This window comes from Syntrophales bacterium (genome assembly GCA_023229765.1).
Lineage (GTDB): Bacteria > Desulfobacterota > Syntrophia > Syntrophales > UBA5619 > DYTH01.
Map to the genome: position 1 here is coordinate 1 of JALNYO010000006.1, position 115,343 is coordinate 115,343.

Sequence of the window (115,343 nt, forward strand, 5' to 3'; positions counted from 1 at the left end):
TTCGCCCGGCGTCTGGGTACCGGCGGTTTCGATCACAAAAGCCGACGGCGAGGCGCTGCTGGCTATGCTCAGCACGGGCACGGGGGTTCAGAGGGTCACACTTATCAATAAACCATCAACTAATCCATACGGCTATAACAGCGGCACCTCTATGGCAGCGCCGCATGTCGCCGGGCTCGCCGGGCTGATCTACGGCCAGTGCCCTTCTGCCGGCTACGCGGACGTCCGGGCTTCAATCATCAACAACGTTGACAAGATACCGGCCCTGGCCGATAAAATTGCCTCCGGCGGCCGGATCAACGCCTTCGCCGCCCTGACAGGCATGTTCCCGTCGGGCGACCTGTCCGGCAACTGCATGATCGATTTGGCAGACGCGATCATCGCCCTGCGGCTTATGGCCAGCATGGATACTCACCTGGTCTGCCCCCTATCCGCCCCAAGCTGCCGCCTCGACGTAAACAACGACGCGATAACAGGCCCCGAAGAGGTTATCTACATCCTCCAAAAAATCTCCGGCATCAGATAAAAATGCAAAAGGGGACAGGCTGCTTTTTCAAATCAAAAAAGTAGCCTGTCCCCTTTTTGGGCCCGGTTTTACCCCAACTTCCCTTTTAAATAGGAAAACCCTTGAACACGGTAGTAATTTCTCAACTCCGGCATTAGCAGACTGCCCAGTTTAACATCAAAATCATGTTTCTTGAGGCTTTGCAGACGGCTTTGCAGCCCCCTGATTGTATTCGGTTCAAGCTCGGGATTGACGCCCCTGCGCATGATAAATTCAAGGTCGAAGACATCGCGGATTTCTCCACGATCAAGAAATGCGTTTATCTTGTTTTGGGCCATCTGCTGCAACGTAAAACCGCGGAGGAGCACCTGGACGCTGCCCGCGGTAGAAAAAGCGATTTTTTCTTCTGTGCTTTGCGGAAGCGCAATCTCTTTGCGTATTTCGATCTTGAGCCGCTGCCGGCCCGCCTCCCGCTGGATTTCCAAGACAAGCGTAAAACGTTTCTCAGCCGCATCCGTAAGAATGTAATCTTTCTGCAACGACTTGGTCAGGTTGTCGAAATACAGTGGATAATCCATATTTCTGTAAAACCAGAAATCAAGATCAACCGAATAACGGGGAAGTTCATGGCACAACCGAAGCATGGTTCCGCCACCGAAGACAAGCGGGGCCAGAAACCGGCGGTTTTTAAGCCACTGCAACACGCCGATCTCAAATAGCTCATGCTCATTCATGCTTTCCATAATTTCTCCATTAATCCGACCGCCTGTTCGGGGAAACTCGACGCCATGTCGTCAAGGATTGCTTTTTTTATTTTGTTCAGATCGAGGGCTGCCACATCAAGGGCGTATCTCCCCAGGGACTGGAGGTACACCGCGTCCCAGAGGGCCTTTTCGGGCGTGGCTATAAAGATGCCGTCCTGCCGGACAAACCCAAAATAAAGATCTTTTTTTATTTTGAAATACCGAAAGATTGTCCCCTGAATGTCGTACTGATTTTGCTTGAGGGCTATCAACTCAAAATAGGCCTGCTGCACCTGGGTGGTTATCCGGTAAAAAGAGAGGGCGGTAGTAAGCGACAAATAAGAAGGCACTTGCAGACGGTTGGCAGCAAGAAAAAAATCCACAGGTTTGAGGTAGCGCCATTTTTCCGTCAATACGTATAGATCGCGTTTCATCCTGATCATAAGGCCGGATTTTACGTACCGATTGCAGAGAACAACAGCCGATTGCGGCTTGATGGCCAATCTTTCAGCCACATCCGCTGAAGCAAAGAATGTGTATTTACTATCAGCTATTTGCTGGTATCTCATTCGAAACGCCTTCTTCCGCAATGTTTACAGTCAAATACAATAAATATACACTTATGTCAATTTAATATATCTTGGTAACGAGGAAAAAGGGGACAGGCTGCTTTTTTGAGCCAGAAAAATAGTATTATGTCCCACTTTTTTCGGAATGAAAAAAACCCGCTTCCTTTTAGGGGAAGCGGGTTTTGGTTAAGAGTTAGTTAACGCATCAACCGATGGTCGGGCGGAATTTCCTGGTCCGCACAATCATCGCCGCGCCTCCGAACAACAGACCGATCAGAACAAACAGGATCAGCGCCTTCTGGACGGGGGTTGTGTTGACCGTCAGATAGGCCGCGCCGACGATGGGGGCAAGCCCCAGTCGCACCATTGCGCGCAGGCTATCATGCTTCGCGATGAAATCCGCAATCGGCGGTGAGTTGCGATAGTAGAACGCGACGAATGCCTGTCCTAAGCTGTTGGTGAGCAGGTACGAATCCCGGAAGTTCCTCAGGATCATAACATGACCCTCCAGATAGGAGCCGTACGCCGCCGTCGCGATGAAGCAGCCGGAGGTGGATGTTTCTCCGCCTCCTCCGCCGCCGATCCCGAAGAAGCTCAGGTGGCTAACCCAGAAGGTAACCGAGCCAAGCTTGCCGTCCCCTATATAATCGCTGACAATGATTTGACTCACCGGAACCGCCGCTCCCTTGCCGGCTTCCAGATCAGCACGCGACGTCGCCGTGTAGATCGCGAAAACGCCTTTTTCCAGATCGCCCGGTTTCAGAACCGTAAGATCAATCGGCAGGGTGATAACTATCCGCTTGATGTCCTCTTTTACCAGCGGTGTCGTACCTGCCTGGTCACTGGTCACCTTGATATCGTAAATTGTGAGCGACGCCGAGGTAGCGTTGGCCGTTGTATCGTCCTTGGGAACCGGAGTGATTATGATATAACCGTTCGTGGTTACGCCCCCCGCCGGAACCTCAACATCAACCGTCTGGCCAGCGGCGCCTCCGGTCTCCTCGCCTCCGCCGACATTGACATCCGGCGACGTAGGCGTCATCGCGGTAAGGACGAAATTCTCACCCGCTGCTGGGCTGGGAATCCCGGTCTTCGTATCCGCGACAAAGTTGTTTAAGGCCGCCGCAACCGTCCAGCCAGTCGCCGCAGCGCCCGTCGGCAGGTTGATCGCATAGGCGCCAGCGGCATCCGTCATTACACTGTACTGCACCGCAGGCGTTGCCGGCAGGTAGGCAGTTACCTTCGCTCCGACAAGCGCCGCACCGCCAGCGCTGTTCGTCACAGTACCGGCAATCGCCGCCGTTGAGGCCGCGAGCGTCATGTTTACCGTCTTTTCCGCTGATGAAACAGACTGGGAAACGTAATTGGCCAATGATACGTCATACATATATTTTCCACCGGCGGGCAGGGTAAAGGTGGCCTTCCCACCGGCTGCCGTCATCTTCAACGGCTGCCCCGAGGCATCAAGCTGACCGCGGACCGCCACCACCGCGCCGTTCAAGACATTCACCGTGTACAGAGCCACGGGGTTGATCTGGAAAGGCCCGAAGGTTTGCTCGTTGAGACCGTTTGCGGCGGTCGCATACGCATACCCATCCACCAGAATCTTCAGATAGAAAACTTTGGCGGTAGTTATGCTGGCGGCCGGCGTGAAAACGTTGGTCAAACCGTTCGCGTTTGCCCAGGTTCCATAATCCCCGGTTGCGGTTATTTTTGTAAATGTCCCATCCTTCTCGGATTTGGACATCATGTCCCAGGTAACATTCCCGGTAACGCCGCCCACGGTAAAGGTCAACGGACTGTCCTGCCTAAACGCCTTACTGGATGGGGTGAGGGTAAAGGGCACCCGCACCTGGAAGCTGTCCTCGCCTCCCTTCCCATCCGCCGCTTTGATGGTGTACTCGCCGGCAAAGGCGCCGGTCGTAGGAGCCTTGAAGGTAAAGCTGCTCCCCGAGCCGCCCGCAACCGCAACCGGCCCCGTCACCGTCCAGGTGTAGGACTCGTCGCCTCCGGCAACAGTGAAGGCTGCGCTGTCCATCCCGGAAAGGACTGTCGGCGCAGTCGTCGGCTTGTCGGTAATCGCCACGCTGCTGTACACATTAACGACGCCTTCCGCATAAAGACCTGTGGTCGGATTCGTCACCCGCACCGTAAAGGGCGTGGGAACTGTGGTCACAGTCGCCGGCGCCGTCCAGGTTGTAGTGGCGCCCGTGGCCGCCGAAAGCGATCCGCCCGTCGCGGTCCAGGCATAACTGCCCACACCGCTTGTTGCTGTAAAGGCCACCGTTCCGCCAACATGCACATTCGCAGGCAGAGCCGGCACTGCCGAGATCACCGGAGGACCGGGAATGGCATTCGCCGAGGCGGCAGTTGCCGAGTAATTGGGCCGCTCATCCACCGCATAAATGGCGAAGTAGTACCTGGTGCTGTTGATAAGCCCGGTGATGGTGGTGGTAGCGGCTTTATTGGCGTATCCCGCGTATGCCACCGTCGCATCGCCTAATGTCGCATCCTTTAAGTATGTATCCCCCGACACCGGTACGCCCGTCGTCGGAGCGGAACCCGCCTTCATCAGGATCACGATTCCCGCAAAGTCGGAATCAGTCGGGTTCGTCCAGGACAAAGTCACCTCGGTGTTGCCGGCGGAGGGCAAAGGCGCGGTCGGCGCCGCAGTCGGCGTCGTATCGCTGCTCGTTGCATTCGCCTCCGCTGCAAGCGAGTAGTTCTTCACCGCATCATATGCGAACACCTTGTAGTAACGATTTATCCCGTGGGCCAGGGTTTCCGTATAGGTTTGCAGATTCCCAACGTAGAGGATATCATCCTGACCGGACTTGCCCAACGTATAGGTTGTGCCGTCCACTGGCGCCAGTGCCGGAGCGGCGCCCGTTGCTCCTACCACGATCACGCCGGTAAAATCAGCGTCGGTCGGATTGGTCCAATCGAGCTTCAAATTGCCGCTTGTCTGCGGCGTTATGCCAAAAACCGTCACGGCCGCCGGTGCGGTAGTATCGACGGTAAAGGTATTGCCTTTCACCATCTGAGTTGTGTGTTTTGCATCGACTGCCCGCACCTGCCAAATGTAGTTGCCGTCGGCCAAGGCATTGACTGGAGTAAAACTCGGGGTATCGGACGGATCGACCGTCCCAGCCACTACATCAAGAGAGGAAAAATTGGGATCGGTAGCGAGAGTAATCTGCACATAGTAAGCCGTCGCATTCGTCACCTTGCCCCAGCTCATCACGGGCTTGGTGTTTCTCGTGGGAGTTGTCACCGTATTCAGCACCGGATCAGGCAGGACATAAACAGTCACCGTCTCCGAGGCGGTAAAGGCATTGGGAGTACTGCTGTCCGTCAAATTGACAGTTACACTCCCGGGTTCTGCCGGTGCCGTCCACACGACGGTCGGACCAATATAAGTCCCCGGCGAGCCGCCGCTGAACGTCCAACTGAACGGCCCCGTTCCCCCCGTAGCGGCAAAGGTCGTCTCCGCCCCGGCACGGATATCATCCGGCAGAGACGCCGGGCTAATACCGAAGGGGCGCGTTGTGACTTCTACCGTCCCGCTGGTAAGACCAGTGGCGGCGGCAGTAACGATAATCTTGCCGCCAGTGGCGTCAACCTTGGATTCGAGTTGGCTTGGCGCAACGCCGCCTGTGGCGTTGACGGAAGACGTACCGTAAACATCACCGGTTTTGATATCGCCATAAGTGTTGCTGTCCACGCTGAACGTGACGGCGTTTACAAACGCGGTCACAATGTTGTCAAAAGCGTCATAAATTGTGGCGACTAATTCGGAAATGTATTGGATCGTGCTGGAGATAATGGCCGGAGTAGCCGTCAGACCGATCTTGCTGGCGGCGCCCGCCGTTAGGGTAACCGTAGCCGTTTGGCTCGTGGCTCCCACCGTGGCAGTGACGACCTCGGCGCCCGCTTTCGTGGAGGAGGTGTATGTAGCTGTCGTAACGCCGCCGGCAGTAACTGCGGAAGCAGTGACTGTTCCCGTGCCAGTGGTAACCGCAAAGGTAACCGGAACACCATTGACGACATTCGCCACCCCGCCGCTGGTCTTTACCGTTGCGGTAATCGTAGAGGTGGTTACCCCATCGGCAGTAATCGACGTCGGATTTGCCGCAACCATCACTGTTCCGCCAAAGGCGGTGATGGTTACCGCGGAGGTGGAAGAGGAAACGGTTCCTGAGGTTGCCTTGACATTCGCCGAACCGGCTTTAAGTGCATTCAGTTTCCCTTTGACGGATGAGTCAAATGCACCTGCTCCGTCAGGAGTTGCTGAATCGACAGCCCAGATGGCTGTTGCTGTGATATCTCCGGTGCTGTCATCATCGTAAGTTCCAGTCGCCGTAAACTGAAGTCCTTCACCGACAGCCAACGTAGCGGCCGGCGCCGTAATGGCAATGCTGGTCAACTGCCTGGGGATCAGGGTGAGTACACCCAGGTTAATGGCGCCCGACCCGGTCAGGGGCTGGGTAACCGTCTTCTTTTCCCCGTTTATTTTATTAGTTACATTGATGATGAGTGTATCCGTTCCTGTCCAGGGAGTCGGGAAATTCCCCACATTCAGAAACAGGGTACCGGCGTTGTAACCGCAACCCGGGCTCGTTTCCGTCTGGACTTCGTTGGTTCTTGCCTGGATGTATGCCGAAAAAGCAATCTCGCCGTTTGCAGGGGTCGTTGTAGTATCAGAATTCTTCACGGTCCCGTAAACCGAGCGCGTGACGCCTCCGGCAAAGGCGACTGTCGAAAAAACACATAAGTAAATGATACCCAACAGAAAGAACATTGTTCTTTTCCGGGCTGCTGTATTCACCATTTTCCTACCTCCTCCATACATTGTTATAATCAGAATAAATAAGTAATCTAGTCAACCATTTCGGCTCGCTCCGGGTCTTTCCGTATAATTTTTTCAACTGCGGGCAACACCGAAAACGTTAATTGGTCATATCATGGCCACGTAGTCAGGCTAGATACATTCACAAAATACGCTTCATCCACCCCAATATCAAAGTCGTTGGCAAAAGGAACGTATGACTCATAGACCTGATCGGCTGCATTCCAGCGCGACAGGTCATTGGCATTCGGAATATCGGCGATCAGTTGAGAACCTTTTGTCAAACCGGACTTGCTCTGGGGAAGCGAAATCGCGTTAACGCTGGTGGTTGCCGTCACCCCCAGCGTAAAAGAGGGAACAGGGACAGAACCGGTGACGGTAAATGCCCCGGGACTTGAAACATTAACAAAATAAGGTTCTCCAACAATCAGATCAAAATCATTTGCGAAAGGAACGTATGATTCATAAACCTGATCCGTCGCATTCCATCGGGAAAGATCATTACAGTTCGGAACCGCCGCATAGAGATTCGATGCCTTGGTGTAGCCCGTCCCGGCCCGCGAAAGCACAATCGCGTTAACGCTTGTTGTACTTGTAGTAATCAGATTGTAGGTTTTGGAAGTTGTGCTCTGCACAACCGAGATCGTGCCGCTTTTCAGCTCGTCCCCCGCAACGTTCGTGTCAGGGTCGGCCTGGAGTTTGAAGGTCCCTTTGGCCAGGCCTTGAACCGTTACCGAATTCCCGGTGTTGCTACCGGAGAACTGCGCAATGGTTCCGGCTGTGGCCGCTCCGCCTGTCTCCAAAGTTTCATCTATGATCGACCAGGTGTAAACTGCGTCTGTCCCTTCAACAATGAACGTCTGGGTCGCGCTGGCGGCCAGATCGAGGGTTGCCGTATTGGGACTGATGGTGATTGTGGATAAGAGAGTAACGCTGTCGGTCGCGATCTGGGAGAGGTTCCCGACGGAGTCTTCGAACCAGGCGGAGATGGTTTTGAGGCCGGGAGTGGTATCGGACAAATCCCAAACAAGAGCGCTACTGTAAGCCGTCCCCGTGGCGGGCTTATTGCCTGTATCACTCAGATACATCGTAACGGGATCTTTTGCCGCCGAAAATTCAATATTGAGCTTCGTATCGCTGGTCGTGATTATATCGTTACTGGCCCCGTCCACGATACGGACGGTCCCCACAGGCGCCTTGTTGTCGATCAGAAACGGCCCATAAACCGTATCGGCGCTGACCCTCGCACCCGTAGCATTCGTAACATCCAGGTAAGAAGTAATTATATGAAGATACAGGACATTTCCGGAATCGAGGTTTGCCAGATCCGCCTTGTCCTTAGCCGCATTGGGAGGGTCAATATCAGGCCCCACAGAATCGTCCATTGTTACAGAAAAATCGGCGAACAGCCCATCGTTCTCATTCAGCAAAGATGAAGATTCATTCCACTTGTAAAAGTAGCCATTCAGGATGTCCGTACCCATGCTGGGTGCCTTCCATCTGACCACAAGATTATCAGTCCATTTTGTGAGCTTGCTGATCTCGACATCGGCCGTGATATCGCCTTTATCGACTTCATGGGCCGCCCAGGCAGCGGGGGCCATAACCCAAAGGGAGAGAAAAATGAGAAATGCGGAGCACCTTCTTACCTTTTCTTTCCATATATTTGCAGTGTTCATGTAGCCTCCTTCTCTCGAAAGCAGATTCGGTTGCCGGATGCAAACGCCGCAAAAGGCGCCGGCATCCGGCTTCCCGGTTAAGGCGTTATAAAGTTATATCGGCTGTACCGCCGGCACTGACTGTCGCAGCACTTTCGATCGCGGTTGCACCATCATACCACTTGGGACTGAAGCCTGAAGAAACAGCCAGCACCTTGTAGTTGCCAGACACAATACCGGTAAAGCTGTAAGCCCCCGTGGTATTATCGGCCTTTGTATAGCCGACAAACTTATTTCCGGAGGTGTACAGGAAAACATAAATCGGGGCAGTGCCGGTTCTTGTAATCGTTCCCGAGATAGTGGTGCCGCTGGAAATGGTTACATTATTGATCTGAGTCAAGCTGCCAGTGTAGTTCAGATCGGTTTGCACCTGCGTCCGGAGGCCGCCACCCGGAACCACGACCAAGCGGTAATCGCTTGCCTGGGGAAGTTTTGCAAAGCTGTAATTCCCGTTATTGTCCGTAATCGCGGTGGCGAAGAAATCTTTGGACACCGTCGAAACCATGACATAGGCCCCGATCACCGGCGGAGTGCCAGTGCTGTCGGTGGTGATCTTGCCGGTCAGATCGAAGAGCGCTGCCGGTTTGAGGAGACTGACCGGAACCGCCGTACCCGAATCAGTCGGCGACCAGGTTAGGCTTACCCCATTCTTCACAACCTGGCGAACATAGCCAGACTTCTGAACCAGAATGATGTAATCGCTCTTCGATGCGTCAAGCCCGTATATTTTACTATTGCCGTTTGTATCCGTCAGGGCATAAACCGGCAACGACCCGGACCTGGTAACAATGACGAGGGCGCCGGGCAGAGCCACATCGCCGTTGCTGCCGTCCGTTACGGTGACATTGAAATAGGCGCCCTTAACCAGTTGAATGCCCTTGGCCAGATTGTCCGCAGTTATGGACAGATTGGCCTCGCTGTAACTTCGATAAAGGGCGTGAGCTACATTCAGCGTGTAAATTCCGTCGGGGATATCGGCAATCGTGTAAAGGCCAGCACTGTCAGAGAAATACATCTTGCCGTTCACGAGAGCGCCCGTCTGCTGATCCAGCAGATAGAGCATGGCATTTGCGACTTTGCTGCTGCTATTGGCCGAATCAGTGATTGTCCCAGAGAGAACATAACCTTTATTGATGATGAAGGTTTCAACCGCCGTCGTCGTCGGTACGGTCACACTCACACTTTGGACGGCATACTTGCTGTCGAGCGGATTCATCTCGACAAGGTAATTGCCGGGGCAGAGGCCGCCTATGCTGTAGATTCCGTCCTGTCCGGTAAGGGCAATTCCCTTGCCGGCAGTGCTGGTCGCTGTGACCATCACATTGGCTGCGGGATCTCCGCCTGCACTCTTGTAAGCTACCTTTCCGGTCAAAACATTGTCGCACTCGATGATATTGATATTGCCACTCTCGACGACGCCTCCCGCAAGATTAATGATTGTGGCTTCCGCTTCGTTCTGCGTGGCGTCAACCCCGTTGTAGTAGAAGATCTTGCCGTTGTCCTTGATGACAAATATCTCATAACTGCCCGGTGTAAGCGTGAAACTGTAAAGGCCGTTTACCGCGTTCACCTGGGTGAGTGCAGTGTTAGTTGTTTCAAAGGCATAGACGCCGATATCGGCGTTAACCGAATTTTCCTGAACGGTTCCACTGATCGTCCCCTGGGTAATGCTGGTGAAGTCGAAATTCGCATCAGCCTTACTGCCCAAGGTAGAGTCAAGAACCACCGGGGTTGCTTGCCCGACATCGGTCTTCCCGTTGTAGTAGGTCACGGGCACCCCCGAGGCCGTCACCGAAACGATGTAATCATCGGCAGGTACGAGATCCCCCACACTGTAAGGGCTACCGGAAGGAAGCGTTACCTTAATCGTTTTCTGGAGCTTACCCTTCACGGAGCTGGCCATAACCGCCGCATCGCCCGTCAAGCCGCTTATCGTTCCACCGATTGAGTAGAGGGTAGGCGTCCAGGCAAGGGAAAGAGGCGTACCCGTTATCTCGCCAGACGTTAAATTTCCGTAAACCGCGTAGAGTTTGTATGAGCCAGGCGGCAAGGGCGGAGTCTGGAATTTCCCATCCGCGTTGACCGGATAAACGCCGACAACCTTCGTTCCAGTTTCATCCATAACCTTGACCTGAAGGCCGGCAACGTAACCGCCGTTGAGCGTAATGGAGCCGGTCAACCGCTGCGGCGCCGACAGGGCGATGTTAGGAACGGGGTAATTGGCATTCACACTAAATTCTGCGCTCTGGTTATTGTAGAAGCCGGGATCATTGGAGGTTATAAAAACCTGATAAGTCCCTGGCAGTTTACCGTTAAAGGCATATTTGCCCAGACTGTCAACCGTCATCTGACTATCATTGACATAACCACTGGGCGTACTGCGCTTCAAAACCGCCGTGGCGCCGACTGCCGGATTGGTTGTACCATAGGTGGCCGTGCCGGTTATGTTAAATTTATCCGCATTGACTGTGATGCTGCCGGCAACCAGGGTCGCCGGATAAACAGGGAAAGTGGTCGTATCGTACATCCCTGTATCTGAATTCTTTGCTGACGTTCCCACCAGCGCAGGCAAAAATGTAGGATCGCTATATCCGGCCGCCGCATTCTGGATGATCGTCCTGAGCAGCCCAATAGCATACTCGCCGTTGCCCCCCTTGATCGTGAACTTGGCGTTGAAAATAACCAGGTTGGTCCCGGCCAGGCCGTCGGCGGAAGCCGCAGCGACCAGCACTCGCCCGGTAGGCGCCGCGGGATCGGCCAGAGCTCCATCGTCATTTGCCTGGTAAAACAGGTCCGTTTTAATCAGATTAATCTGGTCAGTGGTATATACCGCCGGATCCACAGGCGGAGGAAGAAATTCATCGCCCTTGGTGATGATCTTTCCCCCCTGTTCCAACCCCATGAACGTAAAAACTGCCGGGTCGTAGGTCATTGTAAAAGTGACGCCTCCCACACCAGCGGCGTCGTTGATTGTAATGGGAACGGCAACAGTGTCGTTAATCCCGCCGCTTACCTTTCCCACCGTCAGGCTTTTGTCTAAAGCCACAGCCTGACCGCCAAGCAGAAAAAAGGCGACCATCAGCAGCGTCAGCAATCTGGATATTTTTCTTATCTTTATCATTGGGTCCTCCTTGAAAGAGGGAACAGCGCGGGGCTGTCCACTATTGTCCCGTTATTTCCCTGAATTGGGTAATTCGTTTAAGTGATTCGACCTTATTAAAGTTTGCCCTTTTCGCGGCGTAAAACTTGCTCGTTTCATCCGCATAAATCAACGCCAACGACTTTTTAAGCTCCGGGTCCTGAGCCCCATCCAGGCGCTTCTGCAAAAGCAGCAGGTCACTGAACTTTGCCATTTCCTCGCTTTCAAGCTGAAGCTGAAGGGCAACCCACGGTTTCTGGAGCGTCTCCGCCGGGTTTATTGCGGGGTTGGGAATAGACTGGGAAGGGACAAGCGCGCCCCTCTTTCCAATGCCTCCCTGTGTGATCATCTCGCCGCCCGCGCTTACCAGCACCGTTACCGTTTCGCCGCGGCGGGTTTTCTCCTCGTAGATTGGGGTTCGCCCGCCGGTGAAAAGCGGCACAACCGCGCCAGAGACGCCCCCTTCGGGGTAGATCTTCAGCGCAGCGATGCGGAATTCATTGCCTTCCTTCTCGTAGATCGCCGCATAGCTGTAGCCGGCGAGGATCCGCTTGATCGCGTCTTCGAGGGGTTCGCCTTCAAACTGCAGCGTCAACGCCTCCGCCTTTGTCTGGAACCCCTTGGCGATGAAGACATCCACGCCGGCGGTGCGGGCGATTGTTTCGAGCAGCTCGCCGACCGTCGCTTTTCGGGCGTCCAGGGTAAGATTGCCCCCTTCATATTTGGCGCCGGGACGGATTGCCGCATCGGCGCCCCCGGCTGCCGCAAAGAAAGCCGCGGCGAACAAGGCGATCAGGGAAACAGTCTTTATTATGTATTTTTTCGATTCCATCATTTTAGCGTTTCTTCAGGTGACGTTTAAAAAGCCCGCCTTTGCGGCGGCATTTCGCGCTTCCCATAAAACCGGTTAAAGCCGCCGCGCCAAAAAGACGCGCCGGCCTGCCGATTCAGACTTAAGCAGAAAGGGGAGGGGGGGTTGATGGCGTTATGTATATTGATTTATAGAGAAATAGCATGCCTGAGGGGCGCATGCCGGATTCTGAAATTATCCCGGGGGTAAAACCTGCAAGGAGCAGCGCCGGCGGCGTCTCATGGGAAACCTTCCCGCTCGCGCGCGCCCCGTCGGCCTTGATCGCCTTCTGAAAACCGGCGGCAGTGGCCAAAGAAATGATTGCATTTTCAACACTTTTTTCAAAGAGGGCCGGATCGCTGGCACTGCGGGCCACCCCCTGGACACTGAGAACCGCATCGGCAAGATCAACCCGCTCGTCGAGGTTGACATCGCCCCGCAACGCCGGGAAACCCGTCGCCAGAAGCGCCAGGGCAATAGTCAGGTGCAATATGTTTTTTAATATCCGCATCTTGCCGTGCCTGTTTGTGTTTTTTGGTTCGCCGCCCGCTGAAACCGCCTTCTATAAAAAACGGTGATGGAGTATAATCCACCAGAAACAGAATAGTCAATCTATTTTTTAATTGGGGACAGCACCCCATTATTGCCTTATTATTCGCCTGAGCTAATTGCAAAACTCGCAATTCTGTCATTCCCGCGACGCTTCTGGGCGGGAATCCAGATTGTAACTACCGGAAATTATGGATACCCGATAAGGGCACTCGGGTATGACAAAACGTTTTGCAATTACCTCACCTGACAGGATCTTCTCCATCGGGGATGGGCGCTAATTTATTTTATCTGTAACTATCTATAAATTTTACGAAAATACCTCATAGAGTACGCGGATATGCCGCCCACGCTTTCTAAAAGCGCTGGCGCCAGTTTCATCACCTGCGAAAATATGTCGCTGAGGGCCTCGGGCTTGTACTCATGGGCAATTTCATTTCTCAAAATGCGGATTTGAATAAAATCGTCCGCAGATGCGATAATCCCCTTCTTTTCCGCACGGTTAATCCTGTCCCGCACGGCGCCGGACTCTTCCAGGTCAAGTCCGTCAAAAAGCCTCAAAATCTTTTGAATGATCATATCGCTTAGCCTTGCGAAGCGGCTGGTCAGGGCTTCGAAGCTTTCCAGCTCCTCATAAGTGAAGTCGGATTTTACCCCGATTCCTGAACATTTTTCAAAAGAGCGCCGGAAAATGTCCCGTGCGTCTTCCAGCACGACGAGTTCCTGGCGAAGGATTTCCATTAAATCATTCATTGCAGCCTTCTTCCCTGCTCCAAGGCCATACGGACGAAGGGGTCGGCGGCATCTTTGGCAATGACTACATCAATCTTCTGCTCCTCCATCTTTTCAAAAAACTGCCGTTTTATCTTTAACTTATCAGAATATGTCAACTTTGGGGAAATAATCAGCAAATCTATATCGCCACCCTTTCGGCTATCGTCGGCGCGTGATCCGAAAAGATAAACCGCCGCCTCGGGGTCGAGGGCATGAACCGTTTCTTCAATTGTCCGAATTTCAAACTCCTGCAATCGCATGATGATTACCGACTTGTTGGGGGCAGCCACTAATTAATTTCATTAGTGGCTGTCCCCAATTTCACAATTTCAGTTACTACCGCAGGTCGGCCGCACGCTGCAGGTTGTGGAGAACCTCGGCTGTGCCAATGCTCGCATTGCAATCCACATCAACGCCGCAGGTTGCGTAATCCGTTCGCAAGCCGCTCGAAGATATGCCTGTCATAACCTGCAGAGCCAGCACCGCGTCGGCCAGATCGACTTGGCCATCGTTATTTATATCGCCGTAATTGGGAACGGGGGTCGGTGCAAAATCAATGTAATCCCAATCCACATAGGAACCAGCCGTTAAATAAACATTGGCATCTATTATCACCCGCTGCACGGCTTCGAGCGCCGGCGGAAGCTGATAAGATAACACCGTTTTGTAATTCGTCCCGTCCGTGCTGTAGCGAAGGGTAAAACAGCGCCCGTTTCTGTGAATCTCGTAGAAGTACGCGTGCCTGAGCCAATTACTCGCGACCACGTCATCGGCGGCAATCATCGCATTGTTCGCGGCCACAACCTGCCCGTTTACGACGAGCTGGGCCGTCAGGATGTTGGCGTTGTACCACTGATCCGTGCCCCTCGTAATGCTCAGATAAGCGTTGTTTCCCGCCCCGAAGGCAACCGTGAAGACCTGATACTGGGCACCCGTTCCCTGCCAGACAATGTTGTAATCCGCTTTCGCTTTTAAAACCCAGTTGTCACCGTTAAAAGGCCTGATCAGGGCCAGACTGGGACTCCATGAGGAGATAGCCCCCACCGAACGCCCGCTATAGGCCCGCCCTGCGAGGTTGTAACGCAGATAGCCAGGAGTATCAGTTAGCAGCGAATAGGTTCCCGTTCCGCTTACGACCTGCCATGATGAATCCAGGGCGGTACCGGTAAAATCATCTTTCCAAGGCTGGTAAATGATATTTGCCGTACAACTAACCGTTGCTCCCCCATCTGACCCCGCACAGCTCCAAGTCCACGGGCCGCTGCCGGCAACCGTGGTCGGAGTCCCGACGCTGCAGAGATTGTCGGTGGGGGTCGGCGCTGATGTAAATGCCTGACCGTTTGCCGTTCCGCAGACGCCGCTTACCGGATTGGCTGTAAACGTTGCCGATACCGTACAATTTGCCGTCACCGGGCTCGTTGTATAGGTCGTCCCGTTCAAGCTTCCGCCGCAGGTGCCTGTAACCGCTGCCGTATAACCGGAATCCGGCGTTACCGTAAACTGCGCCGTCGCATTGTTATTCACGGGCTGAGGTGTGTTCGGGCTGATCGTTCCGCCCGCCCCGGCAGAAGGCGTCACTGTCCAGGTCTGGATAGACGATTCGACAAACTTCCGGAAATTCGTTCCATCAAGGTTGGCAAAGTAGATTTCGCCGTCCTGGCCAAAGCCGACCCGGGCCTCCATCAGCGTGGGAGCATCCGTTCTTGTAGCGATGAGCGCTCCTGTTTGCCCATTGTAAAGATTATGGTTCATCCAGCTCAACAGATTGCCGGACTTCGTAAAGCCGCAGACATTCCCCTCTGCGCTCCCCAACGCCGAACTGCTCAAATCCGTCCTTGTCCCACCGGGAACGGCAAACACCGCATAATGGGACGTTTGCACCACATTCGGCTCGCTGCCACTAAATGTGCTGTAGTAATAGAAAACCCGGCTGGAGTCGGCCTTCCAGAGGAGCATATTCCACTCGCCCAGGACCGCCTCCTGGACAACCGCCCGACTCGTACCGTCGGCATTCATCAGAATTAGACGGGACTGGTTGGTTGCGTAATAGTCGGCTGAACGACTTTCTTCAACGATCATCAACTTTTGACGATCGGGCGACAGTGAAAAATAGGTAAAGCGGTAGGGCGATGCGGGCATTGCCACTGTCACAATATTCGTCCCGTCCGGATTCATCTTTTTGAGGATCCCATCGCTCTTATCGATAAAGAGTATCTTGCCGCTGCCGTCGAAGGCCGCGGAATCTTCTTCCACCGTCGGCGTTGTCAAACAGGCGGTGGTTTTGGCGACAGTGTTGTAAATGCAGGGGCTGTAAGCGCTGCCATTGTTCAGAACTTCGTTCAGGAATTTTGTGTAAACCAGCATGGTCTGCGCGCTGTTCATATTGGCCAGCCCGGCCTGATTGTTGAGAACCACTGTGTCGGCAGCCTGCAAGACCGGGTCGTAGAGATACAAATTCATTCCCGAATCGGCAAAATTCATCATCGGGATCCGCTCGCCGGCGGGCAGGAACATCCCATAAACGTCGCCCCCGGTAACGCCTCCCGAACCTGCGCCCGTCATTTCCAATGAAAAACCTGTATTTATGAGACCGAAGAGCTTGCCGTTCACCGGCAGTCCGCCGATCCCGCCCATCTGATTGCCGGGATCACTGTTGATGATGAATTCCGATCCAACCGGTGCGCCGGAGGCACTGACAAGCTGGCCGCGAACATCCGAACATGTCCCCTCGGAGACGTCACACACCCAATCCCCGTTGGCGTCGTTGCGCAAATCCGTCCAGGAGACAAGGTAGTTTGTCCCATCGAAGGCGATGCCTGGCCCGAACTGTTGGCCGGGGGCCGTGCTGATACTGATTCTGCCGCCGGAAAGGACGCCGGCCGGCGTTACGATCTGGCCAAAGACATCCCAGTTATTCGGGGCTGTTGACACTTGGTCGGTCCAGGCAACAAGGTAATTGCCCCCGGCAAAGGCCACGGTAAGCGGGTTGTCGTTGGGATAGCCGCTTGCCTTCACGGTGATTTCCGTTCCCAATATCCCGGAAGGGCTGACAAACCTGCCCTTTACCGCATTGTTCGTAGAATGGTCATTCCACACCACGAAGAAATTCGTCCCGTCAAAGGCCACATTTTTCATTGCCTGGCTGCCGAAACCAGTGCTGATCCGGAATTCGTTGCCGATAACGCCAGCGGGGGAGACCAGCCGTCCATAGACGATATCTTTGCCGGCCGTCGCATCCGTTTTGTAATACACGGCAAGGTATGTCCCACCGCCGAACGCAATGCCGCCGATATCGCGCTTGACGCTGAGCGGACCCTCGTCTATAGCAAACGGCGTATTCACAACGCCGGATTTATTGATGAAAGCACCGTAAAGCTTGCCGGTATTGACTGCATCGTCAAACCAGATCATCAGGTAATTCGCACCGTCGAAGGCAACCAGCGGCAAACCGCCGGTACGACCGATAGAGATGCGATTGCCGACCAGCGCCCCTGATGGCGATACAAGTTGCGCGGTGATGTTGTTATGTGAGACTGCGTCGCCCTGAATCCCGACCAGATAATTCGTCCCATCGAAGGCGCCGCTTAAACCCATTTCCGACCCCGTCGTTGTGGCGATGGGGAATCCAGACCCAACCCCCGTCTGCATAACGGTGAAAGTCTGGCCGCCGATGGTGATCGTTCCGGTCCGGGCGGCGCCGGCATTGGCGTCCACCGTATAGGAAACGGTCCCATCCCCGGTTCCGGAAGAACCGGAGGTGATGTGAATCCAGGAGGCGTTGCTGATTGCCTGCCAGGCAAGCCCGACCGGGGCAACAACACTGACGTTCCCTATCCCGGCACTAACAAAGCTCTGGCCGGTCACCGAAAGCGATACGCTGGTCCCCGCAGTGCCGGTAATGCGCCCCTGGTGGACGCCGCCGGCATGGGTGGGGAAAATCCTGCTGTTGAAGGTGTAACCGGCCTTCGTCGCCGTTACCGTAACGGTATCGCCTTCATCCACATCACGGACGATATACCGGCCATCGGAGGGGGTGGCTGTCAGTCCCGAACAGGCGTCGTCATAGCAGATTGCGTACGGAGCGTCTGGATGATTCGCACTCGCCGCCGTGACAATCGCCCCGGACAGGTTGTTGAGCATCTGATCCACCACACGGGCGACGATGATCCCTTTTCCGGCGGCAACGTTCCAGTTCCCGGTTCCCGTCCCCAATTTCGTTACCGGAAAGAGGGTGTATCCCCCGAGGTCGGTATAGCCTGACCCAAACTGCATCTGCCCGGTATAGCTCGGGGCAAGGGACGTGTTCTGCGGCTTGCTTAATTTCAGTTGGAAGTTCGTCCCGGCCGGCACGCTCAGATAGAAGGAACCGTCCGGATTTGACACCGACGCGTTGATGGGGCCCGTCGCGTTGATCTGCTCGATCGTCGCGTTCTTGATCCCGGCAGGCGTGGTATCCATGATGCGGCCGCCGATGCCGACTCTGACGGCGACGGCCGTGCCAGAAACGATCCCTATACTCATGGCGCCGTCATGGGTGACGAAGGTCGTGGACGCGGGGAAGGTGTAGTTGGATTGCGCTGCCGACACGGTTACCGTGTCCCCCTCCTGAACGTCGAGGATGTAGAACCTCCCCTTCGCCGTTGTTGAGGTCAGGGAGTCCCCAATGCTGCCATCGACATTCTCATACTTGACGCGATAGGAGTGCGGGCCGCTCGCGCTCACAACTGCCCCGCTGATGTATCCCGCCTGCGGATTGGCGCTGTTGACCACCCGTCCCCGAATAACGCCGCGGCCGGTGCTGCCGCTCCAGAAGTTCAACTCCGCAAGCGTAAAGAGGTTGAAGGGACGCGAGGCGGAAATCACGGTTCCCGCCGCCGCCTGCATGACGCTGCTGTACGTGGGAACGTAGTTCGTCCCAGTCTTTTCCAGCTTGAGGGTAAAGGGAACATTGTCGGGAAGCCCGTTCAACGTGAAGCCCCCGTCAGTGGCCGTTGTTGTTGTAACGGTTCCACTTCCCACTATAACCCCGTCGATCGGATTGTCACTCGTGTCCTTCACAAAGCCGTTGAAGGAGACCGTCCCGCCGCCGGTCGTCGGCGTTGCGAAGAACGAATCTTCCGAAACGTGGTCGGCCGCGGTCGGAATAATGGAAGTATTTAAGTCGAAGGTATAGCCGGCAAGAGTTGCCGTCAGTTGCACCACGGTCCCGGCCGGGACGTTCTGCACCATATAGATGCCGTCAGAGGCCGTGGATGATCCGCCGCCGGTGTACGTGACCGGGTAGGTCGTGCCCGTCGGCGATCCATCTACAAATTGCGCCGCCGTAACGGTCGCCCCCGACAGAAACGTCGTCGGGTTGCTCTTCAGGGCAACCCGGCCGAGAATCATCGCGTTTCCGGAGTTGTTGAGGGCGCTGTACTGGGCATTCGTGAGGAGCGCAAAGGTCAAAAGCGCCTGGATGTTCTCATTCCAGTTCATGATTTTGCTCAGGACGACCGGATACCCCGTCGGCGGCCCTACCCGCACGAAGAAGTTGGATGAGGCAGGAATGCACGTCAGACTGAAGGCGCCGCTGCCATCGGTGGTGGCCGTATTGATCGGTGTCAGGCTGCCCGGCGTATAAGCTCCGACATTTGTTCCGAAAACCGGCGCCATGTTGGTTGTATTTGGCCAGTCGGGCGCGCTCAGCGCCCAACCATTAAAGGCGATTGTTCCGGCAGCCGTTCCATTGTAGGTGAAGTAGCCCTGGGTCTGCGAGGTGTTGCCGTTAAAATCGGCGGCGGTTATCGTGTATCTGTAGCTGTGGCCGTCGATAAGCGGCGATCCCGTGTAGGGCACGCTCGTCGTGAAGGCGGACAGGTTGTACTGGCTCATCACCTGGACGTCCTGCAGTGTTGTGTCTCGTACGTCAATGCCATACCAGCTTATGGCCGGCGCATTAGCAGGCCAGGTCCAGGCAAAGGTTGGAGGGGCGCTCAGCGAGGCGTTGGCGGCGGGCGAGGTTACCGTCACAAACTGCTCCATGTAGGCGGCAATCGTCTTATCCGCGACAACCGTCGTGTTGTCCTTTTTGGTCGCGATAATGTGGTAGGTGAGAGAAACCGTCGGCAAGGTCGAGCCCAGGGAAACATTCGGCTGCAGCCACCACTGGTCGTTGCCGTAAACCAGATTCGTCCGGGCAAGATAGCCCAGGCTGCCGGAGGCGATATTGACGCTTTCCGCGGTAACGCCTGAATATAGACTTCCCCCCGGATCGCTTGCAAAAACCAGGGCGGCGTAGCTGTTGCTCCCCTGCTCGTGATTCGAAAAAGCCTGGAAAGGGGGCATTTCCCCGCCGCCGTTTTCAGCTTCAGCTCTCAGCGCTACGTAGGGGAACAGACCGGGAAAGCCCACATACGGGAAACCTATCGGCGGTTGAGAAGCGGCGAAGCCGAAAGTGTCCGTGCCGACAACGGTCCAGCTTATGCCCTTATCAAGGCTGTAATCGAAAATCATGCTGTTGCCGCCCGCCAACGGGTCCAGGCAGCGAATTCGCAGAACAATTACCCCGATGCCAGGATCAAACCCGTTGACGGTGGCGTTCACCGGCCCCCAAATAGTCGCATCTTGCAAATCGTCGTAGAGCTCGGCCCTCAGGTTAAGACTTCTCCCCCCCTCCGCAGTAGGAACCCAGGCGGCGCTGAATTCCGGATGCGGCCCGCCGGTCATGCTGCCAAAGCCGATAGAGGCGGCGTAAACCTTTGCGGGGTCGGTCATGCCGTTAAAGTTCGTCAATACAGCGGCATATTCCCACTGGGGAACAGGAGGGGCGTTGGAAAAGGGCGTGGTGTTGATGATCAACCCGCCATTCGCCGCCGAGGTCAGCGTGGCTCTTTTGTACGGTATGTTCAGGGCCACAGAGATGTCGTTCGAGGAATCAGGGTAGGGTTCGAAGGCGTAGGTCAGAGTCCCTTCGACGGGGGGGGTTTGCAACACGCCCGCGCCTTCGGCGCCACCAGGCGCCGACGGAATGTAAATGGTGTTGCCGCTTATCGACCCTCCGGTAAAATTGTAGCTGATCACCCTTCTGGTAGTAGACGGATCCATGTAATCCTTGTAGTAGAGCCCCTTCACATCCACCGAGAAGGCCGCCGCGGTGTTCAATACCCCCCCGAGCAACAGCGAAGAAATAACCACTGCCGCGAGCGCAGCCGCTTTCATAAATTTTTTCCGGTACATATCTGCCTCCTTCAATACCTCTACCTGTTTATCACTTCATTATTGTTAACTAAAATAAGAACATCTCGGAAATGCCAATAAATGTTTGCAAAAGTGTTTTGCTGCAAGGGACTAAAAAGCGCATAAAAAGTTCAGGCAACGCGCCGTTTTCTTATTTGGAGCGGATTCTAAAGCACATGCCAAGCGGAAAGCAAGCCTTTTTTTTGCGATTCTGTGATGCACTTCACAGTTTTCGCATCATTTTATTCACATCTTAAAACGAAGACATCATGCAGCTTATTATATGTAGCCGGCAGGGTTTATTCTCTAACAATACAGGAAACATAACAGCCATCCCGGCATCGCAAAGGCTTTTGATGGGACATCCCCGAACAGCGGTCCCGGCTCCTCCAGAACCCTTCGTTTTTTAAAGAACCCCCATGCCCGTGTCGGGCACAACGAAGCATGAAAATCCCCCTTTACCCCCCTTTGGCAAAGGGGGGATGGGGGGATTTTCATACAAAGTGGCCAGGAAGGATGCCAGCCCTCCGCTGATCATTTTCGACAAAATTCACAAATACCGGGACTGGAAAAATTATCTGAAGGGGGTTTACGACGGCTCCAGCAACGGGTACCGTTTTCTGGTGTCCGGCAGTGGCCGCCTGGATATTTATCAGAAACAAGGAAAAGCAGGAGGTTGATTTTCTATTGAAGCGGAATCGTGAACCATTTCTGTTGGTTGAGGCGGCGCTCGCCCAGCGGGAACCGTCAGCGCCTTTGAGGAAATTCCAGCAGTTTCTGCGGATTCCCGCACTGCAACTGAACGAAGCGGGCGATCGTTACCGGCTCATCGCCAACGGTGATCAGCAGATCATGGTTGCCCCCGCCTGGCTGTGGCTGGCAGGACGGCTTTGATCTGTATTATGTCCCCGGATTTCCTCATTATAAAAAGGGGCGACTCGCGCCGCCCCTTTTGGTTATCGAAAATTAGCGATTTAGAAGCATCAGGGAGTAGCCGTGCACTGCTGCGTGGACTGGAGCGATTCATTGCCCAAGGCATCCACGGCGGAGATCGTATAACAATATCCCGTCTGCGTAACTACATCTGAATCTACCGCCGGCGTGCCTGTGGCGGAAAGCCGCAGCGCTCCACCGCGATAGATTCGGTAAAGCGCCGCCCCGTTGTTTGTCCAGGCCAGATCTACTTTATAGGTGGCGGGAGGCCCTGCGGCCAGTAAGCCTCCTGTCGCCGTCAGCCCCGTCGGCGTATCCGGCACACTGGGCTGGGTCGTGGCGCAAACCGTTGCTGATTGGGCCGATTCGCTGCCCACCTCATTAAGAGAGGAAACCGCATAACAATACTGGGTATTGGCCGTCAGATTCCCGCTGACAATCGTTCTGGCAACAGAATCTTGTAAATAAACCCCGTCTTTGTATATCCGGTAGCCAGCGGCGCCGGCATCCCCCCAGGAAACCTGTATCTGAATCGGAGAAAGGGCGACCGCCGTAACCCCTGTGGGTGAAGTCGCAGCCGACGAGGCGCAAACCCTGTTTCCAGCCGCAGCCAGCGGCGTCTCCAGCCCCGCTGAGTCAACCTGTTTGATCTCATAACAGTACGTTTTGCCAGCCGCTACGGTATCCTCATAGGAAGTTGGAACCAAGGAAACAATCTTTACCGCCGCTGAGCCGTCATTGGGATCACGCCAAATATTGTAGCTTGCGGCATAAGCAGATGGCTCCCAGTGCAAGCTGATCTTTGTATCCGACAAGGCCAGCGCCGTGAGAGACACATAACAGGTCGCGTTGTCGCCGAACGGGCTGGGGTTGCCTGGCGGCGTAACCTTCTTATCCGCATAATCCGCCGCCGCTCCCTGCAAATCAAAGGTTTGAACCGCGCTGGCGGTGCTGCCTCCCAGACTGGCGCGCGCCTCCAGTTTGACGTTGACCCAAAAGGCGTAGTCCCGCGCATAGGTAAGACTGATTGTACTGTGGCCGGAGCTATCCGTAACTGATGCGGTGACCGAAGCCACATTGCCCGGATCGAGGCGGCTGTTGGCATTCTGATCTTCCCCGTCATCAAGAACGCCGTTATAATAAGCAGTAGCGCCCTGACCTAACCCATCCTCGTTAGCGCATGCCGGAATAACCGGGCTGGTTGACAAATTAGCGGAAAGTGTCTTCATCTGCAGCCATCCGTCCCCGTAAACATAATAATGTCCCTTCATGTAATATTGAGGCGTTACCGTTGCCGTGACAACGGCGTTCGCAACCGGCCTCCCGCCTGCATCCGTCACCAGGGCCAGATAATCCTTCCGGTACATGTTCGGCTCCAGTTTCGCGATTGTCGGTCCGGTAGCAAGGGAGATAAACAGTGCCTGCCCGCCCACAGTCAAGGTCGTTGTTTGGTTGACTGCCGGCGTGTCCTGCACCGTTGCTGTTATCTGTACATTATTCAGACCGCCAGCATTGCCTCCCGCAATGTAATTGGTGGTGGCCGTGCCATACATGTCGGTTACCGCCGAACCCTTTGACAGCGTTCCCCCGCTGGCATCCTGAATAATCGTGAAATCAACCGTTTTCCCCTTGACCAGGTTATCTTTGTCATCCCGGACAATGGCCTTGATCAGGCTCTGCTCGCCTGTTTGTCCGGCAGCGTTGGTGTTGATGATCGCCGGAAAAGCCGAGAGGTCAATTTTATCGGCCGTTGTCGCCACGAAAATGATCGCAACCTGAGCTGAAGCTTGAGGATCGCCCGTTGTATAAGCGGAAAGCACCGCAGGACCTGCATTAACAGAGGAAACATTTGCCGTTGCCTCACCGGAGGCGTTTGTGTTGACGCTTGATGCACTAAGCGTCCCCCGCGTCGCCGTGAAATAAACCGTTTTCCCGGCAACTGCAGTGCCGCCCTCCGTGTAGGTGACGGTAAATGGCTGCGCGGTATTGATCGACACCTCCGCATTGGCCTTCGGAGTGTCTGTTTTGACGGTCAGTTTCGCGTTATTGATCGTAAGCGTCGCCTGAGACGAAACGCCGATCGCCGAAGCGGTAATGGTATCACTCACCGTGTCGGTGGCGTTTTTGACGGTGACCTTTACCTGACCGCTGCTGTCCGTAGTGTAATTAGAAGCCGGGGTAAAAGAACTTTTTCCGGTTGACGACGCAACGGAAACCGTCTTACCCGCAATCGCCCCGCCCGCCGAATCCTTCAGCGAGATGGTCAGTTGCTTGCCGGTACCATCGTTAAACGGCAGCGAAAATGCAGGAGGATCGATGCTGATATTGGTGCCGGTAACCGCAACCGCATTGGTGGCTGTCTTGCCACCCGTCAAGGCAGTCAAGGTAATGGTGCGGTCAGTCGGATCCCCGCCGGCGCCGAGTTTGGCCGTGGCCATGCCGTTTGCATCGGTAACAGATTTTAAATCGGTCAGCATCCCGGAGGTTGCCGAGAAGTCAACCGTCTGGCCTTCCATGGCGCGGTTCTGACTGTCCTTGACCAGCGCGGTCAGCGTAACCGGAGATGCGCCATCGGAATTGAGCTGTGGACTGCTGACCAGCAGATCGACGGAGTTCGGCGCAGGGGGGGCATCGGTTGTCCCGCAGACTGTGATGCTTTTAGCCGATTCATTGGTGAAAGAGTCCGTGGACGACACGCTGTAACAGTACTGGGTATTGGGCGTAAGCCCCCCTTCCACGATTGATGTAGTCGTGGCCGGCGCAACAGCTCCCAGCAGCGTGTCACCCTTGTAAACCTTGTACCCCGTGACCGCCGAACCGCCAGAATTTGTCCAGGAGAGCGTTATCTGAGTTGATGAGTTGACCGTTGCCGTAACACCTGAAGGCACAGTCAATGCCGTATTGACGGCAGCATTGCTGGTCGCTCCAGAAGATTCACTGCCGGTGCTATCGATAGCCGTAACCAGATAAACATACTGGGTATCGGCAGCAACCGCATCGGTGTAGGATGTTGATACCGTGGTCGCAAGGAGGGCGCCGTTCCGGTATATTTTATACTGCGCTGCCCCTGCGGAGGCAGTCCACGCAAGGTCAACCTGCGTGGGAGACACGGGTCTGACAATCAACCCTGCCGGATCCGCGGGCGGTATGGCATACGTCGTCGCACACAAAGAAGTGCTGCTCTGCGCGGACTCTTTCCCCGCCGCATCGGTCGCCGAAACGCGATAGCAGTACTGGGTACTCGCAGCCAGATCCGTGCCGTCCGCATACGTCAACGTCCCGGCCGACGGGATCGTCTGAACCGAAGTGCCATTGCGGTAAATCTTGTAACCGGCAACTCCTGTCCCGCCGGAATTCGCCCAGACAATCGTTATCCGCGACGACGTGTTGGCCGTGGCCGAACTCATCGTCGGAACCGTCAAGGCGGTGCTGATCGTAACCTGGTTCGAAGCGCCGGATGACTCGCTGCCGGATGCATCTACCGATGCCACTTTATAGATGTTCTGGGCATTCGCCGTCGCACCCGTATCCGTGTAGGTCGTGCCTGTTACCGGTGACAGACTGGTATCTATCTTGATGCCGTTTCGGTAAATATAATACTCCGCAGCACCTACCGACGCTGACCAGTTCAAAATAACCTTGCTGGAGCTTTCTATAAAGGTTGTCAAATTAGCCGGATCCGCCGGCGGCAGTCCATACGTCGTCGCGCACAAAGAACTGCTGCTCAACGAGGACTCTTTCCCGACCGCATCGGTTGCCGAAACCCGGTAGCAGTACTGGGTACTCGCAGCCAGATCCGTGCCGTCCGCATACGTCAACGTCCCGGCCGACGGGATCGTCTGAACCGAAGTGCCATTGCGGTAAATCTTGTAACCGGCTACTCCTGTCCCGCCGGAATTCGCCCAGACAATCGTTATCCGCGACGACGTGTTGGCCGTGGCCGAACTCATCGTCGGAACCGTCAAGGCGGTGCTGATCGTAACCTGATTCAAAGCGCCGGATGACTCGCTGCCGGATGCATCTACCGATGCCACTTTATAGATGTTCTGGGCATTCGCCGTCGCACCCGTGTCCGTGTAGGTTGTGCCTGTTACCGGTGACAGACTGGTATCTATCTTGATGCCGTTTCGGTAAATATAATACTGCGCAGCCCCTACCGCCGCTGACCAGTTCAAAATAACCTTGCTGGAGCTTTCTATAAAGGTTGTCAAATTAGCCGGATCCGCCGGCGGTGGATTCAGCGTTGCGGCACACACCTGACTGCCGGCAACGGATTCGTTGTTTAAAGCGTCGAAAGATGAAACTCTGTAACAGTAAAGGGTGCTGGCCGTCAAACCATTGTCTGCTGCCGATGTGGTTGTTACATCAGTCAACTTTTCACCCGCTTTGTAAACTCGATAACCGGTTGCCCCGACTGCTGCCGTCCAGGTAAGGCTAATCCGCGAATCAGAGACGGCGGTTACAGTCAACCCAGTGGGGACGGGAGGAGCAGCTATATTTGTCGTAGCGCATAGTTGAGTTGTCCGGGCGGATTCGTTGCCGGATGCATCGTAGGCAGTAACTGCATAACAGTAGCTCGTATCGGGCGTCAACCCTGTATCGGAAGCAGTGGTAGTTGTTACTGCCTTGATATAGACATTCCCTTTGTATATCTTATAACCGGTTGCTGCGGCTGACGCCGTCCAAGTCAGGTTGATCTGCGATTGAGAGATAGCCGTTACCATCAAACCAACAGGCACGGGAGGAGCTGTTATCTGTGTTGTAGCGCTTAATTGAATTGTCCGGGCAGATTCATTGCCCGATCCATCATAGGCCGAGACTGAATAAAGATAATCCGTATCCGGCGTCAAACCTGTATCAGCGGCAGTTGTATCTGTTACCGACTTGAGATAGACGTCCCCTTTATATATCTTATACCCGGTTGCGCCGACGACAGCAGACCAGGAAAGATTAATCTGCGTAGGAGAAACAGCCGTGACAGTAAATCCTGAAGGAATATCGGGCTTCGCAAAAATAATGCCTGGGTTTGCGGGGTCACTGAGACTGGTCAGAATGGTGGAAGTGGCATCTCCTCCGGAGATATTCGTCGCTGATTGCTGAAAGGTGTCAATATTTGCACTCAAAGCAGTTTTGGCGTCGGCGGCGGATAGATTAGCCGTACTGCCATCGGTTTTCGCCACAGTCAGTTGCGTGCCATTCTGCTTGCCATCGAAAACACCGTCTTCGGCGTCCTTAGCCAGCGCATTGACAAGTGCAAAAGGTTCCATGCCGCCTGTAGAAGCGCGCTGAGAAATCCCCGCCATGACCAGGGCGTAGTCAACTCTCGTCTGGGAAACGCCAACCGCTGAATTGGCAACGGTGGGATCTATCGGAACATTTTTGACAATATCAAGGATTCCAAAATACTCTCCGATCTTTGTGTTAGCCGCTTCAATGGCCGCGGCAACATCTGTTATTTTGTTCACCTTAATATCCTGACGCGCCCGGAGTGATGCCATGTGAGTTAGCGGGGTTACATTTACCGTAACTGTACCGCTGGCGTTGGAAAGCACAGCGCTCAGGGGAGACGTGACGGTAATGATGTTCCCGGTAGCCCAGTCCTTGTAAGTTCCACCGGTGCTTTCGAGCAGGATGGGACCGGTATAGTCGCCCAGATTTAAGGAATAATTTCCATTGGCAGCCGTAGTGGTCGCCGCGCCGATCGAGTCTCCCCTGGTACCGTCAGCATTGAGCTTATGCGCACGCACCGTTGCTCCCGCGACAAATCCATCCACAACAGCACCTGCTACTGTTGTCGCGGCGGACGGCGGAGTTGGGGTTGGAGAGGAAGGGGAAGACGGTGGAGCATCACTCAGGCCGCCCGAGCCGCAGCCAATTACCGATGCCGCCAGCAGTAGAATCATATATTTTTTAAGTGCAGAAAATAATCTTCTCATAGCCCTCTCCTTAGAAACAAATTCATGCCCTTACTCAAAGAATTGCACATACCTCGGTACTCTGGGCCGATTCGTTGCCAGCCTCATCGACGGCGGAAACCCGGAAACAGAACTTGACCTTGGGGGTCAAGTTCTTATCCGACATCGCTGTTTTATCCGTCGTCGCCAGATATTTGCCGTTTTTGTAAACCTTATAACCCTTTACTTTCCCGGAATCGTCGGCAGACGGTTTCCAGGAAACCTTTATTTCTGAAGAGGATACAGCGGTAATGGCAATGCCATTAGGCACTGTGGGGGCAAGCTTATCAACCGGTTTTTTCTTACTGCAGCCGCTGAAGCATAATAACGTAAATACCATAACCATTGATAATGAAAACAAAATAGTCCAACGTTTCATAATAAAAACACCATTCCATTATTTTTCGTTCAAACAACAATTATTTGCTTAATATTTTAAATTCCCGCGCCAGCCGCTGGGCCGTAGCGATCTGCTCGGGATACATCCAGACCGTGATCCGGTCCCGGGCCGCCTTGGCCTTTCCAAAACCCTGCGCAGTGGCAAGGTTGAACCACATCAGCGCCTGAACTTCGTCCTGCTGCACGCCCATACCCTTTTCATACATGGAACCCAACGTAAACTGGGCCTGGGCGTTGCCCCTTTCCGCCGCCTTAAGGTACCACCCGGCCGCCTCCATGTGGTTCTGCGGAACGCCTTCGCCCATATCGTACATATACCCGACATTTGCCTGCGCTAAAGCATTACCTTGCGCAGCGGATTTTCTGAACCACTGCAATGCCTCGCCCAAATCCTTCTGAGCGCCCCGCCCCTGGTAATGCATCAAGCCCACCTTTAACTGGGCGTCAGCATCGCCCTTTTCGGCCAAGGATTTCAATTCGCGGTACAGCTTTGCATACGCGTCTTCCGGCTTGAATTCCCGGGCCATTCTTTGCGCTTCAGTTATCTGCGTGGGGGTCATTTTGGCGGCCAGCGTGTTTCTGAATTCCATTGCTTCCGCATCACCCTGGGCAGCGGCGAAGATAAACCACATGAGCGCCTGGGGATAGTCCTTCGCGATCACTCCCTGCACGCCTTCGGCATAGATTGTGCCCAGAGTTGCCTGTGCATGAGGATGGCGCTGCTCAGCAGCCTTCCGAAACCAGTGGACCGCTTCCTGATAATCCTGGGGAAGCCCCCATCCCTGGTAATAGAGCGAACCCAGATTAAACTGCGCATCGGCATTGCCCCGCTCGGCCAGCGGCCGTAGCTCCCGCACCGCGGCCGCCGCATCCTCCGGTCTGTAGTTTTTGATCCCTTTTTGGTAATGCGCTCCGGCGCAGCCCCCGATACCGCCAATGATTGCAGCAATGAACACCATCAGAATAAACCCGGTGAAACGTTTCATAATTCCTGTCTCCCTGAATAATCACACGCTAAGGGACATTGCTTTCTAAAATGCACCCTGAATCCCGGATGCAACCGCCGGATTCAGGATGTTGGGAGTGATGAAAATCAGCACCTCTTCCATTGACTCGCTTTTCCCTTCTCCCTTGAAAAGCCATCCCAGTACGGGAACATCTTTTAACCACGGAATCCCATTAACATTTTCCGTGTTTCTTTGTTTGGTCAATCCGGAAATAACGATCGTCTCCCCATCCTGCACGATGAGACTCGTTTCGGTCTGTTTTTTTATGATGTAAGGGTTGCCATCCACCGAGCGACTGGGATCGACCTCATCCTTCTGCACCAGAATTTTCATCGTTAAATTCTTGCCGTCAATGACATGCGGGGTTATCTCCAGGCGGAGAACCGCGTTTTCAAATTTGACGGATTTGGTTGTGGTGCCGCCGCTGTTATCGGTTGTAACATACGGAACCTTCTCGCCGTTTTCGGTAAAGGCCTTCTGATTGTCCATCGTGGTAATCGAGGGGCTGGAAAGGATATTCAGCTTGCCGTCCTTCTGCAGGGCACTTAATTGGATCTCAAGAATATTTTCCCCGATGGTGCCGAAGAGCAGCCCCAGCGACCCCGATGCCGTTGCCGTCATGGCTGCCGGAAAATTCACCCCGAATCCCTGGCCGGATATTCCCGGAGCGCCGGCGGTTGGCGCATAATCGCCCGTAAAGGCCGAGCCGGGGGCGACAGCCGTTCCTCCTACCCCCCCCGGGGTAATGTACAACCCCTGGCTTCCCACCTTGTGTCCGTACATGCCGCCCCACTGGATGCCAAGATTGCGGGCGGTATCCTTGGTTGTTTCCACGATATTGGCCTTGATCAGGATCTGCGGGGTGGGCTTGTCTATCTTTTCAATAATCGGCAGAAGCCTCGTAATATCCTGGCGCGTGGCCTGAATAATCAGGGCATTGCTGTGCTCGTCAACCTTCACGGAACCACGGGTCTTGCCATCCTTGTCTTTGGGAAGCAGATCCAGCAGATTTGCAGTCAGCTTTTTGGCGTCTGTGTAATCGACATTGACCACCCTGGTGACAAAAGGCTCTACTTCTATTTTCCCCGTTGACATCACCGTGACAATATTGCCTTCTGTTTTCCGGGAAAGTCCCTTTATTTCCAGGATGGTGTCAAGAGCCTGGTCCCAGGTGACATCTTTCAGACTAACGGTTATCGTTCCTTTCACATCATCGCCGGAGACGATGTTGACATTGCCCTGCTCGGCAAGCAGGCGAAAGACGGCTTTAATGTCAGCTTCCTGGACATCGAGTACGATCCGGGAAGCGTTGACGGCTCTGGGGGCCTCTTTTTTCGCACCTTCCGGGGCGACGCTTCCACGCCGGTAAGCCTGACCGTTTATGCTGCCCGTTTTTTCCTGATTAGAGTTTGCAGGAAACGCAGCGACTCTCGTTACGTCCGGAAGCGATGCCACGTTAAAATCAACAATAACATCATTCCCTTCCTCGCGGATACTGAAGGGCGCTTTTTGATTCATTTCGATTGTGGCAATTGCCCAAAGACTCACTTTATCGGATTTCTGAACAGGGGTTACCCGAATTACATTGGTCAGCACCGTCTCGCCGAGGGAACGCCGCAGCCCCTCCGGGACGAAGGTATTGTCCATGCGAACGGCAATGGCGCTGCCGGCTTGCCGATTAGCATCAGAATCCGCCTGCTCAACAATAACGACGGAATGACGGGAAAGAGAAAACTTTACCCGTTCCTTACCCGGTAGTTTTTCAAAGGAAACATTTTCCAAGTAACCGGCCTCCGCTGTTTTGGGAGGAACCGTCTTTATCGCGTCGCCTGCGCCCCATGCCTGCGCCAAAAACAAAGACTGCACGATAGCCGTTAGAAAAATGCCCTTGCCCCATCTTCTTGCCCGCTTCATATTTTCTCCCCCGAGTTCTGCTCTATTTTTCACCGATCCTTGTGCAGAAACATCTCGATACGATTTACCTGTTGTTTCTTTGTTTTTTGCTGATCTCCCCGGACAATCTCCTCAATAATCACCCTGTCGTCGAGAATTGCGGCAACCCTGCCGTCATTTTTACCGATGTGCGTTCCGATAAAAAGCGGGTAATGCCTTTTGGCGGCTTTATCCTCCACAATCGCCATTCTCTTGCCTTGATCGCCGGCGATCCCGACCAGCAGGAACTTATCAATATCAGCCTTTTGCAGCGGGGAAAGCGCCTTATTGCTTACCGCCACCGCCTTTTTCTTGAGTTCTTCGGCCTTCTTGCTGATTACGGCCATGTTCGTTTCCATGAAAGGCTTGAACGGATCCGCCTTCCCGCGGGCATTGTACTGGTAAAAGGGCGTCCCGCCGGCTGCGGTATTTGCCGTCGTTTTTCCGGCGGCCACTGCCTGGTCTTTGCCGACCGGTTTTTTCGAATCCGCAGCCCCCCCCGACAAGGCGCCGACAAGGAGCAAAATCGCTGCGCCCACGGCTATGGCAAAACCTGAAGTTTTCAGTCTCATTGTTTGCCTCTGTCCACGAACATATAGGTTTTCATCGTACAGGAGGTTGTCACGGTCACTGCCCTGCCGTTTGCCGGCGTTGCCTCGGCGATGGCAATATCCTCGACATTCACAATCCGGGAAAGTTTCGCCGCCTTGGCGAAAAAGGAGACGGTATTGTGAAAAGTGCCGGATAGTTTAACCGATATGGGAATCTCATCATAAAATTTCGGAGGCTCGACCGGCTGGGCAGGCGCGCCTTTCTGAGGCGGCTTTGCAGGGGGCGCCGCCTTGGCCGCGGGAGGAAGCGGCGCCGGGGACTTCGGCTCAAACAAAAGGAAATTCACCCCGGCTTCCTTGCCGGAAAGAACCACCGAGGCCAGCAAACCAGCAATTTCCCGCTGGTTGGGGAGCTTGAGCAGCGCCGTACTGAAGGCCGCATTGAGCTGTTCGACCTCTTTTTTATATTTGCCGATTTGCGCCGCCGCCTTTTCCTTGGTCGCTATCTGACCTTCCATTTCGGTAAGCTTTGCCCTTAACGACATCTGGCCGGCAATGATGCCCTGCAAGAAAAACATATAGTAAAAGTAACCTATTAGCAGGCAGAAGACAAAAACGATCAGCCCCTTCACCACGGGAGAGAGTTTTTTCAGGTCCTCCAGATTGAAATCCACCTTCATTCCCCCTTGCTGTTGACAACGCAGGTGATTACGAATTGCTGCAGCTTTACGCCGACCACCTCTTTTTCCCGCGCAACCACCAAATCAACCCGGCTGATGAAAACCGTCTTTTCCAGACTCTTCATGAAACGGGCCACCGTGCCATTGTCCCGCGCCATTCCTTCTATACGGACTTCCTGACCTTTTTGCGTTACCTTCTCCAGCCAGAGCTCCTTGGACGGCACGAGCAGATTCAGCCCGTCCAACAGGCGCACCGGAAAAGAGCGGTTGGCTTCCAGCGTGTTGATTACAGCAAGCTTTTGTTCCAGATCATGCTTTTTTTTCTTGAACTTCTCTACGTCGCCTACCTTCTTGTCCAGGATCAGGAGTCTGGCCTCCGCCGCGGCTTCCTTGCTCTCCAGTTTTTTCAGATCGGCGCTCAGATATAGATGCACGGCGATGATTATCAGTAAAAAAATGATCACTGCCCCGGAAATGATAACTATCTGGCGTTGCAGGTTATCCTTTTTTTCCTTCTCTCGATAGGGGATAAGATTTATTTTTATCATTTGTCGCCTATTTTTCGCAGCGCCAGCCCGATACTGACAGCAGCAAGGGGCCCGAGCAGCTCCGCCGGGCCTGCTTCCAAAACCTTTTTATCAAGCTTGATTTTTTTGAACGGATCCACAAGCGCCGTTTCTATCCCCAGACGCCGCTCCATCTCCCCGGCAATGCCGGGCGTAAGCGCGCCGCCGCCGGACAGCAGCACCCTGCCGATATTCTCCTGCCCAAAGGTGGAATGGAAATAATCAATTGACCGCTCGATTTCGGAACAAATCGCATCGGCATAAGAGATCAGTCCCGCCCGGAAAAGCTCCCGCGAGGGCGGATCATCCCCGCGACCCTCAATTTTCGCCGTTTCCGCCTCTTCAAGGCTAATCCCCAAGCTCGCAGCCAACGCCTCCGTTATGGAGTCGCCCCCCAGGTTAAAATCGCGCGTAAAAATGGACATCCCCCCCTTCACAACATTCAGGTTGGTTATGTTTGCGCCGATATTTACCAGAACAGCGAGGTCATTTTCCTCGAAATCGTAATTTTCCTCGTACATTGTTTCTACGGCAAAGGAATCCACATCCATGATGACCGGGGTCAATCCGGCTGCCGCCACAGCATCCGTGTAACCCTCGACGAGCTCTTTTTTAGCGGCGACGATGAGAACATCCATCTGGCTTGAATTATAAGGGTTTTCCCCTGTTATCTGGAAATCGTAATCGACCAGGGACATATCGTCAAAGGGCAGATATTTATCCGCTTCATCGTGGATGAGGGCGCCCAGTTCACTCTCTTCCATCTGCGCAAAGCTCGCCTTCTTGATAATAACGGAGTTCCCGGAGATGGACACTACAACCTTTTTTCTCTTGCAGCCTGATTTTTTGTAAAGCTCCTTGATTACGGCTGCCAATGCCCCCGCCTCCGTAACCGCCCCATCGACTATCACCCCTTTGGCCAGGGGCATCATTGTGAATCGGCTTAAGACCTTTTCCTTGGAGGTTTCGGTCAGTTCCGCAAGCTTGATGCAACTGGAGCCAATATCCAGACCTGCAAGAAGATTACCCCCCGAAAACAAACTATTTATATCCAACATACGCTCACCGTCTTAAATGCGCCTTATTTCTCCTTGCGGTAAACCAGATCGCCCTTCTTGACCATCCCCAGCTCGCTTCTTGCGGTCATCTCTATGTAAGACAAATCGTCTCTTAACAGCATTATATTTCTTTTGAGGGCGATATTTTCGATGGTCAACTGGTGGTTGCTCTTCTTTATTGCCAGAAGTTGCTGGTTTTTACGGAAATTGTCGAGCAGTCCCCTGTCACCGAACGTGATAAGGAGCCCCATCAATAACGCAGAAATTAACAGGTACCTGCCGATTTTCATTCCTTCGCATCCCGAGTTATGAAAAAATCTTTGTTATAGAGAAGCTACGATGCAGATATTACAAAAAAAAAATATTTGTGCAAGTATTTTAATGATAGAAATTCAATTTTCCGCAAAATTTTATGGAAGCGCGGAAGGCAGAAGCTGCTGAGGCTCGCCCAGAATAAAATCGCCGCGTTCGATCCATTCTTTCAAGATTACCGCAATTTCCCGGGCCTTGAAATAGCTGGACACCGGTGAAGCAGGAATTATCTTTCCGTTCAGGGTTATATTGCCGCTCCGGAGCTCCTTATAGCTTACCTCCCCCAGACTCTTGCTGATACCTTTCGGATAGTCCATGCTGTAGTCATAGACCTGTGTGAAGATATCCTCATCCTTCACAGCCGTGTAGCGGGCCATTTCTTCGTTCAGGACCGGAATCGGGATGCCGATCCCGACAAAGAGAGAAACCCCGTATCCCAGAATGCTGGCCCCGGCCAGCCACTCGGGACTCATCTCCTTGAGATTGCCGATCGTCGCAATAGTCCCGGCGCCTTCCTTCGGGACGCCGTTTTTCCCGCGCCTGACCTGGGCATTGTGCTGCGTCCCCGGCCAGGCGACGAACCCCTGGGCGCCGCCGAGGAAAATCCGCGTCCCGATGCCGATCGTCTTAAAGTAAGGGTCATTGAAAAGGGGGCTGAGCTGCCCCGCCGTCGCATAATTGGCATTGGCCATCCGCGGCCGCAGCATTCCCATGTATGTGTAAATAGTCCGGTCCGATACATTAACGGCGCAATTATAGTTCTGATAGGCATTGCGGGGGTTGAAAAGGGTCGCATCCCGAAAATCCTGGAGGGTGATCGTCCGTTCGTATTTTCTGGCCGGATAGCAATCGGTGCCGTACCCCTCCGCCCGCAGACGAACCACGTTTCCCGCCACCAGATCCTGCAGGACGTAGCCGCCGCCATAATTAAACTCCCCCGGATAGACGCTGTTGAGCGGATCCCCTTCCACAACTTCGGTGGCGCCGAGGTAGCAGTCAACCGCGGCGAGCCCCCCATAGGCGGGAACATCGTTGAGCCAGACCTTCGAGGCGCGGATTTTCGGGGCGGTGTGGCCGAAATTCAAAAAAGCGCCGGACGAACACATCGGGCTGAAGGTTCCGGTCGTGACGACATCTACCTTACGGGCCGCCTCAACATCCCCGTTTCTCTCCACAACGTCGATCATCTCTTCCGCGGTCACGACCACCGCCTTGCCCTGGCGGATTCTGTCGTTGATCTCCTGATACGTCTTGCTGACCCGAAGCTTCTTCATAAAACCTCCACTGGTTGGGTAATTGGGGTCAGAGTAACATTAATTTTAATTAATGTTACTCTGACCCCAATTACCCCGACGTATGACCGAAACCGTTTTCGCCCCGCGCGGTTGGCGACGTCTCCCGGCCCAAATCCCAAATCACACGGCAAACCCGGTGCACCACCATCTGCGCGATCCGGTCGCCGCGTCTCACGACAAACGGCGCCTGCCCATGATTGATAAGAATCAATTTTATCTCGCCCCGATAGTCCGCGTCGATTGTGCCGGGGGAGTTGACCAGCGTCACGCCATTCTTCAGGGCAAGCCCACTGCGGGGCCGCACCTCCGCCTCAAACCCCTCGGGGAGAGCTATGGTGAATCCAGTTGGAATCAGTTTTCGCTCCCCGGGCAGCATCGTCACATCCCCGGCAACGGCCGCGGGCAGGTCCATTCCTGCCGCCTGCGCCGTCATATACGCCGGCAGATCAAGATCATCGGCGCCCGGCAACCGGACAATAGACACACGGATTTCTTCAACCATTTTCAACCTCTGAGGTAATTGCAAAACTCCCCATTCTTGTCATTCCCGCAACGATTCTGAGCGGGAATCTGGTTCTAACTGCTTGAAAAACCATATTCCCGATAGAGACATTCGGGAATGACAAATGGTTTTGCAATTGCCTCCCCTGTCAGGTCTTTTTGGGAAACGGGGCCCAGGGCCGCCACGGCCAAGGCGTCGTCGCGAAATATCCGTTCGGCAAGAGATCGTATTTCCTCTCTTTGCACAGCATCGATACGGGATACGACCTCCTCCGGAGTTATCTGCCGTCCAAAATAAATCTCGTTTCTGGCCAGCCCCGTCATCCGGTTATCGGTGTTCTCCATTCCCAACAGATAGTTTCCCTTCAGGAGTTCTTTGGCCGAGTTCAGTTCTTTTTCGCTGATCAGCTCGGCAGCGCAGCGCGCCAACTCCTCTTTGATGACGCCCAGCGTCTCTTTGAGAGTCGCGGCTTGCGTGGCGACATAGACTCCAAAAATCCCGGCGTCGCGATAGGAGGTCAGATAGGAGCCAACATCGTAGGCTAGCCCCCGCTTCTCCCGGATTTCCTGAAACAGCCGGGAGCTCATACTCCCCCCCAGCACGGCGTTCAACAAAAAGGCCGCATGCCGCCCATTGTCTATCGCCGCAGGCGCCGTTGCCCCCACAATCAAATGCGCCTGCTCCAGTTCCTTGTAAAAAATGGCGGTCCCGGCCTGGGGCGCCGGGGCCTCAATCTGGTCAACTATCTCCAAATCCGGCAAGGTCCGGAACGCTTTCTCTATTAATTCAACTATATGAGCATGCTTTAAATGGCCCGCGGCGGCGATCACCAGATTCTTCCCCTTGTAACGGTCATGGAAGAAACTCAGCAGGCCGTCGCGATGCAGGGATGCCACCCGCTCTTTTGAACCGAGGATGTGCAATCCCAAAGGATGCTCTTTCCAAAAGAGCCCTTCAAAGAGATCATAGATGTAATCGCCCGGTTCATCCTCGGCCATCCGGATCTCCTGAAGCACCACCGCCCGCTCCTTATTTATGTCATCCTCGTCGAAACGAGAACTCAGAAAAATATCGGCAAGCAGATCAACCGCTGTTTCAATGTGAAAGTCGGGGATTTTTATATAGAAGGAGGTGGACTCCTTCCCGGTGGCGGCATTCATTATCCCACCGACGGAATCGATGGCGGCCGCAATCTCGAAGGCGGAGCGCCGCTTGGTACCCTTGAAAAGCATGTGTTCAATAAAGTGGGCAGTTCCGTTATTGACGTCGTTTTCGTGACGGGAACCGCTTTCAACCCAGATTCCGATGGAGATAGACCGCACATGGTCTATCTCCTCGGATACAATCCTGATGCCGTTGTCCAGGACGGTTCGGCTGACCATGTTATTCGAGCGCTTCCTTCCGGCTAAGACGGATTTTCCCCTGCTTGTCGACTTCGAGCACCTTCACCTTCACCTCGTCGCCTTCCTGCAGGATATCGGTGACCTTGTTTACCCGCTCCTTGGCAAGCTGCGATATATGCAGAAGGCCCTCCGTCCCGGGGATGATCTCGACAAAGGCGCCGAAATCCACGATCTTCTTGACGGTGCCGGTATAGATTTTGCCGACTTCCGCTTCCTCGGTCAGCCATTTCACCATCGCCACCGCCCGGGATGACGCATCGGCATCGGAGGACGCGATGGTTACAGTGCCGTCGTCCTCGATGTTTATTTCGACCCCGGTCTCCGCCACAATCTGGCGGATGTTCTTGCCGCCAGACCCGATCACGTCCCGGACCTTCTCCGGACGAACCTTGACAGTGGTGATTCTCGGCGCGTGTTTCGACATCTCTAACTTCGGCGCAGCCAGCGTCTCGCGCAGTTTTTCGATAATAAACAGCCGCCCCTCGCGGGCCTGACTCAGGGCCTTGCGGAGAATATCCCTGGTCAGATTGTCGATCTTGATATCCATCTGCATGGAGTTTATCCCCTTAGCCGTGCCGCAGACCTTGAAGTCCATATCCCCGGCATGATCCTCGTCGCCGAGAATATCGGTAAGAACGACCACCTTGCCATCCTCCTGCAGCAGCCCCATCGCCACCCCCGCAACGATTTCCCGAATCGGGACACCGGCGTCCATCAGGGCCAGACAGCCGCCGCAGACGGTCGCCATCGAAGAGGAACCATTGGAGGCCATAATGTCGGAGACGACCCTGATCGTATAGGGGAAAGAATCCTTCGTAGGCAAAACCGGAAGCAGCGCCCTTCTGGCCAGCGCCCCGTGGCCGATCTCGCGCCGACCCGGACTGCGGAGCGGCTTGGCCTCGCCGACCGAGTAGGGGGGAAAGTTATAATGGAGCAGGAAAGAACGCGTCTCCTCGCCGGCAATATAGTCCATCCGCTGCTCGTCATGGGACGTCCCCAGCGTAACCGTGACTAACGCCTGCGTCTCGCCCCGGGTGAAGATCGCCGAGCCGTGGGCGCGGGGCAGCATGCCGACCTCGCATGTTATCGGACGCACCTCCGTGCTGCTGCGGCCATCAATCCGGCGATTTTCTTTAATAATCATTTCGCGCAGGATGCGTCTTTCCAGCGATTCGACAATCTCCAGTATCTTGCCCTTCAGCCCGGGGTTTTCCGCCGTCAATTCCTGGACGACGTTTCTACGGACATCGCCGAGTTTGGCGTAGCGCTCCAGCTTTCCCGCGATCGAGTAGCCCTCTTTGAGCCCCGGCAGGGCAATTTCCGTAACCTTTGCTACGAGAGCCTCATCCACAGGGGGCGCCACAAAAACCCGTTTCGGCTTGCCGACCTCGCCGCGCACTTTGTCCTGCAGGTCGATCACCGGACGCATCGCCTCCAGGCCGAAGCTGATCGCGTCAACGACGATATCCTCTGCCACCTCGTTCAGTGCCCCTTCGAGCATCACCAGGTTGACATCGTAATCCCTTCCCTCCGTCCCCGGAACGATCTTGCGCCCCACCAAAAAGAGGTTCAGCTCGCTTTTTTCCTGAAGCGCCAGGGGCGGATTCGCGAGCAAAGCGCCTTCCACACGGCAGACGCGCACCCCGGCAATTGGCCCTTTGAACGGGATATCCGAAATCTCCAAAGCCGCCGAGGCCGCAAGCATCGCGGTCACATCGGAATCGTTCTCTTCATCAACGGAAAGAACCGATGCCACAAGCTGGGTTTCATGAAAATAATTTTTGGGAAAGAGCGGCCGGATGGAACGATCGATGATCCGTGAGGTCAGAATCTCCTTTTCGTTTGGACGCCCCTCCCGTTTGAAAAAACCGCCCGGGATCTTTCCCGCGGCGTAGGTCATCTCCTGATAATCAACCGTCAACGGGAGAAAATCGCCGCCCTCCCTTGCCGTTTTCAGAGAAACGGCGGTTACCAGAACGACTGTCTCTCCATAAGTGGCCAAAACCGCGCCGTCCGCCTGCCCAGCCAGATAATCCGTTTTCAGGGAGATTGTTCTGCCTGCAAATTCCGCACTGAATGTCTTACTCATACTCACCTCTTCAATTAAATGTTTGCGTGCGGAACGTAAACAGCGCAGCAAGTAAAAGGCAAAAGCAAAAAGCCGGCTGCAGGGAATCAAAAACCAGCCGCTAAGGCATCTTTCCCCGGCACGCAACTTTTTACTGTTTACTTTTTACTTCCTGCTTCTGCCCAATGTCCCGCACAATTGTCTGATGCTACTTCCTGAGACCAAGACGTCCGATCACCGTCCGGTAGCGTTCGACGTCCTTCTCCTTCATATAGTCGAGCAGTCTGCGTCGTTGGCCTACCAGTTTCAGCAGTCCCCGTCGAGAATGATGGTCCTTCTTGTGCGTCTTGAAATGTTCCGTCAGGTACTCTATCCTGGCGCTCAAGAGAGCGACCTGAACCTCCGGAGAGCCGGTATCCTTCTCGTGCAACTGATAATTCCCAATAATTTCTTTTCTTTTGCCTACATCTAACACTTCTTTCGTCCTCCCTTAATTAATTGCTGTTATAACGAAAATCAACATCCTCATCAGTCATTAAAGACGCGTAAAATCTTTAATGCCTGCATCTTCAGCCGGTCGGAAAACAGCTCCTCCGACGAACATAACATCCTGGCAACAGCCACGAGGCGGTTTTTGTCGGTTGTGAGTTTTACCACATCTCCTTCCGCAAGAAAAGGAATATGATAACGGAGCAGAACCTCGCCTGCCGGCTGATAGCCGTTTCTTAATTTCTCCGCCAGCGGCCGGTCAACCTCAATAAGCGGGAATTCCGGAAGCAGTTCCACAAGCGGCGTCAGTTTTGTCGCCGCCAGTTCCCATCCCTCCTCTTTCAGAAGGCCGTCCAAGGCTATAGCTGAATCGAGATTAAACATGCCGCTGCGCGTCCGGCGCAACTCCGACATACACCCGCCACAACCGAGCGCCTCCCCGGCCTCCGCACACAAAGAGCGGATATACGTGCCCTTGGAGCAGGAAACGGTGAAGACAACCTCCGGAAGAGAAAATTCATTTATGCGGACATCGTAAATCTCCACCTCCCGTTCCGGAGGCTCAACGTCTATTCCCCGCCTTGTCCAATCGTAAAGAGCCCTGCCTTTCACCTTAACCGCCGAGTACCGCGGGACAATCTGCTTTAGCTTCCCAATAAAGTTTTTTAAAATCGTTTCAACCTGTTCCCGGCTGACCAGCGGAACCTCCCGGGAAAGAACGCTTCCCTCCGTATCGAGGGTATCCGTTCTGACCCCAAGCAGCAGAGTCGCCCGGTACTCTTTGCCGTCATTTGCCAGAAACTGCACTAATTTCGTCGCTTCATTCAGGCAAACGGGCAAAACGCCCGTAGCGAGAGGATCCAGCGTCCCCGTATGGCCAACCTTGCTTATGCCTGAAATCCTGCGGACACGCGCGACAACGTCATGAGAGGTCATCCCCGAGGGTTTGTCGATGACCACAACCCCGTTCATGCGTTGAATATGCAATCCCTTATCGCCTCACTGACGCGCCTGCGAATCTCCGACAGCTCCCCGGAAACGCGGAAGCCGGCGGCATTGACATGCCCCCCCCCGCCAAAGAACCGGGCAACGCGCTCTACATTTGCTTTCCCCTTGGAGCGGAGGCTGATCTTGAAGCGCCCGTCAACCAGCTCGGAATACAGCAGGGAAATTTCCACGCCGCGGATGGAACGGGGAAAATCGACGAACCCCTCGGCATGATCGGGAAGCGCCCCGGCCTCGGCAAGGGCTTTTTGCGTCACAACAAGCGAACCCACCCGTCCCTCTTCTTCCAGGGTCAGCGTCGGCAAAACCATCGCCAGTAACCGAATCCGCCCCGGATGGTCAGATTCATAGACGTTTTCAGAAATCCATTGGGGATTGGCGCCTTTTTCCACCAGCTCCGCCGCCGCCAGCAGGGCGTCGCGGCGGGTGTTGCCGTAACGAAAACCGCCGGTATCGGTTACAATTGCCGTGTAAAGACAAGTCGCTATCTCGCTGGTCAGCGGAAATTCCAGGTGTCGGGCCAGGCGAAAGATAAGCTCGCCGGTAGAGCTCGCATCCGCATCAAGAAGGCAGACATCGCAGAACCCCCCGTTGGCAACATGGTGATCGATGTTCACAAGCTGGGTAATTTTTGCAATCTGCGCCGCTTCCTTTCCAATCCGTTCCAGTTCACCGCAATCAAGAATAGCGGCCACCTCAAAATTCTCAACAGGCGGCAACTTCCGGGTAATCAGGTCGCTGCCGGGAAGAAAAAGGAAGTTTTCGGGCGTGCTGTCCTGATTGTAAACGACGGCATCCTTTCCCATGCCGCGCAGCATATTATAAAGGGCCAGCGTCGAACCAATGGCGTCCCCGTCCGGACGCTCATGAGCCGCAATCAGAAATGTTTGATGCTGCTGGATCAATTCACCTATCTGCTGAAGCATTCCCCTCCTCGTTGCACAAAAAATCATCTTCCTTTTTATGAATCTCCGCGATCAGCTCTTCAATCCTTTCGCCGTAGGCAAAAGAGGGGTCGTAGGAGAAAAACAGTTCCGGAGCGTAACGAAGCTGGAGCCTGCGTCCCAATTCCCGTCTCAAAAATCCGGACGCCTTTTTCAGCCCCTCCTTAACCCCCTCGCTGCACTCATTCTTCCCAAATTCGACGAAATAAATCCTCGCCGAGCGCAGATCGTCGGAAACCTTAACCCCGGTAATCGTAAGAACGCCGATGCGGGGGTCGCGAACCTGTTTCAGCAGGATATCTGCTATCTCTATTTTGATCAGATCGGCCACGCGGTCTGCCCTTTTGAACCCAGTCATTTTGACTCTGCCTTTATAAAACTACAGTTTACGCTCGATTTGTTCCTTTACGTAGGTTTCGATGATATCCATTGCCTTCATATCATTGAACCCCTCAATACCGATCCCGCATTCAAAACCAGCGGCTACCTCTTTGGCATCGTCCTTGAACCGCCTGAGCGAGGCAATTTTCCCCTCAAAAACCACAACCCCGTCCCGAATCAGGCGCAGGCTGGCCGACCGGACAATCTTGCCGTCCAGAACGAAACTCCCGGCAATGGCGCCGATCTTCGGAACACGGAAAACCTCCCTGACTTCGGCGCGCCCCTGGACAACCTCCTTATACACCGGCTCCAGGAGACCCTCCATGGCTGCCCTGACATCCGCAATAACATTATAGATGATGTCATAGAGCTTTATGTCGATCCCTTCATGTTCCGCCAGCTCCGCCACCCGCGCGTCCGGTCGCACATTGAACCCGATGATGATCGCGTCCGACGCCGAGGCGAGCATGACGTCATTTTCGGTAATGGTTCCCGTAGAGCTGTGAATTATTTTAAGTTTTATATCGTTTGTACTGAGCTTGTTGAGGGCTTCGCACAAGGCCTCGACGGAGCCCTGCACATCCGCTTTGACGATGACATTCAGTTCCTTGGCCCCCTCCTTTATCCGCTGATAGAGCTGTTCCAGCGTTACCTTCGAGGATACGGAAAGATCCCTTTCCCGTTCCTTGCGAATCCAGTACTGGCCGATGCTTCTCGCTTTTTTCTCATCCTCGACGCAGACGAACTCGGTGCCTACCTGCGGTACGCGGGAGAAACCAACGACCTCGACCGGCATCGCCGGACCGGCTTCGCTGATTTTTTTGCCCTGATCGTTCACCAGGGCGCGCACCCGGCCAAATTCCGTCTTGGAAACAAAGGCATCCCCCTCATGCAAGGTGCCCTCCTGGATCAGAACGGTCGCCAACGGCCCCCGTCCCCGGTCCAGCTTGGCTTCGATTATAACGCCGCGGGCGGGACGATCAGGATCGGCTTTCAGTTCCATGATATCGGTTTGCAGGATGATCATCTCCAAAAGTCCTTCAATGCCTATCTTTTTCTTTGCCGAAACCTCGCAGAAGATGGTCTCCCCGCCCCATTCCTCGGACAGGAGGTTGTACTCAGTCAGGGTCTGGCGGATCTTCCCCGGATCCGCCCCCGGCTTGTCGATTTTATTGATCGCAACGATGATCGGCACTCCGGCAACCTTGGCATGATTTATCGCCTCAACGGTCTGATCCATAATGCCGTCGTCCGCGGCGACAACCAATACTACAATGTCCGTTACCTGGGCGCCCCTCGCCCGCATCGCGGTAAACGCCTCATGCCCCGGCGTATCCAGAAAAACAATATCCCGGTTGTTGATATTGACGCGGTACGCGCCGATTGCCTGGGTTATGCCGCCCGCCTCGCCGTCGATTACGTTAGTCTGCCTGATCGCGTCGAGCAGCGAAGTCTTGCCGTGATCAACATGCCCCATGATCGTGACCACGGGCGCTCTCAATCGGAGCTTCTCGGGGGAATCCTCTTCCCGCTGCATAATCTCTTCCCGCTCGCCCTGCGACGCCTCCACCTGGTATCCAAAATCCGCGGCAATCAGGGAGGCCGTATCGATATCAACCGACTGGTTGATCGTCAACATCAGCCCGAGACCGATCAGCTTGTTGATAACCTCAGACGCCTTGATCCCCATCCTTTTGGCGAGCTCACCAACGCTTATCGCCTCGTCAACATGAATCCTTCGCTTGATCGCCTTGGGCGTTGTGATCAGCGTCTTCTTCATCTTGACCGGCGCAGGTTTCTTTTCTTCACGCCATTTCGGACGTCGTTCCTGCTGCTCCGAATCGAGCGGTTGTCCCTTTTTATCGGTTAACTTCTTCAGAAATGGTTTTTTCCTGGGTGCATCATCGCTCATGAGAACTTCAAAGGGCGCCTTTGTTCCCCCCTTCTTCTTCAGTTTGTCAATCGCTTCCGCAGGCTTGCCTGGTTTGCCGAAACGCGCTGGCAAAGGCGCCGCCGCGCCCTCGCCCTTGCGAAATGGCTCTTTGGAAGGTGTATGCAAAGGTTTGGCAGGGGCGGCAACAGGCTTTGGCCTTTGCTCAAACGGCTGCTTTCTGGTTTCGGCTGCCGGAGGATGCACCCTCGGGGCTGCATCTTGCAGGCTTTTAGTCCCGGCGCTTGCAGATGTTGCCGCCTCCGGCTGCACAGCAGCAACCTTTTCTTCACGTTTGTCCTGCTTTTCCGCAGGCGCTGCCGTTGCCGGTGGCGCCACGTGGCTTTCTGACTCTGCGACAGGCTTTTTGGCGATCTCCTCCTTCTGGGGAACATTGGCCGGCGGAACAGGCGGCCGGCGGATAACGCCTCTTAGAGGCTCATGCCTGTAGATTGAGGTCCTTACCGGAGGTTGCTTTACCGGCTCTTGCTTTACCGGCTCTTGCTTTACCGGCTGCTCTGGCTGAACTCTCTCCGCAACCGGCGCGACCGTTTCGGCAGGTTTTTCAATCTCAACAGGGGCGATCTCGCTGCTTGCCTCGGCGCTTTCTTCTTCAGCAGGGGCATCTTCAACGGCAGAAGGCACAGCCCTTCTTCTGATGACCGTGGACTTGATCCTTTTTTCCACTATCTCTTTAGGCTCTTTTGACAGCAGTTCTGCCTGCATCCTCTCAAGTTCGCCGTCCTCGAGCGCGCTCGAATGGGATTTGCCGGTAATGCCAATCTTTTCCAGTCGCGCGATCAGCTCCTTGTTCTCAAGCCCCAGATCCTTCGCCAGTTCATAAACCCTTTTTTTCGACATACTCAACACTCTCTCCTGTCGAACGTCTCCTCAAAAACCCTTTCGACAATATAAAAATATTACTTTTCCCCAAGCTCTTGATCGATAGCCATTTCCGCCCCTTTTATCCAGGCTTCGGCAGTGGTCTCGCCCACGTCAGGCAGGGCAGAAAGCTGTTCCACGTCGGCGGCGGCCAGCATCGCTACGCTCTTCAAGCCGGCGGCAACAAGTTTTTCCGCATTCATTTCCCCTATGCCGGGTATTTCCATTAAAGCCCTGTAACCCTCTTCCTCCGTCTTGACGGCTGTCGCCGACTCGCTTTTTACATCAATCTTCCAGCTGGTCAATTTTACCGCCAATCTGACATTTTGGCCACTCTTTCCAATTGCCAGCGAAAGCTGATCATCGGCAACAATTACCTCCATCGCCCTGTTTTCTTCATCAACGAACACCCTGTTCACCTTGGCCGGGGCAAGGGCATTGCAAACATATTTGGCCTGATCTTCCGAATAGGGGACTATGTCTATCTTTTCTCCCCGGAGCTCCTGAACCACGCTCTGCACCCGGGCGCCCCTCATCCCCACACAGGCGCCCACCGGATCTATATCCTTGTCTCTGGTCCTGACGGCGATCTTGGAACGTTTCCCGGGCTCCCGCGCCACATTGACTATTTCTATGAGTCCTTCTGCAATTTCAGGAACTTCCAACTCGAACAATGCCTTCAGAAAACCGGGATGGGTGCGCGACAGAATAATCTGCGGACCCTTGGTAATCTTTTTAACCTCGCAGATAAAGCTCCTTATTCTGTCTCCCCTTTTGTAAGCCTCTTTGAAGATCTGCTCATTCACAGGCAATACGCCCTCTGTAGTGCCAAGGTTGACAATTATGTTTCCCCCCTCGACTCGCTGAACAAACCCATTGCTGATATCGCCTTTTTTGTCGTGGTATTCTTCATATATATTATCGCGTTCCGCGTCTTTTACCCGCTGGATAATTATCTGCCGGGCCGTTTGCACAGCGATGCGGCCGAAGGTGCTCGTCTCAATCTTGCTGCCCAGAACGTCTCCAAACTGCGCTTCCTCATCAAGGTTTGCTACTGCCTCTTCAACGGAAATCTGCGTCTCGGGATCCATGACCTTTTCCACTACAGTCTTGAACTGAAAGACCTCGATCTCGCCGGCCTCGTCATTATAGTGAGCCTCCAATTCCACGTCAGCGCCCAGTTTCTTTCGGGCAGCCATCAGCATGGCGTCTTCCAGCGCCTGGATGATCACCTCTTTGTCTATCCCGCGATCCTTTCCCATCTGTTCAATCAGACGTTTTAGCTCCGCAAACATTCAAAAAACCTCCACTTTTATTCGTTAATAACCATTATAATGACAAGGTTACAATGTATATTCCAGATTGGCCCTTACAACCTTTTCCCTCGGGATTCGCAAGGTTTGACCATCCACGGACATCACAATGACCTTTCCTGCAACGTCGCTGTCCTCATAACTTACCAACTCGCCCCGCAAGTCACGCCTTCCTTCCAGTTTTTCCAGAAGCCGGACATGAATCCGGGAACCGCAATACCTTACAAAATCCTTGTCCCTATGGAGCGGACGATCAAGACCCGGCGAGGAGATCTCCAGCGTATATTGCCCCGGCGGCACATCATGGACATCCAGTAGGTCGCCCAGTTTGTCGCTTACCTGCGCGCAGTCGTCCACGGTGACCCCGCCCTCCTTGTCGATGTAAACGCGCACCAGCCAGTGGGCCTTCATCTTCAGGCATTCCACCAGAACCATCTCCATCCCATCCGCGGCGATCAGCGGCTCTGCAAGTTGCCCAATTTGTTCTTCATACGTTTGCATGGTCCAAGCAGCTAACCTTCTTGTTGTTAAAATCCGGCTTCCCCATCTCTCTAAAAAAAAAGTGGGCGCAAGCCCACTCATCAAAACCTGCCGATGATTTTGTCGCCTTCTACCATCTGCCGAGGATCATTGCAAGAAGAAAATTTAAGGCGCGACAATACGTTCCGCAGGACAAGCGCTGCGTCTTTTCCTTCTGCGGCGTTTTGCCGGCGCCGCGGCCGCTGCGCCAGGAGGGTCCAACCGGGTTTCGGCTGGGGCATTTATGAAGTTTTTCCACCATTCACGAGCTTTCCGGCCTTCTTCCCGCATCCGGGTCGTGAATATCAGATACGTCATGGCGTCCGAGAACTCGGGCCGACCGGCCAGGGAGGCGGGGCGCCGCGGCGGTATTCTGTGCAAGGAGGGCTGCAAGGCAAGAATGCGGCGCAGTTGACCGCTGATCCGTCCCGGCACGCTGACGGTCGTTACCAGCTCCGTCAGAAACAATTCACAGGCGGCATCCAGGGCCTGCAAATAGGGAACGCCCTCACGGTGACGGGCAAGGGCATCCTCTTCCAGCCCGGGGCCAAAGAGCATTGCCAGAAAAAGCGGTGGGGAGGGGGAGAGTCCCTTTTGCAGGAGCCGGTCGAGACTTTCCATGTTTGCCTGCAAGACCGCAGTCAGATCGCCTTTGGCGGCGGACCCCCGAATCAGCGCGGGGAAAAGGGCGGCAAGGAGCCCGCTTTTCTCCAAAAGGGTAAAAACCGGACGGGCAGACCCGAGCAGGAAGATCTTCAGCATTTCCTCGTAGAGCCTCGCCGGCGCGGCGCGGACGATGGTGGGAGCAAGTTCGCAGATAACATCCCAAGCCTCCGTATCTATAGCAAAATCGTGGGAGGCGGCGAAACGGACAGCGCGAATCATCCGCACCGGATCTTCCGTAAACCGGACAAAGGGATCGCCGATGGGACGAATGAGCCGCTGTTCCAGATCGCTCATCCCATTGGTGAAGTCAATAACCGAAAAATCAGCGATGCTGTAGGCCAGGGCGTTGATGGTAAAGTCGCGGCGAAGGGCATCCTCCTCCGGAGTCCCGAAAACATTGTCGCGCAGCACCATTCCGTCTTCGTCCTTCAGATGACGCGGCGGGCGTTTTTCGCCGTCCGCTTCTTCCGCCCCCTCTGCCTCGGAAGGCGCGGAAGCGCGAAAGGTGGAGACCTCCAGAATTTCATCCTGGAAATGCAGATGCACCAGCCGAAAACGGCGGCCGATGATCCGGGCATTGCGAAAGAGATGTTTGATCTGGCCGGGCGCGGCATTTGTCACTATATCAAAATCCTTGGGAGTGCGCCCCAGAAGCAGGTCGCGGACGCACCCGCCCACGAGGTAGGCGACAAAACCATTGTCCTGAAGACGATAAAGGGTATGCAGCGCGTTGGGGCTGATCTGCTTGCGTGATATTCCGTGTTCCTCTCGACCAATAATTCGTGGTTGCATGGCGGCCGCTATATACATCGAAAGCCCGGGGTGTCAATACGAATTTTCACCCCCTCCGCTTTGCAAGGTAGATAAAATGAGGCATGTTCGCAACAAACCGGTTTCGGCCGTACCTTCTGCTGAATTTAATTGCCAATATTTTTCTGTTCAACGTGACTAATTTCAACTCTTTGTGCATATTATACTTGACAAAAGGCCTTCCAGGGGAAGATACTGTCAAAACCCACTTGCATTGGTGCGTAAAGTGGGCAAATTTCTTACGAGAAGAGTGCAACTGGCGGTTTTGTATTTTACTGTGGGAGGTAATGGCCCGGCAGACTGGGAGTAAATCCGGCGGGCGGGAGTGTCAGTTTCTTGGGAATATCGAGGGTTTGTAATATTATTTTTAACCATCAAATGGAGGAGGAACAATGAAAAAAATGGCTTTGGGCGTTGCCGTGCTTCTGCTGCTGGCATTTGCAGCCACGGGCATGGCCGAGGTGAAGGCGGGCTCGGTTTCGATCACTCCTTACATCGGGGGTTACCGGTTTGAGGGAAATATGGACGTCGAAAACGGACCGGTCTTTGGTCTGCGCGGTGGGTACAACTTTACAAAGAATGCAGGGCTCGAAGGGTACTTCCACTATGTGAAAGCCGAATTCAAAGGCGTAGCCGGCAATCCTGACATGAAGCTGCTCGGCTACGGCATTGACGGCCTCTACCATTTTCTGCCGGGCAACCGCCTGGTGCCCTTTCTGGCCGCAGGCGTCGGAATGACCCATTACGACCCGGAGATAATGAACAGCCGCAACAAGTTAACGATCAATTACGGCGGCGGGCTCAAGTATTTTCTCACGGATAATGTGGCGCTCCGTGCTGATTTACGCCATGTCCTGCCCGTGAATGGCCGTTACAACGATCTGCTCTACACCATCGGCGTCACCTTCGCCTTCGGCGGGACAAAGGAGACGCCCGCACCCGTGGCAGCCCCGGAATCCGCTCCCGCTCCCGCTCCCGCTCCCTCTGCCCCGGCGGCGCCGGCTGCTGCGGTTATCGGCGATTCCGATAACGACGGCGTTCTGGACAACCAGGACAAATGTCCTGACACCCCCGCCGGCGTAACGGTCGATGCGGTCGGCTGTCCCCTTGATTCGGACGGGGACGGCGTTTACGATTATCTGGACAAATGCCCCGGGACCCCTGCCGGCGTAACGGTCGATGCGGTCGGCTGCCCGCTTGATTCGGACGGGGACGGCGTTTACGATTATCTGGACAAATGCCCCGGGACCCCTGCCGGCGTAACGGTCGATGCGGTCGGCTGTCCGCCCCCGGCGCCCGCAACCCCCAAGGAAACGGCAATCATCGAGAAGGGCAGGGTAACCCTGAATGTGGAGTTCGACTTCGACAAGGCAGTGGTAAAGAAACAGTACTACAATGAAATTAATGAACTGGCCACTGTCCTGAAAAAATACCCTGATCTCAAGATCGCGATCGAGGGACATACGGACAACATTGGCACGACCGCCTACAACGAAAAGCTTTCCCAGCGGCGGGCAGAGGCAGTGATGAATTATCTGATCAAACAATCGGAAATTGATGCGGCGCGTTTGAGCGCCAAGGGGTACGGCGAGACCCGGCCCATCGCCTCTAACGCAACCAAGGCAGGCCGTCAGAAGAATCGTCGGGTAGAAGCGGCAGCCGAGTACATCATCAAGAAGTAGCCAAAAAATGAAGTGGCAACGATCGCTTTAAAACGGGGCCCTGCGAACGGGCCCCGTTTTATCCGCTCCCCTGCCCCAAAAGACGACCTGCGTCATCATTCCCTTAAACATAATCGCGCCTGGTGTTGTATAATGTTTGTCAAGCGGCACTGTTATACGTAAGGCCCTGGCTTTGCCTGAGGCGGTAATGCGACAAAAATTGGAGGAGAAAGTATGGATTTTGAATTGTCGGAAGAGCATAAGATGTTGAAGGATATGGCGGCCAAGTTTGCCCAGGCGGAATTCACCCCCTATGTGCACGAATGCGACGTGGAGGAGAAGTACACGCCGGATCTCCGGAAAAAGGCGGCGGAAAACGGTCTGATCGGCGCCTGGATCCCGGAAGAGTATGGCGGAGCTGGGGTCGGCATCCTGGGAAATACACTCATCACCGAGGAGTACTGCAAGGTGGACATGGGGATATGCATCAGTCTCCTGTCCTCTTTCGGCTGTGAGATCATCTTTCAAAACGGAACAGAGGAACAGAAGAAGACCCTGCTTCCCCCTGTCTGCTCAGGCGCGAAAATAAGCGCGGGCGCCTTCACCGAGCCCAACGCGGGCACGGATGTTGCCGGCTATGGTACGCGCGCCGTCAAGGATGGCAGCGACTATGTGATCAACGGCAACAAGATGTTTATAACCAATGGGACGGTCTGTGATTTCATGCTGACCGCTTGCATCACGAATCCAGAGGAGAAAAAACACAAAAGATTCAGCATAATCAGCATCCCCGCCGATACAAGGGGAATAACCCGCACCAAGATTCACGGGAAGATGGGGATCCGCACCACCGATACGGCGGAAATCGCCTTTGAAGATGTCCGGGTGCCCCAGTCCAATCTGATTGGGACGAAAGAGGGGCTGGGCTTCTATCAGCTTATGCATTTTTTCGATACGACGCGCATCCAGGTCGCCGGCCAGGCACTGGGGCTTTCCGAGGCTTGTCTGGCGGAAAGCATCAAATATGTGAAGGAGCGAACAGTCTTCGGAGCGCCGCTGGGCTCCTACCAGCTTACCCAGAAAAAGCTTGCCGAGATGGCAATCCGCATTGAAGCGCTCCGGGGAATGACCTATAAGGCGGCGTGGCTGATGGATCAGGGACGTCCCGATTACACCCTGGCTGCAATGGCGAAGTTTCTGGGCGGCGAGACCGCTGTCTTCTGCGCTAATTATGCCGTCGAACTCCACGGGGGCTACGGCTACATTAATGAATATGCTGTCGAAAAGCTGTACCGCGACGCCAAAGTTCTGGAACTCTTTGAAGGAACAAAGGAAGCGGAGATCATGACGATTGGCCGCACCCTCCAGACCGGATACCATGCCGGGTAAGTGGCTCATCCAATGAGTCTTTTATTCCGCTGCCGACCTGTCGGGATACAACGCGCCTGACGAACAAAGGGTTACGGAAGCTCCGTAACCCCTTGATTATTCTGGAGCGGGCGATGGGACTCGAACCCACGACGTCCAGCTTGGGAAGCTGACATTCTACCGCTGAATTACGCCCGCTCATTAAATACAGTGCTTGCCGCCAGTGCGGAAAAGCGAGCGCATCATATTAAAAGCCGCCATTTTGTCAAGCTATTTTTTCTGCCGCGCCCCCTCTTCCAGACCCTTTATCAGGCTGGTCAGCGTAAAATTCACCGGCGTCGGAACTCCCAGAGCCGCGCCTTCCCGGACAATCGCCCCGTTGATAAAATCAATTTCGGTGCGCCTCCCTCGTTCGATATCCTGACGCATGGAAGAGATATTCTCTTTCGTGTTGCTCATTACCGCCTTGACATGTTCCAGCGGATCGCCTGCAAAAGCGAGCCGGATGCCCCGGCGGCGGGACACCTCCAGCGCCTCGCCGACAGCCTTTTCCATAAGCTCCGTCAACTCCGGGATCTCCAGAATCTGGCCGTTTTTAATCCGCGCCAGGGCGGTAATAGGGTTTATTCCCACATTTACCAGCAGTTTCCCCCAGATGATCCCCGGCAGGTTTTCGGCTATCACAGGATTCAGCCCTGCCGTTTCAAAGATTGCCCGCAGTTGCTCTATCCTCGCTGTTTTCAGACCGGAGGGCTCCCCGAAAGTCGTCGCCCCGGTTCCGGCATGGCGAATATGCCCGGGGGCAATCATCGTCGCCCCAAAGCCGCTTGTCCCCGCCAGTATCCGCTTTTCACCGGCGATCTCGGCCAATTGCTCGACATTGCCCAGGCCGTTTTGCACGGTAAAAACGATCGTCTCCTCGCCAAGCAGGGACAGGGCGCCTTTCATTGCCTCACGGGTATGGTACGATTTGACAAAGACGATCACCAGATCGACCTTACCGATTGCCCGCGGGTCGGTTTCCGCCTGCAGCGGAAAGTTCCTGTCCCCGTTGGGAGAAGTAATGGTCAATCCCCGCTCCCGGATCATCTGAATGTGCGCCTCCCAGACATCGAGCAGCGTTACAGACTCCCCCGCCTCCGCCAGCAGCGCGCCGTACAGGCATCCCATCGCCCCGGCGCCCAAAACCGCAATTTTCACCTTGCCCCCTTTTAACCAATGACCGACCAGCCGTCTGGCCGGCAGAGGAAAATCCCGCCTGCCGGCTACTTCCCTGCCAGTTTCGCCGCCTCTCCCTCCGCCATTCGGTAAACATGCTCCTCGCCGGGAAAGGCGCCCTTGCGGACATCCTCACTGTATGCGGCAAAGACCTTGCGATACTCCTCGGCGACATTACCGTACCTTTTTACGAATTTGGGGGTAAACGCCTGAAAAAGCCCCAGAATGTCCGAACAGACCATGATCTGGCCATCGCAGTCGCCGGCGCCGATCCCGTAAACCGGGACAGGAACGTTCCTGCGGATGGCAACGGTTACCTCGGGAGGCACACCCTCCACAAGAACCGAGAAGGCCCCCGCTTCACATACCGCGATCGCGTCCTCGACAATCGCCTCTGCCGCCGCCGCTGTACGTCCCTGGGCCTTGAATCCCCCCAATGCGCCCGAACTCTGCGGAGTCAAGCCGATATGTCCCATCAAAAGCATGCCACCATCAACGATCGCCTTGATAACCGGGACTACCCGTTTGCCGCCTTCAAGCTTAAGGCAATCCACCCCGGCCTCTTTGTAAAACCGGATCGCGTTGCGGCAGGCATCATCGATTCCGGCATGGTAGGAACCAAAAGGCATGTCGCCGATGACAAGGGTCTCTGGGGCTCCCCTGCGCACCGCCTCGGCATGGCAGATGCACTGGTCCATGGTGACCGGAACAGTTCCGGGATAGCCATAGACAGCCATCCCGAGACTATCGCCAACCAGCAGCATGTCCATCCCCGCCTCTTCGGCCAGCTTGGCGGTCATATAATCGTATGCGGTCATCAAGACGGCCTTGCGCCCCTCCTCCTTCATTGTCTGCAAATCAAAGCGTGTCAGTTTTTTCGTCATTGGCTTTCCTCCCCTCAAAATAAATACGCTCGTTTTTTCGCCTCATGCTTTCAGGCGCAGGCGGACGGAGCGTCCGTGCCCGTAAAGCCCCTCGAGATCGGCGAAGCGGGCGGTCGGCTCTCCATAACGCGCCAGCGCCGTTTGCGAAAAGGACAGGACACTGGTGCGCTTGAAAAAATCATAAACGCCCAGCGGCGAGGCGAAGCGGGCGGTTCCCCCGGTGGGCAGAACATGATTCGGCCCCGCCATGTAATCGCCTAGGGCCTCGGGTGTGCTGGTTCCTAAAAAAACTGCCCCGGCGTTGCACAGACGGGGCAAATATGCACGCGGATTTTCCACCATCAGCTCCAGATGTTCCGGGGCGAAACGGTTGGCCAGCATTATCGCCTCGTCAAGATCCCTGGTAATGATCGCGGCCCCGTAATTTTGCAGCGCCCGTGCGGCGATCTCTTTCCGCTCCAGATGCGCCATTTGCCGGCTTAGCTCCGCGGCCGCCTCGCGGGCGAATGCCGCGTGCGGCGTCATCAGCACCGCGCCTGCCATTTCGTCGTGCTCCGCCTGCGCCAGCATATCCGCGGCCACATAGGCGGCATTGCCCGTTTTATCGGCAATGACAAGCACCTCGCTGGGGCCGGCAATCATATCGATCGCAACCTGGCCAAAAACCATTTTTTTGGCAGCCGCCACGTACCGGTTGCCCGGGCCGACTATTTTGTCCACACGGGGGACCGATTCTGTCCCAAAGGCCAGCGCCGCAACCGCCTGGGCGCCGCCGATCTTGAAGATGCGGGTGACTCCGGCAAGCTTTGCCGCGGCGGCGATCAAGGGCGGCAGCACCCCGTCCCGGCAGGGGGTAGTCAGGATGATTTCGGCCACGCCCGCAATCCGCGCCGGTATCGCCGTCATCAGAACGGTAGAGGGGTAACAGGCCCGCCCGCCCGGGGCGTATATCCCTACCCGTTCCAGGGGCCGGACCAATTGTCCAAGTTCCACCCCCTCCTCATCGTTGATAAACCAACTTTCCTGTCGCTGATGTTCGTGGAACCTGGCAATCCGGTCGGCGGAAAGATTCATAATTTCAATCTCTTCAGGAGCAGCCTGCTTCGCCGCGGCCTGCCACTCCTCGGGGGAAACCTCCACCGTCGCGGCGGCAACGGCAAACCCATCCCAGCGGGCGGTATATTCGAAGAGGGCCTCATCTCCGCGGACGCGGACCGCTTCCACAATAGCCCCCACCGTATTCCAAAGCTGGGCGTCAAAAACCTGGCCGCGGCCAGTCAACTGTTTGAAATATTCCTCAAATTCCCCACTGTCAGCCTGAATTATCCTCATAATTTCCAACTCGTTCCTGATTTCCTGAAATTCCTTTCGTCAATCACCCGGCAATCCGCTTAATCTCGGCGCCCAGGGCGGAAAGCTTCTTTTCGATCTGCTCATATCCCCGGTCAATATGATAAACGCGCGAAAGCACGGTCTTTCCTTCCGCGGCCAGGCCGGCGAGGATCAGCGACGCCGAGGCGCGCAGATCGGTTGCCATCACCGGCGCCCCGTGCAGCTGCGGAATTCCCCGCACAATCGCGCTGTTGCCTTCGATAACGATGTCCGCGCCCAGCCGGATCATCTCGCTCACATGCATAAACCGGTTCTCGAAAACTGTTTCGGTGATGACGCTCAGACCGCTGGCGATCGTCATCATCGCCATGATCTGCGCCTGCAAATCCGTCGGAAAGCCGGGGTGAGGCATGGTCTTTACGTCCACGCTCTTCACCTCCTTTTTGCCTTTCACCCGGAGGCAGCCCCCCTCAATTTTTATCTCCATTCCTGTTTCGAGCAGCTTGGCCGTCAGTGCTTCGAGATCACGGGGCTCGCAATCGAGAATCCGGATATCTCCGTTGGTCATTCCGGCCGCGATAATAAAGGTGCCTGCCTCGATCCGGTCCGGGATCACCCACGCCTCTACCGGGTGGAGCGCTTTCACTCCTTCGATCGTTATGACGTCACTACCCGCCCCGCGGATTCTCGCCCCCATCCCACTCAGCACCCCGGCTAAATTGACAATCTCCGGCTCGCGCGCCGCATTTTTCAGCACAGTTGTCCCCTCGGCCAGTGTCGCCGCCATCATGATGTTTTCCGTGCCCGTCACCGTGGGGGTATCAAAATAGATCGTCGCCCCTTTCAGGCGCGAAGCCTTCGCCTCGATGTACCCATCCTTTAGCTCCACCTCCGCGCCCATTTCCTTGAGCGCCTTTACATGGAGATTTACGGGTCTGGCGCCAATCGCGCAGCCACCCGGCAGAGAAACCCGCGCCTCCCCCCTTCTCGCCACAAGGGGACCAAGCACCAGAACCGAGGCCCGCATCTTCCGGACAAGATCATAGGAGGCCTCGCAACTGGTAATTTCTCCGGCGCTTATCATTAAAGTTTCCCCGCCTTCGCTTTTTACCCCTAAGCTCGCCAGCAGAGTACGGATCGTCTTGATATCCTCCAGATCGGGAATGTTGTGAAAGGTATTCCAGCCATCGACGAGGAGCGCCGATGCCAGCACCGGCAGGGCGGCATTCTTCGCCCCGCTGATCCGCACCTCACCCTGCAGCCTCCGCCCGCCGATAATCTCTATTTTATCCATTACTATTCCCCCGCCCCGGCAATTGACTCTTAATATTCTACAGCCTTATACCCTATCTCTTGCTTGCCGACAAGACGCGATCCATCCCCCCGTAGTCGCTGCGGCAAAAGATGTCCGCATAGCTGCCCTCTTCCCTTAACAAGGAGCTAACCGCGTCTTGCTGCTCCTCGCCGATTTCCATGAAAATACGACCGCCCCGCTTCAAGTGGCGTGGCCCTGCCGCGATAATTTTCCGGTACAGCGTCAATCCGTCTTGGCCGGCAAGCAGCGCCTCACGGGGCTCAAAATCGCGGATTCCCACCGGCAGTAACGCGTATTGTTCGGTAGTTATATAGGGAGGATTGGAACAGATGACATCAAAATTGCCGGGAATGTCCGGGAAAACATCCGCCTGCAGAAAATCAATCCTCCCGGCCACGCCGTGGTAAAGGGCGTTGCCGCCGGCAACGGCCAGCGCTTCTTGAGAAATGTCTGTCGCCACAATCCGGGTTTCCGGAAGTTTGCTGGCCAGCACAATCGCAATTATGCCGCTTCCCGTTCCGATATCGCATACCCGCAGATTTTTTCCGGGGGAACAGTAAAAACGCAAAACCTCTTCGATCAGGCATTCCGTTTCCGGCCGCGGAATCAACACGGCGGGAGTCACCGTAAAGCGGAGGCCCCAAAACTCCTTCTGCCCGATTATGTAGGAGACCGGCTCGCCCTTCTTCCGTCTTTCGAGAAACCCCGTGAAAGCAGCTCCCTGTTGCTCCGTTATTGCGCGCTCTGGATATGCCAAAAGCTGGGCGCGGTCGATCTTCAGCAGGTGCATCAGCAGCAGATCGGCGTCAAGACGGGGGGAAGCGCTGCCGCAGATCGCGAGCTCGGAAGCAGCGCCGGCAAGGAGCGTTTTAATGTTCATGACTTCCCGCAAACTATGTACAGGTTAAGGAAATTTCTTTAAGGGGCCGCCTTGTTCAGGGCATCCGTCCGAAAATGGGTAGTCAGCGCATCGAGCATAAATTGGATATCGCCGTTAAGAAAACCTTCGAGGTTGTAGGAGGTCATCCCAATCCTGTGGTCGGTCACCCTGCCCTGGGGGTAATTGTAGGTTCGGATCCGTTCGCTGCGATCCCCGCTTCCCACCTGGCTTCTGCGCGTTTCCGAGATTTCGGCGTCATGTTCCCGGACGGCGATATCGAGAAGCCGGGAGCGAAGGACGTTCATCGCCTTGTGTTTGTTCTTGAGCTGCGATTTTTCATCCTGGCAGGTGACGATCATCCCCGTCGGCAGGTGGGTAATGCGGACCGCCGAATCCGTGGTGTTAACGCTCTGACCGCCATGACCGCTGGAGTGATAGACGTCTATTCGCAAATCGTTCGGGTCGATGTTCAGCTCAACCTCATCCGCCTCCGGGAGAATGGCCACAGTGACCGCGGAGGTATGGATCCGCCCCTGCGCCTCCGTCACCGGCACTCTCTGGACGCGGTGCACGCCGCCCTCATATTTAAGCCGACTGTATGCGCCCTGCCCGGCAATCAGGGCAATGATCTCCTTGAAGCCTCCCATGCCGCCGGAGGGCGTGCTGCCGATGATTTCCACCTTCCAGCCGGAGGCTTCCGCGTAACGGGCGTACATCCGGAAGAGATCCTCGACGAAGAGTCCCGCCTCGTCCCCGCCGGTGCCGGCGCGAATCTCCAGAAAGACATTTTTTTCGTCGTTGGGGTCGCGGGGCAGCAGGAGAAAATTCAGCTTTTCCTGCAGGGTTTCCACCGATTCTTTCAACCGGGGGAGCTCTTCTCTGGCAATCTCCTTCAATTCTTCGTCGTTTCCCTGCAGGAGCGCCTGATCCTCCTGCAGCAGGGAAACGGCTTTTTCATATTTGCGAAAGGTCTCGACAAGCGGCAGGATATTGGAATGCTCTTTGGCGTACTTCTGATACTGGCCGGTATTGCCGAGAACAGCAGGGTCACTGAGCAACTGCTCCAGCTCCCGGTATCGGGCTTCTATTTCCTTAAGTCTTGAAAACATCACGATCCACTATTAAAATTAACGGGCCTGCTGCCGCATGAACCCAGTCAGTTCCAGACACAAACAGCCGGCGACTGTCACCGGCTGTTCGTGTCTGGAACGTTATTTGGCAAAGGCAGCAGCCCACTGTTAAAACCCTCCGTTCCGGCGACGGCCGGAGTGGGGGGAAATCCGTTGGGAAGGTGGCGCCTGTACCGATAAAGGGTTACGCCTTTTTCTCTAATCCCGCATACTTGCGGTTGAACCTCTCCACCCGTCCCGCCGTATCGACAATCTTCTGCTTTCCGGTCATGAAGGGATGGCACTGGGAACAGACTTCCACCTTGATATCCTGTCTGGTTGACCTTGTCGCGATAACATTTCCGCAAACACAGCTTATCGTTGTGTCCTTATATTCGGGATGAATTCCCTGTTTCATGTCTGTATGTCTCCTTTTAATTAATCTTCGGCTTCCGGCTTTTTCAGCCTTCAGCGCTCAGTAAAAACCATGCAAAAAATACTCGTTCCCCTTCTCCGCAGCCTCACCCTTGCCAAGCGGGCAACTGGGGATTATAGTCATTTAAAATTGAATTTCAAGCACTATTTATTCGCCCCCCGGCAAAGCCGCATCCTAACTGCTTTGGGGCCCCCGGAACTTGCAAAAAACCGCTTACGAATTCATCGAATCGAGGAATAATTTATTGTTGTCCGTCTTGCGAATCTTGTTGATGATGAATTCCATGGCATCCACCGGATTCATCTCCTGGAGCAGCCTCCGCAATATCCATACCCGGTTGAGATTGGCCTTCGGGATGAGCAGCTCTTCCTTCCTCGTTCCGGAGCGAATCAGATCGAAAGCGGGGAAAACCCGGCGATCGGCGATGCGGCGGTCAAGGTGCAGTTCCATGTTCCCGGTCCCCTTAAACTCCTCGAAGATGACCTCGTCCATCCGGCTGCCGGTATCAATCAGCGCGGTGGAAATGATTGTCAGACTGCCGCCGTTTTCTATGTTGCGGGCCGCTCCAAAGAAGCGCTTCGGCTTATGCAGGGCGTTGGAATCCACCCCGCCGGAAAGCACCTTCCCGGAAGGGGGGACAACCGTATTGTAGGCGCGAGCCAGACGGGTAATGCTGTCTAAAAGGATGACGACATCCTTTTTGTGCTCCACGAGCCGTTTCGCCTTTTCTATAACCATCTCCGCAACCTGTACATGGCGGGTAGCCGGCTCGTCGAAGGTGGAGGAGATCACTTCCCCCGCCACGCTGCGCTGCATATCCGTTACCTCTTCGGGCCGTTCATCGATCAAAAGCACCATCAGCACAACCTCCTTGTGGTTGGCGGTGATGCTGTGGGCGATGTCCTGCAGAAGAACCGTTTTACCGGCGCGGGGCGGAGAGACGATCAGACCGCGCTGCCCTTTGCCGATCGGCGTGAAGAGATCCATGATGCGCGTGGAGTAATTCTCCGGATCGTGTTCGAGATTCAGCTTTTCATCCGGGTACAGCGGCGTCAGGTTGTCAAAGAGAATTTTGTCGCGCGCCGCTTCCGGGCTCTCAAAATTGACGTCATCAACCTTCAGCAGCGCGAAGTACTTTTCGCCTTCTTTCGGCGGCCTTACCTCGCCGGAGACCGTATCACCCGTTCGCAGACTGAATCGTCTGATCTGCGAGGGCGAAACGTAGATGTCGTCCGGGCTGGGCAGGTAGTTGTAATCTACGGCCCGTAAAAAGCCAAACCCGTCCGGCAGTATCTCCAGAACGCCGGAGCCCGAAATAACGCCGTTCTTTTCGGCCTGCGTCTGCAGGATAGCGAAAATCAGGTCCTGCCTTCTCATGCCGCTGGCGCCGGGAACATCCAGCTCCTTGGCCATTTTTGTCAATTCACTGATAGGTTGTCTTTTAATATCTTCGATGTGCATTTTTTTTGCCTGTATAGTTGGTTATTAACGAGATGCCGAATGGCATCCACCCCGTGCGGAAAAGCGAAGCTTAATGTTTATAAAGCGCTTTCGATCTCTTTTCGGTTCTTTCCATCAAAATAACTTAGATTTTATAGAAAACGATTTATATAAGAAGTGCACCGAAATATTACGAATCCCTGTTTGATAGTTTGATAAATGGAATTTATTTTAAGGGAGGAGCAACGCTTGCTTCTCTGATTTTGTGATAGGCTATACCGAAACATTCCCGACTGTCAAGCATTTTTTATTGCAGCGTTCAATTAATCATAATGAGGCTGAGCTGCCGGCCTTCGTCTTTTCCCTGGGCGGTGCGATGAGAAAAAAACAACTCCCGCCGGCAGGCTGTGCACATGTCGGCAGCCAGGATATTATTTTCGGAAATGCCCGCTTCCCGGAGCTGAATGCGATTGGCCAGAGAAATATCAAACATCCAGCGTTCCTTTCCCTCGCACTTGTGAAAAAACATATCCGCTTTCGTCCTGTCGGCAAACGCGTCAAAGACCGGGGCATCCACCTCGTAACAGCAGGAACCGATTGCCGGCCCGATAAGGACGGTAATATCCTCTCTGCGGGAGGAAAAATGCCGGCAGAATACGCCAATCATTTTCGCCGCTATGCCGAGCGCCGTTCCCCTCCAACCGGCATGGGCCGCCCCCGCTACCCGGAGACGGCGGTCCAAAAAGAGCAGCGGAACGCAATCGGCTGTTTTTATGCACAGGGCAATCCCCGGGCGGGCGGTGACAAACCCGTCACACTCCGGCATGGATAGCGGCAGTGATTCATTGATGCCTATCTCGACTATTCGGTCACCGTGAATCTGCCTTGCCATGACCAGCCCGTTTTCGGGTATTGCCAACGCCCGTTTGATAAGGCCCAGATTCTCACTGACGTTCTCTTGTTTGTCGCCGACCAGCTCGCCTACATTGAGGCTGGAAAATTCCCCGCTGCTGACGCCATCATGCCGGGTGCAGAAGGCATGGGTTACAAATTCAAGCCCGGAAAGTTCTTCGGCTTCCAAATACTCGACCTGACCCTTCTTCACTAAACGAAACATTCTCCCTCTTCCGCTGCCGTCATATAATTAGAGGTAATTGCAAAACTCCCCATTCTTGTCATTCCCGCAACGATTCTGAGCGGGAAAACGAAGTTTAATGTTCATAATCTGGTTCTAACAGCTTGAAAAACCATATTCGTCCCCGAATGCTGTTATCGGGGATAGAGACATTATGAACATTAAGCTTCGCTTTCGGGAATGACAAATGGTTTTGCAATTGCCTCATTATTCTAAACAATTGCAGCTTGCGATAATGCGGTTTTTTCTGTCTGTTTTCTGAGGAAGACGCAAAGCTCCTCCATATCTTCCGGCAGCGGGGAGAAAAACTCCATCTTTGCTCCGATCGCCGGATGGCAAAACGAGAGGCGCCAGGCATGGAGCGCCTGACGGGGAAATATTTTCAGCAACCGGCGGACGGCCGCATCCTTGACGGCGTTGCTCCTCCCCGGCTTGCCATATACAGGGTCCCCGACGACCGGATAGCCGAGATCGGCAAGATGCACCCGGATCTGGTGGGTACGGCCGGTTTCGATATCGACCTCCAAAAGGGCGGCCGCCCCGTAACGTTCGCGAACCCGCCAGATGGTAATGGCGGAACGGCCCCGCTTGCTTTTGGTGGACATTTTTTTACGGTCCGACGGGTGCCGCCCGACCGCCGCTTCAATTCTTCCCGTTTCGGCATGCGGCAGACCGTAAACAACCGCCTGATAGGTTTTTTTTACCTCGTGGCGCTTGAACTGGCTGGCCAGTCCCAGATGGGCTTCATCCGATTTTGCCGCCACAATCAACCCGGAGGTGTCTTTGTCGAGGCGATGCACAATACCCGGGCGAAGCACCCCGCCGATCCCGGAAAGATCATGGCAATGGAAAAGCAGGGCGTTTACGAGGGTGCCTCCGTAATGACCGGCCGCCGGATGGACAACCATGCCCGCGGGTTTGTCAATCACGATCAGCGACGCGTCTTCGTAAACCACGACCAGAGGAATATCCTCCGGCAGGGCCGCTAAATAAGGTTTGGCTTCGGGAAAGTCGATCACAACCTCGGACCCGGCCTTCAGCTTCTGACCGGCACGGCAAGGGCGGCCCCCCACAAGCGCCTTTCCCTCGGCGATCAGCTTCGCAATTCTGGTGCGCGTTACCCCCGGCTCCCGGCTGACAAGCAGCAGATCGAGGCGAACCCCCTCCTCTTCCGGCAACACAAGAAAGCGGGCTCGTCCTGGTTTTTCACCGGCAAGCAAAGCTTCATGTTCATGAAATTCGTGCATAACTTGTTTACTTAGAATGGTTTATTTGTAACTACTCAGGTTGCTTAGACTGTAGTCTGTTATGACTGCGCAAAGAACGAATCAATGACCCCAACACCTTTTCAGCCTATAAAAGTTTTGAATCATAGCCGATAAAACTGTTTTATGAACATTAAGCTGCGCTTTCATCCGTCTTTGTGACGGTGCGCCGTCAGGGATGTTTCATCGGCTGCTTCCCTGATAAAGCATCCAGAACCTCCCGCAGCGCCTCACGAATCTCGTTGAAATCCTCCTCCCACAGGGTTCGGGGATCCAGCAGCACCTGATCGTCGGCGACACGGACAATCACCGGCGGATCGCACTGCCGAAGCCCCCGTTCAATCTCGGCTGCCGAACCGAAGTCTGATCTGATACCGACCAGCGCCGTCTCTATTCCCTGAGTCGGCAGAGATCCCCCTCCCGCCATAGAAAATCCATTTACAAGCTTGACTTCCACTCCCTCGGATAAATGCCGCCGGAGCAGGGAGCGCAGTTTTTTCGCCCGCTTTTCGACAGAAGCCAGGGATTCGGTCAGGGCATGCAGAACCGGGATGTCGGCAATGGCCCCGGCGGGTCGGAGGTATTGGACCAGCGTTCCCTCCAGGGCGGCAAGGGTCAGCTTGTCTATCCTGAGAGCGCGATTAAGGGGATTTTTCGCAATCTTCTCCAGGAATTTCCTCTTTCCCAGAATGATACCCGCCTGTGGACCGCCAAGGAGCTTGTCGCCGCTGAAGGTCACCACATCCACACCGGCATCAAGGCTGTCGCGCACCGTCGGCTCCCGTTTTAAACCGTAATGGTCCAATTCACTGAAACAGCCGCTTCCCAAATCCTCCACGACGGGAATGCCATGCTTTTTCCCCATTTCCACGAGCTGGCCGCGCTCTGCCTCCTCGGTAAAGCCGACGATCAGAAAGTTGCTGGTGTGAACCTTCAAGAGCAGCCCCGTATCCGGGCAGACGGCCCTTTCGTAATCGGCAATTCGGGTGCGGTTCGTCGTTCCCACCTCCACGAGACGGGCGCCGCTTTTTTCCATAACATCGGGAATGCGGAACTCGCCACCGATTTCGATCAGCTCACCACGAGAAACAATCGCCTCCCGGTTCATGGCAAGGCTGTTCAAAACCAGCATCACCGCGGCGGCATTGTTGTTGACAACAAGGGCATCCTCCGCCCCGCAGAGCGCGCACAAAAGCCCCTTGACATTGTCATAGCGGATGCCCCGCTCACCCTTTTCAAGGTTGTATTCAAGGTTGGAGTAGCCGGAGGCGACCTCGATAACCCGCTCCATCGCCTCCCGGCAGAGGGGCGCCCGGCCGAGATTCGTGTGCAGAATAACCCCCGTCGCGTTGATCACCCGGCGCAGACGGAAGGCGCGATATCCCGCGATCATCTTCAGCGCCTGATCCGCCGCCTCACCCGGGGTCGGCAGCGGGCGCAACTCGCCCCTTTGTCGGATAATTCGCTCCCGAAGTTCCTCAACAACCGTCCGGCAGGCATCCTTGAGCAGCTCCCGGGAAAACCCCGCGGCCTCTTCCTGTTTTTCGACTCTGAGGAGCAAATCGTCTATTTTGGGAAGATTGCGCAGCAACTCCTGTGTTCGTTCATCCATCTTCACACCTCGCCTTCATGGCAATTGTTACAGTCAACGCATGTTAACCTGTCCCCGGCAATAGTCCCTGAAATTATTGACGGAGATAAAGAACTCCCGCATCAGGACAACCCAGAAGTACCTTCCCCGCTTAGTCAGGAGAAGCTCCGGGTTTTTCCAGGAAAAGGCGCCCGCCAGGTAAAAGGCGGCTATATCCGGCCAGAGCAGACGAAACGCCGTACCGTACTTCTTTTTCAGCTCCGCGATATTCAGCCTGGTTCCAAACAGCTTCATCAGAAAATCATACCTGACCCTCTCTTTTTGCGAAAAAACGCGGGAAACCAGCAGCGGCGACGCCCCTTTTTCCATCCTTCCGATATATTCCCTGATATCGAAGGTGTTGGCGTAGGAAACGCCGCCCAGATAGCCGATGGCGCCGCTGCCGAGCCCGGCGTACTCGTCGTAATCAACGATATACTCGTCAATCATCGCCTTTCCCCGCGAGAAACACCATGCCGAAGAAAAGCGATATGTCGGCACAAGCCGTCCGGCAATCTGATGGTAAAACCGCCGTTCCTGACCGTAATCGACCACGCCCAGACTGCCTTCAACCTTCCTGCGCGTTGAAGCCGATACCATCAAGGGGTACCAGGTCGTTTGATCCACCCCAAGCGCAAGGAGAATGTCCAGGTCCCGATCCAGCATCTGGGCGGTTTGCGTCGGAAAATTGAAGATCATGTCGGCGTTGAGCGTCTCGAATATTCCCAGCGTGTTGCGAATCCGCTCCTGCACCTCGGCGCTGCTTCCGTAATCATGCCGCTCCATCCGCTTGAGCAGACCATCGTCAAAACTCTGAATGCCGACGGAAAGCCGGTTCACACCGGCCAAGCGCAGGGCGCTCAGGCGTTCCTTGGTCAGGTGGTTGGGATTGGTTTCCACCGAGATCTCGCGAATCCCGAATGTCTGTCTGGCAAAATCAATGGTCCTGGTCAGCTCGTCGATCAGGACTGTCGGCGTGCCTCCCCCCACGTACAGGGAACCGAATTGGTAGCCCATATCGCGATAACTGACTATTTCCTTGCGCAGCGCCTGGAAATAGTCGCGGCAAAGCGCCTCCTGAAAGACAACCCGATGAAAGGAACAGTAGGGACAAAGCCGCTCGCAAAACGGAATATGCATGTAGAGCATCCGGGGCAGTTGATCCGCCGGCGGCGGAATATGGGGCGTCTCGCCTCCCTCAAAGCGCAGCGACCGGGAAAATTCCCGCCGGGCCTGCGCTGCAATAATGGAATCTATCAATTTCCAGCTCCCTTATAATTTTTTACGGCAGGCGCCTGTCCCGCCTTTCCCTTTTGCCACATGAACAATCGTAAGCGGCGATAAAGTATCTGGAAACTAACAGAGCTTTGCGGATTCTGCAAGAAGCTAATTTGAAATTTTCTTGAAATGCCGTAGGCGTGGTGCTATAGGCGTTCCTTAAAATCAAGCGCCCGGGCTCTGTAACCCCCGATAGTTACCTGCGGACCTGGGCGGAAAAGGACACGTCAATGACGGTGCAGAGAGTCCTTACCCTCTGGGACGAAGGACAGATAATTGAGGACGACACCCGTATCTTGAGGGCGCCTTCGCTGGAGGCGCCGCTTCCCTTCACTGCGGAAGTCAACGAGGCGATCCGCGCGCTCTGGGACACCTTTCTTGACCGCGATGATTCGGTGGGGCTGGCCGCTCCGCAGATAGGGATAAACCTCCGGATCATCGCCGTCCGGACCAGAAACTTCGACGTCAAGGAACGCGAGCAGCGCCGGCTGGATTCCGAAATCCTTGTCAACCCAAGGATCACCCAGACCAGGGGGGAACTGGTCGCGCTGGAGGAAGGCTGCCTTTCCTGTCCGGGAGTCAATATCGAAGTCAGCCGTTTCCCGGAAATAAAGGTCCGCGCTTTTGACGACGAAAAGGGCAAAAAGCTCAACAAGCGCTACCTCGACTTCGCGGCTCGCGTCGTCCAGCATGAAATAGACCACCTCGACGGCAAACTCATCGTCGATTACGAAGGCCCCGTTTACGCATCCAAAAAATATCACAACTTTCTGCAGACCTACTTCGATAATTGCTGAAGGCACTGTTTTCATATGAATATTTAACGTTGCCTTAGATAACGATTTTCCCGGGGAGCATCAACGGAAATAACCCATGAAAACTTTTTTTGCCGGATACCTCGAAAAATCTGTTGATATATTGATCATGCTCGCGATCGTGGGCATCTCCATGGCCGTTGGCTATTTTCTCCGCAGGCAGGTGCTCGGCAGGCTTTCCCGGTGGGCGAAAAGGAACGATTCCCCGGCGGGCGACATCATCTTTTCAGCCATCAAATCCCCATTTATCGTGCTGAGCTTGATGATGGGAACCTACCTCGCGCTCGAATTTTCGGACCTGTCAAAAAAACTGGTCGATAAAGCGGAGAAGGGGCTCTCCATCCTCGCGATCATCGCCGTCGCCATGGCAGCGGCGAATATCCTCAGCGGCTACATCAGGATGCGCGCCGCCAAAATCGACTCGCGCCTTCCGGTGACAAGTCTCACCGAAAACATTATCCGGATCACCTTTTACAGCGTCGCGGCCCTGATCATCCTGAACCAGCTCGGCATTTCGATTGCCCCGATCCTGACCACCCTCGGCGTCGGAGGCCTGGCAGTTGCGCTCGCCCTTCAGAACACCCTCTCCAATTTTTTCGCGGGATTCAACATTATTGTCGCCAAACAGATAAAGGTAGGAGACTTTATAAAGCTCGACTCAGCAGATAGCGGTTACATTGAAGATATCGGGTGGAGATCGACAAAGATAAGGACCTTACAGGGAAATTACGTCATTATCCCGAACGCGAAATTGGCGGAAATGATCGTGACCAATTACAATCTGCCGGAGAATGATCTGGCGGTCATTGTTCAATTGGGGGTGCATTACAACAGCAACCTGGAGCAGGTGGAAAAAGTCGTCCGGGAGGTGGCAACGGCCGTGATGAAGGATGCGCCAGGCGGGGTTCCCGCTTTTGAACCGCTGGTCAGGTATCACACGTTTGACGCCTCAAGTATTAATTTTTCCGTTATCATGAGGGCGCGGACCTTCGTCGACCAATACGCGATAACACATGAATTCATTAAAAGAATACACCTCCGTTTCGCCCAGGAAAAAATCGTGATCCCTTTTCCGATCGTCGCGTTGAACACCGAACAAGAGGGCGGTGCTTCCTGCTCATAAACGGGGAGGAACAATCCCTGCCCAGGGTCTGCGACAAAAATGTGGGTATCATATACTTGCAGAAACTTATCCCCCCTTTGGAAAAGAGGGGCAGGGGGGATTCATAATAAAAGCAAGGGGATATTTATTCTCCAGCAAATCTCCCCCAACCCCTCTTTGCTAAAGAGGGGTGAAAAACTGCTCTACCCATAAATTTGTCGCACACCCCCCTGCCCAAAAGGGCTTGACAAAAAAACAGGGGAAGCAGATACATTCAGACATCGCTTAGGGACGTTTGCAAAACGCCCCGTTTGTCATTGCGGGCCCCCAAACTCCCGCGTATAGAGACCGTGCCCACGGCTTCCTAAATTTGAGGTCGGCGACGGGAGAGCGAATAAATTCTATCCTTAAATATATTAGTGAGGTGAAGACATGACCCAGGAGCAAGATGCCCGTTCAGCGGCCGTGGAGCTCGGAATCGGCCGGAAGCTGCATAACCTTCGTGAAAGGAACCGCCTTACCCTCGACGATCTCGCCGCCAAAACCGGCCTCGCGCGGGAACTGCTTGCCGATATCGAAAAGGGTGAATTCGTTCCGCCGGTAGCAACGCTCTTGAACGTCGCCCGCTCCCTCGGCGTGGAAATGGCCCATTTTTTCAAGGACGACGAACCGGAGCTGAAAATCTCGCTTACCCGCCAGGCGGACCGAATCCCCATCCGGCAGCGGCCCCACCACCGGGAAGGCGAGGTGGATTACATCTATGAAGCGCTCGAAACCCGCAAGCAGGATAAACACATGGAGCCACTCCTCGTGTCTTTCCAGCCTCTTTCAACCTCGGAAGTGGTTTTTACCAGCCACGACGGGGAGGAGTTCACGTATCTGCTGGAAGGACGTCTTGAATTCAGAACCAACGAACGGGTGGAGATACTGGAACCGGGCGACACCCTGTACTTTGAGTCGGCGCAAAACCACGCCTTCCGGTCGCTCGACGGCAAGCAGGCACGGGCACTGGTCGTTGTGTGGAACCGCAGTTAGATTTAGGGAGGATAATTCATGCTTGAACTCCGCTTTCATGGACGGGGCGGCCAGGGAACGGTCGTCGGCACCATTGTCATGGCGAAGGCGTTTTTCCGGGCCGGCTACGAGGTGCAGAGTTTCCCCGTTTTCGGCGTCGAGCGGCGGGGCGCCCCTGTCGAATCGTACGTCCGCCTTGACAAAACAAAAATATATCTCCGGACGAACATCACCACGCCGGATCACGTCGTCGTGCAGGACACAACGCTGCTGCAAAATATCGATGTCGCCAAGGGGTTGAAGCCCGGCGGCTGGATATTGATCAACGACATCAAAAACGAAAAGGATGTACAGCGCTTTGCGAATTTCCGCTGCGCCTTTATCGATGCGAACCGCATTGCGCTGGATCATAAACTCGGCACGCGCACCCATCCGATCGTCAATACGGCGATGCTCGGCGCCCTGGCCCGCGTGCTGGAAATGCCGCCGATAGAGGCGGTAATCGAGGCGATCCGGGAGGATATCCCGATCCGCACGGACTCCAACATCAGCGCGGCCGAAGAAGCTTACAGGACGGTATGCCTATGAATATCGAAATGAAAAACAAACTGCTGATCCCCCTTTCCTTTACTACGACCGAGGGCAACAAAACAGGCTCCTGGCGCTTCCTGCGCCCACACTTCGAGAACAAGACCGCTCCTTGCTCGGCGGCGTGTCCAGCAGGCGAGGATATTCCGCAAATCGAGCTTTTGGCCGCGCAGGGTGATTTCAAGGAAGCCTGGGAAGCGATCCTGCGGGAAAACCCTTTCCCCGCCACCTGCGGCCGGGTCTGCTTCCATCCGTGCGAGGGTATCTGCAACCGGGGCAATTACGATGAGGCCCTCGCCGTGCACACGCTGGAGCGGTTTCTTGCCGATACAGCCGCCCGGTACGACTTTCACCCGCCCACGCCCGGCGCTGCTCCGCGCAATGAACGGATCGCTATTGTCGGAGGAGGCCCTGCAGGACTGGCCACGGCCTGGTTTCTGATTAGGCTGGGGTTTAAGTGCGACGTCCTCGAGGCGGCCGCCGAGGTGGGAGGATTGCTCCGCTGGGGAATCCCCGCGTACCGTCTCCCCCTGGACGCACTGCTTCAGGATGTCGAGCGCCTGCAAGCCGCCGGGGTTGAAATATTCACCAACCGCCGGGTTGACGAAAAGTTTCTGACGGATCCCGACAGCCGTTATCAAGCCTTTATTATTGCCTGCGGCCATGCCAAAGGGCAACAAATCGGCATCCCCGGCGAAAACGCCGCCGCTGTTGTCGAGGGACTGGATTTTCTTAGAGACCTGCGGGCCGGAATCCCGGTTTCCCATGACGGGACAACCGCCGTCATCGGCGGGGGCAATACCGCCGTTGATGTCGCCAGAAGCGTGGTGCGACTGGGAGGAAAAGCCGTCATCTACTATCGGAGGCGTAAGCAGGATATGCCCGCTTTCGCCGAAGAGATCCGGATGGCTATCGAAGAGGGGGTGACGATACAGGAACTTGTCGCCCCGGCAGAGGTTAAACACGAAGTAAATCAACTTGTTCTCAAGCTGCAACGGATGGTTGTTTCCGGCGAGGAAGCGGGAAGGGCTCGCGTTGTTCCCGCCGCCGGCAACCCGGAATTCGTGAAGGCGCAGCGCGTCATCCGGGCAATCGGGGCGGGGCCGCAGGAGGCCTGGATGGAACCCCCGCAGGCAGGCCCTGATACATTAGCGTTCAGCCACTCCCGCATCGTCCTCGGCCAAGGACAGCGACCGGTTCTTTACACCGGCGATCTGGCCAATGAAACCAAAAGCGTAACCCACGCCATCGCCTCCGGCAAGCAGGCGGCCATCGCCCTGGACATATTTTTCCGCGAAGGCGCAGCCGCAATCGCCTCTGCTCTTGCGGACTGCACCGTCGGCGACGGAAGCGCCCAGTCCCTGGAAATCTATCTCGGCGGGGAGCGTAAACTGAGGAGCAGTCACGTTGTCGGCTATTCGGAGATCAACACCGAATACTTCTCCTTCGCGCCCCGGATCAAACAGCCGCGTCTGCTGATCGAGGAACGCCGCCGATCGTTTTCAGAAATTGACCTGAAAATCTCCGCGGGACTGGCGATGAAGGAGGCGGCGCGCTGCTTCAACTGCGGCTTCTGCAACAACTGCGACAACTGCCGCCTCTTCTGCCCGGACGTCACCGTCATCAGGGAAGCGGACACAAGGCGGATTAATTACGACTATTGCAAGGGGTGCGGGATTTGCGTTGTGGAGTGCCCGCGCAATGCGATGTCCCTGGATAAGGAGGAAAGCGAATGAGAAGGGTCATCGAGGGAAGTCAGGCGGTCGCGGAAGCGGTCAGGTTGGCGCATGTGCAGGTGGTCTCCGCCTATCCGATAACGCCGCAGACCCATATCGTGGAAACCATATCGGATTACTGTGAAAAAGGGCTCATGGAGGCCCGTTTCATGAGGATGGAGGGAGAACAATCCTGCCTCGCCGCCCTGATCGGGGCGCAGCTCATGGGGGTGCGCACCTTCACGGCGACCTCCTCCCAGGGACTCGCGTACATGCATGAGCTGCTGCACTGGACTTCCGGCGCGCGCCTGCCAATCGTCATGGCGGAGGTAAACCGGGCGCTGGCCCCGGGCTGGAATATCTGGGCCGACCAGACGGACAGCCTCTCCCAGCGGGACACCGGCTGGATCCAAATCTACTGCGAAGACGGTCAGGAGGTGCTCGATTCGACGCTGATCGCCTACCGGCTGGCCGAGGCCGTCAACCTGCCGGTCATGGTGGTTCTGGACGCGTTTTATCTGTCGCATACCTACGAGCCGGTGGACATCCCGACCGAGGAGGACGCCTACCGCTTTTTGCCGCCCTACGCACCCCGCTTCCGGATGTCCACCGCCGATCCGCGCAGCTTCGCCGGGCTTGTTCCCCCGGTCGATTACATGGAACTGCGCAACGACATAGCATTGGCCATGGAGGACGTCCTGCCGCAGGAGGAGCAGATCGAAGCGGAATTTGCCTCGATTTTCGGCCGTCGGTACAGTGCGATCGAGGCGGTCAACTGCGACGATGCGGAAATCGTTTTTGTCACCTCCGCAACGATCACCAGCACCACCCGTCTTGTCCTGCAGAAGCTGCGGGAACAGGGGGAGAAGGTCGGGCTCCTCAAGATTCGGCTGTTTCGTCCCTTCCCGACCGAGCTACTCCGGGAGGCGCTTAAAAATACTAAGAAGGTCGCCGTCATTGACCGCAACTTCTCGTTCGGCGCCAGCGGAATTTTCGCCCAGGAACTGAAGGCCGCGCTCTGCAACTTCTCTTCCAAACCGCTGGTCTTCGGATATATCGCCGGCATCGGCGGCAGGGATGTCACACCGGATGTGATTGAGGATATCTATCGAAAAACAAAGGCGACCGCCACTCCCGATGAAAACGGGGTATGGATCGGTCTGAAGGAGACGGGCAATGGATGCTGAATTAAGGGAACGCGAGTTAATGCTCTCCGGGCACGTCGGCTGCCCCGGATGCGGCGCCGCCATTGCGATGCGCTTTTTCCTGAAGGCCATGGGGGAAAAGACCGTGATTGTGCTGCCCGCCTGCTGCTGGTCGATTATCGCCGGGCCGTATCCGCAGTCAACGCTGAAGACACCCATCATCCACTGCGCCTTCGAGACCGCCGCCTCCACGGCAAGCGGCGTCCGGGCCGCCCTCGACATGCTGGGCGATACGGAAACTCAGGTCGTTGCCTGGGCCGGCGACGGCGGGACATTCGACATCGGTTTTCAGGCCCTCTCCGGGGCGGTGGAGCGGAACGAGGATTTCCTCTATGTCTGCTACGACAACGAGGCCTACATGAATACCGGCATCCAGCGGAGCTCGTCCACGCCGTACGGAGCCTGGACCACGACCACCCCCGGCCATGACTGGAAAAAGATGCGCAAAAAGAACATCGTCGAGGCCCTCGTCGCCCACCGGATACCCTATGTCGCGACGGCGAGCATCGCCTTTCCCGACGACCTGATCCGCAAGGCGCAAAAGGCAAGGGAGATAAAAGGCTCACGCTTTCTGCACATCTACGCGAGCTGCCCAACGGGCTGGCGCATTCCCTCCGAGATGTCGGTCAAGATAGCCCGCATGGCCGTCCAGACCAACATCTTCCCCCTCTACGAGGTGGAAAACGGCAAAAGCTACACGATTAACTACAAGCCGCGGGAATACCTTGTCCGCGAGTACTTCCGCCTCCAGGGACGCTTTCGGCATCTGACCGACCATGATCTCGATCAAATCCAGGCCATGGTTGACGAAGACTGGCAGCGGCTCCTCGACAAGGCATAAAAAAGGGGAGAGCTTTATTGGTTGGGAAATAATATCAATGATTTCGATCAGATCATCTTCTGTGTAGGGAAAGAAAATCGTTTTGTACTGCTTACTCATTTACACGAAATCTTTCTTTCAGTTCTGAAAAAAGGCGGCGGCGGCAAGAATGTGGGGCGGCAGTATAGACTGCCCGCCGCCGCGCTGGATGCGGCTGATTATAAAACTGGGCTACATTTCTTCGAAACTCCGCCTGATTCTCCCCCGGAATTAAACCTTGGCGCGACGCAGCCGCAGGCTATTGCTGACGACAAACACGCTGCTGAACGCCATCGCCCCGGCCGCAACCATCGGGTTCAGGAAGCCCAGCGCCGCGGCGGGAATCAGCAGCACATTATAGAAAAACGCCCAGAACAGATTTTGCTTGATCGTGGCGAGCGTCCGGCGGGAAAGATTAATGGCGCGCACCACAGCGCGCAGATCGCCGCTCATCAGCGTCACAGGGGCGGCCGCCATTGCCACGTCCGTGCCAGTGCCGATCGCCATGCCCACATCCGCCTGCGCCAAAGCGGGGGCATCGTTGATGCCATCGCCGACCATCGCCACCACGCTGCCTGCCTGCTGCAGCTTCTTCACTTCGTCGGACTTGCCGGCGGGCAGTACCTCAGCCAAAATCGCATCAACGCCGACCTGTCCGGCGATCGCCTCCGCCGTTTGCCGGTTATCGCCCGTAATCATAACCACGCGCAGGCCCAGCCGGCGCAAAGCGGCAATCGCCTCGAGCGAACCCTCCTTGACGGTATCGGCGACGGCAATCACGCCTGCGGCCTGTTGGTCAACGGCAACGAGCATGGCCGTCTTGGCCTCGGATTGCAAACGTCCGACCACGGCGATCAGTCCGTTCAGCGGGATTCCGGCCGTCTCCAGCATCCGAATGTTGCCGACCAGCACGCTTTTTCCCCCGACTTCGGCCCGTACTCCTTGCCCCGGTTCAGCAGTAAATCCGGATGCTTCCGCCAGATGCAGCCCGCGCGCCTCGGCCTCCGTCCAGACAGCCTCGCCCAGCGGATGCTCGCTCCCTTTTTCCACCGCCGCGGCCATCCCCAGGAGTTCGTCGGCATTCCATGGGGCTCCTTCCGCAGTGACGATATCCGTAACCGCGGGCTGACCCTTCGTGATCGTGCCTGTCTTGTCGAGCACCACCAAATCGATCTTGCCCGCCCGTTCGAGCGCTTCGCTGCTGCGGAACAGTACCCCCATCTGCGCGCCCCGGCCCGTCCCGACCATTACGGCAGTCGGCGTGGCCAGCCCCATCGCGCACGGGCAGGCAATCACCAGCACCGCCACCATGTTGATAAGCGCGGTTGTAAAGAGGGAATTGACAAACTGGTGATCGGGAAACGCCGCCGGTACAATGAAATACCATACGGCAAACGTCAAAAGCGCAATCGCGATGACCGCGGGCACAAAGATGGCCGAGACCCGGTCTGCCAGTCTCTGGATCGGCGCCTTGCTGCCCTGCGCCTCTTCCACCAGCTTGATAATCTGCGCCAGCGCCGTTTCCCTGCCGACCTTCGTCGCCTCAAAGGTGAGGCGTCCCAGTTTGTTGAGAGTCGCACCGATCACCGAGTCGCCCTGCTTTTTTTCCACCGGCAGGGATTCACCCGTCAGCATTGCTTCGTCAACGGCGGAGCGCCCTTCGATAACAACGCCATCCACCGGTATTTTCTCGCCGGGTTTAACGATCACGACATCGCCTACCTGCACCTCGTCAATGGGCGTGTCAACCTCGCGCCCGTCGCGAATAACGTGGGCGGTTTTGGCCTGCAATCCCATCAGCTTCCTGATGGCCTCGGAGGTACGTCCCTTGGCGCGGGCTTCGAGAAATTTCCCCAAGCGAATCAGCGTGATTATGACCGCCGCGGTCTCAAAATAGACATGCCCGGGAATAACCCCCAGCGTAATAAAAATAGAGTAGATGTATGCCGTTGATGAACCCAGGGCGATGAGCACGTCCATGTTGGCGGAGCCGCCTCGAAGCGCCTTGTACGCGCCCGTGTAGTACTGCCAGCCCACGTAGAACTGCACCGGCGTCGCTGCCGCCCACATGGCGTAATGCGCCCAGAAGGCGTGCGCCCAGGGACCCGCCAGACCAAAGTCGCGCGCCATTGAAAACAAAAACAGCGGCAGGGTAAAGATCAAACCGGTGATCAGCAGACGGCTTTGTTCATTTAGCTCCCGTTCGCGCGCCTCGGCTTCGGCGTCCTCGGCCGAACCTCCCAGTTCGAGGGCTGTAAACCCCGCTTCCGCAACGGCCTTGCGGATTTCCGCCTGGCTGATCATCGTCGGCACGTACCGGAGGCGCGCCTTCTCGCTGGCAAAGCTCACTTGCGCCTCCAACACCCCCTCCAGGGCGGCCAAGGCCTTCTCAAGCCGGCGCGCGTCATTGTCGTCGGCAAGTCGCTTGATCGCCAGGTCGGCCTCCCCCGTTGCCACACCGTAACCAGCCCTCTCTACCCGGGCGATAATCTCCGGCACTGTAAGTTTCTCGGCGTCATACTCCACGGTCGCCCGCTCCGATGACAGATTCACCGCCGCCTTTTCGACGCCTTCGAGTTTCTTCAGGTTGCGTTCGACCGCCGCGACGCAATTGGCGCAGGTCATCCCCGTAATGGGGAGCAGCACGCGTTTCTCCTTTTCCATATCAATTCCTTGTTTGCGCCGCCGCATTGCGGATCGCGGCGGCGCTCTTGCGGACATCGCGATACAAACTTGCTCCGTGCCGCGAAAATGTTCCCCTTAGACGGCAAAAGCGCTGACGGGATAATTGATCTCGGCCAAGAGGGCCTTGAGCTTCTCTTCCGTCGCCGGGGCAGCGAAAGTAACGGTGACCTTCCGGGAATCCTTGTCGGCCTTGACCGACTGAACCCCCGGCAACTCAGCCAACTCCATCTCGATCGTATGCGTGCAGTGGCCGCAACTAATAGCAGGAACAACCCAGGTAACAGTATTCATAAAAAACTCCTTTCGATTTTTTGGCGCCGGCTCCCTGCCGGCGTTGAGTCTAAACCTTATTTGCCATGTCAAACACTTCGGTGATCTCTTTCAAAACGCGCTCACGCGCGCCAGCATCATCACCCCTGATCGCGGGAATGACGCAGGTGCTCAGGTGGTTTTCGAGAATCTGGGCACTGACCTTGTTCAGCGCCGCCCCCACCGCCTGAATCTGGCGGATGACTTCAATACAGTAGCTATCCTCCTCGACCATGCGGATAACGCCGCGCACATGGCCTTCGATTGTTTTGAGGCGGCGCAAGGCATTTTGATTTTTCATGATTACCCCATAAATATGGTTGATTTGCATGCATTTTCCAAGTACCCCTCCCACCGGGGGAGGCATAAGGATTATATGTATGCGCATTCGTTTGTCAAGAGGGAAAAGTGAAAAGTTTTACCTGCGAAGAGACAAGCGGGATTTTCAGACATGATTGCGCAGCATTAGCTCCAGGATGGGGATTATAGAAAAAAGATATCATAAACACACTTGAAGTTGCTACAGTTTGCTGAAGGACCTTGTAACTTATCGCAGGCGCACCACCATCAATGCCTCTCTCGCAGGCGGTGTGGCGAGCATGGCCGAATCCAGCCGCGGTTGAGGGAAATTTTATTTGCAGAACGGAAATCCGTCCCTGCCTTCTTGCGGCCCGCATGAGGTCGGGTCTTGATCCCCCTGACGCCCGTTTATCTTGACAGTTGTTTTATCGTTGTTATATTACATTTAAAATAATTACAAAGAATATCAGTTATTTACAAAACTCCGCAGCGGAAATGCGGAAAAGGAGACATGAATAGTGACTGAATTGTTAACCACATCGAAACGTCTTGCTGCAAGAACCGTTGATCCTGATTTGCTGTCGCTTCCCGGCGACAAGCTGCTCCAGCGCATTTTGGACAGCGATAACCCCGGAGAGCTTGTGCAGAGCCTGCCCGCCGAGGATCTTTTCTGGATCATCAAGCGAATCGGCGCAGAGGACTGCCTTGCCCTACTTGAAGTTGCGAGCGAAGAACAATGGCAGTATCTGGTTGATCTCGATGTCTGGCGCAAGGATCTGTTGTCCCCGGAAAAGGCCCTTGCCTGGCTGAAAATCCTTGCCGAAGCCAATCCGGAACAGCTTTCCGCCTGGCTCTTCGGGGAGGAGCAGACATTTCTGTCACTGCTCTTGTTCCGCATGGCCGAGGTGATCATCAAGGACGAGGATGATAACACGGACCTCCCGAACACCTGGTTTACGCTGGATGGACGGTTCTACATCAAGGCCTTTCACGAAGAGGACCAGGAGACGATCGAGGAGCTGCTTTCCCTTCTGGGAAAGAACGACCACGAAGAGTATCAGGAACTGCTCTTCAGTCTTGCCGCGCTCAGCCCCACCGAGGCGGAGGAGGAGTTGTACCGCCTGCGGAACAACCGCATCGCCGAGCATGGTTTTCTCCCGTTTGCAGAGGCGATTGCCGTTTACGCCCCGCTTGCCGTGTCTGCCCTCGACGCGGAAACGCTGCCGCTTGCGCCCGGCAAACTCTTTGACCAGAGCGAAAACGAGCTGATCCCCACGCTGCCGCTTTTACAGGTTGCCAAGGAGAGTCTGCTTTCCCTCTCTTTTTCCCGTATTTCCGATCCCCTGCTCTTTGACCGCATCTCTCTGGAATTCGCCGATCTTTCCAACCGGATTATCGCCGCCGGAAACTTCCCCGAGCTCTCCGATCCGGATGTTCTTGCCGCTTCCTGCAAACAGGCAGCAGGATACTTGAATATCGTTCTGGAGCGTCTCTGCGGCAAGGATAGCGCCGCAGCGGAAAATCTTTTGCGCAAACACTCCCTTTTGACGCTCTTTCGCACCGGATACGGTTTTGCGGTCGGCCTGCAACGGGACGCAAAACGGTGGTGGCAGGAAAGCTGGTTCTTCGGCCAAGGCTGGAAAAACGAGTTCTGGGGAAGCCCCTGGGGCAACACTTTGGACGGCCTGCTTTTGGAGCGCCCCCGCTTTTTCGCTGGCGATAAAAATAACGAACCCTTCAAGGAATTTGTCAGTATAGAGGAGCTGGATGACGCCCGAGAGCAGCTCCGAATGATGCAGGCTCTCGACCGACTGCTCGCCCGCCTGTCGCCCGTCAGCCGCGATGATCAGTTCCGACTTGCCGAACGTAAGGACGTTCACTCCCTGCTGTTCACCCGCTGGGCGCACAAAATTCTGGACGGCGGCCAGTCGTTTGCCCCCCTTTCGCGCAGCGACGCCGGCCGGTTCTTCCACTCGCTTCGTCAAGGGGAAGAACACCCCCCGTATCGGATGCTGTCATATAAAAATTTGTTTATAAACGCTTTTTTGGAAGGAGCTCCCGATTTTGAACCAGATGCGGCAAACGCCCTGCGCGCGGCGCTGGAGCTGATCTGGGAGGAATTTTCTGAGGAATACAAAAATATCGCCGAAAACGACCTGGAAGGGCGCTACTCCCCGTTCCTGCTAATTGCCCTGTAGAACAGGGAAGACCAGTTGGAAAGGGAGGGGAATATCTCCCCGCCCTTTCCCTTCTGGTCCGCAAGAATTTCGGATGCTTTTTCAAAGGTAAAAAACGCCCCGACCACGCCTAATGCAAGCCTCGAAGTCATAAGCGTCATGACTTCCGGCAGACGTTCAGCGATTATAGAGCTTTTTCTGGTAAAACTTCTCGCGCATCTCCCAGACGGCAATCAAAAGTGCGGTAACAACCGGGCCGATGACGAATCCGGAAAAACCGAACAGGGCGATCCCGCCGAGCGTCGAAAGAAAGATTAAAAGCGGGTGCATCTCCACGTCCCGGCCAACCAGAATCGGGCGGAGCAGATTGTCCACCGTGCTGATCAGAAAAAAGCCGGCGGCGAGGATCAGGATTCCCTCCCAGACATTGTCCAGTAACAGCATGATGATGCCGGCCGGCGCCCAGATGATCGTGCAGCCGACAACAGGCACGATTGACATGACGACCATCAGCGCGCCCCAGATAAACGCCCCCTTTACCCCGGCGATCAAAAAGATAACCGCCCCGATTGCCCCCTGGATGCCGCCGATGATCAGCGTCGCCTTCAGCGTCGAGCGGGCCGTAGCAATAAACTGCTTGAAGAGGAAATTCTGCTGTTCCTCATCGCCAGGCAGGATTTTTGCCGCCATAGACATAAACCTCTCTCCATCCCGCAGGAAAAAAAAGAGGGTGTAGAGCATGATGCCGAACTGGACCAGCGTGCCGAGGGTGTTTTGCGTGATACTCGTCAGATGGATCACAAGATAATTCGCCAGTGATCGCACCGCGTCAGTCGCCTTGGCAAGCACCATCTCCCGGTTTACGCCGGCCAGCCGGGCGAAGTAGTTGTCCGTAAATGCGTCGATAATCCGCTGAAAACCGGCGTTGATGCTGTTTTCTCCGGGCTTCGCCATCTGATACAGGGCCGCGGATTCATCAAAAATCATCACCCCCAGCCCCGCCAGCGGAACCAGCAGGACAAACACAATGGCAATAAAGAGCAGCGATAGACTCAGGGTTGGGCGCCCAAGCCGGTTGTTTATCCGGAAGTACAAAGGGCGGGCAATGCCGGCGATGACAGCGGCCCAGAATATCGGGAAGAAAAAGGGTTTCAGCAGCCAGAAAAAAAGGAGCGTCACAAACCACAACAGGATCAAAAAGGGAATATTACTATTTTTTTTGGGTTCCATCTTTTTTCGCCTCCTGCGGCAAAAAGCATTGATCTTCTCAGCTTTCGCCTCCTGCGGCAAAAAGCATTGATATTCTCAGCGTTGCAAGAGCAGCCCCCTTGCCGGCTGTCTTCCCCTTACCATTAAAACAGCTTGATTTTCTACCTGCTTCCGGCGAAGATAGCAAACGATTTTTGAGGAGACCAGCCGATGCCGCTTAACGATTATAAAGAAAAAATACTGATCACCTGCCCGAAGGGAATCGCTCCGTGGCTGGCCGGGGAAGTCCGCGCCCTCGGTTTTTCCGCTCTGAAGGAGGGTGAAGCATCCGTCGAGACGCAGGGTACGCTCGCCGACACTATGCGTCTCAATCTGCACCTGCGGACGGGGCATCGGGTTTTGTACCGGCTCAAAACCTTCCGCGCGAACAATCCCTTCGACCTCTACCGGGGGGTGCGGGGGATCTCTTGGGAGGATATCCTCTGGGATCGGGGAGAACACGCCTATCTGTGCGTCACCTCGACGGTGGACACCCCGTCCATTACCGACACCCGCTTCGTCAACCAGAAGACAAAAGACGCGATAGTGGATCGGATGCTGGAGAGGCGGGGCAGAAGACCCGATTCCGGACCGACGCGGGACAAGGCGGTCGTGCATGTCTTCTGGCGAGAGAACGACGTCGAGGTTTATCTCGATACCTCCGGCGAGCCGCTTTCCCGGCGGGGCTACCGCAAGATTCCGCTCGCGGCGCCGATGCGCGAAACCCTGGCCGCCGCGGTTATCGCCGCAACCGGCTGGGACAAAACAGGATTTTTTATAAATCCCATGTGCGGCAGCGGCACGCTCGCGATTGAGGCGGCGCTTCAGGCTGAGGGGATGGCGCCGGGATTGCTCCGGAGCAATTATGGGTTTCACCATCTGCGGGGGTTCGACCCAGTCGAGTGGCGGAAACTCCGTCTGCACGCGCGAGCCGCAAAACATCAAAGCAATGCCCGGATCGTCGCTGCGGATATCGATCCGGAGGCAATCGCCGCGGCGAGACAAAACGCCAAGACCGCCGGCGTGGAGCAGGCCATCGAATTCAACGTCTGCCCGCTTGCCGAGACGCCCGTCCCCGGCGGCGGCGTGATCGTCGTCAACCCGCCCTACGGGGAGAGAACCGGGGACATTGCAACGCTGGGAGGGCTGTACAAGGAAATTGGCGATTTCTTCAAGCAGCGCGGAAAGGGGTGCAGCGGCTTCATCTTCACCGGCAACCTGACTTTGGCCAAGAGCATCGGCCTACGGACAAAAAGGCGCATCCCCTTTTACAACGGTGCGATCGAATGCCGTCTCCTTGAATATCCCCTTTACTGAAAAAGGGATGGTTCTATTTTTCAGGCATTCCCGCAATTTCGACCCGGATAAGTATTTAACAATAAGCATCAAGGAGAGGAAAATGTCAAAAATCAATGTAGCGGTACACTGCTGTCCCAACGTTTATTTTTAATAGTGCCTTAACTTGTTAAAATTTATTTGTAATTAACGTAAAATGCCATTTATCGATTTGAAATTTATTTCCGGAGTGTGCCAGTATCTCTCATCAATGAATGAGGAGGCAGCACATGAATTCCGGGAAAACGATCTTTGCCCAGTTGATGGACTTTGTTCCCGCATACGAGTTCCGAAAATGCGTCGATCGATACAACGGCAATCACAAGGTGATCAGCTTTTCCTGCTGGGACCAGTACCTCTGCATGGCCTTCGCCCAGCTTACTTTTCGCGAAAGCCTGCGAGATATCCAGGTCTGTCTGCGGGCAACCCAGTCCAAACTTTATCACCTAGGCATTCGGGGAAAGGTCTCCCGCAATACTCTTGCCAATGCCAACCAGACCAGGAACTGGCTGATTTATGCCGACTTCGCTCAAATCCTCATCGCAAAAGCCAGAAAACTTTACGCCGCCGATTTTTTCGGCATCGAACTGGCTCAAGCGGTCTATGCCCTGGACTCTACGACCATCGACCTCTGTCTGGCCCTTTTCCCCTGGGCCGAGTTCCGGAAACGCAAAGGAGCAGTAAAACTCCATACCCTTCTGGATCTGCACGGGAACATTCCTACTGTGATCATCATAACCACGGGAAAAGTCCACGATGTAAATATCCTCGACCAATTGATCATCGAGCTTGGGGCTATCTATATCATGGATCGCGGCTATCTCGATTTTTCCCGTCTCTACAAAATCCATCAGGCATCGGCCTTTTTTGTCACTCGGGCGAAAGTAAACTTCAGCCGAACACGGCTCTACTCCAATCCCGTCGACAAATCAACTGGCGTCCAATGCGATCAGATTGTCGTCCTCAAAGGGCGCTACGCAAAAAAGGATTATCCGGAAAAACTTCGACGCATCCGCTACTTCGATTCAAAGAACAAGAAAACGTTTGTGTTTCTGACCAACAACTTCGTCCTGCCTGCCATTACGATTGCCGATCTTTATCGCTGCCGCTGGCAGGTGGAGTTGTTTTTCAAGTGGATCAAACAACATCTCCGGATCAAGGCTTTTTATGGTACCACCGAGAATGCCGTCAAGACCCAGGTCTGGATCGCCATCTCGATTTACGTTCTTGTGGCCATCGTAAAGAAAACCTTGAAGCTGGACCAAAGTCTCTACACAATTCTACAGATTCTGAGTGTAACTCTTTTCGAGAAAACGCCAATTTATCAAGCACTTTCAAATGTCATCTACACAAACCAAGAGGACTATCCCAGCAACCAATTGAATCTATTCGATTAACGTTGGGACAGCAGTGGTAGCGGTAGTAAAAAGCAAGTCGGCGTTATCTAATAGTGATTATTTACAGAAATGGGGGGGGTAATTATGATATCGGTTGTGGTCCCAGCAAAATTGATGGTTTTATCGGAATCGATGTCAGAAAATTGCCAAAAGTAGACATCATTCATGATCTGAACATTTTCCCTTGGCCAATTCAAAGAGAATCAGTAAGCCTGCTAATTGCAAGTCATGTTATAGAGCATGTTGACAGCGTAATTTCAAAGATATTGCATATAGACAATGATCTTGGATTCTTAATTGGAAAACTAAATTTCGAAGCTTATGAAAAATATTGGCGCCACTTATTTCCAGCGTGGCAAGTTATCGTAGAGCTTGAGAAACAGTAACAATATTATTACGGTAGGATTGGGCACGGGTTCATATTTTACCATTCCCGATTCTATCCAAAGGGAATTTCGGCTTGACGTGTATTAACATATTTGTTAAGTTATAAGCTATGACATGGGTGATCGAATATTACAGCGAGCATGTACGGTCAGCCGTTGATGGCTGGCCTCCCGGCATTCGAGCTTTCTATGCAAGGATCACGGAAAGGATGAAAATCCATGGGCCCAACCTGGGGATGCCCATGACCCGTTTCTTAGGAGGGGAGCTGTTCGAAATTCGGGCCACCGGCAGGGAGGGGATCGGACGCGCCTTTTTTTGTACAGTCAAGGAACGAAGAATCGTTATCCTTCATGCCTTCATAAAAAAGACGAACAAAACGCCACTTCACGAACTGGAAACAGGCAGGAAGCGATTGTTGGAGGTTAAGCATGAAAACACACGATGAAATGGTTGCCTATTGGATGAAAGACCCAAAATTCAAGGCCGAGTACGATGCCTTGGAGGAGGAATTCGCTCTTTTCGACGAGGTTCTCAAGGCCCGTAAACGCGCCGGCCTTACCCAGGTGGAAATTGCCGCCCGCATGGGGACGAAAGCGCCCGCCGTGGCCCGGATCGAGGCTGGAGGGGGTAGCAAACACCATTCTCCATCCATCGTCACGTTGCGCCGGTATGCCGAGGCTGTAGGGTGCAAACTCAAAATCGAGTTTGTGCCGAGATAGTTCCGCCACGAAAGAGACGTTTTTCCCCTTGGCACTACTCGCTTAGCTGGCTCCTCCGTTGGAGGCGCCGGGCAATCCATTATGCTTAATATCTCCGGGTGGATTGTGCTAAATCTTGCCCGTCTGAAAGGAGGCTCCGCAAAAATGATACCTGCTGCGATAACTCAGAAAATCCGGGATGTTGTTGGCGCCGAAAACGTACTCACTGCCGAGCTTGATCTTTTCGGCTACTCATACGATTCATCATTCGTCCCGCTTGTGCCTCTCAACAAACCGGAGCTGGTTGTCCGCCCTCTGACCACGGACGAGGTGTCGCGGGTCATGGCAATCGCCTCGGAACATGAAATCTTCGTAACGCCGCGGGGCGCCGCAAGCGGCCGCACCGGGGGCAGCATCCCGCTCAAGGGCGGCATTGCCCTTTCGCTGGACCGGATGAAACAAATCGTCGAGCTCGACGAACGCAACATGATGGTTACAGCCGAGGCCGGCGTCCGCACGGTTGACCTCTACGACTGCTGCGCCGCCAAGGGACTTTTCTATCCCCCCGATCCGGCCAGTTGGAAATTTTCGACGATCGGCGGCAATGTGGCGGAAAACTCCGGCGGTATGCGAGCCGTCAAGTACGGGGTGACAAAAAACTATGTGATGGGGCTCGAGGTGGTGCTGGCTGACGGCTCGATCCTGCATACCGGCGGCAAGATGATCAAAAATGTCACCGGGTACGATCTGACGAGCATCTTTGTCGGTTCCGAGGGAACTCTCGGCGTGATCACCCGGGTGCTGATGCGGCTGATTGCGATGCCGGAAAAACGGGGCACGCTGCAGGTCATGTTCGCCTCGCTCGACGACGGCTGCCGGATGATCCACGATATGCTGCAGGCGGGCATTGTCCCGGCCGCCTCGGAAATACTTGACAAAACCTGCCTGACAATCGCGGCCGAACGGCGGAACATGACGCTCCCCGCCGACGCTGCCGCCGCGGTCATCATCGAAATAGACGGAAATGATGATCCGTCTTTGGATTCACAGACAAACAAAATAAAGAACGTCGCCCAATCCTGCGGGGCGCTTTTGTTTCGCGCCGCCGGCTCGCAGCAGGAGGCAGACGAACTGTGGGCGATCCGCCGGGAGATCAGCTCGGCCATTTCCACCCTCGCCCCCGACCATTTCAGCGAGGACATCTCCGTTCCCCGCGACGCGTTTCCCGAGGTCGTGCGACTGATCAAAAAGATTGGGGAAAAACATGATCTGCTCATCGCGGTTTACGGCCACGCCGGCGACGGGAACCTTCATCCGTCGATCCTCTGCGACATTTCCCTGCCGGGTGTAAAGGAAAAGGTGCACCAGGCGATTGAAGAGATCTTCGCCGCGGCACTCAGCGTCGGCGGCACCCTTTCCGGGGAGCACGGCATCGGAATCACCAAGCAGCCGTACTTTGCCAATGCCGTAGGCGACATCGCCCTCAAAACGATGAAGGCTGTCAAGGCAGCGCTCGATCCAAAGGGTTTACTCAACCCCGGGAAAATATGGTGAAACACTCGTGACGGCGCTCCGTCACAAAGAAGGATCAAGGCAAGGGAGGGACGCGCTTAAGTCGCGTCCGCAGCGGCCGCCTAATAAATAAACCACTATAAATCATCAATTTATGCATGCATTTTTGAGTGAAAGATCAAGAAGAGGAGACAATGGAGAAAGAAGCCAATGGCACGCTCCTTGAGGCGGCGGCAAAAAGAATACACAGTTGTGACCGCTGCGGCTCTTGCCTGACGGTTTGCCCGCTCTTCGGGGTAAAGGAAATCGAAGCGACCGGGGCAAGGGGAAAAAATTCGCTTGTTCTCGCCCTTGCCCGGGGGGGATTAAAACCGACCAGGGCCTTGCAAAAGGCGGTCGATTTCTGTCTGTTGTGCCGGGCCTGTGTGGAAATCTGCCCGGCCAATGTTCCTACCGACGAGGCGATGGTTGATGTCCGCCAGCACCTGGTTGATCTGTTCGGCGGACCAAATCTGGAATACAGAATAGTCGGCGGCATCCTGAAGCGGCGGGGGGTTGTCTCGGCGGCGGCAAAAACCCTGGCGCTGCTGCGCCGCACCGGCCTCAATCGTCTCGTCCCGCACGGCATGGCGCCGGAGGAGTACACCCGCTCCCATTTTCTGGTTTCGTTCGCGGGACCCGCCGCCCTCGGCCGGAAGGTCCCTCCCTCCGACAAAACAGTGACTAAGGACACCCCCGTTTCCTATTTTCACGGCTGCGGCATGGAGATGATGTTCCCCGAAGCCGCCGCCCAAAGTCGGGAAATAATCGGAACCACCGCCCCCCTGGTTGAAAAAAAGAACGTCTGCTGCGGCCTGCCCCATCTCGCCCACGGCGAACGGCAGGATTTTCTCGCCCTTGCCCGTAAAAACATTAAAATCTTCGCTGACGCCGAGGTTGTCGTAACGGATTGCGCAAGCTGCGGCGCGACCCTTAAAAATTACGGCTCGTTCTTCACGAACGATCCGGAGATGAAGGAAAAGGCGGAAAGATTCAGCAAAAAGGTTATGGACCTGACCGAATATCTCGCGAAGGCTGGTTACACCCCACGCCAGAGGACAAACGCGGTTTTGACCTATCACGATCCCTGTCACCTGGCGCGCGGCCAGGGAATAACGAAAGAGCCGCGCGAGCTGCTCCGCAAAGCGGGGAATTTCGTCGAGATGAACGGGGCCAATGTCTGCTGCGGCGGCGCCGGCTCGTTTCATGTTGATCACCCCGACACAGCGGCCAAGATTCTGGCAAATAAACAAAAAAATATCGAAGCAACAGGCGCTTCTCTGGTCGTAACCGACTGCCCCGGCTGCCTGATTCAGCTTTCCAAGGCGGCTGAGGCCTCCGGCGGGATGTTCAAAGCCGTCCATATAAGCCAAGTGCTCTGAAGTCACAACGGGCGTATCTTCACAGATATTTATAATTTTTTGGCGTAATCGATCATGTGACCGACGCCAAATCCCATTTTGCTGAAGAAATCACGAAGCTGCATATCACGCTCGTCAATCGGTATCCGGAGCTCCCTGACCCCCAGTGATTTGTATTTTTCGATCAGCGCGTCGGCCAGTTTTTTCGCTAACCCCTTGCCCCAATGCTCGGGGGTTACCCCCATAATCAGGATAAGTCCTATCTCCGTCGGCGGCTCGCCGATGGAGGCCTTGCGGCTGATAATGAATCCCGCTACCTTGCCATTCATTTTCGCGACAAAGCTTGTCTCCAGCATCCCGGCGATGTCTCCGGTAATCATGTCCGCATAGCTGCTCGCGTTTTTCCCACGACCGATCCTGTCGATGGTCAGGATAGACTCCGTCGTCGCGTGGAGATAGGTAATCGCCTCCCCGATCCTCCTTATCTTCCTGTCAATCCCCAAAACGGCGTCAACGTCTTCGATAAGCATCTTCTGAACAATCACTTCGCTTTTCAAATCGTCCATACTGTGCACCTCCTTCGCAAAAGTTGACCGGTCAACACTTTAACCGCCGTGCTGTCTCCCTAATGGGCAGTTCGGCGAAATCATAAACGTCTGGACGAAAGAGAGAGGCCTTATGCCGCGATGTGTTTGGGAAGATTACGGTTTATTCATAGTAAAAAGCCGGCGCGTCTGTCAAGAAAATTTTCCCGGCGGAGGGTAAATGTTCAAGGAGGCGTGTTTGCAGAAAAGCCGCGGCAATAAATGGCTCTACATTCAGGGAGGCCTCCGGGCAGAGGAACTAACAAGTAGCTGCCGTAATTATGCTTTTGCCATCCGCCAGACCACCGAACCCCCGTCCGCAACATCCGCGAGGGAGTCAAATAACGAACATGCCCGGTTACGGCGCTCTTCGTAGTCGAGTCCTGGAAAAAGCGAGGAGGATTGGGCGGGGATGGAAAAGAAATCTTTCAGAAACTCGATATCCAGCGGCTGTACCCAACGGTAGTGGCTTACCGGCCCCTTATGTTCTGCCAGCGCCCGGCACGTCGCTTCGTAACTGGCGATCACCCGGAATTTGGGAGGGGTGTACCCGGTTCTCCGAAACGCCTCGTCCAGCAGATCCTCGTCCTGCGGGCCGACAAGCAGAGGATAGAAGGAAAAGGCCATTTCTCCTCCTGCTTTCAGACATTGAGCCGCTTCCCGGACGGCTTGAGCAACATCGGGAAAAACGAAAATGGAGGCATTGTAGAGTACATAGTCGAAGCGTTCCTCCCCCGCCGCTGTGCCGGGAGCCTCACCGTCGCCCACCACGAGACGGACATCTTCGAGATCGCCCAGTCGCTTTTGGCCAGCCTCAACCATTTTCGGCGACAGATCTATCCCCAGAACCCGGCATCCGTAACGTTCGCAAAGGACGCGCGCCGAAATGCCGCTACCGCAGCCCAAATCCAGAACCGCTGAACCGGGACGCACGCCGACCCAGTCAGCCAGTTGTCCCGCCATTTCCGCAAATAAGTGATGCTTGTCTTCAAAATCCTGGTAAATTGCAAAGCTTTGATCGAAATTGGCGGCGACGCTCTGTTTGACCTTGCGGCTGAAATCTGGGGACTTCATCGTTTTTCCTCCGGATATTTTATGGCAGTTGCTGTTTTGCGGACAACCGCCCGGTTAGACAAAGAAAAGATTTTGGATATCAGCTTCCTGTCTTCAGTCACAAGGGAAAAGTCACTTCGATAATTGAAGAATTCTATACGCTCCCCTTCCGACAAGGATGAAAACGATCGTTCCGACTGCCAGGTCAGGCAGTTTCGATCCTGTCAGATATACAATCACGCCCGCGGCAATAACGCCGAGGTTGGCAATTACATCCATCGACGTGAAGATCATGCTCGCCTGCATATGAGCGTCTTTACTCTTGGACTGCTGAAGCAGTTTAAGACAAATTGCATTGCCGGCCAGCGCGAGCAGCGAGATAATAATCATCAGGGAAAAATCGGGCATCTCTGTGCGCCCCCAGAAACGCCTGATAACCTCGGCAAACCCCAAAACGGCCAGCGCCAGTTGGAAATAACCTGCGGCTTTGGCAATATTTTTTTTCCGTGAGACCGCTTTCCCGACAGCAAACAGCGAAAGCGCATAGACAAGGCTGTCAGCCAGCATATCCAGACTGTCAGCAACAAGCCCCATGGAATCAGCGACAAAACCCGTGAGCATTTCCAGGATAAAAAAGAAAAAGTTGATGGCGAGGACTTGCCAGAGGATCCCTCTTTCCTGGCGGTGGCTCTCTTTTCGGTCCTGTATATCAATCTCTTCCGAGGAAACAAATTTGGTGTCAAGCTGGAGACTGCCGAGGGCCGTAAGGATGCTGTCATAGCTGCCCGCATGGCATACCTCCAACCTGCGGCCCGGTATATCAAACTGCAGGGATTGGATGTCAGTCAGACCAGCCAGTTTCATCCGTATCATCTGCTCTTCAGCCGGGCAGTCCATCCGGGATATGTTGAATGTCGTTTTCAGCATAATTTTTTCACCGCTCTTCTTTTTGTCTTAATCAACCACGCCGCAGCGCCGCCAGCGCCGTTGAGCGCTTCTGCGCCCCCATCCCAGAAATTCGAGCCACAGTTTTTTACCGGAACGGCGCCGCTCAAGCCGATTCAGTGCATACGCCAAAGCTGTCAGTTATTTCCTCATCCGGCGAGTCCATAACATCGTTTATATCAATAAGTCATCTGTTATTTATTGTAGTCAGTAAGGGAGTTTTTCAGCAGACTGTTAATGTTCCTTATTTTTTTCAACGCAATATCCCGCCGGATGTCGTTGAGCATAAGCAGCGATCTGTTGTTGAACTTGTAATCTTTCTCCGTTCGAAAGCGGCTGATAGCCGCGGCCGTAAGGCCAGCCATAGCCCCACCGATACCAGGTGGGGAAGTATGGGTGCCCGCCCGCGCGCACACCGAGGTACATGGTTTCCGCCAGTCGCTGGTCGTTGGTCCGCGCCAGCACGCAGTCGCGCAGGGTCGCGTCGGCCTGTTTACGTTCGTCGGCGCTCCCGCCTTGCCAGTAGGCGAGGTCATGGTTCTGGCAACAGTCGCACCACTTGTCCCGATCCTTGAATGTGCCGTCAGGGAAGAGACTGCAGCCGTCACTGGTAAAGGGGACAAGTTCCGCAGTGTGAGGAGGACGGTGAGCGGCGCACGATAACAATGTAAGGACTGTCAGCAGTGAGAACAATACCGCGAGAAGAGACCGGCGAGGAAGGGGCAAGATTGAGAACATGGCATGTTTCTTCCAAAGAAACGACGTTATGTTTAACGAAGCACAACCATTCAAGTAAAGCGAAGGTGCGCTTTCGAATGCAAAACAGCCTCTGAGGAGTTGGACCGTCAGAAGGAGCGCTGCCAGCGCAGGCCGATGAACTTGGGTCCGATAATCGGCGCCACAAAGGTCGCGTTTTTGGGCGTGACCGTGAGCAAGGCCACGCCATATGCCAACGCGCCGGAGGCAATGACATCGCGCCAGTGATGCTTGTCATTGTCAACTCGAACATAAGCGACGTATGCGGACGCCAGGTAAGCAGGCGCGCCCCACTTCCAGCCGTAGCGCTGGCCCAGGAAGGTCGCGCCGGACATCACGGCGGCCACGTGACCGGAGGGGAAACCATAGTCATTGCCATCAGGGCGTCTTCCCCAGCTGGTTTCGTTGAATCCGAGTCGGAGGGCGGACGTGAGAACCTGGTTCACTACGATGTTGCGCAGCCACTCTTTCTGTCCCTCGGTATCGTCCGTGAAGTAGGCGACAGCCAAGCCGGTCAGGGGAACAACGCCCGTCAAGATGTCAGCCGCCCAGATATCAGGTCCGTGTTCTTTCCCGGCCATAGCAGCGGTGGTGTGCAAACCAAGCGTCGCGACCATCAGGCACACAAGCAGGTATCTATTCATAATAATCTTCATGGTTGAAATGTCCTCCGAGTTTAAGGGCTTCCGGCGCTTTAGGCCGTCAGTGATCATACAGCAGTCCATGATTAAAAACTCGCGTTGGCGTGAGATGATCAGGACTATATAAATAACCGCAAATGACATGCCAATAGTAGAATAAAAAAACAAATAGATAATCACCGCTTGTCTATAATCTGTCAACCATCATTTTGTTACGTATAGCAGGAAGAAGTCCTTAAAAAATCCGTTTCAGGGTCTCAAGGTCCAGCCCATGGGCTTCGCACAAAACTCCCTCGACGCATCGACTGGATAAGGGGTTCTCTCAACGTCCACCAGCACAGTGAAACAAGTATCAAAACGCCGGAAAATATACCGGCTGCGGGGGAACTGGAATTCCGCGGAACCCCGGGGGATAGAAACATTCTCAAGCTGGGCCACAAGCTGATCACGGTCCTGGATCCGGACATGGCCGCGGATGGGCCTCCCCTCATTTTTGAGTCTTACCCTGAAGCGAATTTCCTGACCAGGGGTAGCAGGATCAGGATTCATCTCAAATTCTTCAACGTACAGGGGCAGCGGCCCACTCCCCTTATCGCTCAGTGTCCATCCCGAATTAGTTCTTTTCGCGCAAAACTCCCTCGATGCATCGATCGGACTCCGGGTGCGTTCGATATCCGCCTCCACGGTGAAGCAGTGGTCGGAACGGGAAAATCGATAAGAACTTTCGGGAAAACTGACTTGATTATCCCCCGGCCTGAGAGTAACATCCCCCTCGCTGATGATCTCGTTCTTGTCCTTAATGGCGAGCGTGACTCTTCCGGAATGACGGGAGCTATTTGCAACATTTACTTGGAAAACCACCCGCTGTCCCTGCCGAACAGGGTCCGGAGAGAACTCCAGCTGAAGAACTCTCAGGTCTTCGGGACGAATCCTCGACTCCTCTTTTCCGAAAACCCGCTCGAAGAGCTTGTCCGCTTGAGATTGAGCTTGAACCAGAGATGGAACTACGAAAAGACATCCGAGCAAAACAATCATCCCCCATTTTTTCATCACCTTTTCTCCTTTTTACCCTGTTAAAAAACTTTCATAGCCCTTTGTTAAGTCAACCCATTTCCCCGAAAAATGATAAGAACTCGCCCTTGGGTAAAATGATCAGGATCATGGAAATAGTAACAGCAAATTGTCTGCCAATAGCCGAAGGAAAATCAGAAGGTTGGTTTAATCCTTTAATAACGGATGGTTAGATTAATAGGAGAGCACAGCAGAAAAGTATGAAAAGATTCATTTGGCCTCAACATTTTGTGGAACCTCAATATATTGAGGGATACATGGAAGGGGAGCTGGACAGCCTAATCTGGTTCTTTTATCTCCGGTCGAACTATCCCGAGTGTATTGAATCTGACGACATCGTCATCGCTTGGCAAATCAGGCTTACTATTGCACTGACGCAAGCTGACGGATGTGCCATTGCTCAATCTGGGAAAAGCTTCTCAAATTCCCTGGGGCTTAGGATGCTTATGCCCTCATAATTCTTCAAGACCAATAAGTCTTCATCTCCGGTAACGACGTAGTCTGCAACAGCATCTCTGGCACAGGCCAGAATCAGGTCGTCATCCAAATCCCTGCAGATGGGCACAATCGAATCAGTCTGTCCGAGAATATCTTGCGCTGCCGCAGAAAGAATAGTCAGTGCTTCGGACATTTCATGAGGAGAGGCAGCAAATTTTTTCTTAAGGACACGCTTAAATTCATGAAGTATTTCATCGCATAAAATCATGTCGAAATCCCGCCTGCGTGCCCGGATAAGGAGCTTGACACAGATTCCCTCCGTGAGGAAGGCTGCGATAAGAACGTTCGTATCGAAAACTGCCTTCACGATACCGCCTTAAAGACATCCTCTTCAGTAACAACACCGGCAGCCTTAGCCTTGGGGGAGAGTTTCTTCCTTATATTGCGGAACTTCGTTTCCCACAGAAACAATCCCAATGATTCCTTTACAATGTCGCTCTTGTTCCTGCCCATTGCTTTGGCAATGGCTTCAAGTTCCGCAGCCATGTTATCCGGCAAGCTTACCGACAAGACGGTTCTCATATTTTTTACCTCCTGCACTACAATACACTACATACATGATTACATCAAGCAGATTTTTTTAGACATTGCAAGTAAGGCAAACCTGAATATCGATCATTCCGTCCTTTACAGACAGAACGGCTTCACAGGCTTTTTCCGGCAGGCTGAAGACGAGTTCCTCAATGCTGATCGTTCCGGCTTCCATCTGCGCCAGTAATTCTGTGGGGTCATGGTTGAAGACTGCGCGGCAGGAAGGCGGGGCCTGGCGGTCCGGCTCTGTCGTTTGGGCATCAATCAGTTTGGCAGCGTAGCCGAAGTAGCTGATGATGTCCGCGGCGACTCTTCCCAGCAGGGAATTGCCTGTTTCCTCAAAGAGAGACGCGACGAAATCCCGTTGCCCTCGGGTGAGGTCCTCGGAGGGGTGGGCTTCCAGCCAGGCGGCGAAGCGCTCAAAAAAACCCGCCGGCGACATTTCCAGTGGTTCCAGGATGATATCGAACCAGGGCACTGCCCGGCCTTGGTTGTAGAAAACATCGCAGCCCTGAGCGATTTGGGCGGCCAGCGCCATGTCCTCCCTGCTGAAGGTCGGCGAGGCGAGCACCTGATAGGGGCTGCCGGACTCGTGTTCCAAATGCAGAGCCGGTGCGGTTTCGGCCAGGCGGGTGCCCGGCAGTACGGCGAGGCAAAATATGTCTATGTGATTGGGAACGAGGGTCATGGCAAAATCAACGCTCGCGCGGAAGCCTTCCAGGGAGTCGCCGGGCAGACCGTAGATGAGGTCGAAGCCATAGGTGACGTCGGCCTTGTGCAGGAGAAGGATCTTGGCCTCGAAATCGGCTATATCGAGACTGCGGCCGATGTTTTGGAGCACCTTATCGTGAACGCTCTGCAGGCCGATCTGCAGGGAGCACCGGATGGTCGCAAAGAGCCGGGCCATTTCCCGGTCGATGAATTCGCTGCGAATCTCGAAGAAAAAGTGGATATCCGGAGCCTTCAAGGCGATCAGGCGCAGCACCTGCTTCGCCCGGGCCTTGTGGTAGTTGAAGGTGGGGTCCAGCACGAAGACCTCGCCGATACCGGCAGCGGCGAAGAGTTCCAGCTCGGCTTCCACCCGGTCCGGGGGAACCCGGCGAATGCCCAACCTGCCGCGGGACTCGAAGCAGAAATCGCAGGCGAAGGGGCAGCCGCGGGACAATTCCCAGAGCGCGCCGCTGTAGTCGGCCAGTTGGAGCGTGCCATCCAGAAACGGGGAGGGCAGGGTGGCAAGATCCTTGACGGGAATCGGTTTTGCGGAGGCCGCAATCTCCCGGGGCGTCGCGCCCGCGAGAAGGCGGCCCACGGTCTCGACGATAAGCTCTTCCCCTTCGCCGGCCAAAACAAAATCCAGCGCAGGATCGCTCCCGACGCCCACCGGATCCGCCGTAACCTCGGCCCCGCCGGCGAAGATTACAAGGCCCGGTTGGCGTTGTTTCAGAAGCGAGGCAACCTCCAGGCTCAGGCTGCGGTTCCAAACATACATCGAAAACCCTACATAATCAGGATTTGAGGCGAGGATTTGGTTTGCGCACTCGACAGCATTTTGATTTAAAAAGAGATTAACGATGCGGGTTTGGATCTTCCGCCCGAAAGATCTCCGCAGCATTGCGGCCAGCATTGCGGGACCCAGCGGCATGGCCCGGGAAGATGCTTTGATATGGATGGCCGCTAAAACCAGCTTCATTGTTTTGCCTCCTGACGTTTTCATGCGCATATCCGGCCCGTATGACCAGCTCACGGGCCTTGCCCCGGCAGACCCGGACGGCACTGGCCGCAGCCGTTGCACTTTCAAACATTCACACGGATGACGCGCAGTTTCAACCAGGTGGCGCAAATATCTGCATCGGCCTGCAATCTGTCGAAGTAACCCAGGACAAACTGCAAAACCTGGGCTGGGTCTTTATACGGAAAAGTAGTCATCATCATTTTTCTCTGGCACCTCGATTTATCCGCTTATTACGCCGTTCTCCCTGTGGCGGTGAACCAGATCATTTAATTCCTGCTGCATGTTCCTTCCTTCCGGTGGATGATATTTCCGGAGCCTTGCTATTTTGTCTCTTTCCGCAGGACTTTCTTGTCGATCTCCACCCGATTGGAAAAGACCTTGAAGCCGCCCACGATCAGCATGTCCTTGGTCCGGTCGACAATCCGCTCTCCTTTCCCCAAAGCAGGCCCCTTTTCCGTACTTCCCAAGTTGAAAAGGTATCATACCTTCAGGGTGGCTTGTGTTCACAAGTCCTTGCCGTGAGCTATATGGTGGCCACAACCATTACGGAAAGAAATCTTCAAAGAAGATATTCATTGGGGTGCGGATAAAACCTCCTATAACATGAAAATATTTATTGAATTAATAAGGACCTTATGATGCCAGAGAAGTGTGCAGAAAATCCACTACTGTATTTTCCGCACTTATCATAATCGCGATTTTTGAATTAGCGATTTTGTTGACAGTACCCCAGAATTACGCAAGTCATAACTATTTACTTAATAAGTCCAATCCTGTCTTCTTCTTAAATGGCACATTCTTTGGCGAAGGTTCGGCGGTTCTATCAATTTTATAATTTAAGATACGAATTTCAACTTCTCCTTGTTCGAGACGCCTTGGAGACTGATCCCATTGAACAAAGTTTCTAACATAGTGATTATTGAAAAATTGTAACGCTAACTTTGGCAAAATAGGTTCTTTAATCCTCATGGATGTGTAGCTTATAATCTCTCCTTTGTGATTTTTGTAAACAATAAACAGTTCGACATTTTTTATGGGATAGCTGTGTAGGTTTCTTATGGCAAAGTCTACCCGTGTTAAATCGCCATTATGTAAATCAGGCAAAACATCAAATACTTGAACTAACGTGTCGTCCTTCTGGAAAGTTTTTTCTTTAGAGGTTTTTGGCAAGGAAACGAGGTTTAGTTTGTTAGGCTTTAGGGATTTAAGATAATTGATTGGCATTGCGAAATTTAAGTTTTGGCCAAAAGTAAGGTATGCGGTTGCAATGCCAATAACTTTTCCTGCCGAGTCAAAGACAGGGCCGCCACTACTGCCCGGAGAAATTGGGGCTGTAATCTGAATGAACTTAATATCATCAACTTCCCTGACACCGCTTATTATACCTTTTGAAACAGTTCCTTCTAATCCCGCCGGATTTCCTATTGCAAGGATGTCTTCACCTATCGTAACAGTATCAGAATCACCGAAAGGCAATGGTTTGGTGAATTTTAACGAGGTTTTAGCAATAATTAAATCTAATTGTGGATCGTAATTGAGTATGTGAAGAATAGTCCCCGTTTCACCCTTGTTGTTTTTTATTATGGCTTTAGCACAGTCTGCGAGCACGTGGTGATTAGTTGCAATATCCCCATTTTCATTAACAAAAAACCCGGAACCAAGAGATAATGGCTGATTATTTACATCCAATGCAATAATAGTTACTACAGACTGAGAGTATTTCTCTACAATTTGGGAAGTTTTCATTTCTGCATGAGAAAGACTTGCAGTGGTTAATAATGCTACAAAAACCAGGAAGTATTTTTGAATTGTGTTAAGTTGTATTCCTTTCATATACCCTCCCTTCGCTTGTCCGAAACATAATGGGCTCTTCAGCCGCAACACATAGCTGCTTGGAGCAAGGTTACATTTTAACAGTCGTAATTCCAAAGTCTTTTTCCGTTCGCTCGATTTGGTAATATTCAACGGAATATCCAGCATTGTCTAAAAGTTGTTTTATTAGATTAATATCAGACTCGGCTGCATTCATCCCAAAACATACTTGTTTAAGATATTCTTTCGGGATGGGAAACGCCCCTTCCTTCCCACAAATTATCCGTACCTCTTTTTCATATCCCCATGCTTTTCCTTTTATAGATAGAACCTTTTCCACAAGCTCGTTTGAAAATTTTTTTGTATTTATTTTAGCCTTTTCAGGAGCCTTTTCTATGAGCCATTCTGTTAGTGGGTTTTCGCCATAATCGACTCGTATAATTGCACCTTCAATTGTTTTTGATGGTTCAAAAAAAGATTGAAATGGACTTTCATAAGTCAAACAAAGACCTTTGTGCCCGTTAGCATAATGCGACCAAAGCAGCGGCTCCTCTAAAACTGAAGAAAAAGAGCATATACCAACACTCTTAACAGCTTTTTGAATATTATCAAATAAGCCATTAGGCTTTGAGAGCTTTACAAGATTCTGTTTTTTCTTCCCTGATAAAAGAGAAATAGCATGCTCAACGGCCTTTCTAATATCAACTTGACAATCAAAAGGATCATTTAAACGGGTCGGTCGAGCACAATATATAGTCCCTCCAACGAGAGTATCTATTAAGTATTTATTTATACTCCTGAATTTGAATAAAGTGATTTTTTCCATAAAATTTTAAACAGTTATCTTTTATATTTATAAAATGAAATACTATCCAAATTTCTATGTCAACCGGAAGGGTTGAAAATTCCCTCTTTCAGTAGTCAAGAACGAATACCATCTGCAAGATTCAACATCAACAAAAATCATTGGATACTCTCTTGCAGGAAGAAGGCCACACTTCAATACTTCCAGCTTTTCTATACAAAAATTACCCTTGTTTGCGAAGAATGACCTGTTGAGAACGTGCCGGTCTGCGCCGGGCTTGAGCCCTGCATACCATCCCGGATTCCTGTATCAACTTCAGGTACAGGGGTTGCTCTCTATAAGCGAAGCAAATACCTCCAGGCGGCCAGCGCTCCGGGCGCCTCCCGCTCCTGTCCGGGCGCGTACCCGTGAAAAAGAAGCCGCCCCTCCGCTTCCGGCCATTGGGTGGTCCAGTGAAAAATAAACTATCTAGCGTGTCTATCTTTATATGATGATTGCTGAGAACGCAGCATCATTTATTCCGGTTCGAAATCAGGCATTTTCTTCAAGGGAGACGTTTTACTGCTTTCAGGAAGGACCCCGGAAAAATCAGCGCAACCGGAACCCCATAACTTTTTTTGCATTATGGGGAATCGGCTGACAAGGGAACACAGCGGAATAGCGGTCAGGGTGCGCGCCTGGTTATGTGCGGCTCTTCCACTGACGTGGATCCCTGCTGCCATGCATTACTGCGACAACAACAATTCCGTCGCTTTCTACCCGATAATAAACTCCAAACGGAAAGCGATGAATCAGGGCACGCCGTATATTTCTGTGCACAACGGGGAACATTAGAGGTGTCTCTGAAATCACTGAGAAAACGGAGAGCACCTCGTCAAGGAACTGATTACCCATCCCATCCCGTTGCTCCTCATACCAAACCGCCGCATCAGCTAAATCTTGCTCTGATTCCGGTCGGAGACGAAGATCGATGGTCATAGTTTGCGCCTGATATCAGCCACAACCTCCGTACCTAATCGACCGCGATTCCCATCAGCTTCATAAGCGTCTATACGTCGATCGAGTTCCTCCCTTTGTCTGGATGTAACCCCCAGAGACTTTTGTTCGGCGGCGATGCTGTCCCAGAGATCTTCCACTATCCTGATCCGTTCTTCAACAGGTAACTCCTGCATTTCGGTGTTCATCTTTAACGCCTCCCCAATAGCCAACGTATTAGTATGGAATATTTTCAACTGCCCTCATGTATGCTTACTATCACGATTTGCATTCGAAGGCCACACTTCAATACTCCCAGCATTTCTATACAATAATTGCCCTTGCTTGCGAAGAATGACCTGTTGAGAATGTGCCGGTCGGCGCCGGGTTTGAGCCCTGCGTACCATCCCGGATTCCGGTATCCACTTCATGTGCAGGGTTTGCTCTCTATAAGCGAAGCAAATACCTCCAGGCGGCCAGCGCTCCGGGCGCCTCCCGCTCCTGTCCGGGCGCGTACTCGTGAAAGAGAAGCCGCCCCTCCGCTGCCGGCCATTGGGCGACACCAAACGCCATGGCGGCCTTCTCCCGCCGGAATGTTTCAGCATCAGCCAGATTCCAACAGGTATTGACGAACATTTTTCCCTCTCCGTCGCACAAATCAACCTCGCTGCCGTTGGCATAATAGAAAAGATCCTTGCGGCTGCGCCGGTTCTCCAGGAATACCACTGTCTCCAGTTTGTGACCCAGATCACGGTTCGGAAACGGCTGATAGGCGGCAATCAGTCCCGTGTCAATCACATGCAGCTTCTTGGGATTGTGCTCCTGCTTCCGGAGCGAGGCTTCCCGTTTCGGCTGCAGAAACATCAGAAAGGCATCCTCCAGATAGCCGAGATAGTCAAAGAGGGTGTTCTTGGAAACGGTATACCCCAGAGATGCGAAGTCCCTGTGCAGTTTGCTCACGTTCAGGAGCGAACCGGTATTGCGGAAGCAGTGCCGCAACAGATCGCGCATCAGCTTCTCGTTGCGCACCCCATATCGTTCCACCACGTCCCGGTAGAGCATCAGAGACGAATACTCCTCCAGAATCAACGGCCGCAACGCCTCATCGGCCAGCACGATCTCCGGAAAGCCGCCGCAGGACAGATACGACTCCAGTTCATAACGAAGGCGGCTCTCATTGTCGGCGCTGTGCGGCACGACCTCGATCTCCCGGAACATCAGATATTCACGGAAAGAGAGCGGAAACACTTCCAGGGTAATGCTGCGGCCCCGCAAAGCCGCGGCCAGGTCGCGCGTTAGCAACTGCGAAGAGGCTCCGGTGATGAACACCTCCAAGTCTTCCGTGTCGCAGAGGCGGCGTATCCACCGCTCCCAGCCGGTCACGTTTTGTACCTCATCCAGAAAAAGATACTTGTGCTGCCCTACCATCTCCGGGAACAGCTCGTGCCATGAACGCAGGATCAGATCCAGTTCTTCCGCCTGAATGGGATGCAGCCGGTCATCCTCGAAATTCAGATATATGATCCGACGACGATCAACCCCTTGCAATGCCAGCCTCTGGATGGCATCAAAGAACAGAAACGTCTTGCCGGACCGCCTGACGCCGGCCAGACCGACAACTTTGCCGGTGCCGGTGGGGATAACCAGTTCCCGTGGTTTGCAGGCCGGCAAAACCCTTTCGACGAATTGACGGATGACGTATTTTAAGTTGTCGCTGATCATAGGTTCAACATGGTATATGTCATCCCTGTTAGCAAGGACAATTATTGCCACTCTTTTGATCTATCCCGTTGAGATACATCAAAACGACGAAAGTCTCGTCTTTCAAAGCGTGCTATATTGGGCCTCTTTCCGCAGGTTCTTCTTGTCGATCTTGCCCACGAAGGAGATTTTATTATCGGGTTGAGCCGACGGCGAAATGTTTTTCCATGCCTGAAAACTTCGCTTTATGGACATTCTGCGGTAAGCTTGTTGAGTTCACCGGCCATGCCGCAATCTGCCAGCGCCGCTTTTGTCGGCAGGCCGCTTTCGGGATCTATTTTCATCAGCTCATAGAAACGCGCCTTCATCTTTTCCAGATCAAAACGGGCGCCATCCGCCTCGCCGCCGCTTCCCGGCGCCCGCATCCGCGGGGTTAAATCATCGTCCTTCCCGCTCAAACCGTAGCGGCAGTTGATCAGCCGCTTCAGGTAGAAAACCCGCCGACCCGCATTCAGGAATTCTTCGGCATCCCACTCATAGCCGGCAACGGTCTTGAAAAGGGCCAGCCAATCCGGAATTGTCACCTCGGCATCGGCAAACTGGCAGAAGCAGGCGCTGTTTTCGATCGCCCCGAGCGCCACGGAAACCGCAGCCGCTTCCGGCTTGTTTTCCTCCGACTGCGGCTCCAGGATGTAATCGAAGCCGATCTCCGGATAGTAGCGGGCGCCCATTTCCACAAACAGCATTGGGTCGGCGACATGACACGCCCCCCGGGCGCCCACCGCGTAGGTCAGCGCCATCCCGTAACCGCCCCCCCGGGGGTCATGCATCGGCGCCTCGAGCCCCTTGCTCTGCGCGGTGTAAGCGAGCCCCCTGCCCAATCTTCCGGCCGCCGCCCGGCTTCCTTCCGCCAATAGGGCGCCCAATTTTTCTTCTTTTTTGACAATGGCCGGCAACAAAATATCAATCACCGTCGCCATATCTCCCCAGTGCAGCTCCAGCCCGCCTGTGTCCTCCCGGGTAAGATCGCCCTTTTCAAAGGCCTCCATCGCCCAGGCGATCGTCGCCCCGCAGGAGATCGTATCCAACCCGAAATCATTGCAGAGCCGCCCGGCCTTGCAGGTCGCGGCCAAATCCAGCGACCCCAGCAGCGCGCCGAAGGCGACGATTGTCTCGTATTCCGGCCCTCCTCCTTCGGGCACTGCAAACGGCCCCTCCTTCACCTCGACGATCCGCTTGCAGGCAATCCCGCAGTACATGCAGCCGGTGCGCCGCGTCAGATATTTCTCCGTCAGGGTGGTTCCGTTAAGCGCTTCCGCTGCCTCCTCCCAGAAATTGGAAGTCCAGTTTTTTACCGGGACATCACCGCTGTAAACGCCGCCGATCAGATTCGCCGCGGTGCCGTTTTCGCGCAGAACGTTCGAGGCCAGCGCCTCATTGATCCGCCCGTTCAGATCCCCGCGGAGATTTTCAAAACCTTCCGCATCGGCCAGCGCCATCTCTTTTTTATGCGCCTTAACGACAAGCGCCTTGAGGTTCTTGGCGCCCATCAGCGCCCCGAACCCCACCCGGCCGGCCGCGTTGTGCCCATCATGAATGATATTGGCTAATTTCATGCCGTTTTCCCCGGCCGGGCCAATCGTCATCGTCCGGCTTCCCTTGCCGAAACGTTCCTTGAGCAGTCTGGTCGCCTCCTCCGTGCCGAGGCCCCAATATTCAGAAGCCGGCAGCAGCGCAACACGGTTGTCTTCGATATGGATCAGGGAGGGCTCTGCCGACCGGCCGGTAATGACCAGTCCGTTGAAGCCGCAGTAGCGCAGCTCTGGCGCGAAATAACCGCCGCAGGAGGAATCTCCCCAGTGTCCGGTGAGGGGCGAGCAGCCGGCGACGCTGCCGCGGCTGGCGCCGGACAGTTTCAACCCGGCAAAAGGGCCGTTCATAAAGATCAGCATCGCCTCCGGATCCAGCGGATCCAGATCGAACCGTCCCCGCTCCTGGAAAATTTTGGCCGCCAGTCCGCTGCCGCCGATGTAGAGACGATACCACTCCTCGGGCAGCGGTTCTATTTCAATCAGACCTGTGCTGAGATTGATGTTGATGATCTTCCCGGTATTTCCGTTCATCGCTCTCCCCCTTTATTTGACGAGCTTGTCTTCCATCCCCAGCTCTTTCAAGACCTGCTCGTAGATAACGGCAACCTTTTTGAGCTTCGGGGCCAGCTTCAAGAGCCCGGTCGCAGAACCCTTCACCCGGATCTTTTTGCGGGTGATCGCCATAACCGGATTGAGCTTGTTTAGCCAGGACAGATGGGCGTCATCCGCGGAGAGACTCATGATCAAATCCGGCGCGCCCGGAGGATCGCCGGCGCCGAATTCGTACTTGCCGTTGCGGGTGTCAACCCAGATCGCGCAGCCCGGTCCGCTTTCAGAATAATCGAACAGGATGAGCTGATTGACCTTTTTCATCGACTCTCCCAGCTCCGGATCATTGGCCACTCCTGCGAAAAGCTTCGTGATTGCGGTTACCGCCTCTTGTGAATCCTTCCAGTATAGCATGATTTTTCTCCTTTCTAATGAGCCTGTTGATAGAGGGTTATAATGTCTTCTTCCTCAACATACCGCGGATTGTAGCCGATCTGCCCATCGGCGGCGGCCAGCTCCACCAGCGGCTGCAGGGCATCCCGGTCCGTCGGAACGGCGAAATCCTTCAGCGTCTCGGTCAAGCCGATCGTCGCCAGCAACTGCTTCACCGCGGCGACGGCTGCTTCGGCGGCTGTCCGCGGGTCCATCTGCCCGACCTCGATCCCCATCGCGTCGGCAATCATCCGGAATTTTTCGCTTCTTTCATCAATAATGTTGAAGGTCATGACGTGCGGCAGCATGATCGCGTTGGCCAGACCATGCGGGATTCCATAAAGGGCGCCGAGGGCATGGGCCAGGGCGTGCACCGCCCCGGTCATCGTGTTTCCGAACCCCATTGCCGCCATCGTGCTGGCAAGCATCACATTGCCTCGGGCTTCGCTGTTTTCCGGTTCGCGCACCACCACCGGCAGATATTTGAAGATCAAGCGGATCGCGTGCAGCGAAAGTGCGTCGACAATCGGTTCCGCGCCGGTGGAGAGCGCCGCTTCTATCGCATGGGTCAGCGCATCCATCCCGGTAAACGCGGTTATTTTGGGGGGAAGTTTGAAGGTCAGCTCCGGATCAAGCATCGCGAGATCGGCGTTGCAGTAAGGATGTGTGACCGAAAGCTTCGCCTTCGCTTTGGTATCGAGGACAACCATCGCGCTGGTGATTTCGCAGCCGGTTCCCGCCGTCGTGGGAAAGGCGATATGGGGCGCAAGCGGCTTTGCCCCTTCCCACAGCCCCGCCTGATCGGCAAGGGGTTGAAAGTCCTGATCGCCGCTGCCGATCATGATGTTCACCGCCTTGGCGGTGTCCATGACGCTCCCGCCGCCGACGGCAATCAGACAATCGGCTTTGACACTGCGGTAAAATGCCGCCCCGGCGTTGATTACCTCGATCCGGGCATCCTGAAGGACGCCGTCAAAAACGCCGGCCAGCTCCAGAACGGAATTTTTCACCTCGGAGATGACCATCTCCGCGACGCCGGCATTGACGAGCCCACGGTCGGTGAAGAGGGCGACTCTCGTTCCGCCCAGTTGCGACATCTCAAAGCCGATCTCCTTGCGAACGCCCGGCGCGTACAGGATCCGCGGCCGGTTTACCCAGGTAAAAAAAGGTTCAAAGGCAATTTCCGGATATTTCATCTTTCACCTCCATCAGTATAAACCACCATGCCCGTGTCGGGCACAACGAAGCATGAAAATCCCCCCATCCCCCCTTTGGCAAAGGGGGGGATGGGGGATTTTCATACAAACTTACGGTCGGTTTCCTCGGATATTATTCTCTTCTTCCCTTATCAGCTTGAAGATTTTATTTTTTATTTTACCGTAGGCCGGGAATGGGCGGAAAGATCGGCCTTTCTGAGGCGGATGCTTCCCGGCGTAATCTCCACCAGCTCGTCTTCGGCGATAAACTCGATGCACACATCGAGCGACATGAGCCGAGCCGGGCGCAGGATTACCGTCTGATCTGAAGTCGAAGCCCTCATGTTGGTCAGCTTTTTCTCCTTGACGATGTTGACGTCAATATCCACCGTGCGGTTGCGCTCCCCGACAACCATCCCGGCATAAACCTCCGTGCCGGGGGAAATAATCAGCTCGCCGCGATCGGCCATCGCATGGCAGGCATAGGCGGTCGTTTTCCCCGGGCGGTCAGCGACAAGCGCGCCGGTCAGCCGCTGGGGGATGGGCCCGGCCCACGGCTCGTAGCCTTCAAGCAGCGTGTTCATTACCCCGGAGCCTTTCGTGTCCGTCAGAAAATGGCTTCTGAAACCGATCAATCCGCGCGACGGGACGATGAATTCGAGGTTCACCCGCCCGCTGCCCTTATTGACGAGACTGACCATCCGCCCCTTGCGCGCCGCCAGTTTCTCGGACAGCACCCCGATGAACTCCTCCGGGACATCGATAAACACCCTTTCCACCGGCTCGAACTCCTTGCCGCCCTGCATTTTGGTGATAACGCGAGGCTTCGAGACCATGAACTCATACCCTTCCCGGCGCATGGTCTCGATGATGATCGCCATCTGCAGCTCCCCTCGCCCGCAAACCTCGAAGGCGTCTGCCCGTTCCGTCGGCTTGATCCGGATCGCCACGTTCCGCAGGGTTTCTCGCTCCAGCCTGTCCTTAATATGGCGGGAGGTGAGGAATTTCCCCTCCCGACCGGCCATCGGCCCGTTGTTGACAAAAAATAGCATCGACACCGTCGGCTCATCAACGTTAATTCGCGGCAGGGGCTGGGGGTTTTCCAGCGAGGAAATCGTGTCGCCGATATTCAGATTCTCCACCCCGGCAAAAGCGGCGATATCGCCGGCCTCTATTTTTTCGACGGCCACCTTCTTCATGCCGACAAACGTATAAAGGGCTGAAAATTTAACAGCTTGTGTTGCGCCATTTTCACCGCAGAGGGTATAAGCCTGACGGAGTTCCAGAACACCGTTCATCAGCCTTCCCACGGCCAACTGCCCGACGTAGGAGTCGTAATCCAGATTCGTCACCAGAAACTGCGGAACCGCCGTGTCGTCCGCCTCCGGCCCGGGGATGGACTTCACTATCGCCTGAAACAGCGGGGTCATATCAGTAGAATCATCCCCCAATTTGACGTGGGCGACGCCCTTTTTGGCGTTTGTGTAGAGAATCGGAAACTCAATCTGCTTTTCCGTGGCGTCGAGATCGATGAAAAGGTCGTAAACCTCATTGATCACCTCCTCGATTCGCGCATCCGGGCGGTCTATCTTGTTGATGATCAGAATGATCGGAAGCCCGCGCGCAAGGGCCTTTTTCAGCACAAAGCGGGTCTGGGGAAGCGGCCCTTCGCTCGCGTCAACGAGGAGAATCGCCCCGTCCACCATGTTGAGACTCCGCTCCACCTCGCCGCCGAAATCGGCATGGCCGGGCGTATCAACAACATTTATCTTCACATCCTTGTAAAGAATCGCCGTGTTTTTGGCCATGATAGTGATTCCCCGCTCTTTTTCGAGCTCCATGGAATCCATGACGCGCTCCTCGATGACCTGATTCTCGCGGAACGTGCCGGTCTGCCTTAAAAGCCCATCCACAAGCGTTGTCTTGCCGTGGTCAACATGGGATATGATAGCAATATTGCGTATTTTTTCTTTTCTCATTTTCTTTCTTTCAATCCTTCCTTTATGTATGTTCCTTATTTATAAATTGTCTATTGCTGCGCGGCTGATTGCCCTTCCCCGGAGGAACTGCGCCGGGGTTTTCTCGTCCTCGGCCGTTTTTTGCCTGCGCCGCCATTCGGCGCCACCGCCGCGGGTATCGCCGCGCTTATGGACGGCGACTGAGGCGCCATGTGCAGCGTCTTGTTATAGTAATCATCCAGAAGCATCGCGATCAGAGGGGAATCTTCCTCCGCTTCGGAAAGGGTCCTGCCCAGTGAAATGAAGCGCCGCATTCTTTCCCGCTCGAGGTTGTCGCGCGACCGGAGATCGGCTTCCAGCCCGGCGATGACCCGCTGGGCGACGATCTCCGCGACATCTTCTTCCTCGGGGAGTTTTCTTTCCTCCATATCCGTTATGTTGAAACTGCGAGCAATTGCCTTAAGCGCGAACTGCTCCATCCCGGCCGCAAGCGTAATCGCGGTGCCGCTTGCCCCCACCCTGCCGGTTCTTCCCGCCCGGTGGATATAAAGTTCCGGATCCTCCGGCGGTTCATATTGAAAAACATGGGAAAGGTCGGGGATGTCAATGCCCCGGGCGGCCACGTCAGTTGCTACCAGAAAACGCAGTTCCCCCTTGCGGAGCCGCTCCATGACCTTTTCCCGGGCCCCCTGGGAAAGATCGGAGCTCAGTTCGTCGGCATCGTAACCAAAGCGCTTCAGCACCACGGTGACAAAATGGACCGTCGAGCGCATATTGCAAAAGATGATTGCCGAGATCGGGTTTTCCATCTCGATGATTCTGATCAGCGCCCGTTCCTTCTGCACGCCCTGAACAATATAGAAAAGGTGTGACGTATTGGCTACATGAATGTGGTCGCGGCTCAGGCTGAGGAAATCCGCCTTGCCGAGAAACTCCTCGGCCAACCGGATGATAAACGGCGAAAAGGTTGCGGAAAACATGCACCCGTTGAGGGGGTGTTTGGGAAGAAACTGCTGGATCCTCTTCATGTCGGGATAAAAGCCCATAGAAAGCATCCGATCCGCCTCGTCAAAGACGAAAATGCTCAATTTATCAAGCGTCAGGGCGCCCTTGAGAAGATGATCAAGAATGCGCCCCGGCGTTCCGACAACAAGCTGCGCGCCGGCGCGTATGCCCTCAAGCTGGGGTTCGTATTTGACGCCGCCATAAACGACGACTGTTCTGAGTTCGCTCCCCCCGGTTAAAAGCTCCGCCTCCCGGGAAACCTGCAGGGCAAGCTCCCGCGTCGGCACCAGCACCAGCGCCTGACACGCCTTTTTCTGCGGATTTATTCTCTCGATGATTGGCAGCAGAAAGGCGCCAGTCTTGCCGCTCCCGGTCTGCGACTGCACCATCAGATTCCGACCGGCCATGATATAGGGAATCGCCTGGGACTGAACCGGAAGCAGTCCCGTCCAGCCGGCCATCGCGCATGCCTTTTGGAGGCGCGGCGAAAGGTCGGAAAGGGCAAACGCATTCAGCGGATTTTCAGGCTGTTCTTCATCGCCATTGCGCGCCGGCTGTTCCAACTCCATTGTTTGACTATTTGCTGTCTGATTTTGCTCCTCTTGATAATCCTCTGCCATCTCTCACCCTCTGTCTGCACGGACGTAATTAATCTCTTTATCCCTGTTCGTTAACCTCAAAATTCCCTTGGCCCGCGGCGCATAATCAGCCGAACCGCTTGGCAGATATACGCCGGCAGAGGGGTATTGTCAAGTAATTTACTCCCTAAGTTGCGAATATCTGTATAATTTAGACAGTAAACCAGCCTTGTCCGCAGCGGGCGGACTGTAAATGTTAGTTTTAATGGATTCATGCCTTCCATTTTTATACCAATTCACGAAATAGCCGCTTTATGCTATAAGACTTAAGAAATTATGAAAAAGGAGAAAACCACAAAATATGCCAATTTATGAATTTTACTGTGAAAACTGCAACACCGTCTTTAATTTTTTCTCCCGGGGCGTAAACACGCAGGCAACCCCCGTCTGCCCGCGCTGCCAGGGTCCTCTGAAACGGCAACTGTCTCTCTTCGCAAAGGTATCCAGGGGCAAGGAAGAATCCCTTGGCGAGGAAATGCCGCAACTCGACGAGGCGAAGATGGAAAAGGCGATGGCGATGCTGGCCGGCGAGGCTGAGAAAATGGACGAAAACGATCCGCGCCAGGCGGCGCAGTTGATGAGGAAGCTGAGCGAAGCCGCGGGAATCTCCTTCGGCGACGGAATGGAAGATGCCCTGAACCGCCTGGAGCGGGGTGAGGACCCGGACCGCATCGAAGAGGAGATGGGCTCGCTCCTCGATGCGGAAGAGCCTGTCTTGCTCAATAAAAAGGGGAGCGGCAGAAAAAGGCCCGCTCCCCGTGTTGACGAAACCCTGTACGACCTTTGATTAGCGCCGAAAATGGACAGAGACGCATGGACAGTAAAAAACCCTTGCGCCTCTGTTAACAAAAAAACCTTCATGCCCGTGGGGCAAAACGAAGCATGAAAATCCCCCCTTGCCCCCCTTTGGCAAAGAGGGGATGGGGTAGGATTTTCATATAAACGCATGCATGCAGATAGAGCAACCGCTGATTATTTCCGGTTTTCCGGACGAAGCGCGCGGACAGCGGCGCCCGCCTGCCACATCTCGCTGTTTTTCATCGCCTCCAGTTCGGCGTCCAGTTTTTCCCGATAATCAGGGGCGCTGTTTGCCGAAAGGACAATGCGCGTTTCCTCACCGGAACGAACGCTTTCATATAGCTTTTCGAACGTCGGGGCGACGGCTTCCCGGAAAGGCCCCTTCCAGTCGAGGGCGCCGCGCTGGGCGGTCGTGCTGCAGTTGGCGTACATCCAGTCCATCCCCTTTTCCGCAACCAGGCGGATCAGGCTCTGGGTCAGTTCTTCCACGGTTTCATTGAACGCCTCGCTCGGGCTGTGGCCGTTTTTCCGCAGCACATTGTACTGGGCTTCCATGACGCCGGCGAGGCAGCCCATCAAAACGCCCCGTTCGCCGGTTAGATCGCTGAAGACTTCCTTCTCAAACGTCGTCGGGAAAAGATAGCCGGAACCAACGGCGATGCCGAGGGCTATGGTCTTTTCCGTTGCCTTGCCGGTAGCATCCTGAAAGATCGCGTAGCTGGAATTGATGCCGCTCTTGTCGAGAAAGTTGTTTCTCACCGAGCGGCCGGAGCCCTTGGGCGCCACGAGGATCACATCGATATCCGCCGGGGGAACGACGCCCGTCTGCTTGCTGTACGTAATTGAGAATCCATGAGAAAAATAAAGGGTTTTACCCTTGGTCAGGCACGGTTTGACAATGGGCCAAAGCTGTGTCTGCCCGGCATCGGAGAGCAGATATTCGATGATCGTCCCCCGCTTCGCCGCTTCTTCTACCGAAAAAAGGGTTTCGCCGGGGACGAAACCGTCGCGGATGGCCTTCTGCCAGGTTGCGCCTCCCTCGCGCTGTCCGACAATCACCCGAATCCCGTTGTCCCTAAGGTTAAGCGCCTGGCCGGGCCCCTGCACCCCGTAGCCTAAAATCGCGATCGTTTCCCCGCTGAGGACCGCCCGTGCCTTCTCCAAAGGAAACTCATCCGAGGTAACAACCTCCTCCCAAATGCCGCCAAAATTGATCTTTGCCATATTCTGCTCCTTTCGTTGTTGTGGAAAGCACTCGCTGTGCTATATCCCTAAATAAAACCTCTCACAGGTTTTTCCCTCCCTCTATCGCCGTCCGGCAGGGAGTCCCTCTTGTTCGAAAAAACTATCCAGTTTTTTCGTTTTTTACCGTCCGGGCGGCTGTCGGAAAACGGCAATCGCCCCGGTCCGATTCATCTCCTCCACCCCGAACGGTTCGAAAAACTTGAGTATTGCCGCAGTCTTGTCAGTATTGGCCGTAATTTCCAAAATAAGATAATCCTCATCCATCGCGACGATTTTGCAGCCGAACAGATCGATTGCCCGGAGAATCTCCTGGCGGTTTTCCTCTTTGATGCGCAGACCGATGATCATCAGTTCCCGCTTGACGGAAGGGATATCGGTCAGATCGGTCACCGAAACGATATCGACAAGCCGGTCGAGCTGTTTTTTGATCTTGTCGGTAAAATCCCTGTCCGCCCGGCTGGTAAGCGTAATCCGCGAAACATCGGGATTGGTGGTTTCGGCGACGCAGAGGCTCCGTATATTGTAGCCCTTGCTGCTGAAGACGCCGGCAATCCGGGAGAGCACCCCGGGCTGGTTGTTGACGAGCAGCGAAATGATATGTTCCTGAACTGCCATTATTTTTCAACCTCCTTTACATACCTGCACGTTTGACGAATTTGCGAAAAGCCGATGCTGCCCTTGCTTTTCGTCCCGTTGTTTATTTGCCGGAAATCATCTCCACGTTTGACTTGCCCGGAGGAATGATCGGATAGACGTAGGTGTCCTGATCGATGACCACCTCCACGAGATAGGGGCCTTTCGCCTCTTTCATCCGCGCGATTGCCGCGTCCGGGTTGCCATGCGCGGGAATCCGTTCGGCGGGGATGCCGAAGCCGCGCGCGACGGCGACAAGATCAACCGTGTCGCCGAGGGCGCAGGTCGTAAAACGCGATTCAAAAAACAAATCCTGCATCTGACGGATCATTCCGAGGTGGCCGTTATTGAGGACAACGATCTTGAGCGGCAGACAGTACGAGCTGATCGTCGCCAGTTCCTGGATATTCATCAAAAAACCGCCATCGCCGCTGACAGTAACCACTTCCCGATCGGGGGCGCCGATTTTCACGCCGATCGCGGCGGGGAGGGAAAAGCCCATTGTCCCCATGCCGCCGGTGGTAATGAGGCTGCGGGGAGAAAGGCACTGCCAGGAGCGGACGGTCCATATCTGGTTGAGTCCCACATCGGGAATGACAATCGCGTCCTGGGGCAGCGCGGCCTGAATTTTGCGAATCAGCAAACCCGCCTCCCCGCAACCGTCATCGCCCTCTTTTGCCGCCAACAGCGCCCGTTCCTCGTTTATTCTTGTTTCCCATTGGGAGCGATCACGGGGAGGCACAAGTTCGGCAAGAGCGACAAGGGCGTCTTTGATATCACCGATCCATTGAAAATCGACCTTGATGTTTTTCCCGATCGAGGTGGGGTCGATATCGATCTGAGCGACCGACGCCAGCGGCGCGAACTTGGAAATGACGGAGGTGCTCCGCTCGGTAAAGCGGGAGCCCAAGGCGAGGATGAAATCGGACTGGTGGATCATGCTGTTGGCCAGTTGGTTTCCGTGGGTGCCAATGAAGCCGAGGTCGTAGCCGTTGCCGGAGATGATCGAACCGATGCCCATCATCGTGGAAACAAAGGGTATGCCGGTTTTCTTGACAAAAGCGGTTGCCAGTTCGCAGGCTTCGCCAAGCTTGACACCCCCCCCGACCAGGATGATTGGCCGTTCGCTGCGATTAAGCGCCTCGGCAATCCGGACAAGCGCCTCGCCGTTTTCATGGGGCAACGGAGTGTTTTCCGGAATGTTCCGTGCGTTGCCGCTGTCAAGAGCGCCGAGAATATCCCGGGGAATATCGAGCAGAACCGGGCCGGGCCTGCCGGAGCGGGCCAGGCGAAAGGCGCTGCGCAGAGATGAGGCAAGCTGCTCGGGGTCCCGCACCATGAAGCTGTGTTTGGTGATGGGCATCGTAATCCCGATGATGTCCGTCTCCTGGAAGGCATCCCGGCCCCAGAGGTCGCTGTTCACCTGGGCGGTGATTGCGACCAGCGGGGTGGAATCCATGTAGGCGGTGGCAATGCCGGTAACAAGATTGGTCGCACCGGGACCTGATGTGGCAAGGCATACCCCTGTTTTGCCGGTTACCCGGGCGTAGCCGTCGGCAGCGTGCGCCGCCGCCTGTTCGTGGCGCATCAGGTAGTGGCGGATGTGACTGTCGGCAAGCCGATCATTGAGGGGCAGGGTGTTGGCCCCCGGATACCCGAAAATCGCTTCCACCCCTTCTTCTTCCAGAACTTGTAAAACAATGTCCGCGCCAATGGTTTTCATTTTAAAATTCCCTTCTTTCAATAGCTGTTAATCTCTGTTTACGCTGTTTGTCTTGTTGGGGCACGGCATGCCGTGTCCCTGCTTGCCATTGTCGAACCGCAACCCCTGAAAACAAAAAAGCCGCGATCCTTTGCGGGGTCGCGGCTCGCATCTTCTATTTGATTGTGTCAAAGACGCCGAGCAGCAACCCTCCCGGGGATAATTACTACTACTACGCCCGATATAAGCGATAACGCGTTAAGATAAATCTCTGATTTCTTAATAAACTGATTATTCATGGCTCTTCCCGTTTATGAACATTAATCTTCGCTTTTCGTTCCTGTTTGTGGCGTCTTTCATAGCAAAAAGAAAATGGCTTGTCAAGAAGGTTTTCCGGGGCGCTATGCAAATAGTTTTTCCAGCTCCCGACGAAGCTTGTAGGCATGTGTTGTCTCATCCATCGCTACATCATCCCAGCAGAGCATCTGGCCTTGCTTAACCGGACGAATGACTTTGACGTCATGTGCGAGTCCCAAGGGCAATCCGCCCAGGGCGACCGATTTTTGCGCCGGCAGCAATTTCCCCCAGACGGTGTAACCGCCTTCACCATCGAGGATAGTTCCCGGCTGCAGATCGCTTTTGGCGGTTGCCGCCACATCGGCATTCCAGCATTGCGCTGAGCCCGTTGCTTCCCTACGCAACGCCACGCTCGCCACCGATATGCCAACCTCCAGGCCGATCAGATGCCAGCGCTTATAGAGTGTGAAATATCTTCCGCTGGGATCCGTATGGGCGTTGTATTCCTCAAAACAGTTTTTGATGTATTCTGTCTCGGCCTCCACTGTCACCCAAACACCCATGCGGATGTCATAAGGGATCTTTCTGCCGTCCACCTCCAGCGAGGAAATGACTTCGACCATCCCCTTTTTTTCCAGAACGCCGCCCTCGGAAATTGGGCGGGTTACATAAGGAATATCCTCAACGCTGGCCGGAGGGTAAAGCAATCCATTGCTGGGCACAGACAATCCGGTGGCATTGGCGACGGCGGCGCTCTCAATGGCAGGTTTAGAGCCATCCAGAAAACTGTTGAACATCTTCGGGTTCAAGCCGCCCCGTGCCGCCTGCTCCGGCGTGAGCCCGTAATAGCCCCAGACGGTATCGGGCGTGGATTGATTGAAGTGGGGGAGCCACTTATGGCCGCGACCGGCGGCAACAACCGGAAAACCGCACGTCCTTGCCCAATCCACCAAATCGCAAATCAGGGCCGGCTGATCGCCGAAGGCCAGTGAATAGACCACCCCCGCTTCCGCAGCCTTCCGGGCAAGCAGGGGGCCGCAAAAGGCATCGGCTTCGACTGTCACGTTGACGACGTGTTTGCCATGCCTGAAAGCGAGAAGGCAGTGTTCAACCGCGGCGAGCGGATGTCCCGTGCATTCAACGATGACGTCAATGGCCGGATGTTTGACCAGCGCCTCCCAATCCTCGGAAATGCAGGTGAACCCCGTTTTTAGCGCGTCATCGAAGGATGCGGCAGCGGATTGCTGATCCTTCCAGCCAACGCGCGCCAGGTTGCGTTTGGCCCCTTCGGGCGAGAGATCAGCGATGCCGACTAAATGAACGCCGGGGATATTGGGCAGTTGCGCCAGGTACATCGAACCAAACTTTCCGGCGCCGATTAGTCCCACACGGATTGCTTGATGATTGGCGGCGAGTTGTTGCAGTTTTGCATGCAGGCTCATAAAGTTCCCCCCTGGAGATGAGCAGAAAATGATGTTGACACTGTTTTTCTGTGATATTATAGGGGAAACAATTAACGTAGTCAAGAACACTCGCCAGAACACTCGCCGGGTTTCAACATAAGGGCAGTTCCGCAAAGCCGCACTGGATTTTGCGGTGGTCTAAAGATTATGACCTTGCTTAACCTCTTGCGTGGAACGGGGTCCAGACGGGAAAGGGCAGCCGCTCTTCGCACCAAAGGGCCGTGGACAAGACAAGATCGTCATTCCCTGCGGCGCCGACAATCTGCAAACCCAGGGGCAGGCCCCGGGGGCCCAAGCCCGTCGGGATGGTGACGGCCGGAACGCCGCAGAGGCTCCAGATGGAGCAGAAGGCAGGGTTGCCCGTCTGGGCAAGGGTGGCCGGCGCCTCGCCTGTTGCGGGCGGGGTGATGATGGCGTCGAACCGGGCAAGAAAAAGCCTCAGTTCGTCCCGGAGGCGAAGGCGTTGGGAAAGGGCCTGCTGATAGGCAACCACTCCGATCTTTGATCCTTTGGCAATGATGTCCCGCAGGGTTGCGCTCAAAAGCGGGGCATGGCTGAGCGCAAGTTCCTCCATGTTAAAGGCCGCTTCGGCCGCCATGAGCGTCTGGATCGTTCCTTGCGCAAGCTCGAAGCTCTCCGGCAGTTCACACTCTTCAACGCGGGCGCCGCCTGTCCGCAATCTTGCGATTGTGTTTTGGAAATTTTGCCGGGCGTGTTCATCGGCCTGTTCCCAGACTGGGGTTTTTATGGCCGCCAAAAACGGTGAGGCGCCGCGTTTGACGATGGCGGGGGAGATGTGCGCATTTTCGGCGGACAGTGAAGCCGCAAACCAGGCGGCATCTGCGACGCTGCGGGTAAAGACGCCCGGCTGATCCAGCGTGTGGCTGAATGTCAGAGCCCCCTCTACCGGGATAACCCCCTGGGTCGGCTTGAACCCCACTATCCCGCAAAAAGCGGCGGGGCGGATGACGGAGCCGTTGGTCTGCGTTCCTATGGCGGCGGGGACAAAACCGGCTGCAACCGCCGCTGCCGAGCCGCTGGAAGAGCCGCCCGGCGTATGGAGTATGTTCCAGGGGTTGCGAGTCTTGCCGGGCGCATAAAAGGCGCATTCCGCGGTAACGGTCTTTCCCATTACAAAGGCGCCCTGCTCCTGGAGTCGTTCTACCACACGGGCCGATTTTTCAGGAATATTGCCGGCAAATGCCGGAGAACCCATTTCCGTCGGCACGCCGGCGGTGGCGTAGATATCCTTCACCCCGACGGGTATCCCCTGCAGCGGGCCGGGCGCCTCCCCCTCCTTGAGGCGGCGATCGGAAAGGCGGGCGGCCCGCAGGGCCGCCTCTGGCTCAAACCATGCCCAGGCGCGGATTTCTTCATCATCCAGGCTAATCCTCGCAAGCAGCGCCCGCGTGTATTCTTCGGAGGTGAAACGCTTTTCCGCAATTCCCTTAACCGCGTCAATCAGGCTTAAGGCAGAAAGCGGCCTATCCATGCTTGACCTCCGGATTAAGCAGGTCCGGGGGATTGCCGGCAGTCAGGGCGGCGACGAGATTTTCCGCAGCCTTCATCGCCATTCTCAGGCGGGTCTTTTCAGAAGAACTGGCGATATGGGGCGAAAGCACCACATTGGTCAGCTCCCGGAATCCCGGATTCAGCGCCGGTTCCCCCTCAAAGACATCCAGCCCGGCGCCCGCGATTGCACCCGAGCGCAGCGCCGCGATGAGGGCTTTGTCATCAACCACCCCCCCCCGGGCAGCATTGATGAGAATAGCGGATTTTTTCATCCGCGACAGCTCCTGCGCGCCGATCAGATGATGGGTCTGCTGGTTGTAAGGCACATGGAGGGTAACGATGTCCGCACGGCTCAGGAGTTCCTCTTTTGGCACATAGCGCGCCCGGCAGGCTGATTCGAGCTCCGGCGAAACGCGGTTTTGATTGTGGTAAAGCACCTCCATGTCGAATCCGAGCGCCCGGCGCGCCACGGCCTGCCCGATTCTTCCCATGCCGATGATTCCCAGCGTTGCCTGATGGATGTCAAGACCCAGCAACTGCTTCAGTTCCCACTTTTCCCATTTACCGTCCCGGAGGTACCGCTCCGCTTCGGTCAGCCGGCGGGCCGCGGCGAGGATCAGCGTCCAGGTGAAATCGGCGGTTGTATCGTCCAGAACGCCGGGGGTGTTAGTGGCCATGACGCCATGGGCGCTGCAGGCGGCAAGATCTATATTGTTGTAGCCGACGGCGATATTGCATACCGCCTTCAGGTGGGGGCAGCGCTCCAGCAGCTCCCCGTCGATCCGCTCGGTCAGGGCGATCATGGCCCCGTCCTTGTCGGCAAGCCTCTTCGCCAATTCCTCGGCGGTAAGCACGCTGTCTTCCTGATTGGCCTCAATCTCGAAATGAGCCGCCAGAAAATTCAGCGCCTCAGCAAATACCTCCCGCGTGATCAATATCTTTTTTTTCATGCTTCCTTCCTCTTTCCCCTCTAACATGATGAAAATCTATGCGGAGCGCGTGAAAATCA

94 protein-coding genes and 1 tRNA gene (1 of these 95 running past the window's edge) are annotated in these 115,343 nt (G+C 54.8%); 21 read left to right on the forward strand and 74 right to left on the reverse strand.

Going from position 1 to position 115,343, the window contains the following annotated elements; genetic code table 11:
• On the forward strand, positions 1–526 hold a 526-nt coding region (locus M0P74_04810), incomplete at its 5' end, for a S8 family serine peptidase (protein MCK9362901.1).
• Between the two features lie 68 nt (positions 527–594).
• Here the strand turns inward: M0P74_04810 and M0P74_04815 are convergent.
• The 10 genes from M0P74_04815 to M0P74_04860 all read right to left on the reverse strand — a co-directional run bounded on the left by M0P74_04815 (position 595) and on the right by M0P74_04860 (position 20,914).
• Complete coding sequence (locus tag M0P74_04815; protein MCK9362902.1) at positions 595–1,248, reverse strand: nucleotidyl transferase AbiEii/AbiGii toxin family protein; 654 nt, start codon at positions 1,246–1,248, stop codon at positions 595–597.
• A complete protein-coding gene (locus M0P74_04820; protein MCK9362903.1) occupies positions 1,236–1,817 on the reverse strand; it encodes a hypothetical protein in 582 nt (193 codons plus the stop codon). The genes M0P74_04815 and M0P74_04820 overlap by 13 nt, the downstream gene beginning before the upstream one ends.
• 205 nt (positions 1,818–2,022) lie before the next feature.
• Entirely contained in the window at positions 2,023–6,648 is a 4,626-nt protein-coding gene (locus M0P74_04825) for an Ig-like domain-containing protein (protein ID MCK9362904.1), read from the reverse strand.
• Between the two features lie 131 nt (positions 6,649–6,779).
• On the reverse strand, positions 6,780–8,345 hold the full coding sequence (locus M0P74_04830) for a hypothetical protein (GenBank protein ID MCK9362905.1): 1,566 nt from the start codon (positions 8,343–8,345) through the stop codon (positions 6,780–6,782).
• An 85-nt stretch (positions 8,346–8,430) separates the two neighbouring features.
• The gene (locus tag M0P74_04835; protein MCK9362906.1) at positions 8,431–11,505 is read right to left on the reverse strand and encodes a cohesin domain-containing protein; all 3,075 of its coding nucleotides are present in this window, start codon (positions 11,503–11,505) and stop codon (positions 8,431–8,433) included.
• 40 nt (positions 11,506–11,545) lie between these two features.
• Positions 11,546–12,358 (reverse strand): hypothetical protein, encoded by an 813-nt coding sequence (locus M0P74_04840; GenBank protein MCK9362907.1) that lies wholly within the window; start codon positions 12,356–12,358, stop codon positions 11,546–11,548.
• A 118-nt stretch (positions 12,359–12,476) separates the two neighbouring features.
• On the reverse strand, positions 12,477–12,884 hold the full coding sequence (locus M0P74_04845) for a hypothetical protein (GenBank protein MCK9362908.1): 408 nt from the start codon (positions 12,882–12,884) through the stop codon (positions 12,477–12,479).
• A gap of 335 nt (positions 12,885–13,219) precedes the next feature.
• Positions 13,220–13,675, reverse strand: a complete 456-nt coding sequence (locus M0P74_04850; GenBank protein ID MCK9362909.1) for a hypothetical protein — start codon at positions 13,673–13,675, stop codon at positions 13,220–13,222.
• Positions 13,672–13,986: a nucleotidyltransferase domain-containing protein gene (locus M0P74_04855; GenBank protein ID MCK9362910.1), complete on the reverse strand. Its 315-nt coding sequence runs from the start codon at positions 13,984–13,986 to the stop codon at positions 13,672–13,674. The genes M0P74_04850 and M0P74_04855 overlap by 4 nt, the downstream gene beginning before the upstream one ends.
• A 46-nt stretch (positions 13,987–14,032) precedes the next feature.
• Positions 14,033–20,914: a hypothetical protein gene (locus tag M0P74_04860; protein MCK9362911.1), complete on the reverse strand. Its 6,882-nt coding sequence runs from the start codon at positions 20,912–20,914 to the stop codon at positions 14,033–14,035.
• A 503-nt stretch (positions 20,915–21,417) separates the two neighbouring features.
• Here M0P74_04860 and M0P74_04865 point away from each other — a divergent pair.
• Complete coding sequence (locus M0P74_04865) at positions 21,418–21,594, forward strand: AAA family ATPase (GenBank protein ID MCK9362912.1); 177 nt, start codon at positions 21,418–21,420, stop codon at positions 21,592–21,594.
• Positions 21,595–21,601: 7 nt separating this feature from the next.
• Positions 21,602–21,808 (forward strand): hypothetical protein, encoded by a 207-nt coding sequence (locus M0P74_04870; GenBank protein ID MCK9362913.1) that lies wholly within the window; start codon positions 21,602–21,604, stop codon positions 21,806–21,808.
• Positions 21,809–21,897: 89 nt separating this feature from the next.
• On the opposite strand, the gene M0P74_04875 is transcribed toward M0P74_04870, so the two are convergent.
• The 21 genes from M0P74_04875 to pcnB form a co-directional block, all read right to left on the reverse strand.
• Positions 21,898–27,783, reverse strand: a complete 5,886-nt coding sequence (locus M0P74_04875; GenBank protein MCK9362914.1) for a fibronectin type III domain-containing protein — start codon at positions 27,781–27,783, stop codon at positions 21,898–21,900.
• Between the two features lie 34 nt (positions 27,784–27,817).
• On the reverse strand, positions 27,818–28,180 hold the full coding sequence (locus M0P74_04880) for a fibronectin type III domain-containing protein (protein MCK9362915.1): 363 nt from the start codon (positions 28,178–28,180) through the stop codon (positions 27,818–27,820).
• A gap of 40 nt (positions 28,181–28,220) precedes the next feature.
• Entirely contained in the window at positions 28,221–29,186 is a 966-nt protein-coding gene (locus tag M0P74_04885) for a sel1 repeat family protein (GenBank protein MCK9362916.1), read from the reverse strand.
• Positions 29,187–29,231: 45 nt separating this feature from the next.
• Positions 29,232–31,154, reverse strand: coding sequence for a type IV pilus secretin PilQ (gene pilQ, locus M0P74_04890; protein ID MCK9362917.1), 1,923 nt, complete (start codon positions 31,152–31,154; stop codon positions 29,232–29,234).
• Positions 31,151–31,711, reverse strand: coding sequence for a pilus assembly protein PilP (locus tag M0P74_04895; GenBank protein MCK9362918.1), 561 nt, complete (start codon positions 31,709–31,711; stop codon positions 31,151–31,153). The genes pilQ and M0P74_04895 overlap by 4 nt, the downstream gene beginning before the upstream one ends.
• Positions 31,708–32,364: a type 4a pilus biogenesis protein PilO gene (locus tag M0P74_04900; GenBank protein ID MCK9362919.1), complete on the reverse strand. Its 657-nt coding sequence runs from the start codon at positions 32,362–32,364 to the stop codon at positions 31,708–31,710. The genes M0P74_04895 and M0P74_04900 overlap by 4 nt, the downstream gene beginning before the upstream one ends.
• Before the next feature lie 2 nt (positions 32,365–32,366).
• Positions 32,367–32,918 (reverse strand): PilN domain-containing protein, encoded by a 552-nt coding sequence (locus tag M0P74_04905; protein ID MCK9362920.1) that lies wholly within the window; start codon positions 32,916–32,918, stop codon positions 32,367–32,369.
• Complete coding sequence (locus M0P74_04910) at positions 32,915–33,994, reverse strand: pilus assembly protein PilM (GenBank protein ID MCK9362921.1); 1,080 nt, start codon at positions 33,992–33,994, stop codon at positions 32,915–32,917. The genes M0P74_04905 and M0P74_04910 overlap by 4 nt, the downstream gene beginning before the upstream one ends.
• Positions 33,995–34,017: 23 nt before the next feature.
• Complete coding sequence (locus M0P74_04915) at positions 34,018–34,284, reverse strand: septum formation initiator family protein (GenBank protein MCK9362922.1); 267 nt, start codon at positions 34,282–34,284, stop codon at positions 34,018–34,020.
• 120 nt (positions 34,285–34,404) lie between these two features.
• Positions 34,405–35,580, reverse strand: coding sequence for a homocysteine biosynthesis protein (locus tag M0P74_04920; protein ID MCK9362923.1), 1,176 nt, complete (start codon positions 35,578–35,580; stop codon positions 34,405–34,407).
• Between the two features lie 70 nt (positions 35,581–35,650).
• A complete protein-coding gene (gene dut / locus M0P74_04925) occupies positions 35,651–36,103 on the reverse strand; it encodes a dUTP diphosphatase (protein ID MCK9362924.1) in 453 nt (150 codons plus the stop codon).
• Positions 36,104–36,177: 74 nt separating this feature from the next.
• Positions 36,178–37,485, reverse strand: a complete 1,308-nt coding sequence (locus M0P74_04930) for an insulinase family protein (protein ID MCK9362925.1) — start codon at positions 37,483–37,485, stop codon at positions 36,178–36,180.
• 1 nt (position 37,486) lies between these two features.
• A complete protein-coding gene (locus tag M0P74_04935; protein ID MCK9362926.1) occupies positions 37,487–39,595 on the reverse strand; it encodes a polyribonucleotide nucleotidyltransferase in 2,109 nt (702 codons plus the stop codon).
• 187 nt (positions 39,596–39,782) lie between these two features.
• Positions 39,783–40,049 (reverse strand): 30S ribosomal protein S15, encoded by a 267-nt coding sequence (gene rpsO, locus M0P74_04940; protein MCK9362927.1) that lies wholly within the window; start codon positions 40,047–40,049, stop codon positions 39,783–39,785.
• 53 nt (positions 40,050–40,102) lie between these two features.
• Positions 40,103–41,050: a tRNA pseudouridine(55) synthase TruB gene (gene truB / locus M0P74_04945; protein MCK9362928.1), complete on the reverse strand. Its 948-nt coding sequence runs from the start codon at positions 41,048–41,050 to the stop codon at positions 40,103–40,105.
• Positions 41,032–41,994: a bifunctional oligoribonuclease/PAP phosphatase NrnA gene (locus tag M0P74_04950; GenBank protein MCK9362929.1), complete on the reverse strand. Its 963-nt coding sequence runs from the start codon at positions 41,992–41,994 to the stop codon at positions 41,032–41,034. The genes truB and M0P74_04950 overlap by 19 nt, the downstream gene beginning before the upstream one ends.
• Positions 41,975–42,370: a 30S ribosome-binding factor RbfA gene (rbfA, locus tag M0P74_04955; GenBank protein MCK9362930.1), complete on the reverse strand. Its 396-nt coding sequence runs from the start codon at positions 42,368–42,370 to the stop codon at positions 41,975–41,977. The genes M0P74_04950 and rbfA overlap by 20 nt, the downstream gene beginning before the upstream one ends.
• Before the next feature lie 21 nt (positions 42,371–42,391).
• A complete protein-coding gene (gene infB, locus M0P74_04960; GenBank protein ID MCK9362931.1) occupies positions 42,392–45,184 on the reverse strand; it encodes a translation initiation factor IF-2 in 2,793 nt (930 codons plus the stop codon).
• A 59-nt stretch (positions 45,185–45,243) separates the two neighbouring features.
• Positions 45,244–46,500, reverse strand: a complete 1,257-nt coding sequence (gene nusA / locus M0P74_04965) for a transcription termination factor NusA (protein MCK9362932.1) — start codon at positions 46,498–46,500, stop codon at positions 45,244–45,246.
• A gap of 48 nt (positions 46,501–46,548) precedes the next feature.
• Positions 46,549–47,019 carry a ribosome maturation factor RimP gene (locus M0P74_04970; protein ID MCK9362933.1) on the reverse strand — a complete coding sequence of 157 codons (471 nt, stop codon included), beginning with the start codon at positions 47,017–47,019 and terminating at the stop codon, positions 46,549–46,551.
• A 144-nt stretch (positions 47,020–47,163) separates the two neighbouring features.
• Positions 47,164–48,495, reverse strand: coding sequence for a polynucleotide adenylyltransferase PcnB (gene pcnB, locus M0P74_04975; protein ID MCK9362934.1), 1,332 nt, complete (start codon positions 48,493–48,495; stop codon positions 47,164–47,166).
• A gap of 410 nt (positions 48,496–48,905) precedes the next feature.
• On the opposite strand from pcnB, the gene M0P74_04980 reads away from it, so the two are divergent.
• On the forward strand, positions 48,906–50,195 hold the full coding sequence (locus M0P74_04980) for an OmpA family protein (protein MCK9362935.1): 1,290 nt from the start codon (positions 48,906–48,908) through the stop codon (positions 50,193–50,195).
• A 213-nt stretch (positions 50,196–50,408) separates the two neighbouring features.
• Positions 50,409–51,563, forward strand: a complete 1,155-nt coding sequence (locus M0P74_04985) for an acyl-CoA/acyl-ACP dehydrogenase (GenBank protein MCK9362936.1) — start codon at positions 50,409–50,411, stop codon at positions 51,561–51,563.
• A gap of 102 nt (positions 51,564–51,665) precedes the next feature.
• Here the strand turns inward: M0P74_04985 and M0P74_04990 are convergent.
• The 13 genes from M0P74_04990 to M0P74_05050 form a co-directional block, all read right to left on the reverse strand.
• Positions 51,666–51,740 (reverse strand) — tRNA-Gly (locus M0P74_04990).
• A gap of 72 nt (positions 51,741–51,812) precedes the next feature.
• The gene (locus M0P74_04995) at positions 51,813–52,742 is read right to left on the reverse strand and encodes a 2-dehydropantoate 2-reductase (protein ID MCK9362937.1); all 930 of its coding nucleotides are present in this window, start codon (positions 52,740–52,742) and stop codon (positions 51,813–51,815) included.
• Positions 52,743–52,807: 65 nt separating this feature from the next.
• Positions 52,808–53,644 carry a 3-methyl-2-oxobutanoate hydroxymethyltransferase gene (panB, locus tag M0P74_05000; protein MCK9362938.1) on the reverse strand — a complete coding sequence of 279 codons (837 nt, stop codon included), beginning with the start codon at positions 53,642–53,644 and terminating at the stop codon, positions 52,808–52,810.
• 42 nt (positions 53,645–53,686) lie between these two features.
• Positions 53,687–54,976 carry a histidinol dehydrogenase gene (hisD, locus tag M0P74_05005; protein MCK9362939.1) on the reverse strand — a complete coding sequence of 430 codons (1,290 nt, stop codon included), beginning with the start codon at positions 54,974–54,976 and terminating at the stop codon, positions 53,687–53,689.
• 43 nt (positions 54,977–55,019) lie between these two features.
• Complete coding sequence (gene murA, locus M0P74_05010; GenBank protein ID MCK9362940.1) at positions 55,020–56,270, reverse strand: UDP-N-acetylglucosamine 1-carboxyvinyltransferase; 1,251 nt, start codon at positions 56,268–56,270, stop codon at positions 55,020–55,022.
• A 52-nt stretch (positions 56,271–56,322) separates the two neighbouring features.
• Positions 56,323–57,171 (reverse strand): peptide chain release factor N(5)-glutamine methyltransferase, encoded by an 849-nt coding sequence (gene prmC, locus M0P74_05015; protein ID MCK9362941.1) that lies wholly within the window; start codon positions 57,169–57,171, stop codon positions 56,323–56,325.
• A 38-nt stretch (positions 57,172–57,209) separates the two neighbouring features.
• The gene (gene prfA, locus M0P74_05020; GenBank protein MCK9362942.1) at positions 57,210–58,280 is read right to left on the reverse strand and encodes a peptide chain release factor 1; all 1,071 of its coding nucleotides are present in this window, start codon (positions 58,278–58,280) and stop codon (positions 57,210–57,212) included.
• 205 nt (positions 58,281–58,485) lie between these two features.
• The gene (gene rpmE, locus M0P74_05025) at positions 58,486–58,698 is read right to left on the reverse strand and encodes a 50S ribosomal protein L31 (protein MCK9362943.1); all 213 of its coding nucleotides are present in this window, start codon (positions 58,696–58,698) and stop codon (positions 58,486–58,488) included.
• Positions 58,699–58,929: 231 nt separating this feature from the next.
• Entirely contained in the window at positions 58,930–60,177 is a 1,248-nt protein-coding gene (rho, locus tag M0P74_05030) for a transcription termination factor Rho (GenBank protein MCK9362944.1), read from the reverse strand.
• A gap of 298 nt (positions 60,178–60,475) precedes the next feature.
• Positions 60,476–61,273, reverse strand: coding sequence for a peptidoglycan editing factor PgeF (gene pgeF / locus M0P74_05035; GenBank protein ID MCK9362945.1), 798 nt, complete (start codon positions 61,271–61,273; stop codon positions 60,476–60,478).
• Between the two features lie 230 nt (positions 61,274–61,503).
• Entirely contained in the window at positions 61,504–62,538 is a 1,035-nt protein-coding gene (locus M0P74_05040) for an RluA family pseudouridine synthase (protein MCK9362946.1), read from the reverse strand.
• Between the two features lie 190 nt (positions 62,539–62,728).
• Positions 62,729–64,168: an L-seryl-tRNA(Sec) selenium transferase gene (selA, locus tag M0P74_05045; protein ID MCK9362947.1), complete on the reverse strand. Its 1,440-nt coding sequence runs from the start codon at positions 64,166–64,168 to the stop codon at positions 62,729–62,731.
• A 33-nt stretch (positions 64,169–64,201) separates the two neighbouring features.
• On the reverse strand, positions 64,202–65,446 hold the full coding sequence (locus tag M0P74_05050; protein ID MCK9362948.1) for a coproporphyrinogen III oxidase family protein: 1,245 nt from the start codon (positions 65,444–65,446) through the stop codon (positions 64,202–64,204).
• 248 nt (positions 65,447–65,694) lie between these two features.
• On the opposite strand from M0P74_05050, the gene def reads away from it, so the two are divergent.
• The 7 genes from def to M0P74_05085 all read left to right on the forward strand — a co-directional run bounded on the left by def (position 65,695) and on the right by M0P74_05085 (position 72,744).
• Entirely contained in the window at positions 65,695–66,261 is a 567-nt protein-coding gene (gene def, locus M0P74_05055; protein MCK9362949.1) for a peptide deformylase, read from the forward strand.
• Positions 66,262–66,337: 76 nt separating this feature from the next.
• Complete coding sequence (locus M0P74_05060) at positions 66,338–67,402, forward strand: mechanosensitive ion channel family protein (GenBank protein MCK9362950.1); 1,065 nt, start codon at positions 66,338–66,340, stop codon at positions 67,400–67,402.
• Positions 67,403–67,813: 411 nt separating this feature from the next.
• Positions 67,814–68,416, forward strand: coding sequence for an XRE family transcriptional regulator (locus tag M0P74_05065; GenBank protein MCK9362951.1), 603 nt, complete (start codon positions 67,814–67,816; stop codon positions 68,414–68,416).
• 18 nt (positions 68,417–68,434) lie between these two features.
• A complete protein-coding gene (locus tag M0P74_05070) occupies positions 68,435–68,983 on the forward strand; it encodes a 2-oxoacid:acceptor oxidoreductase family protein (GenBank protein ID MCK9362952.1) in 549 nt (182 codons plus the stop codon).
• The gene (locus tag M0P74_05075) at positions 68,980–70,719 is read left to right on the forward strand and encodes an FAD-dependent oxidoreductase (protein MCK9362953.1); all 1,740 of its coding nucleotides are present in this window, start codon (positions 68,980–68,982) and stop codon (positions 70,717–70,719) included. The genes M0P74_05070 and M0P74_05075 overlap by 4 nt, the downstream gene beginning before the upstream one ends.
• Entirely contained in the window at positions 70,716–71,885 is a 1,170-nt protein-coding gene (porA, locus tag M0P74_05080; protein MCK9362954.1) for a pyruvate ferredoxin oxidoreductase, read from the forward strand. Before M0P74_05075 ends, porA begins: the two co-directional genes overlap by 4 nt.
• Positions 71,875–72,744, forward strand: a complete 870-nt coding sequence (locus tag M0P74_05085) for a 3-methyl-2-oxobutanoate dehydrogenase subunit beta (GenBank protein MCK9362955.1) — start codon at positions 71,875–71,877, stop codon at positions 72,742–72,744. Before porA ends, M0P74_05085 begins: the two co-directional genes overlap by 11 nt.
• A 249-nt stretch (positions 72,745–72,993) precedes the next feature.
• Here M0P74_05085 and M0P74_05090 read toward each other — a convergent pair whose 3' ends face one another.
• From M0P74_05090 to M0P74_05100, 3 genes are all read right to left on the reverse strand, one after another.
• A complete protein-coding gene (locus M0P74_05090) occupies positions 72,994–75,426 on the reverse strand; it encodes a heavy metal translocating P-type ATPase (GenBank protein MCK9362956.1) in 2,433 nt (810 codons plus the stop codon).
• 96 nt (positions 75,427–75,522) lie between these two features.
• Entirely contained in the window at positions 75,523–75,738 is a 216-nt protein-coding gene (locus M0P74_05095) for a cation transporter (GenBank protein ID MCK9362957.1), read from the reverse strand.
• A gap of 49 nt (positions 75,739–75,787) precedes the next feature.
• On the reverse strand, positions 75,788–76,057 hold the full coding sequence (locus M0P74_05100) for a metal-sensitive transcriptional regulator (GenBank protein MCK9362958.1): 270 nt from the start codon (positions 76,055–76,057) through the stop codon (positions 75,788–75,790).
• Between the two features lie 517 nt (positions 76,058–76,574).
• Between M0P74_05100 and M0P74_05105 the strand changes: the two genes are divergently transcribed.
• The gene (locus tag M0P74_05105; GenBank protein ID MCK9362959.1) at positions 76,575–78,254 is read left to right on the forward strand and encodes a DUF6178 family protein; all 1,680 of its coding nucleotides are present in this window, start codon (positions 76,575–76,577) and stop codon (positions 78,252–78,254) included.
• Between the two features lie 156 nt (positions 78,255–78,410).
• Here M0P74_05105 and M0P74_05110 read toward each other — a convergent pair whose 3' ends face one another.
• Complete coding sequence (locus M0P74_05110; protein ID MCK9362960.1) at positions 78,411–79,463, reverse strand: AI-2E family transporter; 1,053 nt, start codon at positions 79,461–79,463, stop codon at positions 78,411–78,413.
• A 189-nt stretch (positions 79,464–79,652) separates the two neighbouring features.
• On the opposite strand from M0P74_05110, the gene M0P74_05115 reads away from it, so the two are divergent.
• The 6 genes from M0P74_05115 (at position 79,653) to M0P74_05140 (ending at position 86,231) form a co-directional block, all read left to right on the forward strand.
• Positions 79,653–80,798 carry a methyltransferase gene (locus M0P74_05115; protein MCK9362961.1) on the forward strand — a complete coding sequence of 382 codons (1,146 nt, stop codon included), beginning with the start codon at positions 79,653–79,655 and terminating at the stop codon, positions 80,796–80,798.
• A gap of 248 nt (positions 80,799–81,046) precedes the next feature.
• Positions 81,047–82,213 carry an IS4 family transposase gene (locus M0P74_05120; GenBank protein ID MCK9362962.1) on the forward strand — a complete coding sequence of 389 codons (1,167 nt, stop codon included), beginning with the start codon at positions 81,047–81,049 and terminating at the stop codon, positions 82,211–82,213.
• 53 nt (positions 82,214–82,266) lie between these two features.
• Positions 82,267–82,599 (forward strand): hypothetical protein, encoded by a 333-nt coding sequence (locus M0P74_05125; protein ID MCK9362963.1) that lies wholly within the window; start codon positions 82,267–82,269, stop codon positions 82,597–82,599.
• Positions 82,600–83,028: 429 nt separating this feature from the next.
• Positions 83,029–83,319, forward strand: a complete 291-nt coding sequence (locus M0P74_05130) for a helix-turn-helix transcriptional regulator (protein ID MCK9362964.1) — start codon at positions 83,029–83,031, stop codon at positions 83,317–83,319.
• 144 nt (positions 83,320–83,463) lie between these two features.
• A complete protein-coding gene (locus tag M0P74_05135; GenBank protein MCK9362965.1) occupies positions 83,464–84,852 on the forward strand; it encodes an FAD-binding protein in 1,389 nt (462 codons plus the stop codon).
• Between the two features lie 152 nt (positions 84,853–85,004).
• A complete protein-coding gene (locus M0P74_05140) occupies positions 85,005–86,231 on the forward strand; it encodes a (Fe-S)-binding protein (protein MCK9362966.1) in 1,227 nt (408 codons plus the stop codon).
• Positions 86,232–86,260: 29 nt separating this feature from the next.
• Here M0P74_05140 and M0P74_05145 read toward each other — a convergent pair whose 3' ends face one another.
• From M0P74_05145 to M0P74_05185, 9 genes are all read right to left on the reverse strand, one after another.
• Positions 86,261–86,776 (reverse strand): GNAT family N-acetyltransferase, encoded by a 516-nt coding sequence (locus M0P74_05145; GenBank protein MCK9362967.1) that lies wholly within the window; start codon positions 86,774–86,776, stop codon positions 86,261–86,263.
• A 297-nt stretch (positions 86,777–87,073) separates the two neighbouring features.
• Complete coding sequence (locus M0P74_05150) at positions 87,074–87,868, reverse strand: class I SAM-dependent methyltransferase (GenBank protein MCK9362968.1); 795 nt, start codon at positions 87,866–87,868, stop codon at positions 87,074–87,076.
• 111 nt (positions 87,869–87,979) lie between these two features.
• Positions 87,980–88,774 (reverse strand): cation transporter, encoded by a 795-nt coding sequence (locus M0P74_05155; GenBank protein MCK9362969.1) that lies wholly within the window; start codon positions 88,772–88,774, stop codon positions 87,980–87,982.
• 252 nt (positions 88,775–89,026) lie between these two features.
• Entirely contained in the window at positions 89,027–89,530 is a 504-nt protein-coding gene (locus M0P74_05160) for a hypothetical protein (GenBank protein MCK9362970.1), read from the reverse strand.
• Positions 89,531–89,637: 107 nt separating this feature from the next.
• The gene (locus tag M0P74_05165) at positions 89,638–90,204 is read right to left on the reverse strand and encodes a phosphatase PAP2 family protein (protein MCK9362971.1); all 567 of its coding nucleotides are present in this window, start codon (positions 90,202–90,204) and stop codon (positions 89,638–89,640) included.
• A gap of 234 nt (positions 90,205–90,438) precedes the next feature.
• Positions 90,439–91,242, reverse strand: coding sequence for a hypothetical protein (locus tag M0P74_05170; protein ID MCK9362972.1), 804 nt, complete (start codon positions 91,240–91,242; stop codon positions 90,439–90,441).
• Positions 91,243–91,660: 418 nt separating this feature from the next.
• On the reverse strand, positions 91,661–92,065 hold the full coding sequence (locus M0P74_05175) for a putative toxin-antitoxin system toxin component, PIN family (protein MCK9362973.1): 405 nt from the start codon (positions 92,063–92,065) through the stop codon (positions 91,661–91,663).
• The gene (locus M0P74_05180) at positions 92,062–92,280 is read right to left on the reverse strand and encodes a ribbon-helix-helix domain-containing protein (protein ID MCK9362974.1); all 219 of its coding nucleotides are present in this window, start codon (positions 92,278–92,280) and stop codon (positions 92,062–92,064) included. Before M0P74_05180 ends, M0P74_05175 begins: the two co-directional genes overlap by 4 nt.
• A gap of 58 nt (positions 92,281–92,338) precedes the next feature.
• Positions 92,339–93,979 (reverse strand): DUF4080 domain-containing protein, encoded by a 1,641-nt coding sequence (locus tag M0P74_05185; protein ID MCK9362975.1) that lies wholly within the window; start codon positions 93,977–93,979, stop codon positions 92,339–92,341.
• A 41-nt stretch (positions 93,980–94,020) separates the two neighbouring features.
• Here M0P74_05185 and M0P74_05190 point away from each other — a divergent pair, with 41 nt between their 5' ends.
• Entirely contained in the window at positions 94,021–94,611 is a 591-nt protein-coding gene (locus M0P74_05190) for a hypothetical protein (GenBank protein ID MCK9362976.1), read from the forward strand.
• A 160-nt stretch (positions 94,612–94,771) separates the two neighbouring features.
• Here the strand turns inward: M0P74_05190 and M0P74_05195 are convergent, their stop codons facing one another.
• The 10 genes from M0P74_05195 to M0P74_05240 form a co-directional block, all read right to left on the reverse strand.
• Complete coding sequence (locus M0P74_05195; protein ID MCK9362977.1) at positions 94,772–95,854, reverse strand: S1C family serine protease; 1,083 nt, start codon at positions 95,852–95,854, stop codon at positions 94,772–94,774.
• A 70-nt stretch (positions 95,855–95,924) separates the two neighbouring features.
• Complete coding sequence (locus M0P74_05200) at positions 95,925–96,659, reverse strand: DUF2971 domain-containing protein (protein ID MCK9362978.1); 735 nt, start codon at positions 96,657–96,659, stop codon at positions 95,925–95,927.
• A gap of 660 nt (positions 96,660–97,319) precedes the next feature.
• A complete protein-coding gene (locus tag M0P74_05205) occupies positions 97,320–97,616 on the reverse strand; it encodes a type II toxin-antitoxin system RelE/ParE family toxin (GenBank protein ID MCK9362979.1) in 297 nt (98 codons plus the stop codon).
• Positions 97,613–97,822 carry an addiction module protein gene (locus M0P74_05210; protein ID MCK9362980.1) on the reverse strand — a complete coding sequence of 70 codons (210 nt, stop codon included), beginning with the start codon at positions 97,820–97,822 and terminating at the stop codon, positions 97,613–97,615. Before M0P74_05210 ends, M0P74_05205 begins: the two co-directional genes overlap by 4 nt.
• Positions 97,823–98,060: 238 nt before the next feature.
• Positions 98,061–99,386 carry an ATP-binding protein gene (locus tag M0P74_05215; protein ID MCK9362981.1) on the reverse strand — a complete coding sequence of 442 codons (1,326 nt, stop codon included), beginning with the start codon at positions 99,384–99,386 and terminating at the stop codon, positions 98,061–98,063.
• 173 nt (positions 99,387–99,559) lie between these two features.
• Positions 99,560–101,437: an aldehyde ferredoxin oxidoreductase family protein gene (locus tag M0P74_05220; GenBank protein ID MCK9362982.1), complete on the reverse strand. Its 1,878-nt coding sequence runs from the start codon at positions 101,435–101,437 to the stop codon at positions 99,560–99,562.
• Between the two features lie 12 nt (positions 101,438–101,449).
• Positions 101,450–101,869, reverse strand: a complete 420-nt coding sequence (locus M0P74_05225; protein MCK9362983.1) for an SCP2 sterol-binding domain-containing protein — start codon at positions 101,867–101,869, stop codon at positions 101,450–101,452.
• Positions 101,870–101,883: 14 nt separating this feature from the next.
• The gene (locus M0P74_05230) at positions 101,884–103,083 is read right to left on the reverse strand and encodes an iron-containing alcohol dehydrogenase (protein ID MCK9362984.1); all 1,200 of its coding nucleotides are present in this window, start codon (positions 103,081–103,083) and stop codon (positions 101,884–101,886) included.
• Positions 103,084–103,256: 173 nt separating this feature from the next.
• The gene (gene typA, locus M0P74_05235) at positions 103,257–105,062 is read right to left on the reverse strand and encodes a translational GTPase TypA (GenBank protein ID MCK9362985.1); all 1,806 of its coding nucleotides are present in this window, start codon (positions 105,060–105,062) and stop codon (positions 103,257–103,259) included.
• Between the two features lie 50 nt (positions 105,063–105,112).
• Positions 105,113–106,666, reverse strand: a complete 1,554-nt coding sequence (locus M0P74_05240; GenBank protein ID MCK9362986.1) for a DEAD/DEAH box helicase — start codon at positions 106,664–106,666, stop codon at positions 105,113–105,115.
• A gap of 319 nt (positions 106,667–106,985) precedes the next feature.
• Here M0P74_05240 and M0P74_05245 point away from each other — a divergent pair, with 319 nt between their 5' ends.
• The gene (locus M0P74_05245; protein ID MCK9362987.1) at positions 106,986–107,471 is read left to right on the forward strand and encodes a zinc ribbon domain-containing protein; all 486 of its coding nucleotides are present in this window, start codon (positions 106,986–106,988) and stop codon (positions 107,469–107,471) included.
• Between the two features lie 185 nt (positions 107,472–107,656).
• On the opposite strand, the gene ilvC is transcribed toward M0P74_05245, so the two are convergent.
• The 7 genes from ilvC to M0P74_05280 all read right to left on the reverse strand — a co-directional run.
• The gene (ilvC, locus tag M0P74_05250) at positions 107,657–108,706 is read right to left on the reverse strand and encodes a ketol-acid reductoisomerase (protein ID MCK9362988.1); all 1,050 of its coding nucleotides are present in this window, start codon (positions 108,704–108,706) and stop codon (positions 107,657–107,659) included.
• Between the two features lie 141 nt (positions 108,707–108,847).
• Positions 108,848–109,342: an acetolactate synthase small subunit gene (gene ilvN / locus M0P74_05255; GenBank protein ID MCK9362989.1), complete on the reverse strand. Its 495-nt coding sequence runs from the start codon at positions 109,340–109,342 to the stop codon at positions 108,848–108,850.
• A gap of 82 nt (positions 109,343–109,424) precedes the next feature.
• Positions 109,425–111,083: a biosynthetic-type acetolactate synthase large subunit gene (gene ilvB, locus M0P74_05260; GenBank protein MCK9362990.1), complete on the reverse strand. Its 1,659-nt coding sequence runs from the start codon at positions 111,081–111,083 to the stop codon at positions 109,425–109,427.
• 380 nt (positions 111,084–111,463) lie between these two features.
• The gene (locus tag M0P74_05265) at positions 111,464–112,801 is read right to left on the reverse strand and encodes a Gfo/Idh/MocA family oxidoreductase (GenBank protein MCK9362991.1); all 1,338 of its coding nucleotides are present in this window, start codon (positions 112,799–112,801) and stop codon (positions 111,464–111,466) included.
• A gap of 178 nt (positions 112,802–112,979) precedes the next feature.
• Positions 112,980–114,314: an amidase gene (locus tag M0P74_05270; protein ID MCK9362992.1), complete on the reverse strand. Its 1,335-nt coding sequence runs from the start codon at positions 114,312–114,314 to the stop codon at positions 112,980–112,982.
• Complete coding sequence (locus tag M0P74_05275) at positions 114,307–115,284, reverse strand: D-glycerate dehydrogenase (GenBank protein ID MCK9362993.1); 978 nt, start codon at positions 115,282–115,284, stop codon at positions 114,307–114,309. The genes M0P74_05270 and M0P74_05275 overlap by 8 nt, the downstream gene beginning before the upstream one ends.
• 56 nt (positions 115,285–115,340) lie before the next feature.
• Positions 115,341–115,343 carry the end of a zinc-ribbon domain-containing protein gene (locus M0P74_05280; protein ID MCK9362994.1) on the reverse strand. The gene runs 1,014 nt beyond the window's last position, so only the last 3 of its 1,017 coding nucleotides appear in the window; the start codon falls outside the window, past its right edge — the gene reads right to left on this strand; it ends in the stop codon at positions 115,341–115,343.

Coding starts and splice junctions, on each gene's coding strand:
- M0P74_04815 (MCK9362902.1), bottom strand. CDS start 1,248: ATGGAAAGCATGAATGAGCATGAGCTATTTGAGATCGGCGTGTTGCAG.
- M0P74_04820 (MCK9362903.1), bottom strand. CDS start 1,817: ATGAGATACCAGCAAATAGCTGATAGTAAATACACATTCTTTGCTTCA.
- M0P74_04825 (MCK9362904.1), bottom strand. CDS start 6,648: ATGGTGAATACAGCAGCCCGGAAAAGAACAATGTTCTTTCTGTTGGGT.
- M0P74_04830 (MCK9362905.1), bottom strand. CDS start 8,345: ATGAACACTGCAAATATATGGAAAGAAAAGGTAAGAAGGTGCTCCGCA.
- M0P74_04835 (MCK9362906.1), bottom strand. CDS start 11,505: ATGATAAAGATAAGAAAAATATCCAGATTGCTGACGCTGCTGATGGTC.
- M0P74_04840 (MCK9362907.1), bottom strand. CDS start 12,358: ATGATGGAATCGAAAAAATACATAATAAAGACTGTTTCCCTGATCGCC.
- M0P74_04845 (MCK9362908.1), bottom strand. CDS start 12,884: ATGCGGATATTAAAAAACATATTGCACCTGACTATTGCCCTGGCGCTT.
- M0P74_04850 (MCK9362909.1), bottom strand. CDS start 13,675: ATGAATGATTTAATGGAAATCCTTCGCCAGGAACTCGTCGTGCTGGAA.
- M0P74_04860 (MCK9362911.1), bottom strand. CDS start 20,914: ATGTACCGGAAAAAATTTATGAAAGCGGCTGCGCTCGCGGCAGTGGTT.
- M0P74_04875 (MCK9362914.1), bottom strand. CDS start 27,783: ATGAGAAGATTATTTTCTGCACTTAAAAAATATATGATTCTACTGCTG.
- M0P74_04880 (MCK9362915.1), bottom strand. CDS start 28,180: ATGAAACGTTGGACTATTTTGTTTTCATTATCAATGGTTATGGTATTT.
- M0P74_04885 (MCK9362916.1), bottom strand. CDS start 29,186: ATGAAACGTTTCACCGGGTTTATTCTGATGGTGTTCATTGCTGCAATC.
- M0P74_04895 (MCK9362918.1), bottom strand. CDS start 31,711: ATGAGACTGAAAACTTCAGGTTTTGCCATAGCCGTGGGCGCAGCGATT.
- M0P74_04905 (MCK9362920.1), bottom strand. CDS start 32,918: ATGATAAAAATAAATCTTATCCCCTATCGAGAGAAGGAAAAAAAGGAT.
- M0P74_04910 (MCK9362921.1), bottom strand. CDS start 33,994: ATGTTGGATATAAATAGTTTGTTTTCGGGGGGTAATCTTCTTGCAGGT.
- M0P74_04915 (MCK9362922.1), bottom strand. CDS start 34,284: ATGAAAATCGGCAGGTACCTGTTAATTTCTGCGTTATTGATGGGGCTC.
- M0P74_04920 (MCK9362923.1), bottom strand. CDS start 35,580: ATGAAGAAGCTTCGGGTCAGCAAGACGTATCAGGAGATCAACGACAGA.
- dut (MCK9362924.1), bottom strand. CDS start 36,103: ATGGTTGAAGAAATCCGTGTGTCTATTGTCCGGTTGCCGGGCGCCGAT.
- M0P74_04930 (MCK9362925.1), bottom strand. CDS start 37,485: ATGGTCAGCCGAACCGTCCTGGACAACGGCATCAGGATTGTATCCGAG.
- M0P74_04935 (MCK9362926.1), bottom strand. CDS start 39,595: ATGAGTAAGACATTCAGTGCGGAATTTGCAGGCAGAACAATCTCCCTG.
- M0P74_04950 (MCK9362929.1), bottom strand. CDS start 41,994: ATGCTTCAGCAGATAGGTGAATTGATCCAGCAGCATCAAACATTTCTG.
- rbfA (MCK9362930.1), bottom strand. CDS start 42,370: ATGACTGGGTTCAAAAGGGCAGACCGCGTGGCCGATCTGATCAAAATA.
- infB (MCK9362931.1), bottom strand. CDS start 45,184: ATGTCGAAAAAAAGGGTTTATGAACTGGCGAAGGATCTGGGGCTTGAG.
- nusA (MCK9362932.1), bottom strand. CDS start 46,500: ATGTTTGCGGAGCTAAAACGTCTGATTGAACAGATGGGAAAGGATCGC.
- M0P74_04970 (MCK9362933.1), bottom strand. CDS start 47,019: ATGCAAACGTATGAAGAACAAATTGGGCAACTTGCAGAGCCGCTGATC.
- pcnB (MCK9362934.1), bottom strand. CDS start 48,495: ATGCAACCACGAATTATTGGTCGAGAGGAACACGGAATATCACGCAAG.
- M0P74_04980 (MCK9362935.1), top strand. CDS start 48,906: ATGAAAAAAATGGCTTTGGGCGTTGCCGTGCTTCTGCTGCTGGCATTT.
- M0P74_04985 (MCK9362936.1), top strand. CDS start 50,409: ATGGATTTTGAATTGTCGGAAGAGCATAAGATGTTGAAGGATATGGCG.
- panB (MCK9362938.1), bottom strand. CDS start 53,644: ATGACGAAAAAACTGACACGCTTTGATTTGCAGACAATGAAGGAGGAG.
- hisD (MCK9362939.1), bottom strand. CDS start 54,976: ATGAGGATAATTCAGGCTGACAGTGGGGAATTTGAGGAATATTTCAAA.
- murA (MCK9362940.1), bottom strand. CDS start 56,270: ATGGATAAAATAGAGATTATCGGCGGGCGGAGGCTGCAGGGTGAGGTG.
- prmC (MCK9362941.1), bottom strand. CDS start 57,171: ATGAACATTAAAACGCTCCTTGCCGGCGCTGCTTCCGAGCTCGCGATC.
- prfA (MCK9362942.1), bottom strand. CDS start 58,280: ATGTTTTCAAGACTTAAGGAAATAGAAGCCCGATACCGGGAGCTGGAG.
- rpmE (MCK9362943.1), bottom strand. CDS start 58,698: ATGAAACAGGGAATTCATCCCGAATATAAGGACACAACGATAAGCTGT.
- rho (MCK9362944.1), bottom strand. CDS start 60,177: ATGCACATCGAAGATATTAAAAGACAACCTATCAGTGAATTGACAAAA.
- pgeF (MCK9362945.1), bottom strand. CDS start 61,273: ATGTTTCGTTTAGTGAAGAAGGGTCAGGTCGAGTATTTGGAAGCCGAA.
- M0P74_05040 (MCK9362946.1), bottom strand. CDS start 62,538: ATGCACGAATTTCATGAACATGAAGCTTTGCTTGCCGGTGAAAAACCA.
- selA (MCK9362947.1), bottom strand. CDS start 64,168: ATGGATGAACGAACACAGGAGTTGCTGCGCAATCTTCCCAAAATAGAC.
- def (MCK9362949.1), top strand. CDS start 65,695: ATGACGGTGCAGAGAGTCCTTACCCTCTGGGACGAAGGACAGATAATT.
- M0P74_05060 (MCK9362950.1), top strand. CDS start 66,338: ATGAAAACTTTTTTTGCCGGATACCTCGAAAAATCTGTTGATATATTG.
- M0P74_05065 (MCK9362951.1), top strand. CDS start 67,814: ATGACCCAGGAGCAAGATGCCCGTTCAGCGGCCGTGGAGCTCGGAATC.
- M0P74_05070 (MCK9362952.1), top strand. CDS start 68,435: ATGCTTGAACTCCGCTTTCATGGACGGGGCGGCCAGGGAACGGTCGTC.
- M0P74_05075 (MCK9362953.1), top strand. CDS start 68,980: ATGAATATCGAAATGAAAAACAAACTGCTGATCCCCCTTTCCTTTACT.
- porA (MCK9362954.1), top strand. CDS start 70,716: ATGAGAAGGGTCATCGAGGGAAGTCAGGCGGTCGCGGAAGCGGTCAGG.
- M0P74_05085 (MCK9362955.1), top strand. CDS start 71,875: ATGGATGCTGAATTAAGGGAACGCGAGTTAATGCTCTCCGGGCACGTC.
- M0P74_05090 (MCK9362956.1), bottom strand. CDS start 75,426: ATGGAAAAGGAGAAACGCGTGCTGCTCCCCATTACGGGGATGACCTGC.
- M0P74_05095 (MCK9362957.1), bottom strand. CDS start 75,738: ATGAATACTGTTACCTGGGTTGTTCCTGCTATTAGTTGCGGCCACTGC.
- M0P74_05100 (MCK9362958.1), bottom strand. CDS start 76,057: ATGAAAAATCAAAATGCCTTGCGCCGCCTCAAAACAATCGAAGGCCAT.
- M0P74_05110 (MCK9362960.1), bottom strand. CDS start 79,463: ATGGAACCCAAAAAAAATAGTAATATTCCCTTTTTGATCCTGTTGTGG.
- M0P74_05115 (MCK9362961.1), top strand. CDS start 79,653: ATGCCGCTTAACGATTATAAAGAAAAAATACTGATCACCTGCCCGAAG.
- M0P74_05120 (MCK9362962.1), top strand. CDS start 81,047: ATGAATTCCGGGAAAACGATCTTTGCCCAGTTGATGGACTTTGTTCCC.
- M0P74_05130 (MCK9362964.1), top strand. CDS start 83,029: ATGAAAACACACGATGAAATGGTTGCCTATTGGATGAAAGACCCAAAA.
- M0P74_05135 (MCK9362965.1), top strand. CDS start 83,464: ATGATACCTGCTGCGATAACTCAGAAAATCCGGGATGTTGTTGGCGCC.
- M0P74_05140 (MCK9362966.1), top strand. CDS start 85,005: ATGGAGAAAGAAGCCAATGGCACGCTCCTTGAGGCGGCGGCAAAAAGA.
- M0P74_05145 (MCK9362967.1), bottom strand. CDS start 86,776: ATGGACGATTTGAAAAGCGAAGTGATTGTTCAGAAGATGCTTATCGAA.
- M0P74_05150 (MCK9362968.1), bottom strand. CDS start 87,868: ATGAAGTCCCCAGATTTCAGCCGCAAGGTCAAACAGAGCGTCGCCGCC.
- M0P74_05155 (MCK9362969.1), bottom strand. CDS start 88,774: ATGCTGAAAACGACATTCAACATATCCCGGATGGACTGCCCGGCTGAA.
- M0P74_05160 (MCK9362970.1), bottom strand. CDS start 89,530: ATGTTCTCAATCTTGCCCCTTCCTCGCCGGTCTCTTCTCGCGGTATTG.
- M0P74_05165 (MCK9362971.1), bottom strand. CDS start 90,204: ATGAAGATTATTATGAATAGATACCTGCTTGTGTGCCTGATGGTCGCG.
- M0P74_05180 (MCK9362974.1), bottom strand. CDS start 92,280: ATGAGAACCGTCTTGTCGGTAAGCTTGCCGGATAACATGGCTGCGGAA.
- M0P74_05185 (MCK9362975.1), bottom strand. CDS start 93,979: ATGAAGCTGGTTTTAGCGGCCATCCATATCAAAGCATCTTCCCGGGCC.
- M0P74_05190 (MCK9362976.1), top strand. CDS start 94,021: ATGACCAGCTCACGGGCCTTGCCCCGGCAGACCCGGACGGCACTGGCC.
- M0P74_05195 (MCK9362977.1), bottom strand. CDS start 95,854: ATGAAAGGAATACAACTTAACACAATTCAAAAATACTTCCTGGTTTTT.
- M0P74_05200 (MCK9362978.1), bottom strand. CDS start 96,659: ATGGAAAAAATCACTTTATTCAAATTCAGGAGTATAAATAAATACTTA.
- M0P74_05205 (MCK9362979.1), bottom strand. CDS start 97,616: ATGACCATCGATCTTCGTCTCCGACCGGAATCAGAGCAAGATTTAGCT.
- M0P74_05210 (MCK9362980.1), bottom strand. CDS start 97,822: ATGAACACCGAAATGCAGGAGTTACCTGTTGAAGAACGGATCAGGATA.
- M0P74_05220 (MCK9362982.1), bottom strand. CDS start 101,437: ATGAACGGAAATACCGGGAAGATCATCAACATCAATCTCAGCACAGGT.
- M0P74_05225 (MCK9362983.1), bottom strand. CDS start 101,869: ATGCTATACTGGAAGGATTCACAAGAGGCGGTAACCGCAATCACGAAG.
- M0P74_05230 (MCK9362984.1), bottom strand. CDS start 103,083: ATGAAATATCCGGAAATTGCCTTTGAACCTTTTTTTACCTGGGTAAAC.
- typA (MCK9362985.1), bottom strand. CDS start 105,062: ATGAGAAAAGAAAAAATACGCAATATTGCTATCATATCCCATGTTGAC.
- M0P74_05240 (MCK9362986.1), bottom strand. CDS start 106,666: ATGGCAGAGGATTATCAAGAGGAGCAAAATCAGACAGCAAATAGTCAA.
- M0P74_05245 (MCK9362987.1), top strand. CDS start 106,986: ATGCCAATTTATGAATTTTACTGTGAAAACTGCAACACCGTCTTTAAT.
- ilvC (MCK9362988.1), bottom strand. CDS start 108,706: ATGGCAAAGATCAATTTTGGCGGCATTTGGGAGGAGGTTGTTACCTCG.
- ilvN (MCK9362989.1), bottom strand. CDS start 109,342: ATGGCAGTTCAGGAACATATCATTTCGCTGCTCGTCAACAACCAGCCC.
- ilvB (MCK9362990.1), bottom strand. CDS start 111,083: ATGAAAACCATTGGCGCGGACATTGTTTTACAAGTTCTGGAAGAAGAA.
- M0P74_05265 (MCK9362991.1), bottom strand. CDS start 112,801: ATGAGCCTGCATGCAAAACTGCAACAACTCGCCGCCAATCATCAAGCA.
- M0P74_05270 (MCK9362992.1), bottom strand. CDS start 114,314: ATGGATAGGCCGCTTTCTGCCTTAAGCCTGATTGACGCGGTTAAGGGA.
- M0P74_05275 (MCK9362993.1), bottom strand. CDS start 115,284: ATGAAAAAAAAGATATTGATCACGCGGGAGGTATTTGCTGAGGCGCTG.